The organism is Streptomyces luteosporeus (assembly GCF_039532865.1).
Classification (GTDB): Bacteria; Actinomycetota; Actinomycetes; order Streptomycetales; family Streptomycetaceae; genus Streptomyces; species Streptomyces luteosporeus.
On the sequence record NZ_BAAASL010000006.1, the window covers coordinates 1 to 115,343 of the forward strand.

The following is a 115,343-nucleotide window of genomic DNA, read 5'->3' on the forward strand; positions in this document are numbered from 1 at the left end:
CAGCTCCACATCCGTCCCTTCCTGAGCCTTCGAGGGCACCCCCTCGTTGGCTCGCCCGTCCCGCACTCAACGGATCAACGAGACTGAAGCACGGGCTTCATGAGACAGATCTGAACCGCGGAAAGAAGAAGTGGGTCAGCAGCAGGAGCGGCACGGTGTCGACGTCCAGCTCGCGCAGGCAGCGGTCGACGGCACCGGGCTCGGGGCCGGCGTCGACGACGACGGCCGTGTGCGGGCCGGCGGCCAGGGCGAGCGCGTCCCCTTGGCCCACGTCGCAGGCCACCAGCCGCCAGCCGGGCGGCGGCCAGCCGGTCACGGCCCTCTCCAGCGGTGCGGGGCGCAGGACGGCGAGCAGGAGCAGCAGCGCGCAGGCCGCGCAGGCCCAGGGCCGCCGGAGCAGCCGGGGCGCCAGCAGCACAGCGGCGGCCGTCACCGCGGCCAGCGCGAGAGCACCGGCCGGGCCGCCCGGCCACGGCACCCCGGCGCCCGGCAGCCCCGCCCCGGTCCGGGCCACGGCGGCCGTCCACAGCACCGGCCAGCCGGCCAGGCGGGCGAGCTGCTCGGCGACCGGCATGGCCAGCGGGGCGGTGGCCAGTGCGGCGAAGCCGAGGACGGTGGCCGGGGCGACCGCCGGCTCGGCCAGCAGGTTGCAGGGCACCGCCACCAGGCTCACCCGGGACGCCAGGACGGCCAGCACGGGCGCGCACACGGCCTGGGCCGCGCCCGCCGCCGCGAGGGCCTCGGCGATCCGGGGCGGCACGCCGCGGCGCCGCAGGGCGCCGCTCCAGCGCGGGGCGAGGGTGAGCAGGGCGCCGGTGGCCAGCACGGAGAGCAGGAAGCCGTAGTCGCGGGCGAGCCAGGGGTCGTACAGCACCAGCAGCACGACCGCCGCGGCCAGGGCCGGGAGCAGGCTGCGTCTGCGGCCCGTGGCGAGGGCGAGCAGGGTGATCAGGCCGCAGGCGGCGGCCCGCAGCACGCTCGGGCCCGGGCGGCAGACGAGGACGAAGCCGAGCACGAGCCCGCCGCCCAGCACCGCGGTCAGCCGCAGCGGAAGCCCCAGCCGGCCCGCGAGCCCGCGGCGCTCGGCGCGTGCGGCGAGGTGGGGCGGTCCGGTCAGGAGCACCAGGAGGACGGCGAGGTTGCCCCCGGAGACCGCCAGAAGGTGCGTCAGGTCGGTGGCCCGGAAGGCCTCGTCCAGCTCGGCCGGCACGCGTGAGGTGTCGCCGACGACCAGGCCCGGCAGCAGGGCGCGGGCGTCCGGGGCCAGCCCGTCCGACGCCGTGCGCAGGCCCGCCCTCAGCCGGCCCGCGAACCGCTGGGCGGCGGACGGCCCCACCAGGACCTGCGGCGGCCCGTCGCCCCTGACCCGCAGGACGGCCGCGATGCGGTCGCCCTGCCGGGAGGGCGGCGCGAGCCGGCCCTCGGCGCGCACCCGGGTGGACGGCAGGAGCCCCAGCCACGATTGACGCGCCATCAGCAGCACCGGGGTGCGCACGGCCGTCGCGGCGCCCTGTGCGGTGACCACGCGGGTCGCCTCCGCCTCCAGCACCACGGCGGGCGCGGCCTGCACCGCACCGCGCGCCCGCGGCCGGGTGACCCGGGGGTCCCCGGTGACGGTCGCCTCGACGGTGACCCGCGCGTACTGCCGCGCCAGCTGCGGCAGTGGCCCGCGCCGCGTCTGCGCGCCCGCCAGCCCGCCCACTGCCGCCCCGGCCGAGGCGCACAACAGCGCGGCCGCCACCGCTGCGGCCACCGCCGCTGCGCGCGGCCGCCCTGCCGGCACGCGCCGGGCCCGGGCGCGGACGGCCAGGACGCGGACGGCCAGGGCGAGGCCGCCCGCGGCGACCACGCCGCCCGCGCACATCGCCACGACCACCGGGACGTCCGCCGTCAGGCAGATCGCCGCCGCGCCCCAGGTCGCGAGTGCGGGAACCACCAGGCGCAGGTCGGGCGGCCCCTCGACGGGCCCGGGTGCCCGCGCTTCGAGGTCCGCGGCAGTGCCGGTCACGGCTGGACCAGGGGCTTGAGGTCGGCGAAGCGGCGGGCGCCGATGCCGGTGACGTGCTGGAGGTCGGCGACCGAGCGGAAGCCGCCGTGCTGGTCGCGGTAGTCCACGATGTGCCGGGCCAGGACCGGGCCGACGCCCGGGAGGGCCTCCAGTTGCTCGGCCGTCGCGGAGTTGAGGCTGACGGGCCCCGCGGCGGCACCCGGGGCGGTGCCTGCGGCAGGCCCTCCGGGCGGCGGCACGGCACCCGGGCCGGCACCCACCAGGATCAGCTCGCCGTCGACCAGCACCCGGGCGCGGTTCAGGCCCGAGGTGTCCGTCCCGGGGCGCACTCCCCCGGCGGCCTCCAGCGCGTCCTCCACCCGGGATCCGGCCGGCAGACGGCGCACCCCGGGCTGCCGCACCTTGCCGGCGACGTCGACCACTACGTCCCGCGCGCCGTCCCCGCCCCGTACAGGCGGGGAGGGCGGCCCGGCAGACCTCCCTGCGACCGGCCGGGGCGGTGCCGGCCGGTCCGGCGGGGCGACAGCGGCAGGCGCGCCCTCCCGCTGCGGCGCGTGGACCTCGTGCGGCCGCCCGGACCAGAAGTGGTGCACCGCCAGGCCGACGGCCGCCAGCAGCACGACCGCCAGCGCCGCGAGCGTCCTGGGCTCGATGCCGCACCGCACCTGCAGCCACACCGGCAGCCGGTCGCGCACTGCACCACGCCAGTCCCGGCGCGGCCGCGCCGGGGCGTTCGCGGGCGCGGCGGCGACGCGGTCACGCAGCGAACCCAGCCCGCGGTCCACCGCGGCCGCCGGAGCGGCAACGGAAACGGGCGTGGGGCGCGTTGGCGGCGCAGGCGCCAATACCGTGCGTGAGCGATCGGTCATGACACGGGACAGTAGCCCGGTCGCCGGATCGGCGCCGGACAGCCTCAATTCCGGTGGATAACCGGCCTCTTGAGGAAAATTTCGTCACCCTCACGGGCAACACGACACAACCGTGCTGCCGCCCTACCTCGGTGAGACCACCACACCCAGCAACCCCGGCCCCGTGTGGGCCCCGATCACCGCGCCGACCTCGCTCACGTGCAGCTCCAGCAGCCCCGGCACCCGCTCCCGCAGCCGTTCGGCCAGCTCGGCGGCCCGCTCGGGGGCGGCCAGGTGGTGGACGGCGATGTCGGCGGCCGCGGTGCCCGTGCGCTCGACCACGATCTCCTCCAGCCGGGCGATCGCCTTGGCCGCCGTGCGCACCTTCTCGCGCAGTTCGATGCGGCCGCCGTCCAGCTGCAGCAGCGGCTTGACGGCGAGCGCCGAGCCCAGCAGGGCCTGCGCGGCGCCGATGCGGCCGCCGCGCCGCAGGTAGTCGAGGGTGTCCACGTAGAAGTAGGCGGCCGTGCCCTGCGCCCGCTTCTCCGCCGCCGCGACGATCTCGTCGAGCGAACCGCCCGCCCGGGCCGTCTCGGCCGCGGCCAGGGCGCAGAAGCCGAGCGCCATCGCGACCATGCCGGTGTCCACGACCCTGACCGGCACGGGTGCCTCCCGCGCCGCGAGCACCGCTGCGTCGTACGTGCCCGAGAACTCCGCCGACAGATGCAGGGAGACGATGCCGTCCGCGCCGGCCTCGGCGGCCGCGCGATAGGCCGCGGCGAAGTCCTCCGGGGCGGGCCGCGACGTGGTGACGGGCCGGCGCTTGGCGAGGGCCTGGGCCACGGAACGGGCCGAGACCTCGGTGCCCTCCTCCAGCGCCTCGTCGCCCAGGACGACCGTCAGCGGTACGGCGGTGATGCTGTGCCGCTCCATCGCCTGGCGGGGCAGGTAGGCCGTGGAATCGGTAATGATGGCGACGTGGCGGGACATGCCCCGGAGGTTACCCGCCGGGCCGCTCCCGCGGCAGAGCGGCTTCACCTGCCGGGTCGCCTGCCGGGTCGCCTGCGGCTGGGCTCAGGCCGTGTTCTCCCGGCGGTGGACGGCCTTCTCCCAGGAGTACCCCGGCTTCCACCGGTCCTTGCGGCCTTCGAGCGCGGCCCGCGCCCCGCTCCGGCCCTCCGGGCCCTCGCCGGCCCCGGCCGGTCCGGCGCCCGCGGCGGCCTCCGCAGGGCCAGCGGTCCAGGACGCGCCGTTTGCCCCGGAAGCTCCGGCTCGGCCCGCACCCGAAGCGCTACCGGCCCCACCACCGGAAGCACCGCGAGCCCCAGCGACACCAGTGGCCCTGGAACCCCTACCAGCCCCAGGGACGCCGGCAGCTCCGGAGCCCCCACCAGCCCCAGCCACACCGGCAGCCCCGGAACCCCCTGCACCAGCGCCCCCGGAAGCCCCTGTCACCCCCGAGCCCCCGCCCGCCGGCGGTTCCTCCTCCCAGTGGCGCAGTGCGCCCGCCTCCATGCGGATCTGTTCGCTCAGCGCGTCGAGGTCCTCGGCGCCGAAGCGGCGGGCGCGGTCCTGGGCCGCCCAGCGGAGGGAGTCGGCCGAGTTGGTGATGCGTTCGGTGCGCTCCTTGAGCTCCGGGAGGCAGGCGGTGATGCGGTCCTTGTCGGGCTCGTCCTCCAGCTTGCGCAGGTCTTCGTCGAGCTCGCGCCCGTGGGCGCTCAGTCGCTCGAAGAGGGCGAGGGACTCGGTGAGGGAGGCGTCGTCCCGGGCGCCGGAGCGCAGCACCTCCTGGGTCGCGCGCATGGAGGTGCGCAGGGACAGCCGCAGTTCGGCGACCTCGCCCGCGGGGCCGGGCAGGCCGTAGCGGCGGGCCTTGAGCCGGGTGTCCTCCACCGTGCGCCGCGCCTGGGTGACGGTGCGGTCGACGCCGCGCTTGACCGCCCGTACCGCCCTGATCACGGCGATGACCACGAACGCCACGACGAGCGCACTGATCACGGCGAAGATCGCGGCGGCGGCTTCCATGAACACGCTCCTCGGGTAGGCGGCGGGCGGCGGCCGTACCCTTCCCGCGCCCGTACCTTTCCACCGTAAACGCAAGGGGCAGGCCGGGGGTTCCGGAAGAACCCCCAACCTGCCCGTAGGGAAGAACCCTTAACTCGTCGAACCCGTCACCAACACATCACGCAGGGACGATGTTCACGAGCTTCGGCGCGCGCACGATCACCTTGCGGATGCCGGCGCCGCCCAGCGCGGCCACGACCGCCGGGTCGGCCAGGGCGGTCCGCTCCAGCTCCTCGTCGGAGATCGACGGGGCGACCTCCAGGCGGGCCTTGACCTTGCCCTTGATCTGCACGACGCAGGTGACGGTCTCGGCGACCAGGTAGGCGGGGTCGGCGACCGGGAAGGACTGGTGGACGACCGACTCCTCGTGGCCCAGCCGGCGCCACAGCTCCTCGGCGATGTGCGGGGCCAGCGGGGCGACGAGCAGGACCATCCGCTCGGCCACCGAACGCGGCACCTCGCTCAGCTTGGTGACGAAGTTGTTCAGCTCGGTCACCTTGGCGATGGCGGTGTTGAAGCGCAGGTTCGCCAGGTCCTGGCCGACGCCGTCGATGGCCTTGTGCAGGGCGCGCAGCGTGGCCTGGTCGGGCTCGGCGTCGACGACGGTGACCTCGCCGGTGGTCTCGTCGACCACGTTGCGCCACAGGCGCTGCAGCAGGCGGTACTGGCCGACGACGGCACGGGTGTCCCAGGGACGGGAGACGTCCAGGGGGCCCATCGCCATCTCGTACAGGCGCAGGGTGTCGGCGCCGTACTCGGCGCAGATCTCGTCCGGCGTGACGGCGTTCTTCAGGGACTTGCCCATCTTGCCGAGCAGGCGGGAGACCTTCTCGCCGCGGTAGTGGTACGCGCCGTCGGCCTCCTCGACCTCGGCGGCGGGCACCGCGATGCCGCGGGCGTCGCGGTAGACGTACGCCTGGATCATGCCCTGGTTGAAGAGCTTGTGGAACGGCTCGGCCGAGGAGACGTGGCCCAGGTCGAAGAGGATCTTCGACCAGAAGCGGGCGTACAGCAGGTGCAGCACCGCGTGCTCGGCACCACCGACGTACAGGTCGACGCCGCCGTGCGGCTTGCCCTCGGCCGGGCCCATCCAGTAGCGCTCGGCGTCGGGGTCGACCAGGCGCTCGCTGTTGTGCGGGTCCAGGTAGCGCAGCTCGTACCAGCAGGAACCGGCCCAGTTGGGCATGGTGTTGGTCTCGCGGCGGTACATCTTGGGGCCGTCGCCGAGGTCCAGCTCGACGTTGACCCACTCCTCGTTGCGCGAGAGCGGGGTCTCCGGCCGGGTGTCGGCGTCGTCCGGCTCGAAGGTGCGCGGCGCGTAGTCCTCGACCTCCGGCAGCTCCAGCGGCAGCATCGACTCGGGCAGCGCGTGGGCGACGCCGTCCTCGTCGTAGACGATCGGGAAGGGCTCGCCCCAGTAGCGCTGGCGGCTGAAGAGCCAGTCGCGCAGGCGAAAGTTGACGGTGGCCTCGCCGATGCCGCGCTCGGTCAGCCACTGGGCCATGGCCGTCTTGGCCTCGGGGACGCGCAGGCCGTTCAGACAGACGCCCTCGCCGGCCGAGTTGATGATCTCGGCTTCGTAGGAGTCGAAGGAGTCGACCCACGTCGAGGGGTCGGTGCCGCGGTCGTCCGCGGGCTGCACGACGCAGCGCATCGGCAGGTCGAAGGCGCGGGCGAAGGCGAAGTCGCGGCTGTCGTGGGCGGGGACGGCCATGATGGCGCCGGTGCCGTAGCCCATCAGGACGTAGTCGGCGACGAAGACGGGGATGCGCTCGCCGTTGACCGGGTTGATGGCGTACGCGCCGGTGAAGACGCCGGTCTTCTCCTTGGCGTCGGCCTGCCGCTCGACGTCGGACTTGGCGGCGGCCTCCTTGCGGTAGGCGGCGACGGCCTCGGCCGGGGTGGCGTGCCCGCCGGTCCAGTCCTCGTGGGTGCCCTGCGGCCAGGCGGCGGGGATCACGCCGTGGTCGTCGGTGACGACGAGCGGGTGCTCGGGGGCCAGCACCAGGTAGGTGGCGCCGAAGAGGGTGTCCTGGCGGGTGGTGAAGACGGTGGCCGTGGCGCCGGGGGCGCCGTCGATGGCGAAGTCGACGCGGGCGCCCTCGCTGCGGCCGATCCAGTTGCGCTGCTGCAGCTTGATGGCCTCGGGCCAGTCCAGGGCGTCCAGGTCCTCCAGCAGGCGGTCCGCGTAGGCGGTGATGCGCATGTTCCACTGGCGCAGCTTGGACTTGAAGACGGGGAAGTTGCCGCGCTCGGAGCGGCCGTCGGCGGTGACCTCCTCGTTGGCCAGCACGGTGCCCAGGCCGGGGCACCAGTTGACGGGCGCGTCGGAGGCGTACGCCAGGCGGTACTCGCCCAGGACGTCGGCGCGCTCGACGGCGCTCAGCTCATTCCAGGGGCGCTGGTCGGGGGTGGCGCGCTCCCCGCTCTCGAACTGTGCCACCAGCTCGGCGATGGGCCGGGCCTTCTTCGCCTCCGGGTCGTACCAGGAGTTGAAGATCTGCAGGAAGATCCACTGGGTCCACTTGTAGTACTCCGGGTCGATCGTGGCGAACGACCGGCGCTTGTCGTGGCCCAGGCCCAGCCGCCGCAGCTGCGCCTTCATGTTCTCGATGTTGGCCTCGGTGGACACCCGCGGGTGGGTGCCGGTCTGCACGGCGTACTGCTCGGCGGGCAGGCCGAAGGCGTCGAAGCCGAGGGTGTGCAGGACGTTGTGGCCCGTCATGCGGTGGTAGCGGGCGTAGACGTCGGTGGCGATGTAGCCCAGCGGGTGACCGACGTGCAGGCCGGCGCCCGACGGGTACGGGAACATGTCCATGACGAACTTGTGCGGCCGGGCGGCGATCTCCGCGGCCGCCTCGTCGCCCGCCAGCTCGCCCCCGGGGTTGGGCGCGTGGTACGTGCCGTTCGCGTCCCAGAAGTCCTGCCAGCGTGCCTCGATGTCGGCGGCCAGCGCGGCCGTGTAGCGGTGCGGGGCTGCCACCTCGGCGGCGGTGGGGGTCTCGCTCATCGTCCTCTAAGCTCCATCGATCGTCGTCTTCGCCCTCTGCCTGCGGCTCGCTGGCCGCAAATGAAAAAACCCCTCGCACAGGAGGGGATGCCGCGCCGATGCCGACCCGCGGGGTCGGTACTGATCAGCGCGGCTCGCTAAGCAGAAGGCGTACGGCACGCATGGGCCCAGGTTACCCCAGGGGGCCCGGGGCCCGCACCGAAGGAGAGGGTGCGGTCCCCGGGCCCCGGGGGGCCTCAGCGCCCGCTGCGCGGGATGTACGAGGTCACGTAGTCGTTCGCCGGGGAGCCGACGCCGGTGACGTTGTCGTAGCCGGAGGTCGCCGACAGGGAGGTGTCGCCGCCCAGGCTGCGCAGGGAGGTGACCAGGCCGCCCTTGGCGTCCACGCCGTTGGCGTAGTCGACGCGCACGACGCCCAGGCCCTGGCCGCGGCCCAGCGGGTGGTCGGTGACGTCGTGGTAGGCGGCGGTGCCGTAGCGGTCGTAGATCGCGGGGTTGGCGAAGCCGATGGGCACGCCGTGGCGGGCCTGCTGGGCGAGCGCCTGGACGCCGGCGATCACGGGCGCGGCGAGCGAGGTGCCGCCGATGCGGTACTCGTCGTAGGCCACCTTGCCGTCCGGGAAGGTCTGGGTCTGGCCGACCAGGAAGCCCGTGCTGGAGTCGGCGACGGCCGCGATGTCGGGCTCGACGCGCATCGGCTTGGTGGTGCCGTTGGCCTTGGACAGCGCGTCGGGGACGACACCGCGCTGGTAGAAGGGCTGCTCGAAGACCTTGCTGGTGCCGCCGCCCGCGCCGCCGGTGAAGGCGCCGGGGAAGCCGTCCCAGCTGTGGCCGTCCTTCGACAGCGGGGCCTTGTGGGTGCCCCAGCCGGTCTCCCACAAGTACTTGTCGCCCTTGCCGACGGCGAGCGAGGTGCCGCCGACGGAGGTGACCCAGGGGGAGTTCGCGGGGGTGTCGACCTGCTTCACGCCGTGCTTGACGGTGTTGTCGCCGTCGTCGCCGGAGGAGAAGTAGAAGCCGATGCCCTCGACCGCGCCCTGCTGGAAGATCTGGTCGTAGGCGGCGGCGACGTCCGGGGTCTCGTTGGTCTCGATGTCGCCCCAGGAGTTGGAGACGATGTCGGCGAGCCGGCCGTCGACGATCTTGCGCAGGGAGTCGATCAGGTCGTCGTCCTGGCAGGAGGAGCCGGCCACGTAGACGATGCCGGCGTCCGGGGCCACGGCGTGCACGGCCTCGATGTCGAGGGTCTCCTCGCCGTACCAGCCGGCCGCGTCGCACTCGTCGGGCTTGGTGTGCGTGTAGTCGGCGGGCAGCACCTGGGAGAACTGGCCCTTGCGGTACGCCTTGTCACCGTTGCGCTTGGCGTACTGCTCGATGTCCTTGACGATCGTCGGCGAGGCGAAGGCGTCGGTGATCGCGACGGTCACGCCCTTGCCGGTGAAGTTCTTCGCCCCGTACGCGGCGCGCAGCTGCTTGCCGGTGTAGCCCTTGATCGCGTACGGCGCGTGGGAGCCGTAGGCGGCGGGCAGGTCGCTGTTGACGTTCGAGCCGTAGTAGGTCGAGAAGGGGCCGGCGTTGCGGAAGGCCGCGCTCGGTCCGGGCAGCGTGTCCTGGTGGTGGGCCAGCCGGGGCGCGTTGTTCAGGCCCACGACGGTCAGCACGGCGCCGTGCAGGGAGGCCGGTACGGAGGCCGTCCGCGAGGGCGCGTGGTAGGTCTTGCCGTCCTTGACGTAGTCGTGCAGCTCGGTGCCGAACGCCTTGCGGGCGGCAGCGGCGTCACCGGACACCGTGAGGTAGTGGTCGTTGCTCGCGGTCACCGTGAGGCCGGAGGACTTCAGCCACGCGGTGACCTCGGCTATCTGGGCCCGCGTCGCGCCGAATCGTTCCTTCGCCTGCTGCGCGGTCAAGTACTTGCCGTAGGAGGCGGACTTCGGGTCGGAGACGGCCCGGGCGTAGGCGGCCAGGCCGTCGGCGTCCCGGCCGGCCAGGTAGACCCGGGCCGTGACGGCCTTGGAAGCGGCCGTGGCGCCCTGGTCCGCGCCGGCGGTCGCCCACTGGGGCTTGGTGCCCACCAGCGACTGGCGGTCGTGCGGCGTGGAGTCGGCCTGCGCCTGGGCGGCCGGCCCGGCGAGCGCGAGCGCCCCCGCGACCAGCGGCAGGGCCGCGGCCAGGGACAGTCCGGCCCGTGCCCGTGAGCGGCTTGATCTCATGGAACCCCCTGAGAGTGAACGGTCACGTCACTCTGTCGACGAACCGTTCATCCTTGGGGCATGCGTTCGTCAAGATGAGATCAAGAAACTTACGGTCAACACCCTTGCAATGACGGGAGGTTGACGATCCCGGGTCCAGCGGGCGACGACATCCGCACACGAAGAAGCGGGCCACCCTTCCGGATGACCCGCTTCTTTGCTGTGGAGCTAAGGAGAATTGAACTCCTGACCTCCTGCATGCCATGCAGGCGCTCTACCAACTGAGCTATAGCCCCTTGTTCTGTTTTCCCGCCGCCCGGTTCCCCCGGCGACACCCAGAACATTACACGGTCCTACCCCCCTTTCGCCAAATCGATTCCCCGCCGAGGGGCGGGCGAGCCGATTTGTCCGGTTTGAGGGGGTGTTCGGCCGGCCGTTCAGGCCGTCGCGAAGGAGTAGAAGCGCTTGAGCGTGCAGAGCTCGTCGAGGAGCCGGCCGTAGATCGGCTCGCCCTCGAGCTCCCGGTAGACCTCGATCGGGTCGCCTTTTATGATCAGCGCCCGCGCGCACTCGACGCACCAGTACTGATAGGCGGAGTTGAGCGGCTCCATGTCGCGGACGATCGGCGTCCCGCTGCCGCACCAGTCGCACTTCCGGCTGTGAGCACCCATGGGTCAGCCCGTTCCCTCCCCTTCGGCCCCGTCCGTTCCCGGGCGTCCGATTCTGCCACGGAAGGGTATGGGAGCAGCAAGAATCCCGCCTCCCTGGATCAGGGAGGCGGGATCATCGGGTTGTGGAGCTAAGGAGAATTGAACTCCTGACCTCCTGCATGCCATGCAGGCGCTCTACCAACTGAGCTATAGCCCCGCTGTTCTCGGTTTCCCCCGGGCTTTCCCCGGTGTTCCCCGCGAACAAGAAGAACTTTAGCCTGCGACCTGCCCGGATGTGAAATCGGGCCCCGGGAGCCCCACGAGGGGGCTCCTCAGTCGTCGTCGCCCAGCACCGGCTCCGGCAGCGATCCGGCGTTGTGCTCCAGCAGGCGCCAGCCCCGCGCACCCTCGCCCAGCACGGACCAGCTGCAGTTGCTCAGGCCGCCCAGGGCCTCCCAGGAGCCGGCCTGCAGGCCCAGCAGCCGGCCGATGGTGGTGCGGATCGTGCCGCCGTGGCTGACCACGACCAGGGTGCCGCCGTCCGGCAGCTTCTCGGCGTGGGAGAGCACCACGGGCGCGGCCCGGTCGGCGACCTCGGTCTCCAGCTCGCCCCCGCCGCGCCGCACCGGCTCGCCGCGCTTCCAGGCCGCGTACTGCTCGCCGAAGCGCTCGGCGATCTCCTCGTGCGTCAGGCCCTGCCACTCGCCCGCGTACGTCTCGCGCAGCTCCGGGTGGCCGGAGACCGGCAGTCCGGTGACGGCCGCGAGCTCGGCGGCGGTGTCCCGGGCGCGCCGCAGGTCGGAGGCGACGATGGCGTGCGGCCGCAGGCCGGCCAGGAGCCGGGCGGCCCGGCGCGCCTGTGCCCGGCCGGTGTCGGTCAGGTCGATGTCCGTGGTGCCCTGGAAGCGGCGCTCGACGTTCCAGGACGTCTGCCCGTGCCGCCACAGGACGATGCGGCGCCCCCGGCCGCCCCCCGTGCCGTTCAGCTCAGGTCTCCGTCCACTCCGGCCTCGGCGGACTGCATCCGGGCGTGCTCGTCGGCCTTGCCGCGGGTGGCGACGGCGTCCTCGGGCAGGGCGATCTCCGGGCAGTCCTTCCACAGCCGCTCCAGGGCGTAGAAGACGCGCTCCTCGCTGTGCTGGACGTGCACGACGATGTCGACGTAGTCCAGCAGGACCCAGCGGGCGTCGCGGTCGCCCTCGCGGCGCACCGGCTTGGCGCCGAGGTCCTTCAGCAGCCGCTCCTCGATCTCGTCGACGATGGACTTGACCTGGCGGTCGTTGGGGGCCGAGGCCAGCAGGAAGGCGTCGGTGATCGACAGGACGTCGCTGACGTCGTACGCGATGACATCGTGCGCGAGCTTGTCGGCGGCGGCCTGGGCGGCGGCCCGGATGAGCTCGATGGAGCGGTCGGTGGCGGTCACAAGCCATGCTTTCGGTCAAGAGGGTCAGTACCCCTCCAGGGTCTCACGACCCACGCGCGCCACTCCCGGGCTTTTCCGCCGGATCGAAAGCGTGACTGAAAGCCCGGCCGAAAGCCGCCGGTGGCCTGCGGATCAGCTCTTGTAGTCCTTGCCCAGCACCACCGTGACGTCGGCGTTGGGGGCGCCCTCGCCCTTGCGCACGGCCCGCTCCGGCAGGCCGAGGGTGCGGGCGACCTCCTTGGCCTCGGCAGCCCGGGCGTCGTCGGCGTAGATCACGGCGGAGGCGGCCTCGGCCGCGCCGGCGGTGCCGCCGGAGACGTAGGTGTAGCCGCCATTGACGAGCGCGACCTGGGCCGTGGTGGCGGCGCCGGCCGAGCCGGTGGCATTCTTCACGCTCACCCGGGGCGGCGCGTTCTTGTCGGTGTTCTTCACCGTGCCGCCGAGCACGTCCTTGACCATGCTGTCGGCCGTCTTCTGGGCGAGCGAGCCGTCGGGCTGCACGGGCAGCACGGCGGTGGCGTACGCGCCGGTCTTGGCCTTCTCCGCCAGGTGCGCGAGCGAGGCGCCGAGCTGCTGCGGGCTGAGGGAGGGGTCGGGGATCTGGGCGAGGGACTCCACGGTGGTGGTGGCCGCCTTCGTGTCGCTGGACATCTTCCGCAGGACGGCCTGCATGACCTGCCCGAAGCGGCCGAGCTGCCGGCTCTGGTCCTCGCCGGCGGCGCGGTGGGTGGCGTAGGCGACCGCCGCCCGGCCGGCGAGGGTCTGCCCGCTGCCGCGGGTGACCAGCGGCCGGTCGCCGGCCTTCTCGGCGGGCACGTCGGTGTCGGTGTCGACGGTGATGCCGCCGACGAGCTCGACCAGGTTCTCCAGGTAGGGGGTGTCCAGCCGCCAGCTGCCCTTGATGTCGGCGCCCAGCAGGGTGTTCAGGGCGTCCCGGGTGCCACCGGTGCCCGCTTCCTGCACGGCCTTGCCGAGGGTGGTGGCGCCACCGCCGTCCTTGGCCAGGGCCAGGGAGTTGGGCAGCAGGACGGTCGTGGCCTTCTTGGTGGTCTCGTTGTCGACCAGCAGGGCGGTGGAGCTGTCCCCGCCCCTGGTCTGCCGCAGGTGCACGACGATCACGTCGCGCTTCTGCGCTGCGCCGGCGGCCTTGGGGGCCGGCTTGTCGTCCCCGCCGGAGAGCAGGAACCAGCCGATGCCGGCGCCGAGCGCGAGGACGAGCACCACCGCGAGGGCGACGACGCGGTTGCGGCCCTTGCGCTTGCGCTCGTCGCGGCGCTCGGTGCGGCTCTCGCTGAACTTCAGCCAGTCGATGACGTCCTCGGAGCCGTCGTCCGGCTCCTCGACGAAGGAGAACTGTTCGGTGCGGTAGTCCGGGGCCTCCTCGGCGGCCGGCCGCGGCTCGGGCACCGAGCCGTGCACCGCCGGCGCCTGGGGTGCGGCGGGGGCCTGCGCGGGGTGCGCGTCCTGCGGCGCGGGGCCGCCCTGCCGGGGAATCCACTCCTGCTGCTGGGTCTGCTGGGGCTGCTGGGCGAGGGGCTCGGGGCCCTGGGCGGCGTACGTGTCGTAGGACGGCTGCGGGTGCTGCGGCTGCTGGCCGGCGTACGGGTCGTAGGCGTACGGCTGCTGCTGCAGGGGCTGCCCGTACTGGTCGTACACGCGCTCGGGGGCGTCCGGCCGGTACACCGGTTGGCCGTAGGCGTCATAGCCGTACACCTGCGGCGGCGTCGCCGGGGACGCGTACGGGTCGTACGCGTACGGGTCCTGTCGGTCGTTCACCAGTGCCCCTAGAGCCCAGTCGGCGTTCGTGCGGGTCTCAGCCGTCGTGACGGTACAGCTTGCGCTTGTCGATGTAGCGCACCACACCGTCGGGCACCAGGTACCAGACGGGATCCCCCTGGGCCACGCGGGCGCGGCAGTCGGAGGAGGAGATGGCCAGGGCGGGGACCTCCACGAAGGAGACCCGGTCCTCGGGCAGCCCGGGGTTGGCCAGTATGTGACCGGGCCGGGTGACGCCGATGAAGTGGGCCAGCGGGAAGAGCTCCTCGGTGTTCCGCCAGGTCAGGATCTGGGCCAGCGCGTCGGCGCCGGTGATGAAGAACAGGTCCGAGTTGGGGTTGAGCTCGCGCAGTTCCCGCAGGGTGTCGGTGGTGTAGGTGGGTCCGCCGCGGTCGATGTCGATGCGGCTGACCGAGAACTGCGGATTGGACGCGGTGGCGATCACCGTCATCAGGTAGCGGTCCTCGGCCGCGGAGACCGTGCGGTGGCCCTTCTGCCACGGCTGGCCCGTCGGCACGAAGACGACCTCGTCGAGGTGGAACTGCGCGGCCACCTCGCTCGCGGCGACCAGGTGGCCGTGGTGGATGGGGTCGAACGTCCCGCCCATCACTCCGAGCCGCCGCTTCACGGGCCCTGTCTGCTCTTCCATGCGTGCAGACCCTACTGGGCGCGTTTTCACGCGTTGACGCCAGGGACCGGCGCGATCAGCGGTCGCGGTTGAAGCGCGTGGTGATCCAGAGCAGGAGCAGCAGGATGACGAGGGCGGCGCCACCGGTCACGGCGGGGCTGATGCTCTTGTGGTTGTCCACGTGCTCGCTCTCTGCGGCGAGGGTCAGCAGGGCGCTGTGGGCGTCGATGAGATTCACGTCGGCAGGACCTATCCGGGACGGGGTCGGTTGGAGACTTCTGCCACATCGTATGCGGGGCGCACCCGCGAGCTCACGCCGACTCCGCGCGTCGCCCGCGGGGCCTTGCTACTTGCGGTAGCCGCGCAGCAGGAGCCAGGCGAGCAGGGGAACACCGACGATGCCGACGAGCAGGACGGTGCGCAGCACGGCGCCCGGCCCCTGGTCACCGTGCGAGACGGCGAGGACCTGGGTGAGGGCGGGGTGGGTGGTGATCCCGTGCAGGGCGGGGCTGATGTCGGCCATGCCTCCACCGTAGCCGTGTCGGCGGCAGCGCCTAGGCTGGGGTCCCACAGGTCGGGTACGGGCCGGTCAGGGGCCCTTCCGAGCGGCGACGGCAGGGGGTCGGCGATGAGCGACGGCACGGGTGCGGGCGACGGCTGGCGGGGGCCGGCCGGGCAGCGCAGGCGGTTCCCGGGGATCTCCTCGCGGGCGTACGAGCACCCCGCGGACCGTTCGGCGCTGGTGGCGCTGCGCCGGCTGAGCGGTTTCGACGTGGTCTTCAAGGCGCTGAGCGGGCTGCTGCCGGAGCGCAGCATGCGCCTGCTGTACCTGTCGGATTCGGTGCGGGTGAGCGAGCAGCAGTTCCCCCACCTGCACACCATGCTGCTGGACGCCTGCTACGTCCTGGACCTGGAGAAGGTCCCCCCGATGTACGTCACGCAGGACCCCCGGCCGGGGGCCATGTGCGTGGGGCTGGACGAGCCGGTGATCGTGCTGACCACGGGCCTGGTGGAGCTGCTGGACGAGGAGGAGATGCGCACGGCGGTCGGCCACGAGGTGGGGCACGCGCTGTCCGGCCACGCGGTCTACCGAACGATCCTGCTGTTCCTGACCAGCTTCGCGGTGAAGGTGGCCTGGGTGCCGCTCGGCAACATCGCGGTGAACGCGCTGGTCACCGCGTTGCGCGAGTGGTTCCGCAAGTCGGAGCTGTCCGCGGACCGGGCCGGACTGCTGGTGGGCCAGGATCCGCGGGCGGCGCTGCGCATGCTGATGAAGCTGGCCGGCGGCAACCACCTGCACGAGATGAACGTGGACGCCTTCCTGGCCCAGGCCGAGGAGTACGAGCGCGGCGGTGACGTGCGCGACTCGGTGCTGAAGATCCTCAACGTGCTGCCGCGCAGCCATCCCTTCGCCACCGTGCGGGCGGCCGAGCTCAAGCGCTGGTCGGAGAGCCGCGACCACCAGCGGATCATGGACGGCCACTACCTGCGCCGCTCGGAGGACAAGGACGCCTCCGTCTCCGACTCCTTCCGCGAGTCGGCGAACCACTACGCCGAGTCGGTGCGCTCCAGCAAGGACCCGCTGCTGGGGCTGGTGCGGGACATAGCGGGTGGCGTCGGTGACCTGGGCGGCCGGCTGAAGGACACGTTCGGCGGCGGCCGGGCTGCCCCCGGGAAGGGCCCGGAGGGCCCCGGCGATGCCGGTCCGCCGTCCGACGGCTCGACGACCGCCCCGTAGGGGCGCGGGCGGCCCGCAGACGCTGCATCTGCGGGCCGTCGGTGGCCGATCGCGCAGTTCCCCGCGCCCCTACGGGGCGCGGCATGGTCCGCCGGACAGGCCCTAGTGGCGCGGTGGGGAGGGCTGGGCGGCGGGGTCCAGCGTGCCGCACAGCGCGCCGTCGGTGCTGCCGGTGGCGTACGGATCGGTGCCGGCCGGGCCGTCGCCGGTGGCCTTCTGGCCGGCGAAGAGCGGCCGCAGGAAGACGGCGTCGTCGGCGTTGCAGGACTGCGGCCCGGCCTGCACCGCGCTCTGCAGCACCTGCACATGGTGTTCCTGCAGGTCGTCGCGGTCGAAGCGGAAGCGCATCGTGCGCCGCACGGTGAACAGCGAGGTGGCGTCGGGCTTGCCGCCGGCCGGGCGGACGGCGTAGACGAAGGTGTGGTCCGAGGAGACCTCCAGCGCGGCCGGGGAGACCTCGGTGATGGCGAAGGTGCCCTGGGTGCGGATGGTGCGGTCGGCGAGGGCCACCTGGGAAGGGTCGAAGCGGATCAGCCAGCCGGTCGCCGCGTTGCGCCCGTCGTCGGCGGGGTGCGCGAAGCTGCGGTCGAACTGGTCGAGCTGGGCGGGGGCGAGCAGCAGCCGTACGGTGCGCTGGGCGCCGCCGGTGAGCACGCCCGGGTCGAGCGCTGACTTGACGACGTACTCCTTGGCCGTGGCCAGGGCGGCCATCACCATGGCCTCGGAGAAATTCTGGGTGCGCCGTGCGGCCGGAAGGGTGATCCCCTCGATGCCGTCGCGCAGGCGGGTGGCCGGGCTGTTGTCGAAGAGCTCCTTGGCCGACGGTGCGCCGGGCACGGCGTCGCGGGGCGCCAGGGGCACCAGGACGGTGCGCAGCGGCTCTGCGGCGGGCGGGCCGGGCTCCTTGTAGGGGTGGCGCAGGCCCATGTAGACGGCGGTGCCGAAGGCCAGGGCGATCAGGACGACCAGCAGCAGCACCTGCCGGGAGGCGCTGACGCGTGCCCAGGCGTGCCGGGTGCGGACGGCGGGCGCGTGGTCGTCCATGCGCTCGCGGGCGGAGAACTCCTGGAGCCGGGCAGCACGGATGAACGATTCGTCGAAGACGACGGATCGGTACTCCTCGTCGCCTCCCTGGGGGCCCTCGGGCGTGCCCTCAGGTGGGTCTCCAGGCCCGTTCATATCTCAAGAGTAGGTCTGGGGAGCCGCTGGTAAACGCGCTGCTGCGCGACAACTTCCGGGGAAATTTCAAGCGGCCGGGCGAGGGACACCAGCCCTGGCCACGGCTCCTGCGGTCGGTCACCGGCGAGCAGATGGTCACCATGGAGTGACCATAAGTGATCATCTGTGGGCAGGCTCAGCGGTACGGGGGCACCGCAGAGGCGACCGGCGGCTCGGAGTCGGCGGAGACCGAGGGCAGCGGCCCCTGCCGCTCCCCCACGGCGGCGTCCGCGCCCACACCGGTGGTGGCGGGCGGCGGGGCCGGGCCCTGCCGACCGCCGGAGGAGGTGCCGCGGTAGACCGCGGCGAAGGCGAGGGCCACCACGCCTATGCCCATGACCACCGCCAGCACCCAGGCCACCGGCCGGTGCCAGCGGGCGTGCCCGCGGTAGGGCCCGCGGGTCAGGCCGTAGCGCCCGTAGGGGCCGTAGGCGTCGTCCGGGTCGAGGTCGTGGGCCAGGGGCAGCTCCCCGGGTCGCACGGCGCGCAGCCCGCCCGGCAGGGCGCCGTCCAGGCCGGGCGGCGCCTCGTCGTACGGATCGTCGTCGGCGGGGCCGCCGCCGGCCCGCGCCCGGTCGGCCGCGAGCATCCGCTCGGCCGCCGAGGGTTCGTGGATCGCGGCGGCCCGCACGAAGTCCTCGTCGAAGACCACGGAGGCGAACGGGTCGTCCGCGCCTCCGTGGCGGTGGCTCTCGGGCTCCTCGCCGTCCGGGAACGGCTTGCCCCCCACGTCGTCCGGCACCCGTCCAGCGTAGACCCGCACCGGCCAAAGCGCGCGTCCGGTACGGGAATTCGGCTGCCGCTACCGCACGTGACCGTCGCCGGTGACGATGTACTTGGTGGAGGTCAGCTCCGGCAGGCCCATCGGCCCGCGCGCGTGCAGCTTCTGCGTGGAGATGCCGATCTCCGCCCCAAAGCCGAACTGGCCTCCGTCGGTGAACCGCGTCGAGGCGTTGACCGCGACCGTCGTGGAGTCCACCAGCTGGGTGAAGCGGCGGGCAGCGGCCTGCGAGGTGGTGACGATGGCCTCGGTGTGCCCGGAGGTCCACAGCCGGATGTGGCGCACGGCCGCGTCCAGGTCGTCCACCACGGCGGCGGCGATGTCGTAGGAGAGGTACTCCGCCTCCCAGTCGTCGGTCGTCGCGGGCACCACGGTGGCCCCGGTGCCGGCCTCGGCGGCCAGCTCCAGCACCCGCTCGTCGCCGTGCACGGTCACGCCCGCCTCGGCGAGCGCGGCCAGCGCGAGCGGCAGGAAGCGCTCGGCGATGTCCCGGTGGACCAGCAGCGTCTCGGCGGCGTTGCACACGCTCACCCGGCTCGCCTTGGAGTTGACCAGGATCTTCACGGCCATGTCGAGGTCGGCCTCGGCGTCGACGTACACGTGGCAGTTGCCCGTGCCGGTCTCGATCACGGGGACAGTGGACTCCTGCACGACGGTGCGGATCAGGGAGGCGCCGCCGCGCGGGATGAGTACGTCGACCATGCCGCGGGCACGCATCAACTCGCGTACGGAATCCCGGCTTTCGCCCGGCACCAGCTGGACGGCATCGGCCGGCAGGCCGGCCCCGCCCACCGCGTCGCGGATGACGCGCACGAGCGCGGTGTTGGAGGCGTACGCCGACGAGGAGCCCCGCAGCAGGACGGCGTTGCCCGACTTCAGGCAGAGCGCCGCGGCGTCCACGGTGACGTTGGGCCGGGCCTCGTAGATGATGCCGACCACGCCCAGCGGCACCCGCACCTGACGCAGGTCGAGCCCGTTGGGGAGGGTGGAGCCGCGCACGACCTCGCCCACCGGGTCGGGCAGGGCGGCCACGTCGCGCACGTCACGGGCGATGGCCCGCACCCGCTCGGGGGTCAGGGTCAGCCGGTCCACGACCGACTCGGCGGTGCCGGCCTCGCGGGCCTTGGCCACGTCCTCGGCGTTGGCCTCGAGGATCTCGCGGGTGCGCACCTCCAGGGCGTCGGCGACGGCCAGCAGCGCCTCGTCCTTCGCCGCACGCGGCAGTGGCGCCAGGTCGGCGGCCGCGGCGCGGGCGCGGTAGGCGGCACGCAGCACCGGGGACTGCGGCATGGGGTCGGCGAGGGGGGAGGGGAAAACGCTGCTCATGGCCGCAGCCTAACCCCGGGCCCGCCCCGACCGGCCGTCGTTCCACACTGCGGGACGGCCCCGCACCCCCTGCCGGGACCGCAGCGCCCGCACTGACCTGCGACTTCCCGGAAGAGGTGCCAGCAGGGGGTCAGAAGGGGTGCACTCCGACCGGGGTGGCGGGCGGCGGACCGTAGCCCTCGGCGACCCGCTGGTGGTACGTCTCCCGGTCGACGACCTCCAGCCCGACGATCTCCCACGGCGGCAGCCGGGCGGTCGAGCGGTGCTCCCCCCACAGCCGCAGCGCGACGGCGGCGGCGTCGTGCAGGTCGCGCGCCTCCTCCCAGTAGCGGATCTCCGCATGGTCGTTGGCGTAGCGGCTGGTCAGCAGGAAGGGGTGGTCGTGGGCGAGCTGCTCCAGCGCCCGGCGCACCTCCCCCAGGGGGGCCTCGGCGCCCGCGACGCTGAGGGTGACGTGCCACAGCCGTGCCGCCTCGCGGGTCTGCGGCACCTCGCCCCCGGCCCGCGCGGCCGTGCCGCCGGCGGTCGTGCCGACGCTGGTCAGTGCCCGCCCAGCCGTCCCTCGGGGCAGCGCTCCCGGGCGCCCTCGTCTCACCGGCGGCCTCCTGTTGCTCGCTGCTCCGCAACGGCGGCGGAGCCCTGGTGCACGGGGACGCGCGTCCACGGCGGCCCCGTACATCAAAGTGGACCAGCCGACGGGCGGCCGCGGGGCGGTTTTACGGAAAGGCTCCGCGTGAAGCGGGCACGGCCCTGCGCCCTACGGCAGCACGACCAGGTCGTCGCGGTGGACGACCTCGCGCTCGTAGCCCGGGCCCAGCTCGCGGGCCAGGTCGCGGGTGGAGCGGCCCAGCAGCCGGGGGATCTCCCCGGCGTCGTAGGTGACCAGGCCGCGGGCCACCGCCCGGCCCTCGGTGTCGCGCAGCTCCACCGGGTCGCCCGCGCTGAACTCGCCCTCGACCGAGGCGATTCCGGCGGGCAGCAGCGACCCGGTGCCCTCCACCACCGCGCGTACCGCCCCCTCGTCCAGGGTCAGCGCGCCGCGCGGCGTCGAGGCGTGGGCGAGCCAGAGCAGGCGGTCGGCGGACCGCCGCCCGGTGCGGTGGAAGTACGTACCCGTGGCGTGGCCGCGCAGCGCGTCGGCCGCCTGGCTGGCGGAGGTGAGCACCACCGGGATGCCGGCCGCGGCGGCGATCCGGGCCGCCTCCACCTTGGTGACCATGCCGCCGGTGCCCACCCCGGCCTTGCCGGCGCTGCCCAGCGAGACGCCCTGCAGGTCCTGCTCGCCGCGCACCTCGGCGATGCGGGAGCTGCCGGGGAGGCTGGGGTCGCCGTCGTAGAGGCCGTCGACGTCGGAGAGCAGCACGAGCAGGTCGGCGCGGACGAGGTGGGCGACGAGGGCCGCGAGGCGGTCGTTGTCGCCGAAGCGGATCTCGTCGGTGGCGACGGTGTCGTTCTCGTTGACGACGGGGACGGCGCCCATGGCCAGCAGCTGGTCCAGCGTGCGGCGGGCGTTGCGGTAGTGCACGCGGCGGCTGGTGTCGTCGCTCGTCAGCAGGACCTGGCCCACGCGCCGGCCGTAGCGGGCGAAGGAGGCGGTGTAGCGGGCGACGAGCAGGCCCTGGCCCACGCTCGCCGCCGCCTGCTGGCGGGCCAGGTCGCGCGGGCGGCGGTCCAGGCCCAGCGGGGCCAGTCCGGCGGCGATGGCGCCGGAGGAGACCAGCACGATCTCCTTGTCCCGCGCCCCCGCGCCGCCGAGGGTCTTGGCCAGGACGTCGACGAGGGCGTCAACCCGGTCGGCGTCCAGCCCCCCGCCCGAGGTGGTGAGAGAGGAGGACCCCACCTTGACCACGATCCGGCGGGCCTCGACGACCTCGCGCCGGGCCTCCTGCGTCGTCCCTTCCCCAGTCAACGTACGTACACCTCTGTCATCGCTGCCGTGGCCGCCGCCGGCCCTGTCGGAACGGCAAATCTACCCCGTACCCATTTGCCGCCGTTCGCCTCCGAAATCCGGCCGGTGCTGGTGTGGAAGATTGAGCGCCGACCGCCTCCGTCATACGGTCGGTAGTCGAGTCGTCACAGGTCGCTTCCGGCCGGCGGCTCCCCCTTCACTTTCGAAGTTCCTGCCAGGAGTTCCCCAGTGCCTTCCGCCGGAACAGCCACCCGCCGGGCCGTGCAGCTCGCGGCGCTGCTCACGATGCTGGCCCTCTCCACCGCGCAGCTCGCCGCCGCCCTCGCACCGCACTGCGCGCTCCTGATCTGCGCCACGGCCGCGAGCCTGGCGCTCGACGTGTACCTGCAGCACCGCGACCCGGGCCTGATCGCCGTGCTCGGCAAGATCCGCTTCGACGTCATGGTGCGCCAGCTGCTGCGCGACATACTGCTCCTGATCGGCCTGCTGCGGCTGCACGGCAACGGCTCCCTGCGCGACTACGCGCCGGTCTTCCTCGCCCTCGCGCTGTGCTACGCCACCCACCTGGCCTGCCAGACCCTGGCGATCCTGGTGCGCCGCAGCCGCACCCTGCCGTTCCTCACCCGCAACATCGACGCCTCCGGCCTGGGGCTCTCGCCGGCCCCGCCGCGCCTGCTGGCCCGTCAGCACGGCCGCCGGCTGCTGCGGTTCGCCGTGCCGGCCACCGCGGGCCTGCTGGCGACGGCCGGCACGGGCGAGGGGCGGTGGGCCCTGGCGGGCGTCGGCCTCGCGCTCGCGCTCGGCGCGGCCGGCACCGCGTACCTGGCGACCTGGCTGCTGCCCGGCAAGCGCATCGCCGGCGAGCGGCAGGCGCTGGAGTGGCTGGACGGGTGGCTGGCGGAGTACCGGCCCACCGTCGGCATGTACTTCTCCGGCGGCACCACCTCCGCCTACCAGGCCAACATGTGGCTCTCCACGCTCGGCGCGCTCGGCGGCAACCCGATCGTCGTGCTGCGCGAGCGCTTCATGATGCAGAAGATCGAGGCCACCGACCTGCCCGTCGTGTGCATCCCCAAGGTCGTGCACCTGATGGCCCTGGAGAAGTCCTCGCTGAAGGCGATGCTGCACCCGGCCAACTCCGGCAAGACCTCGCAGGTGCTGCGCATGCCCTCCATCAAGCACGCCTTCATCAACCACGGGGAGAGCGACAAGCTCTCCAGCTGCAACCCGTACGCCAAGGCGTACGACGAGGTCTGGGTCGCCGGCCCCGCCGCCCGCGAGCGCTACCGGCTCGCGGACATCGGCGTCGAGGACAAGGACGTCGTCGAGGTGGGCCGCCCCCAGCTCGCGCCCATCCGCACCGCCGCACCGGGCGCGGCGGCCGGCAAGCCGTACGTCACCGTGCTCTACGCACCCACGTGGGAGGGCTGGGACGGCAACCCGGGCAACACCTCCCTCGTCCTCGCCGGCGAGAACATCGTCCGGGAGCTGCTGGCCGACCCGGGCGTACGGCTGCTGTACAAGCCGCACCCGATGACCGGGTCGGTGGACGGGCGGGCCGCGCGGGCCGACGCGCGCATCCAGGCGATGATCCGTGCGGCGAACGCGGAGCGCAGCGGGCCCCGGCCCGGGCCCGCGGCCGCCGCCGAGCTGGCCCGCCGGACGGCCGAGCTCGACCGGCTGACCACCGCCGCCTTCCGCGAGAGTGCGGACGAGGTGGAGCGCATGCTGCTGCAGAGCACCCCGCCGCCGGGCCGGGCGGAGGCGGTCGAGGCCGCCACGGCCGCCTGGGAGGAGGCGTTCTGGGCCTCGCTGCCGGAGTGGGAGCACCAGGTCGTCACCGACGTGCGGCCGGCTCTGTTCAGCTGCTTCAACCGGTCCGACCTGCTGATCAGCGACGTGTCGAGCGTCGTGTCGGACTTCCTCGTCAGCGAGAAGCCGTACGCGGTGGCGAACACCGGCGGCATGGGCGAGGAGGAGTTCCGGGCGAACTACCCGACCGTGAGCGCGGCGACGATCCTCACCCCGGACGCGCGCGGCGTGGCGCAGCTGCTCGCCGCGGTCCGCGACCCCGCGCTGGACACGCTGGCCCGGGCGCGGCAGGAGCTGAAGGTGCAGCTGCTGGGGCCGGCGGACCCGCCCTCACTGGTCCGCTTCGACGCGGCGGTCACGGCGCTGGCGGCGAAGGCGGACGAGCGGCGGGTACGGATGGAGGCCCGGGCCTCCGAGATCCCCGCACCCCGCCTCGCCTCGGCCGCGGGCGCCTCCCAGCCGGGCGGCTGAGGCGGCGGGGAAGGGACAACCGGAACGTCGTCGGCCGGGCCGCGCACGTGCGCGGCCCGGCCGACGGCGTTCGTCCCCGAGGGGTCGCTCACCCGAACGGGTTGAAGCCCTCGTACTCGTTCTGGGCCTCGTCGCGCTCCGCCTCGCGCTCGCGGCGGCGCTGGGCGGCGGGACGCGGCGCCTCGAAGCGGTGGTCCTCACCGCGGCGGCCCAGCATCTCCGCACCGGCGGACATCGACGGCTCCCAGTCGAAGACGACCGCGTCGTCCTCGGAGCCGATCGCCACGCCGTCGCCCGCCCGGGCACCGGCCTTCATCAACTCCTCCTCGACACCGAGGCGGTTGAGGCGGTCGGCGAGGTAGCCCACGGCCTCGTCGTTGTTGAAGTCGGTCTGGCGCACCCAGCGCTCCGGCTTCTCGCCGCGCACGCGGTAGATGCCGTCGTCCTCCAGGGTGACGGTGAAGCCGGCGTCGTCGACGGCCTTCGGCCGGATGACGATGCGCGTCGCCTCCTCCTTGGGCTTGGCGGCGCGGGCCTCGGCCACGATCTCGGCCAGGGCGAAGGACAGCTCCTTCAGGCCGACGCGGGAGACGGCGGAGACCTCGAAGATGCGGTAGCCGCGGGCCTGCAGCTCAGGGCGGATGATGTCGGCGAGGTCCTTGCCGTCGGGGATGTCGACCTTGTTCAGGACGACGATGCGGGGCCGGTCCTCCAGGCCGCCGTACTCCTTGAGCTCGGCCTCGATGACGTCGAGGTCGGTCAGCGGGTCGCGCTCCGACTCCAGCGTCGCGGTGTCGAGGACGTGCACCAGCACCGAGCAGCGCTCGACGTGCCGCAGGAACTCCAGGCCCAGGCCCTTGCCCTGGCTGGCGCCGGGGATCAGGCCGGGGACGTCGGCGATGGTGTAGACGGTCGAGCCGGCCGTGACCACACCGAGGTTCGGCACGAGGGTGGTGAAGGGGTAGTCCGCGATCTTCGGCTTGGCGGCGGAGAGCACCGAGATCAGCGAGGACTTGCCGGCGCTCGGGTAGCCGACCAGCGCCACGTCGGCGACGGTCTTGAGCTCCAGGACGATGTCCTGGGCGTCGCCCGGCTCGCCCAGCAGCGCGAAGCCGGGGGCCTTGCGGCGGGCGGAGGCCAGCGCCGCGTTGCCGAGGCCGCCGCGGCCGCCCTGGGCGGCGATGTAGGTGGTGCCCTGGCCGACGAGGTCGGCGAGGACGTTGCCGCGCTTGTCGAGGACGACGGTGCCGTCCGGGACGGGCAGCACCAGGTCGGTGCCGTCCTTGCCGGAGCGGTTGCCGCCCTCGCCGGGCTTGCCGTTGGTGGCCTTGCGGTGCGGGCTGTGGTGGTAGTCCAGGAGGGTGGTGACCGACTGGTCGACGACCAGGGTCACGTCACCGCCACGACCGCCGTTGCCCCCGTCGGGGCCGCCGAGCGGCTTGAACTTCTCGCGGTGGACGGAGGCGCAGCCGTGGCCTCCGTTACCCGCGGCGACATGCAGCTCGACGCGGTCCACGAAGGTGGTCATAGCGGTGTGCCTCCAGATACTTACGGGATTGTCTTTGGTGTAACGCAGCGAGGGCGGACCCGCTTCCCGAGCCGGGAAGGGAGGTCCGCCCTCGAACTGTCGTTCTACTGTCGCTCTACGGAGCCTTGATCAGATGATCAGGCGACCGGAACGACGTTGACGACCTTGCGGCCACGGTGGGTGCCGAACTGCACCGCACCGGCCTGCAGCGCGAACAGCGTGTCGTCGCCACCGCGACCGACGCCGGCGCCCGGGTGGAAGTGGGTGCCGCGCTGGCGGACCAGGATCTCACCGGCGAGGACGACCTGACCGCCGAAGCGCTTCACGCCGAGCCGCTGAGCGTTGGAGTCGCGACCGTTCCGAGTGGACGATGCGCCCTTCTTGTGTGCCATGTGTTCTCAGTCCCTTACTTCGCCGGGGCGTCGATGCCGGTGATCTTCAGCGCGGTGTGCAGCTGACGGTGGCCGATCCGCTTCCGGTAGCCCGTCTTGTTCTTGTACTTCTGGATCCGGATCTTGTCGCCCTTGTGGTGGTCGACAACCTCGGCCTGGACCTTCACGCCGGCCAGGACCCAGGGGTCGCTGGTGACGGAGTCACCGTCGACGACCAGCAGCGTGGAGAGCTCGACGGTGTCGCCGACCTTGCTGGTGGAAATACGGTCAACCTCGATGACGTCGCCGACAGCAACCTTCTGCTGGCGGCCGCCGGTGCGCACGATCGCGTACACGCGGAACTCTCTCTCGCTAGGAACGGACCTCTGACGCCAGCCGCTCGCACGGGCCGAAGCACCGTGACGGTCCGAAAGGACGAGCGGCCTCCCCCGACGAGCGCCGGGAGGTGTTTGCTCAGGGGTTCGGTGCCGCACGGGACGCACGGACACCGACGGTCAAGGTTACGGGGCCTTGACCAGGGGGTCAAACCGGGCCCCCGTACCGCAGGTCCTCCGAATCGAAGGACCTGCGGCACAGGGGCCCGCGGCCGTCAGCCCTCCGTGGAGGACTCGGCGGCCACGGCTTCGGCGGCGGCCTTCTTGGTCGCCGTCTTCTTGGCAGGGGCCTTCTTGGCGGTCTTGGTGGCCGCCTTCTTGGCCGTCGCCTTCTTGGCGGTGGTCGCCTTGGCGGTGGTCGTCTTCTTGGCCGCCGCCTTCTTGGCCGTGGTGGTCTTCTTCGCCGCGGTCTTCTTGGCCGTCGCCTTCTTGGCGGCCGTCTTACGGGCCGTCTTCTTGGCGGGGGCCTCCTCCACGGCGCCCTCGGGCTCCTCGGCGGCCTCGGGGGCCTCCACGGCCTCCGCAGCAGCCTCGGGGGCCTCAGGTGCCTCCGGAGCCTCGGCGGCCTCGGCGGTCATCACCTCGACGTCCGCCTCGGCCATCACCACGGGCTCCGCAGCGGCCTCGGCAGCCGGTGCGGCCACCACGACCACGACCTCCTCGGCCGCCTTCGGCGCGCCCGCCGGAGCGGACGCCCGACGGGTCGCCCGGCGCCGCGGCCGCGCGGGAGCGGCGGCCTCGGCGGCCGGCGCCTCCACGGGCTCGACGGGCCGGACGGGCTCGACGGCCTCGACGGGCTCGGCCACCGGCTCGGGAGCCGCCTGCGGCTCCGCTGCCGGAACGACAACCTCCGCCGGCTCGGCGGCCTTCGGCGCACCGGCCGGGGCCGACACCTTGCGGGTCGCCCGGCGACGCGTACGGCCACCGCGGCGCGCGGCCGCCTCGGCCTCGGCGGGGCTGCCGAACCACTCCTCGTCCGCCCCGACCGCCGGCTGAAGGTCGGCCTCGGTCACCGCGACCGGCTCCAGCTCCACGGCCTCGGGGGCCTCGGCCTCGGCGACCGGCGCCTCGGCGAGGGGCGCGGGAGCGGCCTCGACGGCCGCCGCCTTGCCCTTCTTGCGGCCGCGCTTGCCACCGCCACCGCCGCCGGTGCCGACGGTCATGGCGTGGTCCATGTGGACGATCACACCGCGGCCGTTGCAGTGCACGCACTGCTCGGAGAAGGACTCCAGCAGCCCCTGGCCCACCCGCTTGCGGGTCATCTGGACCAGACCCAGCGAGGTCACCTCGGCGACCTGGTGCTTCGTACGGTCCCGGCCCAGGCACTCCAGCAGGCGCCGCAGCACCAGGTCCCGGTTGGACTCCAGCACCATGTCGATGAAGTCGATCACGATGATGCCGCCGAGGTCGCGCAGCCGCAGCTGGCGCACGATCTCCTCGGCCGCCTCCAGGTTGTTCCTGGTGACCGTCTCCTCCAGGTTGCCGCCCTGGCCGGTGAACTTGCCGGTGTTGACGTCGATGACGACCATCGCCTCGGTCCGGTCGATCACCAGCGAACCGCCGCTGGGCAGCCAGACCTTGCGGTCCAGCGCCTTGGCCAGCTGCTCGTCGATCCGGTACGTGGCGAAGACGTCGACCTCCGACGTCCACTTCTGCAGCCGGTCGGCCAGGTCGGGCGCCACGTGCGAGACGTAGCCGTGGATGGTCTGCCACGCCTCGTCACCGCTGACGATGACCTTGGAGAAGTCCTCGTTGAAGATGTCGCGCACGACCCGGACGGTCATGTCCGGCTCGCCGTACAGCAGACTCGGCACGCTGGTCGAGATCTGCTTGGCCTTCTTCTGGATGTCCTCCCACTGCGCCTGCAGCCGCTCGACGTCACGGCGCAGCTCGTCCTCGCTCGCGCCCTCGGCGGCGGTGCGCACGATGACGCCCGCGTCCTCGGGGACGATCTTCTTGAGGATCTGCTTCAGCCGCGCCCGCTCGGTGTCGGGCAGCTTGCGGCTGATGCCGGTCATCGAGCCCTCGGGCACGTAGACCAGGTAGCGGCCGGGCAGCGAGACCTGGCTGGTCAGGCGGGCGCCCTTGTGGCCGATCGGGTCCTTGGTGACCTGGACGAGCACGGACTGGCCGGACTTCAGCGCGGTCTCGATGCGGCGCGGGCCGTTGGCCATGCCGAGCGCCTCGAAGTTGACCTCGCCCGCGTACAGGACGGCGTTGCGGCCCTTGCCGATGTCGACGAAGGCGGCCTCCATCGACGGCAGCACGTTCTGGACCTTGCCCAGGTAGACGTTGCCGACGTAGCTGGTGGCCTGCTCCTTGTTGACGAAGTGCTCGACGAGGACGTTGTCCTCCAGCACGCCGATCTGGGTGCGGTCACCCTGCTGACGCACGACCATCACGCGCTCGACGGCCTCGCGGCGCGCCAGGAACTCCGCCTCGGTGATGATCGGCACCCGGCGGCGGCCCTGCTCACGGCCCTCGCGGCGGCGCTGCTTCTTCGCCTCCATGCGGGTCGAGCCCTTGATGGACTGCACCTCGTCGAAACCGGTGCCGCCCTCCAGACGCGAGGCGCGCGGCTCACGGACCTTGACGACCGTGCGCTCCGGCTCGTCCGCACCCGGCTCGGCCTCGATCGACTCACCGCTGCGGCGGCGACGGCGACGACGGCGACGGCTGCCCGCGGACGACGAGACGCCCTCCTCGGCCTCCTCGCCCTCTTCCTCGCCGGCCTCGGGCTCCTCCTCCGCGGCGGCCTCCTCGGCCGTCACGTCCTCCTCGGCACCCTCGGCGTCGGCGGCCTCGCCACGGCGCCGGCGGCGACCGCCCCGGCGGCGACGGCGCGACGGGCGCTCGCCCTCCTCGCGCTCCTCGTCCTCCGCCTCGGCAGCCTCCTCCTCGGCGGCCTCCTCGGCCTCGGTCACGACCGGCTCGGCAACCTCGGCGGGCTCGCCGCGGCGCCGCCGGCGGCGGCGCGACGGACGCTCGGCCGGCTCCTCCTCGGCCTCCACCTCGACCTGCCGCTCCTCGGCAGCGGCCGCGGCAGCGGCGGCAGCAGCGGTCTCCGGCGTCTGGAACATCGGCTCGGTGAACACCGGAGCCTGGAAGACCGCCGTCGGCGGCTTCGCGGCACGGCGGCGTCCGGGCGCCTCCTGCGCACCGCGCTCGACGACCTCGGCGGCCTCGGCGATCGCGTCGCTCTCCTCGGCCAGCACCGGCGCGGCCAGCGGCTCGCCGACGGGCGCCGTGGCGCGGCGGGTGGCCCGGCGGCGGGTACGGCCGGCGGGCGCGGCGGCCTCGGCGGCCTCCTCGCGCTCCTCGGCGACGGCCTCGGGGGCGGCGACCTCACGGGTCGCACGACGACGACGGCGGGCGGGAGCGGCGGCCTCCTCAGCAACCTCCTCGCGCTCCTCGGCAACAGCCTCAGGAGCGGCGACCTCACGGGTCGCACGACGGCGGCGACGTGCCGGGGCCTCGACGGCCTCCTCAGCGGCCTCCTCGCGCTCCTCGGCGACGGCCTCCGGCGCGGCAACCTCACGGGTCGCGCGGCGACGGCGACGTGCCGGAGCGGCGGCGGGGGTCTCGACGGCCTCCTCGGCCGGAGCGGCGGCGGGCTCGGCGGCAGTCACGACGGTCTCGGTCTCCTGCACGGCACCCACCGGCGCGGACACCTCACGCGTCGCACGACGACGGCGACGGGCAGGGGCAGCGGCAGCCGGGGCCTCGACGACGGCCTCCTCGGCCGGCGCGGGGGCAGTCTCGGCGGCGGCCACGACCGTCTCGGTCTCCTGCACGGCACCCACCGGCGCGGACACCTCACGCGTCGCACGACGACGGCGACGGGCGGGGGCAGCGGCAGCCGGGGCCTCGACGGCCTCGACGACAGCCTCCTCAGCGGCCTCCTCGGCCTCTTCGGTCTCCTCCGGCTCCTCGGTGACGGCGGCCTCGGTGGGCACGGTCTCCTCGGGAGCGGCCGGGGCGGTCACCTCGCGGGTGACCCGGCGACGGCGGCGCGCCGGGGCGGCGGCCTCCGCGGCCTCCTCGGGGGCGCCCTCCAGGGCGGCCTCGGCGAGCTCCGGGGTGGTCTCGGGAGCCTCGGCGGCGCGCGTGGCGCGGCGGCGCGTCCGGGCGGCGGGCTGCTCGGGGGCGGCCTCGGCGGTCACGGCCGGCTCGGCGGCCTTGCGGGTGGCCCGGCGGCGCGGCGTACGGGCGGCGGGTGCCTCCTCGGCGGCGGCCTCGGCAGCCTCCGGGGCCTCGGCAGGGGCGGCCTCGGCAGCCGGTGCGGCGGCCTTGCGGGTGGCCCGGCGGCGCGGCGTACGGGCGGCGGCCGCCGCCTCCTCGGCGGCGGCCCCGGCCGGCTCGGCCTGTGCCGGCGCCTCGGCGGCGGCCTCGGCAGCCTCCGGGGCCTCGGCAGGGGCGGCCTCGGCGGCCGGTTCGGCGGCCTTGCGGGTGGCCCGGCGGCGCGGCGTACGGGCGGCGGCCGCCGCGGCCTCGGCCACGGCCTCGGCGGGCTCGGCCTGTGCCGGCGCCTCGGCGGCGGCAGTGGTCTTGCGGGTCACGCGGCGGCGGGGCCGCGCGGGGGTCTCCGCGGCGGCGGCCGGCTCGGCGGCGGCCTCGGGGGCCGAACCGGTGACCGGCTCGGCGGCAGCCCCGGCGGGCGGGCCGGCCGGGCGGGACGCCGCACGGCGGCGGCGCCTCGGCGGCAGCGTGTCGCTGGGGCTGTTGTCGTTGTTGTTGCCGGCGACGCTGTGTGCGCCCTCCGGCCCCATGGGCTCAGTGGAATCGAGCATGCGGGCGGTTCTCCCGTCACGCTCCCGGGCGCCGCGCCGTTCTCCGGCCGCCGCGCCGCGTGATGAGCGCGGTACCGCAGTCCGGGGCGCGGTCGCCGCACGGGAGCTGTCGTCTCACTCGCCGGGTCCGTATCTCGACGGCACCGGCGAAAGTCTCCTGGTCAGTGCGCCTGCCGGACCGGGTGGCTCCCTGGTGGCGCGGCGGCGCGTCGGCGGCCGTCCCAAAGGGAACCTTCCGGCACCTGCTACGCGGCTCCCGGCCCGGCGGCCGTGGGTGCAGCGGCCGGGGCGGCGTCGCGGTCGGGCGCGAGCGGATCGGTCACCGTGCCGGACTCCTCATCGAGCAGCCCCTGCGCCAGCCTGGTCACCGCAGCGGGGACCGGCGGCGCCAGGTCGGCCACAGCGCGGAGACCGGACAGGACGTCGTCGGGTCGTACGGCAGGTGTCGCATGCCGAACTACCAGCCGCAGTATCGCACAGGCACCGTTGCCCGGCCTATCGGCCGGAGCGTCGAGCGCCTCGAGTCGGCACACGGCGCCCCGTGCGTCGAAGGTGCGCATGCCGTTCTTGGTGCGGCGCTGCACCTCCACCGCGTCCGCGGCGAGGAACGCCGCCACGGCGCGCTCGGCGTCCGCGACGTCCACGCCGTCGAGCCGCATCTCCCACACGGAGGCCTGCAGCCGGTCGGCGAACGAGGAGGTGTGCGCCTCCACGGCGTCGACGACGTCGAGCCCGTCGGGCAGCGAGTCGTCGAGCAGCGTGCGCAGCAGCGCCGGCTCGCGGGCCTCGGCGAGCTGGATCTCCAGGTACTCGGCCTCGCTGGCGGTACCGGTCGGCGCGGCGTTCGCGTACGACACCTTGGGGTGCGGGGTGAAGCCGGCCGAGTAGGCCATGGGCACCTCGGCACGGCGCAACGCCCGCTCGAAGGCGCGCTGGAAATCGCGGTGGCTGGTGAACCTCAGGCGGCCGCGCTTGGTGTAGCGCAGGCGGATGCGCTGCACCACGGGTGCCGGCGGCGGGCCTTCGGGCTGTCGCTTGCCCAGTGTTCTAGTCCTTCGTGAGTGCGGTCGTACTGCTACCTAGAGTACGTGCAGCGAGGGCCCCGCCGACCTGGCAGGACCCTCGCCCGAACATATTCGCTACTTGACGACCGAGAGCGGCAGAAGCTTCTTGCCGGTCGGGCCGATCTGGATCTCGGTCTGCATCGCCGGGCACACGCCGCAGTCGAAGCAGGGCGTCCAGCGGCAGTCCTCGACCTCGGTCTCGTCGAGGGCGTCCTGCCAGTCCTCCCAGAGCCAGTCCTTGTCCAGGCCGGAGTCCAGGTGGTCCCAGGGCAGGACCTCCTCGTACGTGCGCTCGCGCGTGGTGTACCAGTCGACGTCGACGCCCATGGTGGGCAGCGTCGCCTCGGCGCACTTCATCCAGCGGTCGTAGCTGAAGTGCTCGCGCCAGCCGTCGAAGCGGCCGCCGTCCTCATAGACGGCGCGGATCACGGCGCCCACGCGGCGGTCGCCGCGCGAGAGCAGGCCCTCGATGATGCCGGGCTTGCCGTCGTGGTAGCGGAAGCCGATCGAGCGGCCGTACTTCTTGTCGCCGCGGATCTTGTCGCGCAGCTTCTCCAGCCGCGCGTCGGTCTCCTCGGCGGACAGCTGCGGCGCCCACTGGAACGGCGTGTGCGGCTTGGGCACGAAGCCGCCGATGGAGACGGTGCAGCGGATGTCGTTGGACTTGGAGACCTCGCGGCCCTTGGCGATCACGTTCATCGCCATGTCCGCGATCTGCAGCACGTCCTCGTCGGTCTCGGTGGGCAGGCCGCACATGAAGTACAGCTTCACCTGACGCCAGCCGTTGCCGTACGCGGTGGCGACGGTGCGGATCAGGTCCTCCTCCGAGACCATCTTGTTGATGACCTTGCGCATGCGCTCGGAGCCGCCCTCGGGGGCGAAGGTCAGGCCGGAACGGCGGCCGTTGCGCGTGAGCTCGTTGGCGAGGTCGACGTTGAAGGCGTCCACGCGGGTCGACGGCAGGGAGAGACCGATCTTGTCCTCCTCGTACCGGTCGGCCAGGCCCTTGGCGACCTCACCGATCTCGGTGTGGTCGGCCGAGGACAGCGACAGCAGGCCGACCTCCTCGAAGCCGGTGGCCTTCAGGCCCTTCTCCACCATCTCGCCGATGCCGGTGATGCTGCGCTCGCGCACCGGGCGGGTGATCATGCCGGCCTGGCAGAAGCGGCAGCCACGGGTGCAGCCGCGGAAGATCTCCACGGACATCCGCTCGTGCACGGTCTCGGCCAGCGGCACCAGCGGCTGCTTCGGGTACGGCCACTCGTCGAGGTCCATCACGGTGTGCTTGGACACGCGCCACGGCACGCCGGAGCGGTTGGGCACGACGCGCCCGATGCGGCCGTCGGCCAGGTACTCCACGTCGTAGAAGCGCGGCACGTACACGCCGCCGGTCTTCGCCAGGCGCAGCAGCAGCTCGTCGCGGCCGCCGGGACGGCCCTCGGCCTTCCACTCCCGGATGATCTTCGTGATCTCCAGGACGGCCTGCTCGCCGTCACCGATGACGGCGCAGTCGATGAAGTCCGCGATCGGCTCGGGGTTGAACGCGGCGTGCCCGCCGGCCACGACCACCGGGTGGTCGATCGTGCGGTCCTTGGCCTCCAGCGGAATGCCGCCGAGCTCCAGCGCCGTGAGCATGTTGGTGTAGCCCAGCTCGGTGGAGAAGCTCAGGCCGAACACGTCGAACGCGCCGACGGGACGGTGCGAGTCCACCGTGAACTGCGGCACGTCGTGCTCGCGCATCAGCGCTTCCAGGTCCGGCCACACGCTGTAGGTGCGCTCGGCGAGCACGCCCTGCTGCTCGTTGAGGACCTCGTAGAGGATCATGACGCCCTGGTTGGGCAGACCGACCTCGTACGCGTCCGGGTACATCAGGGCCCAGCGGACGTCGCACTCGTCCCACGGCTTGACGGTGGAGTTGAGCTCGCCGCCTACGTACTGGATCGGCTTCTGCACATGCGGGAGCAGGGCTTCGAGCTGCGGGAAAACCGACTCGACAGACATCGCTGGACCTTCGTGAGCTGACAGGGGTGACCCTCAAGAGTAACGTGCCCGCCTGCGGTGCCTGCGCGGTGATCTTTCCCCGGCCCCGCCCTTTCACCGTTTCCCGGGGGCTCCGCCCCCGGACCCCCGGTCCTCAAACGCCGGACGGGCTGATTTCAGCCCGTCCGGCGTTTGAGGACACCGGGCGGAGCCCGGTCCCGGGGGTGCTAGGGGGCGCAGCCCCGCTAGGAAACGGTGAAAGGGCGGGGCCGGGGCTCGGCTCGCCGCAGGCGCGCCCCCGTCACGGCAGGGGACGCACCTGGGCCCAGGCGCCCGCCAGCTCCCGTTCGTCCTCCGCCGCCCGGTGCTCCTCCCTGCCGTACAGCAGCCCGTACGTGAACGTCGCCTCTCCCGCCACCGCCGCCTGGGCGGCGATCGTCTGCAGGGCCGTGCGGGTCAGGACGCTGTCCTGGTGGTCGCCCAGCACCGTCTGCACCGCCTTCACGTCCCGCGCGAAGCGCTTCGCCGGCTTGCCCAGCGCCGGGGTCGCGGCCTCCGCCGCGTAGCGGGCGCGTTTGGCGGCCTTGCGGGCCTCGTGCAGGGCGAGGTCCCGGGCCCGGCCCGGTTCCGTGGCCAGGGCGTGCTCCACGCGTGCCGCCAGGCGCGCGTGGTCGCGCCGGAGGGCCTTGGTGAGCACCGGTTCCGCGGGGCGCCCCGCGGCGGGCCGCAGGGGTGGGTCGGCGAGGAGGGCGTCGAGCGCTTCGAGCAGGGCGAGGTAGCGCTTGCCGTCCAGTACGGCGGTCACTTGCCGCCGCGTTTCGGCCCGATTGCGGGTGGCCCAGATGCGCAGCCGGGCCCGTACCGGCCCGCGCACCAGCGGTCGCGGCACGTCCTCCAGTGCTTCGCGCAGGCGTTCCACGAGTACTTCGCGGTCGCGGTCGACGCCGAGTTGCGCGGCGAGCCATTTGAGTTCCTCGCCGATCGGGTCGGTCGCGCGCCGGTCGAGGATCTTGCCGTAGGTGCGCAGGGCGCTGCGCAGCCGCCGGGTGGCCACCCGCATCTGGTGGACGGCGTCCTCGGTGCCCAGCCGTGCGCCCGGGTCGAGGGCGACGACGGTTTCGGCGTGTTCGCGCAGGTAGGCGAGTATGTGTTCGCCGGCCGTGGCCGGCTCGGCGGGGGGCTGCGGGGCCGGGTGGGCAAGGCCCAGTCCGTCCAGGGCGCGGGCGAGTTTGCTGGGGGCCGGGGAGGGCCGCAGTCCGGCTTTGCGCAGGTGGGGTTCGAGGGTGTCGAGGAGGGCGGGGTCGCCGCCCGGGGCGAGTTCGACCTCGGCCTCGGTCCATTGCAGGGGCCCCCGGTCGCCGTCCGGCCGCTCGGCGGTGACCGCATCCGTACTGGCCTCGGCCAGCAGCGTGCCGTCGGCGGCGAGGAGGTGCTGGACCGCGCGGCGCGTGACGATCCGTACGAGGGGCAGCAGCGCCTCCTCGCGCGTACGGGAGCGGACGAGCCCCGCCAGCCGGGGCGGGACGCGCTCGCCGAGGGGGACGCGGATCTCGTCCCGTACCCCGGGGGCGACGGGCAGTTTCAGGTGCCAGCCCGCGTCGGTGCCGCCGCTGCGGCGGCGCAGGGTGATGCCGGCCGCGGCCAGGCGCAGGTCGGCGGTGTCGTAGTAGACGGCGTCGAGCTCGACCGTCTCCTGGTGGGTGACGGCGGCGACGGGCCCGGCGCCGCTGAGGTCGGGCAGGTGGGCCCTGCCACTGTCGTTCTCGGCTTCGTACTTCCGCTCGATCTCTCGCACGGTGTCCGCCATGACGCCGAATCTAGTGCGCGAACGCCGTCGTGGGCAGCCTCAGGCGGACACCGGTCGTTGCGCCTTGATGGACTGCAGGAGGCCGACAGCTATCCACGCGGCGAACATGGAGGAGCCGCCGTAGGAGACGAAGGGCAGGGGCAGGCCGGTGACGGGCATGATCCCGAGGGTCATGCCGATGTTCTCGAAGCTCTGGAAGGCGAACCAGGCGATGATTCCGGCGGCCACGATGGTGCCGTAGAGCTCGGTGGTCTCACGGGCGATCCGGCAGGCGCGCCAGAGGACGACGCCGAGCAGGAAGATGATGGTGCCGGCGCCGAGGAAGCCGAGTTCCTCGCCGGCGACGGTGAAGATGAAGTCGGTCTGCTGTTCGGGGACGAACTGGCCGGTGGTCTGGGAGCCGTGGAAGAGGCCGGAGCCCGTCAGGCCGCCGGAGCCGATGGCGATGCGGGCCTGGTTGGTGTTGTAGCCGACGCCGGAGGGGTCGAGGGCGGGGTTGGCGAAGGCGGCGAAGCGGTTGATCTGGTACTCGTCGAGGACGCCGAGCTGCCAGACGAGGACGCAGCCGATGACGCCGGCGCCCAGGAGCCCTGCGATCCAGCGGTTGGAGGCGCCGGAGGCGAGCAGCACGGCCAGGACGATGACCACGAGCACCATGACGGAGCCGAGGTCGGGCATGAGCAGGATGACGGCGATGGGCAGGCCGGCGAGGCCCAGGGCCTGGACGACGGTGCGGTGGTCGGGGTGGCGGCGTTCGCCGCCATCGACCTTGCCGGCGAGCAGCATGGCCATGCCCAGCGTGATGGTGATCTTGGTGAATTCGGAGGGCTGGATGGAGAAGCCCCCGCCGAGCTGGATCCAGGAGCGGGCGCCGTTGATGGTGGCGCCGAGCGGGGTCAGGACGGCCAGGGTGAACAGCACCGAGACGCCGTAGAGGATCGGCACGGCGCCGCGCAGCGAGCGGTGGCCGAGCCAGACCGCGCCGACGGCGAGGGCGAGCCCTATGCCGGTGTTGAGGACGTTGCGCAGCAGGAAGTAGTACGGGTCGCCCTGATTGAGCTCGGTGCGGTTGCGGGTGGCGGAGTACACGAGCAGGGTGCCGATGCCGGACAGCGCCAGGGCGGCGAGCAGCATCACCCAGTCCAGGCGGCGTACGACGGAGTCGCGCGCGGTCAGCCGGGACCAGGTGCCGCGCTCGGGGCTGAAGCGGCGGACGCGGTAGCCCTCGGTGGTGCTCATCGGAGGGTGTCCTCCCTGCGGCCGGGGGCCTCGGGCGAGGGCTCCGCCGGGTCGGACGGCGCGCCGTCGGACGGGGAGGCCGAGGGCGAGGCGGAGTCGGAGGCGGACGGGCTGGGCGAGGGCATGGGCTGGGCCTCGATGGTGCCGTCCTTGTCGATCTTCGGCAGCTTGGTCTCCGGGTGCGGCAGCAGGGCCTTCTTCTCGTCGATCTTGCCCTGGTCGTCGACGCCGTACAGCGCGTTGTAGATCTTGCGCACGGCCGGGCCGGAGGCGCCGGAGCCGGTGCCGCCCTGGGAGATCGTCATCACGACCGTGTAGTCGTCGGTGTAGGTGGCGAACCACGAGGTGGTCTGCTTGCCGTAGACCTCGGCGGTACCCGTCTTGGCGTGCATGGCGATCTGCTTCTGCGGCCAGCCCTCGAACCGCCAGGCCGCGGTGCCGCGGGTGGCGACGCCGGCGAGCGCGGCGTCGAGCTGGTCGCGCAGCCTGCCGTCGAAGGGCAGCTTCCCGTGGGCGGTGGGCGGGATCTCCTTCACGCTCCTGCCGTCGGGGCTGATGACCGCCTTGCCGATGGTGGGGTTGTACAGGGTGCCGCCGTTGGCGATGGCCGCGTAGATGGTGGCCATCTGGATGGGGGTGACGAGGGTGTCGCCCTGGCCGATGGAGTAGTTGACGGAGTCACCGGCGCGCATGCGCATGCCGGAGACGCAGTTCTCCTGGGCGATCTTCCCGGCGTAGCTCTCGTCGTTGCCCTGCTTGCACCAGGTGTCCTTGTTGGCCTCCCAGTAGCGCTTCTTCCACTCCCGGTCGGGGACGCGGCCGCGCACCTCGTTGGGCAGGTCGATGCCGGTCTCCTTGCCGAGGCCGAACTGGTGGGCGGTCTTGTAGAACCAGTCCGCCGGGTGCTTGGGATTGTTGCCGCCGTCCTTCTGCCACTGGCGGTAGGCCAGGTCGTAGAAGACGGTGTCGCAGGAGACCTCCAGCGCCTGGCCGAGGTCGATGGGGCCGTAGCCCTTGGACTCGAAGTTCTTGAAGACCTGGCTGCCGATGCTGTACGAGCTGGAGCAGTTGTAGTGGTCGGTGAAGGAGTAGCCGGCGTTGACGGCGGCCGTGGTGCTGATGACCTTGAAGATGGAGCCGGGGGCGGCCTGGCCCTGGATGGCGCGGTTGAGCAGCGGGAAGCCGGAGTCCTCGCCGGTGAGGGCCTTGTAGTCCTTGGCGGAGATGCCGCCGACCCAGGCGTTGGGGTCGTAGGTGGGGTTGGAGGCCATGGCGACGACGCGCCCGGTCTTCGACTCCATCACCACCACGGCTCCGGCATCGGCCTTGTAGGTGGTGCCGGTGTTGCGGTCGACCTCCTTGCGGGCGTCCTTCATCGCCTGGTCGAGCTCGCGTTCCGCTATGGCCTGCACCCGGGCATCGATGCTGGTGACGATGTTGGAGCCGGGCTGGGCCTTGTCGCTCCTGGCCTTGCCGATGACGCGGCCGAGGTTGTCGACCTCGTAGCGGGTCACGCCGGCCTTGCCGCGCAGCGCCGTGTCGTACTGCCGCTCCAGGCCGCTGCGGCCGACCTGGTCGGAGCGCAGCAGCGGGGAGCGGCTCTTCTTGGCCTTGGTGATCTCCTCGTCCGTCACGGGCGAGAGGTAGCCGAGGACCTGTGCGGTGTTGGAGCCGCCGGGCCCGGGGTAGCGGCGTACGGCGGTGGGCTCGGCGGTGATGCCGGGGAAGTCCTCCTGGCGCTCGCGGATCTGCAGCGCCTGCTGGGTGGTGGCCTCGTCGGTGATGGGGATCGGCTGGTAGGGCGAGCCGGCCCAGCAGGGCTTGGGGGTCTTCGCGTCGCACAGCCGCACCTTGGCGGCGACGTCCTCGGGCTTGAGGCCGAGCACGCCGGCGAGGCGGGTGAGCACGCCCCTGCCCTTGTCCTTCATCCGCATCAGGTCGGTGCGGTTGGCCGAGACCACCAGGCGGGTCTCGTTGTCGGCGAGCGGCACGCCGCGGGCGTCGAGGATCGAGCCGCGGGTGGCGGGGGCGACGACCTGCTGGATGTGGTTGCTGGCCGCCTCGGCGGTGTACTGGTCGCCGTTGCGGATCTGCAGGTACCACAGCCGGCCGGCGAGGGTGAGCAGGAGCGAGAAGACCAGGACCTGGATGACAACCAGCCGGATCGTCACCCTCCGGCCCGCTTCGCGAAGGTTCCTCAAAGCCGCCGCACCCCCTTGATCTTCTGCTTCCTCCCCTGTCCAGCGAGCAGCCCGCTGCGCTGCGTGCCCATCAGGCCGCGGCGGCCGCCGAGCCGGGAGCGGCGGGTGCGGCCGATGCGGAAGGTGCCGGCGGAGCGGGGCCGGTAGGTGTTCTCGCTCGCGGCCGCCACGGGCGTGCCGTCGCCGGTGAGCGGGTCCCCGGCGGTCTGCCGGGCCAGCGCCATGACCAGCGGGACGGTGAACGGCGCCAGCAGCAGGTCGTACGCGGCGGCGGTGAGCACCAGCCCGCTCAGCCCCACGTGCCGGGCCGCGGTGTCGCCGACCAGCGAGCCCACGCCCGCGTACAGCAGCGTGGAGAGCACGGCCGCGCCCACCACGGCGACCATGGGCACGGTGGCCGAGCGCACCCGGCCGGTCTCGGGCTTGGCCAGGCCCACGAGGTAGCCGATGACGCACAGGACGAGCGCGTAGCGGCCGGTGGCGTGGTCGGCGGGCGGGGCGAGGTCGGCGAGCAGGCCGGCGCCGAAGCCGATGAGGCAGCCGGCGGTGTGGCCGTAGACCAGGCCGAGGCCGACGACCACCAGGAGCATCAGGTCCGGGACGGCGCCGGGCAGGTGGAGCCGGGCGAAGACGCTCACCTGGAGGACCAGGGCCACCACGACGAGCACGGTCGAGAGCAGGATCCGGTTCAGGCGCATGTCGTCAGTCCTGGGGCTTGGCGCTCGGGCTGGGGGTGACGGTGACGGTGACGGTCACGGTGGGGGCCGGCTTGGGCGCCTCCGGCTTGGGCGGCAGGACGGTGTCGCGCGGATCGTCACGAGGGGCCTCGACGACGACGCCGACGATGTCGAGCTTGCTGAAGCCGACGAAGGGACGCACCTGCAGGGTGCGGGTCAGGCCACCGGCGGAGGGCTCGACGCGCACCACCTCGCCGACGGGGACGCCGGGCACGAAGGGCTTGTCCTTGCTGGAGCCGAAGGTGACCAGGCGGTCGCCCTTGTGGACGGCGGCCTTGCCGTTGAGCAGTTCCACGCGCAGGGCGCTGTCGCCCTGGCCGCCGGCGAAGCCGAGTTCACCGGTCTTCTCCATGCGGGTGCCGACGGTGAACTTGGGATCGCTGGCCAGCAGGACGGTGGAGGTGCCCGGGGCGACGGTGGTGACGCGGCCGACGAGGCCGTCGCCGTTGATGACGGTCATGTCGCGGCGGACGCCGTCGTCGCTGCCGATGTCGATGGTGACGGTCCAGGAGAAGCCCTGGGCCGCTCCTATGGCGATGACCTGGGCGCCCTTGATCCCGTACTGGCCGCGGCCGGCGGTCTTCAGCAGGGCGTCGAGCTCGCGCGTGCGGCCGCGGTTGCGGTCGTCGCTGCCGAGGCGCTGCTTGAGGGCGGTGTTCTCCCGTTCGAGTTCGGCGATGCGGCTGCTGCGGTCGCCGGAGTCGCGGACGGCGGCGACGGCGTCGCCGACCGGGTCCACCGCCGCCGCCACGCCCTTCTCCACGGGGCCGAAGGCGGAGGCGGCGGCGTGGCGGACACCGTCGAGCGGGGACTGTTCACCACCGCGGATGTCGACCGTGATCAGCGCGAAGGCGATCGCGATCAGCAACACCAGCAGCAGCCGGCTCTCTCGTGTGTCCCTCACGTGCGGCGGCGTGCCCTTCTCGTCGGACCGCCCGGCTGCGGGTCCGGACGGTCATTAGGGAGCGTTCTGCCTGTATATCAGTTTGTTTCGGCGGCAAGGGGATTGCCGCCGTCGGTGGCCGCCCGACCGCTAGCGGCGCGGCTGGGCGTCGAGCACCTGCTGCAGGGCCTCGAACTCCTCCACGCACTTGCCCGAGCCGAGGGCGACGGAGTCCAGCGGGTCCTCGGCGATGTGGATGGGCATGCCGGTCTCCCGGCGCAGCCGCTCGTCCAGGCCGCGCAGCAGGGCGCCGCCTCCGGTGAGAACGATGCCGCGGTCCATCACGTCACCCGACAGCTCGGGCGGGCACTTGTCGAGGGTGGTCTTGACGGCGTCGACGATGGAGTTGACCGGCTCCTCGATGGCCTTGCGGACCTCCGCGGCGGAGATGACCACGGTCTTGGGCAGCCCGCTGACGAGGTCGCGGCCGCGGATCTCGGTGTGCTCGTCCTGCTCCAGGTCGTAGGCGGAGCCGATGGTGATCTTGATCTGTTCGGCGGTGCGCTCGCCCAGCAGGAGGCTGTACTCCTTCTTGATGTGCTGGATGATCGCGTTGTCCAGCTCGTCGCCGGCGACCCGGATGGACTGCGCGGTGACGATGCCGCCCAGGGAGATCACGGCCACCTCGGTGGTGCCGCCGCCGATGTCGACGACCATGTTGCCGGTGGCCTCGTGGACGGGCAGGCCGGAGCCGATGGCCGCCGCCATGGGCTCCTCGATGATGTGCACCTGACGCGCACCGGCCTGGGTGGAGGCCTCGATCACGGCGCGGCGCTCGACGCCGGTGATGCCGGAGGGCACGCACACCACGACACGCGGACGGGCCATCCAGCGGCGCTTGTGGATTTTCAGGATGAAGTAGCGCAGCATGCGCTCGGTGATCTCGAAGTCGGCGATCACACCGTCCTTGAGCGGGCGCACCGCGACGATGTTGCCGGGGGTCCGGCCGATCATCTTCTTGGCCTCGGCACCGACCGCCAGGATGCCACCGGTGTTCGTATTGATCGCGACGACTGACGGTTCGTTGAGAACGATCCCCCGGCCTCTGACGTACACCAGCGTGTTGGCGGTCCCGAGGTCGACAGCCATGTCACGGCCGATGAACGACATGTTGTTCCCCATGAGGATGCGTCTGGCCTTCCCAGTTTGAGCGATCGCTTACTCGAGGTCGGCAGGTGTGGTGCGCTGCGGGCGCGGAGGCTTCATCGTAGTCTCGACCGGTCGGACGCGGCGCGAGGGTTCCTCCGCCATTGTCGGCGGAACACGAGCCGGCCCCAGTAATGGTGACGTCGTGTCGGAGTGAGAGGTTCCCTCGTTCGGCGCGCATATGCCGGGGGGCGACCGAAAGGAAATCGGTCGCCCCTGATCAGAATGGGCGTTCGTATCCGCCGTATCCGCCGGTTTCAGGAGAGGCCGGGAAAGAAAATCTTGATTTCCCGCTCCGCGGAGCCCTCGGAGTCCGAGGCATGGATGAGGTTCTCGCGCGTGATGGTGCCGAAGTCACCCCTGATGGAGCCGGGAGCGGCCGAGATCGGGTCGGTCGGGCCGGCCAGCGCCCGCACGCCCTCGATCACGCGCTCGCCCTCGACGACCAGGGCGACGACGGGGCCGGAGGACATGAAGCCCATCAGCGGCTCGTAGAAGTCGCGGCCCACGTGCTCGGCGTAGTGCTGCTCAAGGGTGCCGCGGTCCAGCGTGCGCAGCTCCAGCGCGGAGATCGTCCAGCCGGCCTTGCGCTCGATACGGGCGATGATCTCGCCGATCAGCCCGCGGCGGACCGCGTCCGGCTTGAGGAGGACGAGGGTGCGCTGGCTCATGCTGCGGCTCCTTGGAGGGGACTCGTAAAGGTGATCGTGCCCGGTTGGGCGGAAGGGTACAGGCAGGGTGCGCCGCACCGACAATCCGGCTACTGCGCCTCCGCCTGGGCGGCCGCGAAGCGGGCCTTGGCCTCGTCGACCTTGCGGCCGAAGTGGACCGAGGTCCACCACAGGCCGGCGAAGACCGCGCCGAGGATGAACATCATCGGCACGACCAGACCGCTCGCGATCAGCCCCAGCTGCAGCGCCCAGCCCAGGGCCACGCCGCCGGGCCGGGTGAGCATGCCGCACAGCAGCACGCTGAGCACCATGGCCGTGCCGCTGACGGCCCAGACCGTGCCCGTGGACAGGTCGGAGGTCTGCATGGCCACCAGGCCCGCGAAGCCGATGACGAAGAATTCACCGATCAGGGTGCTCGCGCACAGCGTCCGCATCGTCAGCCCCTGCCCTTCAGCAGCAGCCGGGCCTCGCCGACCGTGACGACCGAGCCGGTGACCAGGACGCCGGCGCCGGCGTACTCGTCCTCCTCCTCGGCCAGGGTGATCGCCGCCTCCAGCGCGTCGTCCAGGCGCGGCTCGACCTGCACGCGCTCGGCGCCGAAGACCTCGACCGCCAGGGCGGCCAGCTCGTCGACGTCCATGGCGCGCGGGGTGGAGTTGCGGGTGACGACGACCTCGGCGAAGACCGGCTCGAAGGCCTCGAGCAGGCCCTTGACGTCCTTGTCGCCGCTGGTGCCGACGACGCCGATCAGGCGGCTGAAGCCGAACGCCTCGGTGATGCCCTCGGCCGTGGCCTGCGCGCCGGCCGGGTTGTGCGCGGCGTCCAGGACGACGGTGGGGCTGCGGCGCACGACCTCCAGGCGGCCCGGGGAGGTGACGGAGGCGAAGGCGCGGCGCACGGTGTCGATGTCCAGCGGCCGGGCGTGCTGCGAGCCGATGCCGAAGAAGGCCTCGACGGCGGCCAGCGCGACGGCGGCGTTGTGCGCCTGGTGCGCCCCGTACAGCGGCAGGAAGACGTCCTCGTACTCGCCGCCCAGGCCGCGCAGGGTCAGCAGCTGGCCGCCGACGGCGACCTCGCGGGAGACGACGCCGAACTCCATGCCCTCGCGGGCGACCGTGGCGTCCACCTCGACGGCGTGCTTGAGGAGCACCTGGGCGGCGTCCACGGGCTGCTGGGCGACCACCGCGGTGGCGCCGGTCTTGATGATGCCGGCCTTCTCGGTGGCGATCTCGGCGGGCGTGGTGCCCAGCCGGTCGGTGTGGTCGAGCGCTATCGGCGTGACCACGGCCACGGTGCCGTCGACGACGTTGGTGGCGTCCCAGGTGCCGCCCATGCCCACCTCGACGACGGCCACGTCGACCGGCGCGTCGGCGAAGGCGGCGTACGCCATGCCCGTGAGGACCTCGAAGAAGGAGAGCCGGAACTCCTCGCGCTCGTCGACCATGCGCACGTACGGCTCGATGTCGCGGTAGGTCTCGATGAAGCGCTCGGCGGCGATCGGCGCGCCGTCCAGGCTGATGCGCTCGGTGACCGACTGCACGTGCGGGCTGGTGTAGCGGCCGGTGCGCAGGTCGAAGGCGCCCAGCAGCGCCTCGATCATGCGGGCGGTGCTGGTCTTGCCGTTGGTGCCGGTGATGTGGATGGCGGGGTAGGCGCGCTGCGGCTGGCCCAGGATGTCCATGAGGGCCTCCATGCGGCCCAGCGAGGGGTCGAGCTTGGTCTCGCCCCAGCGCCCGGCGAGCTCGGCCTCCACCTCGCGCAGCGCCCGGTCGACCTCGGGGTCCTCCGGACGGGCGGGCACGCCGTCGCCCTGCGGCGGCCCGGCCTGGGTGCGCAGGGTCCGGCTGCCGGCCTCGATCACGGCCAGGTCGGGGTCACGGCCGGTCTCGGTCTCGACGATCTCCTCGAACGTCTCGTTCGCGTCGTTTCCGCCGGTTTCACCGGCCTCGTCACGTCCGGTATCGCCGTTGTCGTCGTTCATGGGGCGCTCGCTCACGGCGACCAGTCTACGGACCCCGGGCGGCCGCGGGGCCGGGGCGCCCCCGGCGCCAAGGGGAGCGGATTGATCCGCTTTGCCCTACGTTGGGAGACGATGGCATCGGCGTCCGGGGGCCCGAAGGACCCGGACCGGCTGCAGGCCGTCCTGCAGGCGGTCCTGGAGGCGCTGCCCGGCGGCGCCCTCCTGCAGGGCCCCACCGACGAGGTCCTGGCCGTCAACCGCCGCTTCACCGAGCTGTTCGGCGTGCCGGGCCCCGGCAGCGGCGCGGCCCCGACCCCCGGCGTCCATGTGCACCGGGTCGCCGAGCTGCCGCTCGCCGACGGCCGCGTCGTCCGCCGCGAGGTCGAGCCCCTGCGCGACGGGGACGCGTACCTGGGCGCCCTGTGGGTCTTCACCGACATCACCGCCGCCAAACGCCGCGAGCGCGACCTGGAGCGCGACAACCGGGCCCTGACCGAGCTGGCCCGGCAGCGCAACGCCTTCACCGCCGCCGCCTCCCACGAGCTGCGCACCCCCCTGTCGTCCATCAGCAGCTTCGGCGAGCTCCTCGCCGACCCGTCCTTCGGCACCCTCACCGACGAGCAGCAGTCCTTCCTGCAGGCCATCCGGCGCAACGCCGAACGCATGCAGCGGGTGATCTCCGACCTGCTGCTGACCACCCGGATGCGGGCCCCGGGAGCCGAGCCCGGACTGGAGCTCGGCGACATCGACGTGCCGCAGCTGCTCCTGGACGCCCTCCTGGAACACATGCCCGCCATCGAGCGCGCCGGCCTGTTCGCCGTCCTGGACTGCGCGCCCGGACCCACCCTGCGCGGCGACGCGCACCGGCTGCGGCACGTACTGGGAAACCTGCTGGAGAACGCCGCCAAGTTCACCCCGCCCGGCGGCCGCATCGGCATCGCCGCGGCCCTGCGCGGGGTGCACTGGGACATCGAGGTCACCGACACCGGCATCGGCATCCCCGAGGAGTCCCGCCACGAGATCTTCACCGGCTTCGTCCGCGCCCCCAACGCCCGCTCCGGCGGCTACCCCGGCACCGGCCTGGGCCTGGCCATCGCCCGCACCGTCGTCGAACTCCACGCCGGCACCATCACCGCCGGCGGCCGGGCCGGCGAGGGCGCGGCCTTCCGCATCCGGCTGCCGGTCGCCGGACCCGCTGCCGGACCCGCTGCCGGACCCCACGCCGCCGACCCGGCCGGAGGAGCGCCATGACCCGCGTCCTTCTCGTCGAGGACGACCCCGACCTGGCCCTGGCCGTACGCGTCCTGCTCGCCCGCAACGGCTACGAGGCCCTGCACGCCGAGGACGGCCGCGAGGCCCTGCGGCTGCTGTTCGCCGAACGCCCCGCCCTGATGATCCTCGACATCGGCCTGCCCGGCCTCGACGGCTGGGACGTGCTGGAGCGCACCCGCGACATGTCCGACCTGCCCGTCCTGCTGCTCACCGCGCGCGGCGCCGAGAGCGACCGCGTACGCGGCCTGCGCGCCGGCGCCGACGACTACCTTCCCAAGCCCTTCGGCAACGACGAGCTCCTCGCCCGCGTCGAGGCGCTGCTGCGCCGCAGCGCCCCCGCCCGCTGGGCGGGCGAGAACCACGGCGAGGACGGGCTGCGCCTGGTGCCCGAACGCCGCTCGGCGATCTGGCAGGGCCACGAGACCCGGCTCAGCGACATCGAGTACCGGCTGCTGCAGCTCCTCGTCCGCAACCGCGGCCGGGTGATCACCACCGAGCAGCTGCTGGACCGCGTCTGGGACGACCCGGAGGGCACCGGCCGGGAACGGGTGAAGTTCGCGGTGCTGCGGCTGCGCCGCAAACTGCGCCAGGCCGCGGGCGACGAGGCCGCCGACCCGCTGGAGGCCGTGCGCGGCCTCGGCTACCGCTACCGGCCGCCGGGGGACGAAGGTCCCTGACCGCACCGGGACCAAGGTCCCCGATCATCCGTTCGCAACCGTCCGGCAACCGAAGACCCTCCCGCCCCGCAACCGACGCACCACAGGCTCGTGAGCGTTCGCCGTCGTCGTCCGCTCCAGGAGTCCTTCTCGTGCTGTCCCTGCCCCCGCGCAGCGTCGCGATCGTCCTCGGCACCCGCCCCGAGCTCGTCAAGCTCACCGACCTCGTGCGCCTCCTCGGCCCCGCCGCGCACCTCGTCCACACCGGGCAGCACTACGACGAGAACCTCTCCGGCCGCTTCCTGACCGAGCTGGGCCTGCCCGAGCCGACCTTCCTCACCGGCGTCGGCGGACAGCCCCGCGCCGTCCAGATCTCCGCCGCCCTGGCCCAGCTCGACGACCTCTTCACCGCCGAGCCGCCGCTGGCCGTCGTCGTCCAGGGCGACACCAACGCCGCCCTCGCCGGCGCCCTGGCCGCCAACGCCCGCGGCATCCCGCTGCTGCACGTCGAGGCCGGCCTGCGCAGCCACGACCGCAACATGCCCGAGGAGCACAACCGCGTCCTGATCGACCGCATCGCCGACGTGCTGTGCGCCGCCACCGAGGACAACCGGGCCAACCTGCTCGCCGAAGGCATCGACGACGCGCGCATCGCCGTCACCGGCAACACGGTCGTCGAGGCCGTCCACGGGCAGCTGCCCGCCGCCGCGGAGCGCGCCGCGCTCCTGCAGAGTCACGGGCTCGTGGCCGACGGCTACGTCCTGGCCACCGTGCACCGGCCCGAGAACACCGACTCCACGGCCGCCCTGCGGGCCGTCCTCACCGAGCTCGGCGCCCTGGCCTCGGCCGACCGGCCCGTCCTGCTGCCGCTGCACCCGCGCACCCGCGGCCGCATCGAGGCCGCCGGCCTCGGCGGCCTCCTCGCCCCGCTGACCGTCACCGCGCCGCTCGGCTACGCCGAGTTCCTCGGCCTCGCCCGGCACGCGGCACTGCTCGTCTCCGACTCCGGCGGCATCCAGGAGGAGTGCACCGTCCTCGGCCGGCCACTGGTCGTGGTGCGGCGCTCCACGGAGCGGCCGGAGGCCATGGCGGACTTCGCGGAGCTGGTGGAGCCGGGGCCCGGGATCGGTGCGGCGGCCCGGCGCCGCCTGGCCGAGGGCCCGGCGGGGCTGGCACGGCTCGCCACCCTGCCGAGCCCCTTCGGGGACGGGCGCGCGTCGGAGCGCATCGTCACCCTGCTGACGGCGATCGCGGCCCCGGCCGAACTGGCCGCCGCGGCGTAGGAGTCATTCCCCGACCCCGCCCTTCCACCGTTCCCCGGGGCTCCGCCCCGGACCCCTGTCCGCGCGAAGCGCGGCAAGGGGGGTGCAAGGGGGCGCAGCCCCCTTGGAAACGGCGAAAGGGCGGGACCGGGGCCAGCCGCCCGCAGGGCCACGCACCGCAACCCGCATCCCACCCTCACCGGAGCACAGCGCAGCCGCATGTTCTCGAACCCCTTCCTCCTCGCCTTCCCCTTCTTCCTCCTCCTCTGCTTCCTCCTCTACTGGGCCGGCGCCCGCCACGCCTACCTGCGCCGCCCCGCCGTGGAGAACGGCAACCCCGACGCGTTCGGCTGGCACTTCTTCGTTCCGTGCCGGGACGAGGAGGCCGTCGTCGGCACCACCGTCGCGCGGCTGCGCGCCGATCACCCGGCCGCGCACGTGTGGGTCATCGACGACGACAGTGACGACCGCACGGGCGCCATCGTCGCCGGGCTCTCCGAGGAGGACCGCCGGGTGCACCTCGTGCGCCGGCACCGTCCGCACGCCCGCCAGGGCAAGGGCGCGGCGCTCAACGCCGCGTACGACGAGCTGAACGAGTTCCTGTCGAAGGACACCGACCGCGAGCGCGTCGTGGTGTGCGTCGTCGACGCCGACGGCCAGCTCGCCCCCGACGCCCTGGCCCGTGTCAGCGGCCCGCAGGGCTTCGGCGACCCCGAGGTCGGCGGCGTCCAGGTCAGCGTCCGGATGCGCAACGCCGGCGAGAAGCACCCGCTCGGCGAGGACCGCGGCCGCGTCGCGAACGCCTTCGCGCGCCTGCTGGTGCGCATGCAGGACATGGAGTTCTCCGTCTCAAACGCCGGCATGCAGCTGCTGCGCGGCCGTACCGGTTCCGTCGGTCTCGGCGGCAACGGCCAGTTCACCCGGCTCGCCTCCCTGGACCGGATAGCCGCCGCGGAGCGCCGCCCGTGGCAGCGCGGTGCGCTGCTGGAGGACTACGAGCTGGGCCTGCACATGATCCTGTCCGGTGACCGCATAGCGCACATAGCCGACACCTGGGTCTCCCAGGAGGGCCTGCCGCACGGCCGCCGCTTCCTGACCCAGCGCACCCGCTGGGCGCAGGGCAACCTGCAGTGCGTGCGCTACGCGCCCCGCATCGTCTCCTCCCGCCACTACGGTGGCAGGGGCGTGCTGGAGACGCTGTACACGTTCCTGCAGCCGGTCGCGCACCTGGTGACGCTGGCGCTGTGCGCGGTGATGTTCGTCCTGCTGGGCCTCACGGCCGCCGAGGACGGCGTGGGTGCGGCCTTCGGCGGCATGCTGGCGCTGTGGCCGCTGGTGCTGGGGCTGGCCGTGCTGTCGATCGGGCCGTTCGTGCTGTGGGGCCCGGTCTACCGCCGGGACTTCGCCTCCGACCGTTCGCTGCTGACGGCGGTGCTGTGGGGGCTGGCCCTGTGGCTGTACGCCTACCATCTCTTCCCGGCGTCGGCGCGCGGTTTCGTGCGGATGCTGCGCGGCCGCAACGGCTGGGCGAAGACCCGCCGCAATGCCGAGAGCACTGCGTCGGGCCCGGTGGCCATCGAGGCGTGAGCCCCGCCACAGCCCACCCGATCGGAGCAACCTTCCTTCCGTTTCCGCCATCTGACCGACGGTGACATTCATGCCCGGAGCGGTTCCGGGTGGCGGAACGGGAGCGTTGTGCGCACACCCCACATCGGCAACCGGACACACTTGGTCCTGCTCACGGCGTGGGCCGTGCTCTGGTTCGCCATCGTCGAGCCCAGCGGGGGCTTCTCCTGGCACTACCTCCGCACCGGCGGCGAGCTGATCTACGGGTCGTCCGGGGACGGCGGGCTGAACCTCTACGCCCGCCACCCCGAACTGCAGATGGGTCCCATCAGCTTCCTCGTGGCCGGCCTGTTCAACCCCTTCCCGGCCGAGGTCGGGCAGGTGCTGGCCGAGGCGCTGATGTCGACGCTGGGCCTGGTGGTCCTGGTGCTCGCCGGTCGCAGCGCGGCGCGGCACTTCCTGGGCACCGGCACCAACCACCAGCGGCTGCGGCAGCGCGTACTGATCGCCGGGCTGGCGTTCACTCCCATGTGGATCGAGGTCTCGGTCCGCTTCGCGCATCTCGACGACGTCCTCGCGCTGTTCTTCACCGCGCTGGCCGTGTACTACCTGACGCGCTGCAACGCCGCCGCGACCGGCATCTGCATGGCGCTGGCCCTGGATTCCAAGCCCACGGCGCTGGCGTTCGTCCCGCTGCTGCTGGCGCTGCCGAAGGAGCGCTGGCTGCGGGCGGGGCTGTGGTGCGCGGCGCTGGTGGCGGTGGCCTGGCTGCCGTTCTTCGTGGTCGCCCCGGACTCCTTCGCCGCCGCGAAGTTCACCATTCCCAACAACCCGGCCTCGGCGCTGCGCTGGCTGGGCGCCAACGACCCGCAGACGCCGAGCTGGGCGCGGCCCGCGCAGGCGGCGCTGGGCCTGGCGCTGGGCACGATCGCCGTGTGGCGGGGCCGGTGGGCGGCAGTGGTGCTGCTGGGCGCCAACGCGCGCATCATGCTGGACCCGAGCGTCTACACCTACTACACGGCCTCGGTGCTGCTGGGCACGCTCCTGTGGGACGTGTGCGGGCAGCGGCGCCTGGTGCCGTGGTGGAGCTGGATCGCGCTGCTGGTGCTGTACGGCAGCGTCTTCCTCGTCCCGGACGAGTCGGCGCGCGGCCTGATCAGGCTGGGGTTCGTGGTGGTCTCCACGGCGTACGTGCTCTTCGCCCCGGTACGCGACCGGCGCGAGCGCAATCAGCACCGGCCCCTGGGCCGGGTGGAGGAGGAACCGGTGGAGGGCCCGTGGGGCCCGATGTGGGACCCGGGCCGCACCAGGCCCTGGGAGGCCCGCCACCACGGCGCCCCGTAGGGGCGCGGGGAACTGCGCGACAAGCCACGACGCGCTCGCAGACGGAGTGCCGTGCTGCGCCGGGCCGTCGGTGGCCGGTCGCGCCCACGCGGCGGCAGCCGCAGGTCGACACGGCCCCGCGCCCCTATGGGGCGCTGCACAAGAAAGGGCCCCCGTCGCTCGCGCGACGGGGGCCCTTCGCATCGGCCTGCGCTCAGGCGCCCGGCAGGGCCCGGAGCTGGCCGGTGATGCGCTCGATGTCGGCCTCGGCCGTGGCGAGCCGCGTGCGGATCTTCTCCACCACGTTGTCGGGCGCCTTGGCCAGGAACGCCTCGTTGCCGAGCTTGGCGTTCGCCTGGGCCTTCTCCTTCTCCGCCGCCGCCAAGTCCTTCGTCAGGCGCTTGCGCTCGGCCTCGAAGTCGATCGCACCGGACAGGTCGAGCTCGACCGTGGCGCCGGCCACCGGCAGGCTGGCCGTGGCCTGGAAGCCGTCCTCGGCCGGCTGCAGGCGCAGCAGCTGGCGGATGGCGGCCTCGTGGGCGGCCAGCGCGGTGCCCGACAGGTCCAGGCGGGCCGGGACCTTCTGGCCGGGCTGCAGGCCCTGGTCGGAGCGGAAGCGGCGGACCTCGGTGATGACCTGCTGGAGGTTCTCGATCTCACGCTCGGCCTCGGCGTCGCGGAAGCCGCTGTCGACGGGCCAGTCGGCGATGACGACCGACTCCTTGCCCGTCAGTGCCGTCCACAGCGTCTCGGTGACGAAGGGCACGACGGGGTGCAGCAGCTTGAGGGTGACGTCGAGGACCTCGCCCAGGACGCGGGCGGAGACCTCGGCCTGCTCGCCGCCGCCCATGAACGTGGTCTTCGACAGCTCGACGTACCAGTCGAAGACCTCGTCCCACGCGAAGTGGAAGAGGGTGTCGGTGAGCTTGGCGAACTGGTAGTCGTCGTAGTACGCGTCGACCTCGGCGACCACCGTGTTCAGGCGGGAGAGGATCCAGCGGTCCGTCGCCGACATCTTCTCGGCGGGCGGCAGCTCGCCCTCGACCGTCGCGCCGTTCATCAGGGCGAAGCGGGTCGCGTTCCACACCTTGTTGGCGAAGTTGCGCGAGCCCTGGACCCAGTCCTCGCCGATGGGCACGTCCACGCCGGGGTTGGCGCCGCGGGCGAGGGTGAAGCGGACGGCGTCGGAGCCGTAGGTGTCCATCCAGTCCAGCGGGTTGACCGCGTTGCCGAAGGACTTCGACATCTTCTTGCCGAACTGGTCGCGGACCATGCCGTGCAGGGCGATGGTGTGGAACGGCGGGGTGCCGTCCATCGCGTACAGGCCGAACATCATCATCCGGACGACCCAGAAGAAGAGGATGTCGTAGCCGGTGACCAGGACGGAGTTCGGGTAGAACTTCTCCAGGCTCTCGGTCCGCTCGGGCCAGCCGAGGGTGGAGAAGGGCCACAGGCCCGAGGAGAACCAGGTGTCCAGGACGTCGGTCTCCTGGTGCCAGCCCTCGCCGGTGGGCGGCTGCTCGTCGGGGCCGACGCAGACGGTCTCGCCGTTCGGGCCGTACCAGACGGGGATGCGGTGGCCCCACCACAGCTGGCGCGAGATGCACCAGTCGTGGAGGTTGTCGACCCAGTCGAAGTACCGCTTCTCCATCTCCTGCGGGTGGATCTTGACCTTGCCGTCGCGGACGGCGCCGCTGGCGGCCTCGGCCAGCGGGCCCACCTTGACCCACCACTGCATGGACTGGCGCGGCTCCAGCGTCGTCTTGCAGCGCGAGCAGTGGCCGACGGAGTGCACGTAGGGGCGCTTCTCGGCGACGATGCGGCCCTCGGCGCGCAGGGCGCCGACGATGGCGGAGCGGGCCTCGAAGCGGTCCAGGCCCTGGAAGGGGCCGTGGACGGTGATGATGCCGTGCTCGTCGAGGACGGTCAGCGACGGCAGGTCGTGGCGGCGGCCGATCTCGAAGTCGTTCGGGTCGTGGGCCGGGGTGACTTTGACGGCGCCGGTGCCGAAGCCGGGGTCGACGTGCGCGTCGGCGACGACGGGGATGCGGCGGCCGGTCAGCGGCAGCTCGATCTCGGTGCCGATGAGGTGCTTGTAGCGCTCGTCCTCGGGGTGGACGGCCACGGCGGTGTCGCCGAGCATCGTCTCGGCGCGGGTGGTGGCCACCACGATGGAGGCGTCGCCCTCGCCGTACTTGATGGACACGAGCTCGCCGTCGTCGTCCTGGTACTCCACCTCGATGTCCGAGATGGCGGTCAGGCAGCGCGGGCACCAGTTGATGATGCGCTCGGCGCGGTAGATCAGCTCGTCGTCGTAGAGCTTCTTGAAGATCGTCTGGACGGCCTTGGAGAGGCCCTCGTCCATGGTGAAGCGCTCGCGCGACCAGGCGACGCCGTCGCCGAGGCGCTTCATCTGGCCCGAGATCTGGCCGCCGGACTCGGCCTTCCACTTCCAGACGCGCTCGACGAAGGCCTCACGGCCGAGGTCGTGCCGGGACTTGCCCTCCTTGGCCAGCTCCCGCTCGACGACGTTCTGCGTGGCGATGCCGGCGTGGTCCATGCCGGGCTGCCACAGCGTCTCGAAGCCCTGCATCCGCTTGCGGCGGGTCAGCGCGTCGATCAGGGTGTGCTCGAACGCGTGTCCGAGGTGGAGCGAGCCGGTGACGTTCGGCGGGGGGATGACGATGGTGTACGGAGGCTTCTCGCTCTTCTCGTCCGCCTCGAAGTAACCCCGCTCTACCCAGCGCTCGTACAGCGGCCCCTCTACCTCGGCCGGCGCGTACTGGGTCGGCAGTTCGGGGGTGCTGTCCTTGGGCCCGCGTCCGGGGCTCTGCTGAGTGTTATCGGTCACGGACGGAATTCTACGGGTCACCGGTGACAGGTCACGAACTGCTTTCCGCCCCCTCTCCGCCCCGCCGTTCGCCATGGACAGGCCATCCGGGAGGATGACGCGCACACGTTCGGCCACCCCCTGCCCCACCTCACGGCGACAAGAGAGAGACGATGAGCCAGCACCAGCCCGGCCCGTACGGCGCGCCGCAGCAGCCACCCCAGCAGCCGGGCCCCTACGGCCAGGGCGGAGCCCAGCCGGGCTACGGCTACCCGCAGCAGCCCCCGGCGCCCTACGGCGCGCCCCCGCAGCCCGGCCCGTACGGCACCCCCGCGCCGGGCCCGTACGGCGCGCCCCAGCCGGGGCCGTACGGTGCGCCGGGTCAGCCGGGGCCGTACGGGGCGCCGCAGCAGCCCGGGCCGTACGGTGCCGGGTACGGGCAGCCGGGGATGCCGGGGCCGTACCCGCCGCCGGTGCCGCCGAAGCAGAGCAACACCGGCAAGGCCATCGGCATCGCGCTCGGCGCGGTGATCCTGGTCGGCGCGATCGTCGCGGGCGGCTTCGTGCTCCTGGCCGGCGGCAAGGGCGGCGGGGGCGGCGGCACCACGGCGACCTCCGGCAAGCGCTACAAGCTCACCGCGCCCGACGCGATCCTCGCCGGCGAGTACAAGAAGGACCCGGACGCGAACGTGCCCGCGTTCGGCGCGGACGAGAAGACCGAGCTGCGGCAGATCGGTGTCGCCGACCCCGAGTCGATCTCGGGCGCCTACCAGACCGACGCCCCCGTGATGACGCAGAAGCGCATCCGCTTCATGGGCGCGTGGGGAACCATCAAGCGGCCCGAGGGCGTGGTGGACGGCATGTTCCTGTCCCTGCGGACGGCGATCAAAAAGGGCACCAACGACAACATGGAGCTCATCGGCTCGGCCGAGCGGGTCTCCCCCGCCGGGCTCGACGACGGCGCCGTCATGAAGTGCCAGCAGACCCGCCTGGTGGGCACGACGGCGCCGGGCGGCAAGCCGATCACCATGCAGATGTGCGTGTGGGCCGACCACAGCACCACGGCGATGGTCCTCTCCCTGGACCAGGCCGCGGTGCTCGCCGGCAAGCAGGTCCCGCTGGAGCAGGCCGCCGAACTGACCGCGAAGACCCGCCGCGACGTGCGGGTCGAGATACCGAAGCAGTAGCCGGAGAGGACACCGCGCAGCCATGAGTCAGCCCCCGCAGCCGGGCCCGTACGGCGTGCCGCCGCAGCAGCCGCCCCAGCAGCCCAACCCCTACGCCCAGCAGCCCCCGATGCCCCAGCAGCCGCCGCAGGCGCCGTACGCCCAGCAGCCGGGCCCGTACCAGAACGCCGGCGGTTACCCGCCGGCGTACCCGTCGCCCTACCCGCCGCCGGTGCCCGATCAGCGCTCCGGCAAGGGCAAGGCCATCGGCATCGCCATCGGCGCGGTGGTCCTCGTCGGCGCGATCGCCGGGGGCGGGTACGTCCTTTTGGCCGGCAAGCAGGACGGCGGCAAGGACGACGCCAAGGCCGCCGCGCGTTCCAGCGCTTCGGCCTCCCCCTCCCCTTCCGCCTCCGCCTCCTCGCTCGCCCCGGGCGACGACGGCAAGCGCTACAAGCTCGTCACCCCCGACACCGTGCTCGACGGCGCGTACAAGAAGGACCCCAGCGGCAGCGGCGGCGGCTTCGCCTCCGTCGACCAGAAGAGCCTTCTGCTGCTGGGCGTCAAGGACGCGCAGAACGTCAGCGCCGGCTACGTGACCGAGGGCACGGCGGCCGAGCGCAAGGGGCTGAAGTTGACCGGCCTCTACGGGCAGGTCAAGGACCCCGAGGCCACCGTGGACAGCATGTTCCTGAGCGTGTCGATCGCGTCGTCGAAACAGAAGTCCGACGGGACGAAGACCACGCTCGACGGCGACCCGCAGAAGATGACGCCCGCCGGACTCGAACCGGGCGCGGTGTTGAAGTGCCAGAAGACCCAGTACTCCGGCGGGGAGCTGGGCTCGCGGACGTTCAAGATGCCGCTGTGCATCTGGGCCGACCACAGCACCGTCGGCACCGTCTTCGTCGCCGACGCCTCGGCGCTGGTGCCCGGCGGGCCCGAAGTGACCCTCCAGGACGCCGCCGAGCGCACCGCGAAACTGCGCAAGGAGACGCGCGTCGAAGTTACGAAGCAGTAGCCGTCGTTCCGAAACCGTTGCGGGCTCGACCTCAAGCCGGTACCAGCCGTCGCAAGGATGACGCAGACCCCCCACGGAATGATCCTGCGTCGAAAAGGACACGATGAGCTACAACCAGCCGGGCCCGTACGGTGCTCCCCCACAGCCGTACGCCCAGCAGTACTCCCCCACGCCGTACGGGGAGCCCGCCCCGCCCTACCAACAGGAGCCGCCGCGGCGCGGCAAGGGCAAGGCGATCGGCATCAGCGTCGGCGCCCTCGTGCTGGTGGGCGCCGCCGTGGGCGGGTACCTGTACTCCACCGGCGCCATCGGCGGCAGCGGTGGGAAGAAGCCGTACATGCTCGTCATGCCGGACGCGGTGCTGGGCGGCAAGTACACCAAGCTGTCGACCTCGGCCCCGGACAAGCAGCCCGAGTCCATCGCCGACAACGAGGACGCCAAGGCGCTCGGCATCGAGGGCGGCACGACCGTCTCCCAGAGCTACACCAACACGGACAAGCAGCGCCTGTCGGTCAGCGGCGCCTACGGGAAGATCGCCAACCCCCGCAAGACGGTGGAGGCGCTCATCGCCCGGATGGAGGAGTCCCGCAAGAAGCTGCTGGGCGCCGCCAAGACCAACGTGCAGAACGTCACGCCGTGGACGGACATCGCGCCCGGCGGCTTCAACGGGGCGGTGATGAAGTGCAAGGCGGACAAGAGCAGTTATTCCTACGGCACGATCTCGTCCTCGACCGAGAGCTCGGTGTGCGTCTGGGGCGACTCCGACACCATCGGCGTCGTGCAGCACACGGTCTCCAAGACCGTGGGCGGGCTCGCGACCGGTGCGGAGGTCTCCGCCAGCGGCAACGCCATGACCGCCCAGGAACTGGCCGCGGCCACCGCCACCGTGCGCACGGAGACGCGCAAGGAGCAGGAGGAGCAGTAGGCCTCCGAGAGCGGAAAAGGGGGCTCCCGCCGTGTGGCGGGAGCCCCCTTCTCGTGCCCGGGCTGTCGTCAGGCGCTCTTCTCGTGGCGCTCGCCCTGCTCGGCGCGGGTGCGCGGGACGAGGGTCGGGTTGACGTTGGACTGCACGACGTCGGCGGTGATGACGACGCGGGCGACGTCCTTGCGGGAGGGCACCTCGTACATCACCGACATCAGGACCTCTTCCATGATGGCGCGCAGGCCGCGGGCGCCGGTGCCGCGCAGGATGGCCTGGTCGGCGATGGCTTCGAGGGCCGGACGGTCGAAGTCCAGCTCCACGCCGTCGAGTTCGAACAGCCGCTGGTACTGCTTGACCAGGGCGTTGCGCGGCTCGACGAGGATCTGCAGCAGGGCCTCGCGGTCGAGGTTGTGCACGGAGGTGATGACGGGCAGCCGGCCGATGAACTCGGGGATCATGCCGAACTTCACCAGGTCCTCCGGCATGACCTCCTGGAACTGGTCGCTGGCCTCGATCTCGCGCTTGGAGCGGATCGTGGCGCCGAAGCCGATGCCCTTGGCCCCGGCCCGGGACTCGATGATCTTCTCCAGGCCGGAGAAGGCGCCGCCCACGATGAACAGGACGTTCGTCGTGTCGATCTGGATGAACTCCTGGTGCGGGTGCTTGCGCCCGCCCTGCGGCGGCACCGAGGCCGTCGTGCCCTCCAGGATCTTCAGCAGCGCCTGCTGGACGCCCTCGCCGGAGACGTCCCGTGTGATCGACGGATTTTCGCTCTTACGGGCGACCTTGTCGATCTCGTCGATGTAGATGATGCCGGTCTCGGCCTTCTTGACGTCGTAGTCGGCGGCCTGGATCAGCTTCAGCAGGATGTTCTCGACGTCCTCGCCGACGTAGCCGGCCTCCGTCAGGGCCGTGGCGTCGGCGATGGCGAAGGGGACGTTGAGCATGCGGGCGAGGGTCTGGGCGAGCAGCGTCTTGCCCGAGCCGGTGGGGCCCAGCAGCAGGATGTTGGACTTCGCCAGCTCGATGCCGTCGTCGCGGTGGCTGCCGTTCTCCCCGGCCTGCACCCGCTTGTAGTGGTTGTAGACCGCGACCGACAGCGCCTTCTTGGCGGCCTCCTGGCCGACGACGTAGCCCTCGAGGAACTCGTAGATCTCGCGGGGCTTGGGCAGCTCCTCCCAGCGGACCTCGGAGGTCTCCGCGAGCTCCTCCTCGATGATCTCGTTGCAGAGGTCGATGCACTCGTCGCAGATGTACACACCCGGACCCGCGATGAGCTTCTTCACCTGCTTCTGGCTCTTGCCGCAGAACGAGCACTTGAGCAGATCGCCGCCGTCACCGATGCGTGCCACGAGGTGCTTCCCCTTCGCCTGGGATCCGCCTTGTTCTGCGAACCCGAGTGCTTGCCTATCGACGGTACCTTGCCGGGCCCCCGGTGCGGGCCCCCCTTGGCCCTGTTCGGCCAAGGGAGGTCCGTCGCGGACGGCGCGGTGGCAACCGGGACGGCTGACCGATGAGGACGGTCAGACGGCCACGGACGACTTGCGCGTCGAGACGATCTGGTCGACCAGACCGTAAGCGAGCGCGTCCTCAGCGGTGAGGATCTTGTCCCGCTCGATGTCGTCGCGGATCCTCTCGATCGGCTGGGTGGAGTGCTTGGCCAGCATCTCCTCCAGCTGCGTGCGCATCCGAAGGATCTCCTGCGCGGCGATCTCCAGGTCCGACAGCTGCTCGCGGCCCGTCTGGGTGGAGGGCTGGTGGATCAGCACCCGGGCGTTCGGCAGCGCCATGCGCTTGCCCGGGGTGCCCGCGGCCAGCAGGACCGCGGCGGCGGAGGCGGCCTGGCCCATGCAGACCGTCTGGATGTCCGGCTTCACGAACTGCATCGTGTCGTAGATCGCGGTCAGCGCGGTGAACGAGCCGCCCGGCGAGTTGATGTAGATCGAGATGTCACGGTCGGGGTCCATCGACTCCAGGCACAGCAGCTGCGCCATGACGTCGTTGGCGGAGGCGTCGTCGATCTGGACGCCCAGGAAGATCACGCGCTCCTCGAAGAGCTTCGCGTACGGGTCGTACTCGCGCACGCCCTGCGAGGTGCGCTCGACGAAGCGCGGGACCACGTAGCGGGATTCGACCTGCGGGCCCGTGTAGAGGCCGCTGGGGGACGAGATGTTCATGCGGGTGTTCACTCCTGATGGCGGTCGGTGGGCTGGATTGCGGCTTGCTGGCGTACGGCCGGGGATCAGGCCCCGGTGCCGCCGCCGCCCGGAACGCCGGAGGCGTGGGTGATGATCTCGTCGATGATCCCGTACTCCTTGGCCTCCTCGGCCGTGAACCAGCGGTCGCGGTCGCCGTCGCGGATGATCGTCTCGACGCTCTGGCCGGTGTGCGCGGCCGTGATCTCGGCCATGCGCTTCTTGGTGCGCAGCAGCTGCTCGGCCTGGATCTTGATGTCGGAGGCGGTGCCGCCCAGGCCCGCGGAGCCCTGGTGCATGAGGATGTCGGTGTTCGGCAGCGCGAAGCGCTTGCCGGGGGTGCCACCGGTGAGCAGGAACTGGCCCATGGAGGCGGCCAGGCCCATGCCGATGGTGACGACGTCGTTCGGGATGTACTGCATGGTGTCGTAGACCGCCATGCCGGCCGTCACCGAACCACCGGGGCTGTTGATGTAGAGGAAGATGTCCTTGGTCGGGTCCGCGGCCAGGAGGAGCATCTGCGCGGTGATCTTGTTGGCGATGTCGTCGTCGACCTGCTGGCCGAGGAAGATGATCCGCTCCCCGAGCAGCCGGTTGTAGACCTGGTCGCCGAGGCCACCACCGATGGCGATGTCACCGGCGGCAGAAGGCATCAGATTCGTCACGTGTCCACCTGCTCGTCTCTGACGGCAACGGGCCGTCTCCGCGTCTTCTCTCGGGAACCGGGGGGCTGCGGTGCCGGTGGGCGCCGGCGCGCTGCCTTTTCTCCCCTGCCCTCGTATCTACGGACCCTAACGCGCTGGTCGGCGGGCGCCATCCCGCATCAGGAACTGTTCGCTCTGAGCGCATGAGCCACGGCCGCGGGAACCCTCGGCAAGCCCCGGGGAAACACGACGGGCCCGGACGCGCAACGCGTCCGGGCCCGTGCGCTCACTCACGCGAGCGGGTGAGGGGCGACCCCGGGGGCTCAGGCCTCCGTGGTCTCCGCGGCGGCCTCGACAGCAGCCTCGGCAGCCTCGTCCTCGTCCGCCTCGTCGAGGTCGACGACCTCGCCGTTGGTGTCCTTGACCGTGGCGGCCTCGACGACGGTCGCGAGGGCCTTGCCGCGGGCGACCTCGCCGACGAGCATCGGGACCTGGCCCTGCTCGACGACGGCCTGCGCGAACTGGTCGGGGGCCATGCCGGAGGACTGCGCGCGGCGCATCAGGTGCTCGGTCAGCTCGTCCTGGCCGACGGAGACCTTCTCCTTGTTGACGATCTCGTCGAGGACGAACTGGGTCTTGATGCCCTTCTCGGCCTGCTCCTTGAGCTCGGCGTCGAACTCCTCGGCCGTCTTGCCCTGCATCTCGAGGTACTTCTCGAGGGTCATGCCGATCTGGCCGAGCTGGTGGTGCTCGAGGTTGTGCTTGCGCGTGCGGATCTCGTCCTCGAGCAGCTTCTCGGGCATCGGGACCTCGACCAGCTTCAGGAGCTCCTCGAGGACCTTCTCCTGGGCCTGGGTGGCCTGGTCGAACTTCTTCATGCGCTCGAGGCGCTTGCGGCTGTCGGCCTTGAGCTCCTCCAGCGTGTCGAACTCGCTCGCCATCTGGGCGAACTCGTCGTCCAGCTCCGGCAGTTCGCGGGCCTTGACGGCCTTGACCTCGACCTTGATCTCGGCGTCCTTGCCCTCGGCGCTGCCACCCTTGAGCTGCGAGGTGAAGGTGGCGGAGCCGCCGGCCTCCAGGCCCTTGACGGCGTCGTCGATGCCGTCGAGGAGCTGGCCGGAGCCGATGGTGTAGTCGACGTCCTGGGCGACGCCGTCCTCGAGGACCTCGCCGTCGACCTTGGCCTCCAGGTCGACGGTGACGATGTCGCCCTCGGCGGCGGCGCGCTCGACCGGGGAGGTGGTGGCGAAGCGCTCACGCAGCTGCTCGACGGACTTCTCGACGTCCTCGTCGGTGACCTCGGTCGCGTCGACGGTGACCTCGATGCCGGAGTAGTCCGGGATCTCCAGGGCGGGGCGGACGTCCACCTCGGCGGTGAAGGTCAGCAGCTCGCCGTCCTTCAGCTCGGTGATGTCGACGTCGGGCTGACCCAGCGGGTTCAGCTCGCCCTCGTTGACGGCCTCGGTGTAGAACTTCGGGAGGGCGTCGTTGACGGCCTCCTCCAGCACCGCACCGCGCCCGAAGCGCTGGTCGATCACGCGGGCCGGGATCTTGCCCTTGCGGAAGCCCGCCACCGTGACCTGCTGGTTGATCTTCTTGTACGCCGCGTCGAGGCTGGGCTTGAGCTCCTCGAAGGGCACCTCGACAGTGAGCCGAACCCGAGTCGGGTTCAGGGTCTCCACGGCGCTCTTCACGGTTCGGTCTCCTTGGGGCTGACTTCTGGGATTCTGCTGATGTCCAGCGGATCGCGCCCGGTCGACAGACACACGGACACGTAGCTTGCATAGTAACCGCAAGCCCCAGGGGGCCCCAATGTGATCTTGCTGGTCGGGGTGGCCGGATTCGAACCGACGACCTTCCGCTCCCAAAGCGGACGCGCTACCAAGCTGCGCCACACCCCGTAAGTGCGAGACGTAGGGTACATGCCCAGGGGGCGTCCGGACGCCGCTTTTCCGCAGGGCAACCGGTGCACGGGGGTGGCGTGCGGGGCACCGCCCCGACCCGCTACGATGCACACCGTGCCGCGCGCCCCTTCCGGTGCACGCGCAGCGTACGCGGGCGTAGCTCAATGGTAGAGCCCCAGTCTTCCAAACTGGCTACGCGGGTTCGATTCCCGTCGCCCGCTCCACGGAACGCCTCCGACCTCCGGTCGGAGGCGTTCGTGCATCCGGCACACGCCCCCGGAGGGCACGCCCTTGGAGGGCGTCCTCAGAACTTGATGCCGTTGATCGTCTGGGCGATCGAGCTGAGGAAACGGTTGATCGAAGGCGCCATGCCGGTCGAGGCGAGGAAGAAGCCGAAGAGGATCGCGACGATCGCGGGCCCCGCCTTGATGTTGTTGCTTCGGATCATCACCACCAGGATGATCGCCAGGAGCAGCACCACGGACAGTGAGATGGCCACAACTGATCACACCTTCGATAGGGAAAACCCGGCCCGGACCACGACCATCGTGCCACCAACTCGCCCCGTATTGGGATGCCGTGACGATTCATCGGGGTACGAGTAAGGGTTCGTCCCCCCGCCCCGGCGCCACTGCCATCCCAGCAGTCTCAGGAGTGCGGCTCGGACGAGCGCAGGTGCCGCATCAGCGTCTCCAGTGCCTCCCATCCCTCCGCTGTCTCTCCGTCACCCAGGACGTAGTAGTAGCCCGGCCGTCCGGCGGGCCCCAGCCGGACGGCCGCGGCGGGCAGCGGCGTACGGGCGGCGTGGGCGCGGCCGACGCCGTGCACCTCCTGCGCGCCGAGGACGAAGGCGTACGGCACCGGCGGCCGCTCCAGGCGCGGCGGCGTGGTGAGGTCGGCCCGGCCGTGGCGCACCTGGGCGAGCATCGTGCGCAGCCCGTGCCGCGCGGTCAGCTCCTGCGCCAGCTCCTGCAGGGCCGCGAGCGGCGGCTCCTCGCCGGCGGCGAAGCCGACGGCCACGGTGAGGTCCTCCTCGATCCCGTCGGCCGTGCGCACGACGCGCAGGGTGCCCTGGGCCCGGCCGCCGACGAGGACGGTCCAGGTGGGCCTGGGGGCGCGTTCGTGGGCCAGGTCGGTGAGCCGGCGGCGCGACCAGGGCAGGTTCGCGGGCTCGGCGGTGCCCCAGCCGGCCGGCAGGCAGCCGGCGAGGTGCTGCCAGACGGCCTCCGCCGCGCCGCCGAGGACGAGGTGGGCGTCCGGCTGGTGGCGGGTGCGCAGTGTGATCAGCAGCTGGCGTTCGCCGGTGGGCGCGGTCTCGCCGAAGGCGGCGGCCACCGGCGTGTCGCCGGCGGCGTCGCGCGCCGGGGCGAAGGCTCCGTCCTGCCAGCGCAGCACGGCGCCGGACAGCCCGTCGTAGTAGCCGTCGCGCTCGTCCTGCACGACCCAGCGCGAGGGCTGGGCGGTGAGCAGGGTGCGGGTGGCCAGGGAGAGGCGGCTGTGGCCGGGGGTGACGATCTGCAGGCCGCGGTCGCTGGCCAGGGCGGCGCGCCAGGCCTCGGACAGCCAGCTGGTGGTGGCGATCACGGGGCGGTCCTGCAGGACGACGGCGACCTGCTCGGTGAGCACGTCCACGGCGGGCTGCGCGGCGGCCGGCGCGGGCACGGCGGTGACGCCGGAGACGTCGACCGGGGTGCCCGGGTCGTCGGTGCCGGGGGCGCCGGGCGGCCAGACGCGGCCGCCGAGCAGCTTGGCCAGGCGGGCGGCGAAGACCCCGGCGAGCCGCTCGGCGTCCGGCACGGCCGTGGAGGCGCGGGCCTCGACCCACCACAGCGGCCCGTCGCCGGCGGGTGCCGCCTCGCCGAGCAGCCGGGCGGCCTCCCCGGGCACCTGCAGCAGCATCGGCGCCTCGATGGAGACCAGCGGTCGTCCCTGTTCGTCGCACAGCTGCACCACGGCGCCGTCGGCGGTGGTCTGCACGCGCAGGTCGGGGCCGCCCGAGAGCAGGCCGGCCAGGACGCTCCAGGCGTCCGGCATGCGCTCGGTCAGCGCGATGACGTCCTTGGTCATGCCCGCTCCGCTTCCTCGGTCTCGTCGGCCAGGGCCGTCTGGATCAGCCGGGTCGGCTCGCCGCGGCGCACCAGCGTGCCGCGGCCCGGCGGCTGGGTGCTCGCGTAGACGCCGGGGAAGAGCTGGCCCTCCTGCCGGTCGCCGGTCATGACGACGGCGGTGGTGCCGGATTCGCGCAGCGTCATCAGGAACGGCTCGTACAGCGCCCGCGAGGCGCCCGCCACGCGGCGGGTGACGACGAAGTGCAGGCCGATGTCCTGGGCGGAGGGGATGAACGGCAGGAACGGCGCCAGCGGCTGCTGGCCGGCGGTGGTGAGGATGTCGTAGTCGTCGATGAGGATGACGATGCGCGGCCCGGAGTACCAGGTGCCGGACGCCATGGCGTCCTGGGCGGCGAGGTCGTCCGGCATGCGCTTCTCGAGCTCGGTGGCGATGCCGGTGGCCAGCGCGCCGCACAGGCGGGAGTTGTGCGCGTAGCCGCCGCGGTACTCCTCGGGGACGAGCTTGCGCAGGCCGCGCCGGGGGTCCATGACGGCGAAGACGAGCTCGTCGTCGCCGTAGCGCTCCATCAGGCCCTCGGCGACGAGCCGCAGCAGGTTGGTCTTGCCGCACTCGCTGTCGCCGAGGATCAGCAGGTGCTGGTCGCGCCGGAAGAGGTCCAGCAGGACGGGCGCGAGCGCGGTCTGGTCCAGGCCGAGCGGCACCCGGTTGGGTTCGGCGGTCGGCGAGGGCAGCGAGGCCGCGGGGATGCGGGCGGGCAGGACGCGTACGCGCTGGGCGCCGTCGCCGGACCAGGCGGCCCGGACGACCATGGCCGCCTGCTCGACGGCCGGGCCGAGCTCGGAGGTCGAGGCGAGGGAGTCGATGCGCGGCAGCGCCGTCTGGGCGAAGAGCTTGCCGTCGGTGAGCACCCGGCCGGGCTCGTCGGGGGCGAGGGTCTCGGCGAGCTTGCGGTCGATGCTGGAGTCGCCGGGGTCGTTCAGGCGCAACTCGACGCGGGTGCCGAAGGTGGCCTGGGTGGCGATGCGCACGTCGTTCCAGCGCAGCATGGAGGCCACGACGTGGATGCCGTAGCCGCCGCCGCGCTTGAGCAGGTCGGTGACGGCGTCCTCGATCTCGGCGAAGTCGTCGCGCAGGGCGCCGAAGCCGTCGATGACCAGGACGATCTCGGTGGAGGCGAGCTCGGGCACCTTGCCCTCGGCGCGCAGCTCGCGCAGCCGCTCGACGGAGTCGATGCCGTGCTCGCGGAAGAGCTCCTCGCGCGCGGCGAGCATGCCGCGCACCTCCTCGACCGTACGGGCGGCGCGCTCGCGGTCGGCGCGGCCGGCGATGCCGCCGACGTGGGGCAGGCCGGAGAGCGCGGCCAGGCCGCCGCCGACGAGGTCCAGGCCGTAGATGCCGACCTCGCGCGGGGTGTGGGTCATGGCCAGCGACAGGGCGAGGGTGCGCAGCAGCGTGGTCTTGCCGGCCTGGGGGCCGCCGATGACGGCGGCGTGGCCGCCGGCGAGGGAGAGGTCGAGGACCCACTGGCCCTGCCACTGGCGGGCGGGGTCGTCGAGGATGCCGAGCGGCACCTTCATGAAGCCGGGGCGTACGGCCAGTTGCATGCCGCGGGCGCCGGAGTGCACGGGTCCGGCCGAGACGTCGAGGGAGACCGCCCTGGGCAGCGGGGGCAGCCAGATGGCCCGGGTGGGGCTGGCTGCGGCGCGCAGCTGGTCGACGATGACGGACATCGTGGTGGGGCCGGGGTTGCGGTGGCGCATGGCCGGCTCGCCCTCGCCGGGGCCCGCCTCGGGCTCGGCGAGGTCGTTGTAGTCGGGGTAGGGCAGGACGGCCGGGCCGGTGTCCTCGGTCTCGCGCAGGGCGGGGCCGCGGTAGGGGCCGGAGACGAAGCTGGCCTTGAACCGCTCGTAGGCGCTGACGTCGACCTTGAGGTAGCCGAAGCCGGGGATGGGCGGCAGGTTGAAGGCGTCGGTGGTGTCGAGGACGGTGCGGGACTCGTCGGCGGAGAAGGTGCGCAGGCCGAGCCGGTACGACAGGTAGGTGTCCAGGCCCTTGAGCTTGCCGCCCTCGATGCGCTGGCTGGAGAGCAGCAGGTGCACGCCGATGGAGCGGCCGATGCGGCCGATGGACAGGAACAGGTCGATGAAGTCGGGCTTGGCGGTGAGCAGTTCGCCGAACTCGTCGATGACGACGAACAGGTGCGGCAGCGGGTCGAGGTCGGGCCGGGTCGCGCGCAGGGCGGCGTAGTGGCCGATGTCGGCGACGTTGCCGGCGTCCTTGAGGACCTGCTGGCGGCGCTGGACCTCGCCGGCGAGGGAGGAGTGGACGCGCTCGACGAGGCCGGCCTGGTTCTCCAGGTTGGTGATGACGCCGGCGACGTGCGGCAGGTCGGCGAAGGGCGCGAAGGTGGCGCCGCCCTTGTAGTCGACGAGGACCATGGCCAGGTCCTCCGGCGGGTGGGTGGCCACCAGGGCGAGGACGAGGGTGCGCAGCAGCTCGCTCTTGCCGGAGCCGGTGGCGCCGACGCACAGGCCGTGCGGGCCCATGCCGAGTTCGGAGGACTCCTTGAGGTCGAGCAGGACGGGCTCGCGGCTGTCGCTGACGCCGATGGGCACGCGCAGGAAGGCGCGTTCGCCGCGCGGCTGCCACAGGGCCGCGACGTCGAGGGCGGCGGGGTCGTCGATGCCGAGGAGTTCGGCGAAGTCGACGGGGCCGGACAGCGGCGCGTCCACGAGGGACTCCGCGGACAGGCGCAGCGGGGAGAGCTGGCGGGCCAGGCCCTCGGCGCCGGCGGCGGTGGCCGCGTCCACGGTGCCGCCGGAGGTCAGGGGTTCGGGGTGGCGCAGGTCCTCGATGCGCACCTCGTCGCCGTCGACGGTCAGGCGCAGCGAGACGTGGCCGGGTTCCTGGATGCGCTCGGCGACCAGGTGCAGGACGGTCACGCCCATGTCGGGCAGGGGCACGGCCTCGTCGGGGCGGGGCAGTTCGGCGGCGTCCTCGCCGTAGCCGTCGCTGACGACGAGCAGGCGGCCGGCCATCTCCAGGGCGTCCTTGCCGGACAGGCCGCGGCGCACCTCGGCGGCGTAGGAGGCGCGCTGGCGCAGGTCGCGGCCCATGAGGCGGCCGAGGGCGGCCAGGGAGGGGGCGATGCGGCGGGCGGCGACGGGGCCGTCGTGCTCCTCGGGGTCGAGGGTGTGGGGCAGCCACTTCAGCCAGGTCCAGTCGGCCATGCGGTCGCCGGGGCAGGCGAGGGCGAGGGCGACGTCGTCGGGGGCGTGGGTGACGGCGGTCTGGGCGAGCAGGGCGCGGGCGACGCGCAGGACGCCCTCGCGGTCGCCGACGACGCTGACGTTGCCGGCGCGGTCGAGGGGGACGGTCAGGGGCAGGTCGGCCGCGGTGGAGAAGCGGTTCTTCAGGGCCCCGGCCTCGTTGAGCATGAAGCGGTCGGGCGGGGTGAGGACGCTGCCGCCGGGGCGGCCGACCGTGATCTCGCGCACGGGCATGCGGCCGGTGCCCACGCGCACGCGCAGGAAGTCGCCGTCCAGGCGGCGGCGTTCCCACAGCCGGGCGGGGTCGCGCACGATGTCGTACAGCGCCTCCGGCGGCGGGTCGAGGACGCGGGCGACCTCGCGGCGCTCGCGCTCCTCGGCGCCGAGCTCCTCGCGCAGCTCCTCCAGGTACTCCAGGTAGCGCTCGCGCTGCTGGCGCCGGGTGCGCTGGGCCTTGCCGCGCTGGGAGAGCAGCATGCCCACCGAGCCGATGACGGTGACGACGAGCACGATCGCGCCGAGCGAGGCGAACTGGCTGTTGCGCACGACCGTCATCATGATCACGGAGCTCATGACGCCGGCGATGGGCATGAGGGAGTGCAGGGCGCCGCCGGTCTTGCCCTCGGGCAGGTTGGGCGGCGGCTCGATGGTGCGCGCCTCCGGCGCCGGCAGCGGGCGCGTGGTGCGGGCGGGGCGGTGGACTATTCGGGTGGTCATCGAAACGCCTGCTTATCGGTCGCTGCTCGACGGGCGCCGGCTCATGGCGCGGGTGAGGACTTCGGCCGCGAGCTCGGTGACGGCCTCGCGGGTGCCCTGGCCGAGGAGATCGGTGCGGATGGGCCCGCCGCCGGCCAGGTGCCGGTCGTACGGCAGGGTGACGACCTTGACCCCCTCCAGCTGCAGGTGCTCGCTCGCCGCGGCCACGTCGAGCGTCGTGTGGGGGGAGGCCGAGGTGAGGACGACCACGGTGCCCGGCAGCATGCGCGGCCGCGGCACGGAGGCCATCCACTCCAGGACGGCACGGGTGCTGGTGATGCCCTCGGTGGTGGCGGGGGTGACCAGGACACGGGCCTGGGCGGCCGACAGGGCGGTGCGCGAGAGCTCGCTGGGCAGGCTGTCGCAGTCGACGACGGTGATGCCGAAGTAGCGCCGCAGCGCCACCATCGCCGAGCGGTACTCCGCCAGTTCCAGCCGGTTGCCGACGCGGCCCTGGCTGCCGGGCAGTAGCCAGCCGCGCTCGGGCAGCTGGACGAGGTAGCCGACGACGTCGGTCAGCTGCATCGAGGGGTCCAGGATCCGGGCCAGGTCGCTGGTGGTCCAGCGCACCTTGGTCACGCCCAGCCGGGAGGGCAGGGTGCCGAGGCTGGCGTCCGCCTCCAGCATCAGCACCGGGTCCTGACGGTAGTGCGCGTACGTGCGTCCCAGCAGCGCGGTGACGGTGGTCTTGCCCGCGCCGCCGCGGATGCTGGTGACCACGATCTGCCGGCCGGTGGTCAGCGGCTGCTGCAGCGCCTGCGCGGTGCGGGTGGCCTCCTCCACCTCGCGGGTGGCGGAGGAGCCGACGAGCCGGCGCAGCGAGCGGGAGGTGCGGCGGGCCGCCGAGTCGCCGGCCAGCTGCTTGCCCTTGACCAGTTCGGGCGGCAGGGGCAGTTCCATGGTCACCGGCGTCGGCAGCGGCCTGGGCGCGGGCGCCGGGGCCGGCGCGGGGGCCGGCGGCGCGGCCGGCTCCTGCGGTGCGTTCCTTCCCGGGCCGTCCGCCTGTGCAGGGCCGTTCGCCTGTGCCGGGCCGTCCGTGGGGAGCGGGGTCTCCTGGGGCGTGCCGAGGTTGTTGAGCTTGCCGAGGTCGTTGGTCAGGTCGCGCAGGTTGCGCAGGACGTCGCCCTGCCAATCGTCCTGGGACATGGGGTTTCTCCTGGGTCTGCCGTACGCACTAGAACTGGTGGAGCAGGCGCACGTACACGCCGAACACGCCGACCGCCAGCGGGAACAGGGCGATCACGCCGATGGTCTCGACGAGGTCGACCGCGCGGCGCAGCCGCACGCCGACGTGTTCCGGCAGCCGCACGGCCAGGACGGCCAGCGGTGCGACGGCCACCGCGCACAGCGCGGCCAGCGGCCCGTACGGGGTGCCGTGCACGTGGTCGGTCCACAGCACCGCCAGGCGCACCAGCAGCACCAGCGACGCGGCCAGCAGCGCCACGACCTCGGCGACCAGCGGGAAGGCGCGCGAGCGGGAGAGCAGGACGACGGCGAGGACGGCGCCGACGCCGACCGTCCAGGGCGTGGGCGCGGTGACGGCGAGCAGTCCGCCGGCGGTGGCGGAGGCGGCGACGACGACCGTGGCAAGGGCCAGGCCCCGGTGGGTGGCGGCGAGTGCGGTCTCCACCTCGTGCCGGCTGACGGAGGCGCCGCCGGAGCGGCGGTCGTCCAGGCCGGTCAGGCCGGCCGCCATCAGCGCGAGGCGGGGCAGCAGGCCGAGGACCACCACGGAGACGACGGCCATGACGGAGCCCAGGCGGGCCGCGTCGTCCTGCACCAGCGCGACGGCCTCCCACACGCCGCCGGTCGCCACGACCGCGCCGGCACCGATCAGCCCGCCCTTGCCCAGCGGCGAGAACAGGCCGAGCAGGGCCAGGGTGACGGCGAGCGCGGCGGCCGTGCCGGCGAGCCGGGCCGGGCCGCTCCAGGCGTGCGCGTCGGCACCGGTCCACGCGGCGAGGACGCCCAGGGCGCCGCCCGCCAGCACCAAGGTGGTGCCCAGGTCGCGGGCGGCCTGCCCGCCGCGCCCGCCCATGCGGGCGGCGACCGCGCCGAGGACGGCGAGCAGCACGGCCACGACGGTCAGCGGACCCGCCACGGCGGCGGTTCCCAGGCTGCTGCGGGCGAGCACGCCGGCGGCGACCGCGAGGGCGATCGTGGCCAGGCTCGCGGTCCACCGCCGCGCCTCGGGCCGCCAGCGCCAGGCCCGTACGTCCAGGTCCTCGGCGACCTCGTCGGTGACGTCGTGCACGACGGGCGCGGACGGCGCGTCCTCGACGCGCACGAGCCGCAGCAGCGCGCCGTCGGGCACCCGCGCCTCGGCGAGGGTGCCGTCCTGCGGCAGAACCGTTCCGTCAGCGGTGATCAGATGCCGGGCGGCCGGGCGCTGCCCGACCCTGTCGTCCAGCAGCCGCAGGACGTCGGGCAGCAGTCGCCCGATCGGTTCGTCCGCGGGCAGCACGAGATCCACCCGGCGGCGATCGCCGACGAGGGTCACCCTGCTCAATTCCGTACGCTGTTTGGCCCCCACGTTCACCACGCGGCAGAACCTATCACTGGGCTCATGACGAGGGCTCCGTCACTTTCTGCGTTCCTTTCGGCTTCTTCGCCGCTTTCGTGTGCGAGGCGGCCGGCTCGGGTACCGCCGACGGCGAAACGGACGGGGTTGCATCGGCGCTCGCCGACGGACCCGGTGTCGCCGGTGCGTACCGCTGTTGCTGCTGCTTTTGCTGTTCCTTCTGCTTGGCCAGGGTGACCTTGATGAAGGACCAGCCCACACAACCGGCGCACAGCACCGCGGCAATGGCTATTCCGGCGAATACCTTGCCGAGCTTCTCGTCCGCCGTGCGCCGCGCCCGCTGGGCCCCGAAGAGCAGGGCGTCGCGCATCCGCCGGCGCCGTACCGAGACGGACTCCAGCAGTTGACTGTCGTAATCCTTCGCCATCATTCCCCGCTAGTTCCGCGTACTGCAGTTCCGCGTACTGCGCACATCGCGGACAACGCTAGTGGTCGCCAGTAGTCGCTAGTAGTGCGGATAACGCTCGTATGGAAAGACCGGGTCACCGTCCGCGACCGGCCCGGTGCCGTGGAACGCGTACGCCAGGTCGTCGGCGACCTCGGCGATGACGGCACGCCCCTCCGTACGCGACAACCACGCCGCCGGCAGCGCGGCGTCACCGTACAGGGCGCCGATCAGGTTGCCGCACACAGCCCCCGTCGAATCGCTGTCGCCGGAGTGGTTGACCGACAGCAGCAGCGCCTCGGCCACCGAGTCGGGACGGGCCAGGGCCGCGTACACGGCGATGGCCAGGGCCTCCTCGGCGACCCAGCCGCCCCCGAGGCGCTCGGCCTTCTCCGGCGCCGGCTCCCCCTCGGCGGCCAGCTCCAGGGCCCGGCGCAGCGCCTCGCTCGTCTCCTCGTGCCCCCGGTGCCGGGCGAGCAGTTCGAGGGCGCGCAGCACCGCGCCCTCCAGCGACTCCCCGTCCAGCAAGTGCCGGACGATCGCGGCGAAGGCACCCGCGGCGTACGCACCCGTCGGGTGGCCGTGGGTGATCTGCGCACAGTGCGCGGCCAACCGGAAGGCGTCGGGGGCGGGCAGGCCGGTCAGCCCGAAGGGCGCCGAGCGCATGACCGTCCCGCAGCCCTTGGAGTCGGGGTTGACCGGCCCGTGCGAGCCGTCGAGCGGACCGTACGGGTCGGGCACGTACTCCTGCCGCAGCCCCGACAGACAGGCGTTGCCGGGCATCCGCCGCGCGTACAGCCACGGCTGCAGCCGCAGCCACCCCGAGCGCACGAGGTCGTCGCCATCCTTCGGCGGGGGCGGGGCCGGGTGGCTCTGGGTCTCCAGCCAGCGCAGGTAGGCGTTGCGTACGAGCGCGGTCTCTGCGCCACCGAGGCCCTTCGACTGCGCCCGCGCCCGGGCCCGGATGAGGCCCTCGGCGGTGAACAGCGTCATCTGCGTGTCGTCGGTGACGTGGGCGACGACGCCATTGCTCGCGGGCACAGGGCCGGTGATGCCCCGGGGGCCGAAGGAGGAACGGATGCGGTCGAGGGAGAGGAACTCGACCGGGTTCCCCAGCGCATCACCGACCGCACCCCCCAGCAGGCACCCGCGGATGCGGGCGCGGAGGGTGTGGGTGCGGGGGTCGGTAAGGGGAGGGGTCACTGGCCCTCGCGGCGGCGGTAGTGCGTGCGGTACAGCTCGATCGCCCGCTCGAACGGGAAGCTGGGCACGAAGCTGACCTGCCCGTCGTCCTTCGCGATGACCACGTGCGAGCCACCGAGGTTCTCCGGCGGACGGGTGGGATCCGGCTCCGGCGCGCCGGTCGCGTAGACGAGGTACCCCTCGTCGAACTCATGGACCGCCAGCCCCATCGGGCTGCCGTCCGGCCACGTCGCGGGGCAGTAGCCGCGCGCGACGGCCACGGCCTCCTCGGGCGTCGACGGCACGCGGGGCGCGTATTCGGGGGTGTGGGAGGACATCGTCGTTGTCGTTCCTACGTTCCTACTGGGCGGCGGTCGGGTTGTGGGGAGTGGCGTAGGGGTTGTGCTGCGGGTGGACGGGCTGGGTGTACGGGTTCACCGGCGGGGTGGCGTACGGGTTGTACTGCGGGACCTGCGGGTGGACCGGCTTGTTGTTGTACGGGTTCACCGTCGGCTGCTGGACCGGCTGGTGAACCGGTTGCTGAACCGGCTGGTGAACCGGTTGCTGAACCGGCTGGTGGTACGGGCTCTGCGGGTGGACGGGCTGCTGAACCGGCTGCTGGTGAACCGGTTGCTGGACCGGCTGGTGGTGCGGGGTGACGGTCGGTACGGCCGGGGCGTGCTGCGGCAGCGGCGGCACCGGCTTGCGGTTGGCGTCCATGACGATCGACCAGACCCCGGCCGCGTTCGTGTGGATGGGAACGTCACTGACGAGCTTCGCCTGGGTGTCCACCCACAGGATCCTGCCGTGGTGGTTCACCGCGGTGAAGGCATGGCCCGTGGCCGCGACGCCGCCCTCCGGCGCCGGCCACGCCACGGCGATGGCAGCCGCCGACCCGTGCCCGGACGCGCGCAGCCGCTGCGCCAGCTGTTCGTAGGCCGGCCCCTTGCCCTCGTAGTGGTACGAGGCACCGGCCCAGCGCTCGATGTTCGCAGTGGAGTTCCGCTCGGCCGACATGCGGTCCAGTGTGCCGTCCGGCAGCATGTCCCACGTGCGCGGCGCGGAAACCTGCGGATTGCCGTACCAGGTCTCCAGGAACGAGCGCAGGCAGTCTGCACAGTTGTTGCTGCGGCCGGGGACGGACATGCCGCCGTCGTTCTGCAGCTGCGCCCAGTGGTCGGTCGGGTCGGGGAAGCGCTGGAAGTTGCCGGCGGCATCGCGCGGGACGGCGTTCTCCAGCAGCACCTGGTCGATCGCGTGCGGCTCCCGCAGCCCGGCGGGCCCGCCCTTGAGCTCGTTGCGGATGTCGAGGTGGCTCGCGGACGCGGTGGAGGGCTGGGGGACGGGGTCGCGCGGGGTGTAGAGGGGGTCGTGCTTCCCGCTGAGCTCACTGGGCCGCTCGGGAGCGGAGGAGTCGTGGTGGGTGTTGCCGTTGCCGTCGTGGTGCCCGTGGTCACCGGCGGGGTGGTCGCCGTCGTGCCCGGAGGGGGCGTCGTGGTGGTGCGGGGCGTCGTGCCCGGAGGGCGAGTCGTGGTCGGAAGGCGAGTCGTGACCGTGCGGCGCGTCGTGACCCGAAGGCGCGTCGTGCCCGTGCTCGTGACCGGAAGGCGCGTCGTGGTGTGCGGGCGCATCGTGCCCGTGGGGCGTCGCCGCGGGCGCGTCGTGCCCGTGCGGGGCCGCCGCGGGCACATCGTGCCCGTGCGGAGTCGTGGCGGGCGCGTCGTGCCCGTGCGGGGCCGCCGCCGGCGCATCGTGGTGGCCGGGCCCGGCCTCCGGGGTGCCGTGGCCGGGGCCGGGGCCGACAGGGCCGTGCCCCGGCGTCTCGCGCGGCGCACCGTCCATGGTCGGAGCGTGCGCACCGGGCGCATGCGCCGCGTTCTCCGCACCATGCGCACCCGCATGCACGCCGACCGGCTGCTCCGCGTGCACCGAAGGCGCGTGGACCGGCGTGGCCGTGGACGAGGGGATCTGCTGGTGCGCGGCACGGTCGGCGGCGGAAGCCTCGACCGGGATGGGCTCCGTGTGGGGCGCGCCCGTCGGGGAGACCATCGTGCCGTTGTCGTGCAGAAGCGTTCCGTCCGGCAGCTTCACCGAGTGGTCGGCCACTGACACGGGTACGGAGAGGTCGTGCGGTACGGCGATGCCGCCCTCCGGCACCGAGAAGCTGGCCGGCGTGACCTTCGCGCCGTTGCCCAGGTTCGCCTTGAGGCCGGACATCATGTCGCCGACCTTCGGGATCGCGACCTTGAGGCCCTCGATGCCCTTGCCGACGCCCTTGGCGACGTACGTCATCGGGTCGATGACCTTGCCGATCTTTCCGGCAACGCTCGCGACCTTGGCGACCGTGCCGGCCTTGGCGACGTTGCCGGCGCCGGTGAGGGTGGTCAGGATGTTGAAGGTGACGGCGCCGGCCGCGCGCGCCGGGTTCTTGCTCCACTCGTCCCAGGCCAGCATGGCCTTGCCGGCCTCGCGGGCGACCTTCTTCGAGTCCTGGACGAATTTCGGCAGCATGGAATCGGGAATGGCGCGGCCGATGGGGCTGGAATAGACGGCCACGCCCACGGCGAGCATGCCCAGTCCCTTCCAGGCGTTCTTCATGTTGTCCCAGCCGTCGAAGCCGACCAGGGTGCCCAGACCCTTGACCGTGCCCCAGACGCCGTCGACGATCAGGCCGTCCCACACGAACGACTTGATCCAGTGCCCGACTTCGTACCAGTGGTGGCGCTCGTCCTCCGGCTCGCCCCAGGCCGTCTTGGCGTGCTTCATGTCCTCGGCCTTGAAGCCGTACATGTTCTTCTTGTGCGAACCGTCGTCCGCGATGAAGTGCGTACCGCCGACAAGCCCCGTGATCTTGTTGGCGGCACGCCGCTCGGCCTCGTAGAAGGCGGCGACCGTGGTGTCGATGTCACCGCGGATGCGCTTTTGGTGGTTGACCTTGTCCTCGTCGTAGTCCCAGTCGTCGTCGCCCTTCACCGAGGCGACGAACTTCTCGGCCTCCGACTTCAGGGACTTGAGCTTCTCGGCCAGCGGCCGCACTTCGGCCGCGTACTCGGTCAGCGCGGAGGAGACCTTCTCCAGCTTGCCGCCGAAATCCTTCGCACGGTCCCGCACCGGAAGCGTCGTCGCGAAGAGCTTCTCCGCCTCCGGTGCGTGATAGAACGCCGACAGTCCGTGGAACTTGGTGTGGACGTCACCGCCCGTGTCCCGGATGTCGCCCGCGTTCTTCGTCAGAGCGGACGCATTCTTCTCCAACTCGGCGAGGTTTCCGGTGAACTGCGGTATCTCCCCCGGTACGAGCACGACCCGCTACGCCTTTCCTGTGCCCTTGCCCTGCTGACCCTTGTCGCCCTGCTGGCCCTGGTTGCCCTTGAGTTCTTCGGGCGTGGGCGCCTTGATGGCGTTGTTCTGGGCGTCCTGTGCCATCTGCTCGTCGCCGTGCACGTACGCCTTGGTCGCCTCGACGGCGCCCTTCATGGACTTGCCGGTCCGCGCGGCGATGAACTGCAGGTCGCCCTTCGTCTTCTGCGCGAACTCCGCGAGGGCGACGGCCACCAGGCCGCCCCCGCCCTCGGGCGCCTTGCCGCCGGCGGCGATGGTGCCCGCGTGCGTGCCGGCGTGCTCCATGTTGGTGGAGTACGAGGTGAGTTGCCCTTCCAGCTTTCCGGCCACCTCACCGGTAGCGGAGAGGACGGAGTTCACACCGCCCACGTCGATGTCCCACTTGCCCATGCCGGACCCTCCCCGTTCGTACTGACTGCTAGCCGATGGCGTCGACGGCGGCCTTCGCCTTGGCCAGCGTCGACTGCGCCGTACCGTCGTTCTTCTCCATCGTCGACCGCAGAAGATGAATGATCTGCCGCACCTCGGTCGCCGCCCGGTTCCAGCGCACCTCCTTGTCGTGGTACGCGTCCGACACGCCATCCGCCTGGAAGTCGGCCATCGCCGCCTTCACCGCACCATCACGCTCCGTCAGCACCGTCTCCAGACGCGAGATGATGCCCTGCAGCGAACCCTGCACCTCACTGGACGCACCCGTGTCATAGCTACGGCGGTCCGCACCTGCACCAGCCATCGTTCCGAATCCCCCGTTCCCTTAACGACCCGAGAAGCGAGCCGCGTCGAAGTTCGCCGCCGCCATCTGCTGGCGCGCGTTGTCCGCCGACTCCTGATCACCCTGACCGAAGGAGGAGTCCATACCGGACTGACCCCCCAGAATCGCACTCAGCGAGCTGTTCAGCGCCGCCGTCACCTCATCCGAATGCGCCTTGAACTGATCGAACGCCGCCTTGCCCGAACCGTTGAACTTCCCCTCCAACGGCTGCGCGGCGACAATCAACTGGCGGATCAAACCGCCCAGATCGTCACTCGAACCCCGCGTCTTCGAAACCAGGCCGGACAGCGTCGTACTGCCCATATCGAACTTCATGAGCACAGACCCCCGAGTTCTCTCTCACGCCACTCGATGACTCGAACATGTCTACCAACATCACCAAGGTGATCACAAAGCCCTGGCTCCGCTGACGGGTGCTCTGTTACGAGACCGTGGCGTGTGGTTGGTGTTGCTATGTCCCGCGCACGGCCTGGAAGACGATGAACGCCACCCAGGCGACCGGCAGCAGCAGACCGAGCATGTACGGCCGCTGGCGCAGCGGTACACCCGGGTCGAGCTGCTGCCGCGGCTGCCCCGGCACGGGCGGCGGCAGCTTGGTGATCCGGGCCCGCACGACGAGGTTCCACAGCAGCGTGAAGGGCGTGAAGAGCACGAGGGAAACCGGGCTCCACCAGCCCTGCACCATCGTCTTGCCGGTCATGTCGCGCCATACGGACATTCCGCAATTGCGGCAGAACGGCCCCTCCAGGCGCAGGAACCGCATCATGACCAAAATGCCCTGATGCCCGCGCACGGTCGCATCGACGGCGGGGAAGCCACCGCAAATACGGCAGTAGGTGTGATGATCATGCGCAGCCGGCGCGAATCCCGGCTGCGGGTGAGCCTGCGGCGGCGCGTAACCGACCGGCTGCTGTGGGTGCTGGTACTGCGGAAAAGTCTGCGGTTGCGGCGGAGTCGCCACGAATGTCCCCCGTACGTATCAATCAAAGAATCCCGGACCGCGCACGACTCGCGGCGGGTACAGGCGTTCATGTCTATCAACGTTGCAATACACATGCAAAGCGCCCGGACAATACGGACGGGTCTGATGGAATCCTTGGAACCCATGATGCCGACGGACTACCTCACTCTCACCCCACAGCCCTCGACGACGGCCCAGCTCCTGGCAACCGAGGCCCGCCGCCGCGGCATGCCCGTGCGGACCCTCCCCAAGCCCGCCCCCACCGACGGCCGCCCGGGCGCCCACTACTTCGGCGGCCCGAAGCTCGCGGCACGCATACGCGACGCCCTGGGCATCGCCCTGCTGGAACCGGCGGACGACTGGCTGACGACACTGCCGTACGCGTACGTCCGGCGGCGCATCACTTCATCCACCCTGGCGGAAGCCGGCCGCCTACCGGGGCGGACCTTCGTCAAACCGCCGAGCGACAAGAGCTTCCCCGCAGCCGTCTACGAGGACGGCACCCACCTCGCACGCACCTGCCCGGACCTGTCCCCGAAGACCCTGGTCCAGGTATCCGACGTGGTGACGTGGAAACGGGAGTTCCGCCTCTACATACTCGACGGCGAATGCCGCACGGGCAGCCAGTGCGCGACCTTCGGCCGCCTGGACGCAGCCCCCTTGTCCGGCCACCCGGACGAGGCCGCCGTCCTGGACTTCGCCCGTACGGTCCTGAGCACGCACGCCCACACGCTGCCGAGCGCGGTGGTACTCGACGTGGGCCTGCTGGCCGACGGCTGGGCGGTGGTGGAGGCCAACCTCCCCTGGTTCACGAACTGCTACGCAGCCTCCCCGGACCGCGCCCTGGATGTCGTCCTCCGCGCAGCGGGCCCCCGCACACGCCTGACCGCGCGCGACACCCCGTTCTGCCGCCACCTCACCCGGCCAACACCCTGAGCCGCTCCGCATCCACGGCCGGCACCCGATAACCAGCTGCCCGGACCTGCGCCACGAACGCCTCAGGAAGCGGAAAGCGGTACCGCTCCACGTAGAACCACAGCACCCCGCGCCACACCCACTCCCCGTCAGTAAGAAGTGACCCGCCCCCAAGGACGAACTCCCCGGAACCGAGCACATCCTCGACGCCGCCCATGGAAGCGAAGAGCACGTGCCCAGCGCGCAGATAGTCGGCCAACTCCGCCGAGTCGGACTGGCCCTCTCCCGCCCCCGGGCGGAACTCAGGCCCCGGCGCGTCGAGAAACCTCACGACCGCTGCCCCTCGGGGGCATACAGTCGACCGTCTCGGAAACGGCTTTTCATCGCAGTCTCAGTTGTCTGTCATGAGGCGCGTAACACCGAGCGCTACCTCAGCGTTGGCGATCATCCGGGTGATTTCGATGGGCAGGTTCCTGAATTCCTCCATCACCACGGCATAGGGCTCCACCTGATGCCGCTGCCCATCGAGCCCAGTGGCCCCGACCACATAGCGAAACCCCCAGGGGGCCGACGAATCGACGACGGCCTCCCACCGGGCTTCGCGGCGCCGGATGAGGACGTCGGCAAGGTAGGAGGTGAGGTCCGAGTGCAGAGTGACCCAGTCCGACTGCTCGAACTCCTGCAGCGGCAGGCGGGACACGTAATTCTGCAAGGCGGGCAGCAGGTTCAACGGGTCATCCGCGTACGCGCCGTCCGGCACCCCCAGCATCCGAGCGATCTCCACCCCGTTGCGGTGCGCCCCCTCGGCCCAGCCGGCCAGGTCCGGCCCCCGCCGCTCGGAAGCTTCACCCCTCGGGCACTCCTCGATCACAGAGGGAACCTCACGTATCGAACTCGCCGAGCCAACCTCGGTCCAGGAGGCCTTCCGGCAGGTAGTCGGACTCCACCTCGATGGGGAAGCCGGCGTCATGCGCGAGGCAGGTCACGGCCAGCAGACCGAGGGCCACCAGCCCCTCGGAGTTGACGATGCGCTCCTGGTCCGCCGTCCAGTACTCCTTGTGCCACCGGAGTGCCTGAGCCAACTCGGAATTGAAGGCCTCGTGGTCCTGGATGACATACCGGTAAAAAAGGTTGATCGGCGGGTAGAGAATCTTGAGCATCAGCTCCTGATCTGCGATCCGGATGGCGGCCGGATCCGTTCCCTGGATGGCAGCGACCAACTTCTGGCCGACATCGCCGGACTGCAACCACCATGTCTGGAGCGTGTCGATCCAGGCGTAGATGTACTCGTCGTATTCGCCGGATTCCCTGAGCAGGGAAAGAGGCACCTTGGCCAGTTCCGTCATCCGGTCCTGCTCACGGCAGACCACTGCCAGCCAGAACGCGGTGATCCAGTTCCCGGCGTCCGTGAAGTAGGTCGGACTGACGGCCTGGATCGTGCGCACCTCGTGCGCGATGCGGCATTCCACGGTCTGCTCTTCCACGGTGGCAGCGACAAACAGGGCGGAACCGACCTGCATCGCCGAGACGAACGCCTCCCAGGTCGGGAACAGTTCGGCCTTCGGGTCGATGCCGCAGCGGGTGAAGGCCGCAGTGAGCGAGGTGTCGAGTGCCAGGTTGAAGGAACTCGGCGAAGCCTCAAGGGAGTCGATCAATCGACCGGCAAGTGCGTCGAGCTGCTCCACTCGGCGTGCCGCTTCGTCGGCCGAAAACTCGTGCCGAGGTTCCAAGGCAGCCATTAATGCAGCTCCTCTAGCTGAGGTCGAAGTGATTCATCAGAATACGCAGCTCTCCCGGCCGCACCCACCCACCGGTAAAGGGGAGTCTCGCGCCGCATCGCGCTCTGCACGGCCCGGACCGGCTCCCGTCTCCCCTGCTGCGCCTGCGCCGCACCGCCGTCGTCTCCCCCGCCGCCGGCTCGACTCGGCTCAAGGCGCTTCGGCCTGCCCGTGGGTGTCGGCCAGGGCGCGGTGGACAGCGCGCGCCCAGACGGATGCCTCGTCGGGGTGATCCAGAGACGTCAGGAACGTCCCGCAAGGTCTCGCAATACGCTCAGGCTCGTCGCGTCGGTGTCCGACCCGGGAAGCAGACATCCTGCGCCGGCCCCGTCGACGGCTGCGAGCTCCCGAACGGCTTCCGCGGGTGAGAGCCCACGGTTCTTCGCGGATGCGAGCCGTGCGAGCCAGAAGGCGCCCGCTTCGAAGGCCGCTTCGCCCGCTGCGCTCCGAGGTTCGTATCCCGCGGCTGCATCGACGTCGGCCTCCCACAGATATCCGAGGATTCGATCGCCGCGTGCCACCGTCACATAATGGACATTACCCTCGGTCTCGTCGGCGTAGCCTTCCGGCTCCGAAGCCGCGGCCTCGGTCAGCTTCTTCAGCCTGTACGGGACTTCGAACATGTCCCAGGAGTCAAGGAGTTCGGGGTCCTCGTCCGGAAGCGCCTCGAAGCCTTCAGCGGTGGGCGTGGCGTACCACGTAGGGTCGCCGGGGTCGGGTTCATCACCAGTGAGCTCCGAAATCCCCCGCAGGACCGCGCTCAACCGGGGTGCATTCGCAGCGTGGGTCTCGGGTTGCTTGCATCCCCGCAAATTATGGGTGAGCCAGGCATCGGAATAGGTGTGCAGCGTGACCGTTCCGGCCGACTCCGACCATGCCGCCACATCGACTTCGAAGAGTCTGGCGGCGGTGATCTCCGTTCCTGCATCTGCCCACTTACCGGGGCAGGTCAGCCAAAAGCTGACGAGCCCCTCGGAATTGCCTGCCGCTTCCGCAGCTTCCCGGAGCAGTCGAACGACGTCCGCTCCGCCGTCGGGAGCCCCAGGAACGACCGCTACGTGACGACGCGAGAAGAGAACTTCCTTCTTCGGACCCGCGCTCCGGACCGCGGCGGCCCCTTCCGGCGCCCCGAAAGCACAGTCAAGGCTTGCCAACCGGTCGTAGACAGCAAGTGCTGTCCGGACACACCTCTGCAGCGTCCCACTCCCCGAAGGTCCGGACTTGACCTGCCAGGTCCAGCTGCCGACTGGAATCGATGTGATCACTGGACGCCCTTCGGGTAAAGACTGCCATCCGGAGGAATAATGAGATTTCCGTCATCGAGACGTATGACGAACGAGACCCCCTCGCCCTTCTTCAAGGTCTCGGGGTGGATTCCGTCGTGCACTTGCTGGAGGGTCTCCGCGTACCCCTTGCTCCGCCAGTCGGCCAGGGTACCCCGGCTGTCAACGAGAAGCACCCTGTGGTCCACATCGGCCCTCTGCAGCTGGAGCAGGTACTTGTCGCGCGTTACTTCGTCGATCGGATTGAGCGGATCATTGAGCCGCTTCATCTGATAGCCCACCGTGTAGCCCGTCTTGTCGCGAACCAGAACATCGATGTCGGCCTTGTTGGCTTTGTGCTCGAATTCTATGTCCCGGAATCCTCGTTCATACAGATCATTGGCAAAGCGGATCTGATCCACCGCGGGCTGCATGAGTTGCTCACGCGCCGCCCCCATACTGGAGACGACTTGGGCGAAATTCTCGCTCTTGGCGAAGCGTCCGGACGCGACGACTTCGGCGATCTCCTGGCCATTCGGGTGTGTGGACAATCGGTCGAGAATGTTCTCCAGGACCTTCGGCTTGGGCCGCTTGGCGCCCGGCAACTGACGAATGCCGTCGTGGAACCTCTGCTCAAGCTCACTTCCGCGCACCAGAGGCGCATGCTGAGGCTGAGGGGCGTCAGGAGCGGCAGTGTGATCAGTCGGGCCGGGCTCCGGGGTGTGTGCGGCATCGTCTTCGTGCGGGTTGGGTGCAGCAGCGTCGTGCTCGCCGCTGCCGGCTTCACCGTCATGAGGCGGGTTCCCGTCGTTCTCGTGCCGAGGCTCATGCTCATGTCCCGGTGGTGTCGACTCGGAGGTGTCATGGGCCGTGTGACCGCCTCCGTCCCGGCCGTGTTGCCCGCCGGGTTCTGCCGGTCCGCCGGCCGGGGCGTCGTGCGGGGTGTGGGGGGAGACATTGGGGCCGTGGTCCGCGAGAGGCAGGTGAGCACCGCTACTGGAGTGGACGGCCGGGTCCACGCCGTGACCTCCGGGGCCGCCCGCAGGAAGTCCGCCTCGGCTGGTCCCCGAAGCGCCTGCATGCTCCACAGCTCCATGTGATCCGCCACCTCGGTGCGGCGGCTGAGCAACGCCACCTTCCGGAGCACCGGTGTGCATGGAGGCCGGAGTGTGCGGGTCCCCTGCGGATGCGGAGACATGGGAAGGGGCGTGGCCACTGGCATGGACGGTGCCGTCAGCGGCACCTCCCGCGTGAGCCGCCTGCTCCGCGCTGCCGCCGCCCGCCTGGACGAGTACCGGCTTCTCGGTGTCGGCCGCCACGTGCGTGGCGGCGGCGATCTCGTTGTGGGCGGCGCGGTCGGCGGCCGAGAGCTCGACCGGGATGGGGTTCTTGTGGGGGCCCGCGACCGGGTCCACCATACGGCCGTCCTCGTGGAGGATCGTCCCGTCGGGGAATTTGACGGACTTGTCCGGGAGGACGGCCGGGGCCGCGTGCGTTGGCTCCGGGGAGGCGGCGTGGGCCGGAGCCGGTGCGGCATGCGTCGCGGCCGGCGCGGTCGCGCCCGGCCCCGCATGCGCCGCCGCAGCCGCCCCCGCATCCGCCACCGGCACCGCATGCGTCGTCGTCGGCACGGCGACATGCGTCGTCACCTCCGGCACCTTCACCGCCAGGTCGTGCGGCAGCGGCAAGGACCCCAGGGCCACCTTGCTGCCGCCAATCGTGTTCCTCAGGCCCGCCATCAGGTCGCCGACCTTCGGGACGGAGACGTTGAGGGCGCCGAGGCCCTTGCCGACGCCCTTCCCGATGTACGTCATCGGGTCGATGATCTTGCCTGCCTTGCCGGCGATGTTCACGACCTTGCCGGCCACGCCCGCCTTGGCGACGTTGCCCGCGCCCGTGATGGACGTCAGGACGTTGAAGGTGACGGCGCCCGCCGCGCGTGCCGGGTTCTTGCCCCATTCGTCCCAGGCGACCATCGCCTTGCCGGCTTCCCGGGCGACCTTCTTCGAGTCCTGGACGAATTTCGGCAGCATCGAGTCGGGGATCGCCCGGCCGATCGGGCTCGCGTAGACCGCGACGCCGACGGCCAGCATGCCCAGGCCCTTCCAGGCGTTCTTCATGTTGTCCCAGCCGTCGAAACCGACCAGGGTGCCCAGGCCCTTGACCGTCCCCCAGACGCCGTCGACGATCAGGCCGTCCCACACGAACGACTTCACCCAGTGGCCGATTTCGTACCAGTGGTGCCGCTGGTCCTCCGGCTCGCCCCACGGGACCTTCGCGTGCTTCAGGTCGTCGGCCTTGAAGCCGTACATGTTGTCTTTGTGGGAACCGTCATCGGCAATGAACTGCGTGCCGCCCACCAGTGCCGTGATTTTGTTGGCCGCGCGGCGCTCGGCCTCGTAGAAGGCCGCCACCGTTTCGTCCACGTCGCTGCGGATGCGCTTCTGGTGGTCGGTCTTCTTCTTGTCGTAGGCCCAGTCCTTGTCGCCCTTGACCGAGGCGACGAACGATTCCGCCTCCGCCTTCAGCGACTTCAGCTTCTCGGCCAAGGGGCGGACCTCGGCCGCGTATTCCGTCAGCGCGGACGAGACCTTCTCCAGCTTGTCGCCGAAGCCCTTCGCCTTTTCGCGCACCGGCAGCGTCGTCGCGAAGAGCTGGTCCGCCTCGGGAGCATGGTAGAAGGCGGATAACCCTTGGAACTTGGCGTGGATGTCCCCGCCCGTGTCCCGGATGTCCCCGCCGTCCTTCGTCAGGCCGGAAGCGTCCTTCTCCAGCTCTCCCAGATTCCCCGTGAACTGAGGTATCTCACCCGGCTCCAGCATGACCCACGCCCCCCTGCGTCACACGGCTGCTCGAACATGTCTACCAACCCCACCAGGGGACGACAAAGCCCCCCATGGGGTCGGCAGACCGTCTGTTACAAGACCGTTGAGACCGTGCCGTACGGCGGCGCTTCAGCCCACTTCGGCGCCGCGCAGATGCCGTACGAGCCGTCCGAAGGTCTCCCAGCTCTCCTCCGACTCCGCGTCGCCGAGGGCGTAGTAGAAGCCGGGGGCGGCGTCGGGCCCGAGCTGTACGGGGGCCTGGGGCAGCGGCGTGTGTGCGGCCAGTTCGCGGCCGGCCTCGCGGACCTCGGCAGGGCCGAGGACGAAGGCGTACGGCATCGGGGGCCGTTCGAAGCGGGCCGGGGCGGTCAGGTCGCGGCGGGCCGCGCGCAGCTGGCACACCATCGTCTTCAGGCCGTGCCGGGCCACCAGCTCGGCGGCGAGGTCCGGCAGCGCCTCCAGGGGCGGCTTCTCCCCCGCGCCGTAGCCGAGGGTGAGGGTGACGTCCTCCTCGACGCCCTCCGGGGTGCGGATCACCCGCAGAGTGGCGATGGCCGGCCGGTCCGCGGTGCCGACGACGACCGTCCAGGTGGGTTCGGGGGCCCGGCGGTACGCCAGGTCGGTCAGCTGCCGCCGGGACCACCTCAGACCCGCCGGTTCCGCCGTACCCCAGCCGGCCGGCGGACCGCCGGTCAGCGCCTGCCAAGCGGCTTCGAGCGCGCCGCCGAGCACGAGGTCCGCTTCGGCAGCGTGCAAGGTGCGGAACGACAGGACGAGCTGCCGTTCCTCAGTGGGCTCGAAGGCGGCGAAGGTCTCCGCCACGGGCGTCTCACCCGTCTCGGCGGACCGGTCCGGGACGAACGCCTCCTCCTGCCACCGCAGCACCGCGCCCGTCAGCCCGTCGTAGTAGCCGCACCGCTCGTCCTGGACGACCCAGCGCGCGGGAACCGACTGCAGCAACAGACGGGTGGGAAGGGAGAGACGGCAGTGCGAGGGGGTGATGATCTGCAGCGACCGGTCGCTCTCCACCGTGGCCCGCAGCGCCTCGGACAGCCAGCTCGCCATGGGCACGACGGGACGGTCCTGCAGGACGACGGCCGCCTGCTCGGTCAGCATGTCGACGGCGGGCTGCGCGGCGGCCGGTACGGGGACGGCGGTCACGCCCGACACGTCGACCGGCTGGGCCGCACCCTTGGTACCGGGAGCATCCGGCGGCCACACGCGCCCGCCCAGCAACATGGTCAGCCGGGCCGCAAACGCACCGGCCAGCCGCTCGGCCTCCGGTACGCCCGTCGTCGCCCGCGCCTCCATCCACCACTGCGGCTCCTCGCCGAGCGGCTCCGCACCCGGACCCGGAGCGCCCAGCAACCGGTCCGCCTCGTCGGGCACCTGGATCATCACGGGCGCCTCGATCGACACCAGGGGCCGCCCCTCGGCATCGCACAGCTGAATGACGGCACCATCAGCGGTGGTGTCCACGTGCACGTCCGGACCGCCGGCGAGGAGGCCGGCTATGACGCTCATGGGGTCCGGCATGCGCCTGGTGAGCGCGATCACGTCCTTGGTCATGCGGTGGTCGTCCTGTCTGTGTTCTGCGCTGTGTGCTGCCGGATGGTGAGGAAGGAGTGCAGGGCGTTGCGCACGTTCTGCAGGTGAGTGGCGAAGAGCTTCCCGTCAGGCCCGTCGGCACCGGTTGCGATGGCCTCCGCGTGCTTCAGCGCCCGGTCGCTCGGCGCGACGAAGAGCACCTCGGCGGCGAGCCGCATGGCCCGCCGCGGATCGGCGGCGGAGACGGCGCAGGCGAGGTCGACGAGCTGGGTGGCGAGGTCGAAGCCGATGACGCGCGTATCGCCGGAGAGCCGGAGGAGACCGCGTCGTACGACGTCGTCGACGTCGTCGAGGACCCCGGGTTCCTGAATGCAACCACCGACGACCGACTCCAACTGCTCGTCGAAGTACTCGCTGTCGGCGATGCGGATGAGCGCGCGGACGGCTTCCGTACGGGCGGCTCGCGTTCCCTTGTCCTCCGACAGGTCGAAGGCCATGGCCCTGGCGAGCTGGGCGAAGGTGTTGTCGACGGAGAACTTCCGGTCGATGGAGCAGTCGTACCAGGCCGTCGTCCTCGGCTCCGCGGCCGCCGCCACGACCGCCTCGTACCCGGCCGTCTCGCCCCACGTCAGCAGCGCGATGCAGGCGATGAACCGGTCGAGGTCCGGGGCGGCGGCATCGTGCACGAGGGCGACGAGCCCGGGTACGCGCTCGCGGTGCCGGGGGTCGTCGAGACCCTCGTCGATGACGTCGTACGGATCGTCGACGGGCCGGCCGTCGAAGTCGACGCCGAGCAGGGTGTCTATTGGGGCCACGAGGGCCGGTCCTTTCCTAGCCTGCTTGCCGACGGGGAGGAATCACCTGTACGTCCCCGCCCCGCGCCCGGATCCACGCCTCCAGCTCGCCGCCGGCCAGCTCCCGGGACGCGTCACCGCTGACGACGATGATCGGCCCGAACACGGTACCGGTCAGGCCGCGCACGACGGTGGTGTCGTCCACCCGCACCTTGAACGAATTCTCACTCATGACGGCATCGGTGAGGTCGGCACCCCGCAGGTCGACGCCGAGGAGCGAGGCACCGCTGATCCGTGTCCCGCGGAAACTCGCACCTGCCGCGTCGACTTCGTGGAGGTCTGCACCCACCATGTCGGCGCCGTCGAGCCGCGCCGACCGCATCACGGCCTCGTCGAGGGTCGCCTTGACGAGGCAGGCACCGGTCAGATCGGCCCCGGTGAGGTCGGCCGATTGCAGGTCGGCGCGATAGAACTCCGCGCCGGCAAGACGCACCCCTGCAAGCCGGGCCCCGATGAACCACCCCCCGGAGAAATCCCCACCGGAAAGGTCGGCACCCCGGAAGTCCTGCTCGATGCCGTAGAGGCTGTAGCTCGGGTCGTCGAGCCACTCCCGCAGGTGCCGAGCGGCCTCGAGGTCGGCAGGGAAGGCGGCCGGCTGCCAGTCGGCGGTGGTGACGTTACAAGGCATGCTCTCCCCCATCCCTCCTTCGCCGCGGACGAAGCCGGGTCGGTCTCAGTCCTCGAGGATGCGGACGCCGAGTGCCTGCAGCAGGGCGGTGCACGACCGGCAGGGCAGGGTCGGCCGGCCGTGCTCGGGGTCGCCCTCGGGGCGGATCTTCTTGGACAGGATCACCGCACTCTCGAAATGGGGAAGGGCTTGGTCGAGCGTCGTGACCCGTCCGTCCGCCCGCTGGGCGTCCAGTCCCCAGAACTGGTCGGATACCAGAGCCGATTCGGCGCACATACCGAGGAAGCGTTCCCGCTCATCAGCCGGCAGGGCGTCGAAGAACGCCTGGACGGCCGGGTGAAGGCGCGGCGTTCCCTCACCGAACAGGCTGGTGTGGCTGAAGATCTTTCCCTGAATGAGCAGGGAAGCGGCCACAGCCGGGCAGACCTCAGACAAAGTAGTCCTCCGCGTCGGGAAGAAGCCGCCCGCTCATCGCCGCGGCGAAGGCTTCGTACTCGTTCTCACCGAGGAAGTACCCCCCGGTGTGATGCCAATGGAAGAACCGTCCGGTCTCGTCGACGAGCCAGATCCCGGGCTCGTGCGTCTCGTACGCGACGGGGAACAGGCGGACACCGAGGCCCTCGCCGAGTTCGGCGAAATCCTCGACGTCACCGGCATACCCAACCGTCGGCTTGATGGTCAGGACGACGTCCGGGGACTTCCGCGGCGAGCGGAGCTCCAGCTCGCCGTACTCATGGACGAAACGAACGGCCGTTTCGAGCACGGCCAGTTGCCAGCCCTGCCGGGCGGCGTCCTCGACCCGCACCTGGATGAGCTCCTCCGCGCGCGGGCCGATGTCCCGGCCGGGAAACCAGCCGTGCTCAGCGAGCCACCTCTCCACCTCGGGGCGTGCATAGTCCAGGGGTAGCGAGCCGCACACGCCTTACCCCTCTGTGGTCTCCGGACTGCCCGGAGGAATTACTTCGACCTGTCCGCCTCGCTCACGGATCCATGCCTCGAGTTCCGCGCCACCCAGCTGCCTGGTGGAGTCACCACTGGCGAGGGTTACAGGACCGAAGACGGTGCCGGTCAGGCCACGCACCACTGTGCTGTCATCGAACGTGACCTTGAAGGAATTCCTGAACAGAACCGCATCCGTCAGGTCGGCTCCCCTCAAGTCGACACCCAGAAGCGATGCCCCTCGGATCGCCGTTCCCCGGAAGCTCGCTCCTCGCGCGTCGACCTGGCACAGCGATGCCTTGACCATGTCCGCACCGTCGAGCCGGGTCGACCGCAGCACGGCCTCGTCGAGGTTCGCCCTGACCAGGTCCGCCCCGCTCAGGTCCGCCCCGCTCAGGTCCGCAGACTGAAGGTCGGCACGGTAGAAGTTCGCCCGCGCAAGCCGCACGCCCGACAGATTCGCCCCGGTGAACCACGAACCCGAGAAGTCACCGCCCGAGAGATCCGCCCCCCGGAAGTCATGCTCTACGCCGAAGAGGCTGGAGTCCTCTGTGGACAACCACTCCTGCAACTCACGCGCCGCCTCCGGGTCGGTCGGGAGCACAGCCGGCTTCCAGTTATTACGGGTACCAGATGACATGATCTCCCCAACCGTGGCTCTCGACAATTTCCTTGACGCTGTCGATTGCCGCTTGATTCGCGTTCCGTACGTCAACAACGACTATGCGCTTGTTCTCGACGATCTGCTCCGTGAACGTGTCTATCCACTTCTGCCGACTCGCCAGCTTCGCCGGGTTGTACGCCCCCGGGAACGGCTTTGCCAGCAGGGCCGGATTGCGCACATTGTTGAAAGGAGGCCAGAACGAGTGGAGACCCTTGATGTCATAGTACTTGCCAGTACTCTCGGAATAGAACTCGCCCATGTCGGCCTCGGCGGGGCGCCGAATATCCGCGGGGAGGCGGCCCTGCTCCCTGAGGTCGAGCCCGACCCGGGCCTCGTCCATCGACGAGTCGGAGATCTCGCCCCGGTGATCCGGATCGTGCTTCAGGTGCTCGAAGTCCTCCGGAGCCCGCTTCTCCACCTCCTCGAGGTGACCCCAGTGTGCAGCCCGCTCCTCCGGGGTCAGCTCGGGAAGAGGCTCGTTCACGCGATCGCCCGCCGGAGCGCTGGGCTCGGAGCCGCCCGGCTTCTCGGTCTCCGCCGTCTGCTGGGGCTCACTGTCCGCAGCGTGCTGGTCTTCGACGTTGCCGTTGTGCTGCTCACCGTTGCCAGTGCCCTGACCGGGTTCGTGATCGCCTGCACCGGAGGACGGCTCCTGCCCGGTGTGCTCTCCACCGGAGGACGGCTCGTGGCTCGGCGTGTCACCACCACCGTGGCCGCTGCCATGACCACTCCCCCCGCCGTGGTGGGGCGGGAGGGAGCCGCCACCGCCACCACTGCCGCCGGACGGGCCGTGGGAGCCCGGGTTGCCGGTCGTGGGGTGGTCGGAGACGTGGCCGCCGCCCGTGTGGGGCGTGGTGTTCGGGCCGTGGTCGGCGCCGCCGCCCGACGGGTGGGCCCCGTCTGAGGGGTGGTGCATGTTGACCGGCTCCGGCGAGTCCGGGTGGCCGCCCGCGTGCTCCACGTGACTGGGGCCGCCCGCGCCCTCCAGGACCTTCGCCGGCTCCTTGGCCGGGACGGTCTCGTGAGCGGGGACCTTCTCGTGGGCAGGGATGTTGGGCAGGTCCGACTTGTGCGGCTCCTTGGGCGCGTCCGTGTCCTTCACGGGCTGGCCGTGCTCGTCCCGGATGACGCCGTCGCCGCCGAGGACCCGGTGGTTGCCCTTGGCGTCCGTGTACGGCATGCCGTTCGGGTCGGGCTTGCCGGCGGGAGTCGTCTCCCCGGAGTGGGTGGGGGTGGAAGGCTTCTCGCCGGGGTTGGCCGCACCCTCGCCGGAGTGGGCGGGGTGCGACGGCGTCTCGCCGGAGTGCGGCGGGGTCGCCGGGGTCTCGCCCCCGTGGGAGGGAGTCGACGGCGTCGCGCCCTCGTGGGACGGAGCCGGGTGGGCATCGCCGCCGTGCGGTGGAACGGAGGGCTTCTCCCCCGAGGCGGCCGGGACCGGGCGGCTGTCACCCGCGTGCGGCGGCGTCGACGGCGCCCCGCCCGAGGCGGCCGGGGCCGGGCGGCTGTCGCCGCCGTGCGGCGGGGTCGCCGGGGTGCCGGCCGGGTGGGCATCGCCCGTGTGCGGCGGCGCCGGGTTGCCCGGGCCCGTGAGGTTCGGTTCGTGCACCGGCGGGACGGATATGTCGCCCGGGTGGACGCCCTTCGCGTCGGGCAGACTGCGGCCCAGGTCGCTCAGGCCGGACTGGCTCTCCTTCAGGCCGTTGAAGAAGTCGCCGACCTTGATCTTCGTGACGCCCGCCGCCTTGCCGACGTACGTCATCGGGTCGGCGATCTCGCCGATCCTGCCCACCGTGGTCAGGACCTTGGCGCCGGCGGCCAGCCTTCCGGCCTCACCGGCCCTGCCGAGCTTGAGGGCCGTGCCCGAGCCGAGAGTGACGGCGTTGAAAAGGACGGTGCCGAAGGCGCGGGAGGGGTCCTTGCCCCATTCGTCCCAGGCCACCATCGACTTGCCGAAGTTGCGCAGGGCCGCCTTCTGGCGGTCCGTGTCGCTGTGGTCGGTCGGGCCGAACGTCTTGTCCATGACCCACTCGTACGGCGTCATGATGTACGCGCTGATGCCGCCACCGATGTCGCCGATGCCCTTCCAGGTCTCCTTGAACTTGTCCCAGCCGCCGAAGCCGACCATGTTGCCGAGGCCCTTGATGGAGCCCCAGACGCCGTCGACGAAGAAGCCCTTCAGCGCACCGCCGACGTTGTCCTTCGTCCACTCCCAGGCCGCCCGCCAACCCGTGTACTCACGCTTGTCGACCGTGCCCCACGGCGTCTCGTCCGCCTTCGCGACGTCCTCCGCCTTGAAGCCGTACATGCCCGCCTTGTGCGAGCCGTCGTCGACGACGAAGTGCGTGCCGTCCTTCACCAATGCGGTGATCTTGTTCGCCGCGTCGCGCTCGGCCGCCTGGAACGCCGCCCACGTGGCGCCGACCTCGTGGACCAGGTGCTCGTTCTTGTCGACCTTCTTCTGGTCCTTCTTCCAGTCGCCGTCGCCCTTGTTCTCCTTGACGAACGCCTCGGCTTCGCTTCGCAGCCGGTTCATCTTCTCGACCAGCGGTTTCGCGGTCGTCGCGAAGGTCGACAGGGCACCGCTGACGGTTTCCAGCTTCTTGGCGAAGTCGTCCGCCTTGTCCCGGACAGGGGCCGTGGTCTGAAGGAGTTGTTCCGTGTGCGGGGTGTCGAAGGAGGGCCCCAGAGCCTGGAAGGCGCTGTGGACGTCCTTGCCCGTGCCGCGGATGTTGGACGCGGTGGTCTTGAGCGTGGAGGCGTGCGTCTCCAGGCTCTCCAGGTTGCCCGTGTACGTGGGTATCTTGCTGAGGTCGATCACTTCTTGGCGCCCTTCGGCATGATCTCCTCAGGAGTCGGCGCCTGCAGGGCCGCGTTCTCCTTGTTCTCGGCCATCTCCTGGTCACCCTTCAGGTACGCCTCGGTGGCCTCCCGCGCGCCCTTGATGGACTTGCCCGCACGAACGGGGAGAAAGCGGAGGTCGTTCTGCGTGCCGTCCGCGAACTCCTTCAGCGCCGCGCCGATGGGGCCGACAAAACCGCCCTCGGGTGCCTTCGCTCCGCCCAGGGCCATCGTGCCCGCCGACGTCGATGCGCCCGACAAGTGCTCGCTGTAGGACGTGAACTCTTCCTCGAATTTGCCGGCAACTTCACCGGTGTGACTCAAGGCGGCGCGCACGCCGTCCAGCTTGATGTCCCACTTGCCACCCACGCCGATCTCTCCCCCGTTCGTGCTGCGTGCTACCTGCTACTGGCTTCTAGCCGATGGCGTCGACGGCGGCCTTCGCCTTGGCCAGCGTCGACTGCGCCGTACCGTCGTTCTTCTCCATCGTCGACCGCAGGAGATGGATGATCTGCCGCACCTCGGTCGCCGCCCGGTTCCAGCGCACCTCCTTGTCGTGGTACGCGTCCGACACACCGTCCGCCTGGAAGTCGGCCATCGCCGCCTTCACCGCACCATCACGCTCCGTCAGCACCGTCTCCAGACGCGAGATGATGCCCTGCAGCGAACCCTGCACCTCACTGGACGCACCCGTGTCATAGCTACGGCGGTCCGCACCTGCACCAGCCATCGTTCCGAATCCCCCGTTCCCTTAACGACCCGAGAAGCGAGCCGCATCGAAGTTCGCCGCCGCCATCTGCTGACGCGCGTTGTCCGCCGACTCCTGATCACCCTGACCGAAGGAGGAGTCCATACCGGACTGACCACCCAGAATCGCACTCAGCGAGCTGTTCAGCGCCGCCGTCACCTCATCCGAATGCGCCTTGAACTGATCGAACGCAGCCTTGCCCGAACCGTTGAACTTCCCCTCCAACGGCTGCGCCGCCACGATCAGCTGGCGAATCAGGCCGCCGAGGTCATCGCTGGACCCCCGCGTCTTCGACACCAGGCCGGACAGCGTCGTATTGCCCATATCGAACTTCACGAGCGCACACCCCCGTCTTCACTCACACCACTTGCCGACTCGAACATGTCTATCAACATCGTTGGCGTGACCACAAAGCGCTTTGCCACCGACGGGCACTCTGTTACGAACGTGTGGCAGTCGCCCCCGCCGCGACAGACGGCGCGCAACGGCGACACATCGACCGCCCCTGCCTGCACGCGCCCCTCTTACGCCACGATCTCCCCTGCAACCAGGCCAAGTTGACCTGCCACAGGTCTATGCTCATGCCCGGCGGCGCACATGGTGCGCCCCCTCTCTTGAGGACCGAGTTCCGGACGTTGCCTTCAGGACGCCCGGTACGGGAGTCCTCCGGAGCGCCCACCGGCTATGGGCGCATCGCAGAGAGGGGGCGCCTATGGGGCGTCACCGCAAGGAGCAGCCGAAGCGGATCTTCCGGGTCATCGCCCGGGGCGTGACGAAACGAGCTGTCAGGGCAGTACTCACTGCCCTGATCAGCTACGTCGTACGTGAGGGCCTGGACCAAGCCCTGAACCGTGAGGACGGTCCGCTGTCCCACCACGAACATGGGGCAGAGGGCCGGTAGCTCCTCGGAAACCCTCGGCACGGCCTTGCCCTCCGCTGCTGGGGGTTTCTGCTGGACAGAAAGCTAGCATCGCGGCCCTGCCTGCGCAGCAGGACCACCCCCGCAAGTCACCCCGCAGCATTCACCTCCGTGCGAGCACTCGGCCGGCCGCAACGGAACTCGAACCACACCTGCTTGCCGACCAGTTCCAGGTCGTCCCACACCCACCACACGCCCGAGGCGTGCGACAGGCGGCGTACGAGGGTCAGCCCGGGGGCGGCGGCGCCCCGCCATGGCAGCCTGTGGGGGTCGTCGTCGCGCACGGCCACCCGTACGCGCCCCGGCTGTGCCGTGAGCTCCACGGTGAGCTCCGGTACACGGGCGTGCCGGACGATGTTCGCCACTGTGTCGGAGACGCAGATGCGGGCGTTCTCGATCAGTAGGCGGTGGTCGGTGGCGACCAGTGCCGCCGTCACGAACTCCCTGGCCATGCGGGCGGCCGCGGCGTTCGCCGGGGCCGTGAGGGTGTAGCGCTCCCCTTCCTCTTCCTTCATCGGTCCGCCCCGCTTCCAGCTGTGATGTTGATGCCGTGCGCTGTCAGCACTACGCGGTGCGTGCACTGGCAGCGGGCCGGGCGCGCGGGCCTCGTCCAGGCGGTGAGACGACGGATAAGGTTTCGCATGTCGACGCTCCTTGAGCAGCGTTGGCCATGCCCCGGGGCCGTTCCAGCGGTCGCCGGGGTCCGGTACATCACGCACGGAGCGTAGAGCGTGATATAGCAAGCTGTATCGCGATGACCATTATCTATATCGACTAGAGCGCCATGGTGTGCATACCTTACGTATGTGATCGAATTCGCTCCGGATATCCCGCGCTGGCGCCAGGTCGCCGATGTGATCCGCCAGCGCATCCACGACGGCACCTACCAGCCCCGCACCCGCGTGCCCTCGGTGCTCCAGCTGACAGAGGAGTTCGGCATCGCCAGCGTCACGGCCCACAAGGTGCACCGCGCCCTGCGGGCGGAGGGCCTCATCTACACGGAGCCAGGAATGGGCTCGTTCGTCTCCAAGGACCTGCCCAAGTAGCTGGGGCGGCTTTCTCCCCCACCCCGCCCCTTCCCGAAACCGGGGGGGGTGCTGCCCGGCGGCCCGGTTGGTGCCCACCCTCCCCCAGCTACCGCTGGGAGGTGCCCCCATCGCCCAGCGGAACGCCTGCCCACCAACCGGCGGCCACGTCACCCCGTCGGCAGCCCCAGGCCGTAGAACGTGACGCGGTACGGGCTCATGTACTCCGCCTCGCCGCCCACTATGAGGTCCTGCGGGTCGCGGACGCCCGCTGCGCGGGCCGTCGCCACCAGCGTCTCCGCCAGTTCGCGGCCTCGCGGTTCGCCCGGGGCGCCGGCGTCGATGCGCCAGCGGGGGTCGTAGTCGTCGTCCCAGACCTCGCGCGTGGCCGGGTGGTCGGCTGCGCGGCCCCAGCCGAGCGTTTCGGGGTTCGGGTCCATGTCGTACGGCGGGAAGCAGGCGATCGACAGGCGGTCGCTGCAGGAGATGTCGAACAGCAGCGGTGCGCCCGGGCCGGCGCCGCGGCCGTAGATCGGCATGGAGATCGGCGTGCCCAGTGCCGTCGTCTCGGCCGGGAGGGTGGAGAGGAAGTCGGCGAGCGCGCGCGTCACCGTCTCCCAGCGCTGGGCGCGCCAGCCGCCGGGGAAGCCGAGGCCCGCGTTGGCGGGGCCGCGGGTGCTGCCGAAGAAGCCGGTGATCGCGTGTTCCTCGCCGTGGCCCTGGCGCCAGAACCAGCTCTCCACCGGGTCGGTCGGCTGCAGCACCAGTTCGGGGCCGGCGGTGCCCGCGCGCAGCTCCAGCGTGTTCGGCCGGCCGCGCCAGCGCAGGTAGGGGGTGCCCCAGAGCGGGCCGGAGGCGTAGAACGGGCCCAGGTCGCCGTACACGCCCATGATCGACGCCTCGCCGAGTTCGGCCGTCAGCTCCTCCCTGGCCTCGGCGAAGGCGGCCGCCTGGGCCGCCGCGCCGGTGTCGGCGGGCTTCAGCACCGGCACGGCGAGCTCGACGTACGCCTCGCCGTCCACGTACCGCTCCTCGTACTGCCCCACCGGGCGGAGGCGGGCGTCGGGGGCCACGGCGGCAGCGAGGGCCCGGGCGCCGGCCTCCGTCCAGCCATCCGTGTCGGCCGCAAGAAGGCGCTTCGCCAGCTGTGCAATCGTCTCGTTCACGCCGTGATCATGGCAGCCGGCACTGACAAACGGGCATTCCTCCCCGCCTCCTCCCATACCTCTTGACTTCCGTCATATAAGGAGGAAACTGGCCATTACACCAGACAACCGGTGAGAGCCACACCCTCGGTGAAGACGTTCATCGATCGAGTGACCCGCATCTCGGCTCAACTGGCTAGGCCCCCGGAAGGGCACGTACGGGGAGACGGGGTTCTCGGCGACGACCGAGGGCTCGCGGAACCTGTACGGAGCGCCGGGGGCCGTCGCATGCCCCCGGGCACCCGGCCCCCGCTAGGACACCACCCCGCTCCGGTCCACCGTGAACTTGCCGCTCGCCGAGCCGTTGAAGGTGCCCTTCGTGATCCACTCGATCAGCGCCGCCTGCAGCGTCTGGTGCGGCCCCGCCCACGACGTGCCCGCGGCCTGACCGTAGGCCGCCCTGCCGGACGGGGGCATGCAGCGGCTGCCCGAGCAGCCCTCGTTCGGCAGGGCGTGGCTCGCGCACTTGACCTGGACCAGCACCTTGTTCGTCACGGACGCCGGCAGCACGTCGTAGATCCTCGTCGCCGTCGACGGCGTGATCACGGCGTCGTCCGCCCCCTGCACCACCAGGGCCGGTACGGACAGCTGTCCCGCGACCTCGTCGTTCCAGCCGAAGGTGGAGAAGGTCGGCGAGCGGTTGAGGCCGTCGGGGTGGTTCGCGTCGGTGCCGCCCCACTTGCGGCCCGGGCCGCCGTCCGTCTGCATCAGCTCCTTCCACTGCTCGTCCAGGCTGCCGGCGATGACGTGACCGGAGCAGTCCGCTTCGCTGGTGCCGGCCTTCAGCGCGGCGCCGGCGTCGAGGCTCTTGCGCGTGCCGAGGGTCAGGGGGAAGGTGACGAAGCCGCCCGAGGGCGTCGACTCCTCCTTCGTCCCGCCGAAGAACGACGACACGAAGACGGCGCGGTCGACCTTGGCGATGTAGGACGAGCTGTTGGGCAGGAGCGGGTTCGGGTTGGCCGCGTAGAGCGTGCGGCCGACGCGGTTGCCGCCGAGCGAGTAGCCGAGGAGGGTCACCTTGCCGCTGGTCGGCTTGGCCTTGTCGAGGGCGTCGTCGATGGCCTGGCGCACGTCGCGCACCCAGGTGTCGGTGGTCGCGAAGCGCATGCCGCTGGAGTGCGCGTAGCGCTTGCCCGCGAGCGGGTTCGTCGCGAGCTGGGTGCCCTGCTGGTCGAGCGGGAAGATGGGGTTGTGGGTGCGGTCGCAGCCCTCCGGGTACGGGCAGGTGGTGCTGCCCGAGGGGTACGCCCGCAGGCTCGCGTTGTGCGGGTCGTCCAGGCCCTTGGCGAACCGGGTGGACTCGCCGTAGCCGAGCAGGTCCGGCACGAAGGTGTCGATGCCGGCGCGGGCGAGGCCGCCCTGCAGGCTGAGCTTGTTGCCGTCCTGGTCCTTGCCCTTGAGGTCGAAGACCGGCGCCCCGCCGAGCGACCGGCCGTGGATCAGTACGGCGGCCCGCGCCGGTGTGCCGGAGCAGCGGCCGTGCTCGTACACCGGCTGGACGCGGTGCATGTGCAGCTTCGCCGCCTGGCCGTTGAACTGCGGGTCCGGCATCGCACCGGACTGCACCGTGAAGTCGAGCGAGTAGTCGGTGGTGTTGATGTCGGTCGGTTCCTTGTCGCACGAGGCCGCGCCCCACAGGCGGTCGGCGGCCACCAGGCCACCGAGGCCGGTCACGGCCAGGGCCAGGCAGGCGCCGATCACGAGCCACCGGCGGCCCGCGGCCGTTGCGGGGCGCCACCACCGGGTGGGGCCGGGGCCTGTACCGCTGCCGTCGCCCTGCGGGCTGCTGCCGTCCACCACGCTTCTCCTCACCGGTTCGCTGCACGGGTCTGCAGGCAGCGTCCGTCAGCGGTACGGGAGGCGCACGGCGGGTTCGGCCGAACAGCCCAGCGGGCTCGGAGCGAACCGTCAGAGCGATGCGGGTGACGCCGTCGCCAGGGTCGTGAGGACCTCCCGCAGCCGCTCCCGTACGGCCGGGTCGGTGACGGTGCCGTCCGGGCCGACCGCCTCCCGGCCGACCGGCAGCTGGATGCACGCCTGCTCCACGATCGCGGCACCGGTGTAGCCGAGGACCGTGCGCAGCGTGGCCGCGGCTCCCCCGCCGCGCCCGGGCGGCGCCACGTTCAGCCAGGCGACCGGCTTGTCGCAGATCTCGGTGCCGCCGACGGTCCAGTCGAGCAGGTTCTTGAACGCCCCGGGCAGGGTGCCCGCGTACTCGGGCGCGCAGATCAGCACGGCGGTGGCGGCCGCGATGGCCGTGCGCAGCTCTGCGACGGGTGCGGGCAGCGGGTCGTGGTCGTCGTCGGGGTTGAAGTGCGGGAGGGCGGCGAGGCCTTCGTACAGGACGGTGCGTATGGCCTCCGGTGCGACGGCCTGCGCGGTGCGCAGCGCGGTCTCGTTGGAGGAGCCGGCGCGCAAGCTGCCGGAGATCAGGAGGACTTCGGACGTGGTCATCCGGCCAACCTAGCCCGTCAGTCGCGGCAGATCAGCAGCAGTGCTCTGTCGTCGTTGACATCCTTGGCGACCGCCTCGATCAGGTGCCAGGCGGCGCCGTGGAAGCCGGACTTGACGTAGCGGTCGGCTTCCCCGGTGAGGCGGTCCATGCCTTCGGTCAGCTCGCGCTCGTTGGTCTCGACGAGGCCGTCGGTGAAGAGCATGAGGACGTCGCCGGGGCGCAGGGTGCCCTTGACGGGGTCGAACTGGGCGCCGTCGTAGACGCCCAGCAGCGGGCCCTCGGCGGACTTCTCCTCCCAGCGGCCGGAGCCGGCGTTGAGCTGCAGGGCGGGGAGGTGGCCGGCGGAGAGCAGTTCGTAGTCGCCGGTGTCGAGGTCGAGGACGAGGTGGATGGACGTGGCGAAGCCCTCGTCCCAGTCCTGGCGCAGGAGGTAGCCGTTGGCCGCGGGCAGGAAGGCGTGCGGGGGCAGGGAGCCGAGAAGGCCGCCGAACGCGCCGGACAGCAGCAGGGCGCGCGAGGCGGCGTCCATGCCCTTGCCGGAGACGTCGGTCAGGACGACCTCCAGGGTGCGGCCGCCGTTGGTGCGTGCGGCGACGACGAAGTCGCCGGAGAACGACTGGCCGCCCGCCGGGCGCAGTGCCATCTCCCGGTGCCAGCCGCGCGGCAGTTTGGGCAGCTTGCTCTGCACGCGAATGCGTTCGCGCAGGTCGAAGAGCATGGTGCCGCCGCGTCGCCACGGCACGCCGACGCGGCTGCGGAACTGCGCGATGAGCAGGCCGAAGAAGCCGATCGCCGCGACGACGAGGATGGTGCCGGGGGTGACCCGGTCCGCGCCGCGGTGGCCGGGGTCGTCCAGCAGCGCCGACTCGACGATCAGGGCCGCGGCGGCGGCCGCGTACAGGCCGAGGAGGCTGGCCGGACGCAGCAGCAGGCCGCCGGCGACGATGGGCAGGACGAGGGCCGCCGGGGCGCACCATTCGGGCTGGCAGACGGTGCCCCAGGCGAGGGCGGGCACGGACAGCAGCAGCGCGGTCAGGGCGACGGAATCGGAGCCGTCGCCCCGGAAATAGTCGACACCGGCCTTGCGCACGCTCGTGCGGACCCGGTGCAGTGCTTTACGCATCCGGGCCGTCGGGGTCTCCGCACCGCCAGTCATTGCTTCGGGACCTTATCCACCCATTCGGCGGTGCGTCGATTCGCGCCGCGCCGAGCGGGCTGCCGTGGGGAACGCCGTGCGCGCACCCGGAGAGCAACCATATGCGACATTCGTTCGCCTGAACGGGGATGTGGCGTGGGGCATGGCTATGACGACGGAGCAGCGCCTACTGCGCCCGTCCGAGCGCGGCGCGCGGGGCACGAACGGGGCGGCGGTACGGGCGCAGGGGGCGCCGCCGGCACCACGGGGCGCTCCTGTCTCGTTCGCAACACAGGGTGCGGGGGCGGGGCTTGCCGGAGCCCGGGGTCGCGCGCAGCAGGAAGGGGCGGTGGAGTGCGCGATGCGTGCGCCCCTGTCGCCGCCTGCTTCTTTTGTGCCCTGCTTCTTTGTGCCTGCTTCTTTTGTGCCTTCTCAACTGCCCCCGGGGGCTCCGCGTCACGCCGGCTGGCAGCGCGGGCACCAGAAGAGGTTGCGGGCCGCGTGCTCCGCAATGCGCACCTCGGTGCTGCAGATGTGACACGGCAGGCCGGTGCGGCGGTAGACGTACACCTCACCGCCGTGATCGTCCACGCGCGGCGGACGGCCCATCGCCTCCGGCGTGTGCTCGGGGCGCACGGTGTCGATGCGGTTGTTGCGGACGCCCTCGCGCATCAGGAGCACCAGGTCCGCCCACATCGCGTCCCACTCGGCGCGGGTGAGGTCACGGCCGGCGCGGTACGGGTCGATGCCGTGCCGGAAGAGGACCTCGGCGCGGTAGACGTTGCCGACGCCCGCGACGACCTTCTGGTCCATCAGCAGCGCCGCGATGCTCGTACGGCTGCGGGACAGGCGCCGCCAGGCGCGGTCGGGGTCGTCGCCCTCGCGCAGCGGGTCGGGGCCGAGGCGGTCGTGTATCGCCTGCTTCTCGGCATCGGTGATCAGCGCGCAGGTGGTGGGGCCGCGGAGGTCGGCGTACGAGGTGGTGTTCGCCAGACGCAGGCGGACCGTGTCGGTGGGCGGCGGGGCGTGGCCGGTGCCCCACGTGTACTTGCCGAACAGGCCGAGGTGGATGTGGATCCAGCCGAGCTCGGCGAAGCCGAGGAAGAGGTGCTTGCCGTGGGCTTCGGCGCCGTCCAGGACCTGGCGGTCCAGGAGGGCGGCGCTGTCGGAGAACTTGCCCTGGGGGCTGCCGACTCGGACGGTGCGGCCGGCGAAGGCGGCGTTGTGGTCCGCGGCCAGGCGGTGGATCGTGTGCCCTTCAGGCATGTTGCGTTGTCCTTCGTTGTCGGCCGCGGGCCGGTGGGGCCTTTGCCCGCCGCTGCGCGGCGGGCTCTCCCACCCACCCACCCGTCGCTCCGAAACGTCGGCAGGTGGGTGGGGGGACTCGCCTCAGTCCTGCTGGGGGTGGTGGGCCGGGATCTCCGGCAGGTCGCCGGTCTCCTCGTAGCGGGACAGCATCGCGATGCGACGCGTGTGACGCTCGTCACCCGAGTACGGCGTGGCCAGGAAGATCTCGACGAACTTCGTCGCCTCGTCCTGCGAGTGCATCCGGGCGCCGATGCTGACGACGTTGGCGTTGTTGTGCTCGCGGCCGAGGGCCGCGGTCTGCTCGCTCCAGGCGAGGGCGCAGCGGACGCCCTTCACCTTGTTCGCGGCGATCTGCTCGCCGTTGCCCGAGCCGCCGATGACGATGCCGAGGCTGTCCTCGTCGGCGGCGGTGCGCTCGGCGGCGCGGAGGCAGAAGGGGGGGTAGTCGTCCTGGGCGTCGTAGATGTGGGGCCCGCAGTCGACGGGCTCGTGGCCCTGGGCCGTGAGCCACTCGACGAGGTGGTTCTTCAGTTCGTAGCCGGCATGGTCGGAGCCGAGGTACACGCGCATGCGTCCGAGTGTGGCACGAGCCGGGGCGGCCGGAGGTCACCGGGGCTGGTGACGCTGAGTGAATACAACGAAATGGATTCGGGTCTTCCGAAAGACGGCTTCGAAAAGTTCTAATGCGTTGGCTCGTAACCCGAGAACCAAAGGAACAACCCGAAGGAACGTGCACATGAGCGCGACACCGCCGACCACGACGAAGGCGACGCCGGCCGGTCACCCCGGCCACGCCCCCGCGTCGGGCGAGGACGGCCTCAAGGCCGGACTCAAGAACCGGCACCTGTCCATGATCGCCATTGGCGGTGTCATCGGCGCCGGCCTCTTCGTGGGTTCCGCGTCCGGTATCGCCGCCGCCGGTCCCGGCATTCTGATCTCGTACGCCCTGGTGGGCGCGATGGTCGTCTTCGTCATGCGGATGCTCGGCGAGATGGCCGCCGCGAACCCGACCTCCGGCTCCTTCTCGGCCTACGCCGACCGTGCGCTCGGCCGCTGGGCCGGTTTCACGATCGGCTGGCTGTACTGGTTCTTCTGGGTCGTGGTGCTGGCGGTCGAGGCGACCGCGGGCGCGAAGATCCTGGAGGGCTGGGTCCCGGCCGTGCCGCAGTGGGCCTGGGCGCTGATCGTGATGATCGTGCTCACCGCCACCAACCTGGCCTCGGTCAGCTCCTACGGTGAATTCGAGTTCTGGTTCGCGGGCATCAAGGTCGTCGCGATCGCGGCGTTCATCATCGTCGGCGGCCTGGCCGTCTTCGGTGTGCTGCCGGGTTCGGACAACCCGGGGGCGGGCTTCGACTTCCTCACCTCGCACGGCGGGTTCCTGCCGCACGGCCCGGGCGCGATCCTCACCGGTGTGCTGATGGTCGTCTTCTCCTTCATGGGCAGCGAGATCGTCACGCTCGCCGCCGGTGAGTCCGAGGACCCGCAGCGCGCGGTCTCGCAGGCCACCAACAGCGTGATCTGGCGCATCGGCGTCTTCTACCTGGGTTCGATCCTGGTCGTGGTCAGCCTGCTGCCGTGGGACTCCAAGGCGATCGCGGAGAAGGGCAGCTACGTCGCCGCCCTCGACTCGATCGGCATTCCGCACGCCGGCCAGATCATGAACGTCATCGTGCTCACCGCCGTGCTGTCCTGCCTGAACTCCGGCCTGTACACCGCCTCCCGCATGGCCTTCTCGCTCGGCCAGCGCGGTGACGCGCCGAAGGCCTTCGCGAAGACCAATTCCCGCAGCGTGCCGCAGGCGGCCATCATCGGCTCGGTGATCTTCGGCTTCGTGTCGGTGTTCTTCAACTACATGTGGCCGGACACGGTCTTCAAGTTCCTGCTGAACGCCTCCGGCGCGGTCGCCCTGTTCGTGTGGCTCGCCATCTGCTTCACGCAGCTGAAGATGCGCGGGATCATCCTGCGCGAGGACCCGTCGAAGCTGCGCGTGAAGATGTGGCTCTTCCCGTACCTGACGTGGGCGACCATCGCCATGATCGTCTTCGTCCTCGGCTACATGGTCGTCGACGGCGGCGACAACCGCGAGCAGGTGCTGCTGTCGACGCTGGTCGGCGCGGTGGTGCTGGTCATCGGTGTGGTGCTGGACAAGCGCCGCAAGGCCCTGAAGCAGTAGCCGCCCCTCAGGCCCAGTGAAGGAGTCGTTCCGCCCGGCGCTCAGCCGGTGCGGAACGACTCCTTCACGTTTTCGTAGACGTCCAGCGCGGTGGACTCGGCCGGATCGGCGTACCAAACGCTGACCTGGTACGTCCGGCCGCCGTTGGTGAAGCCCAGCTGCCGGCCGTGGCGCGGCTGGTCGCCCTGGAGGAACGCGTACTCCCACACCACCGCCGGATTCCCGGCGAACGTGGTGCGCTCCAGCCTGATCTTGCGGTAGCCCGGCGTGCCGTGGAAGCCCTCCTCGAACCGCTGCCAGTGGGTCAGCAGGTCCTCCGTCGTGCGACCCTGCTTGGCCGAGAGCTCGATCGTGCCGTCCTTGGCGGTGTACGTGACGTCGCTCGGGCTCTGCTGCGTACGGTTCCAGTCCGCGGGGGGCGCCCAGCTGAAACCGTCCTCCGTGCGCCGCCCCGGCGAGGGCACGGCGGAGGCCGCCCCCTTGCTGCGCGAGGGCCCCGGCGCCGACGCCCCGGAGGCCGCGGCGGACGCCGTCCCCGAGGCCGTCGCGGAGGGCGTGGTGCCGTCCGCCCCCCGCGTGCCCGGGCCCCCGGACCCCTGCACGACCAGGACGAGGGCGACCACCGCCGCCGCGGCCACCACGGCCCCCGTCGCCAGCAGGACCCTCCGCCGCCCCGGCCGGCCGGGCGCCACCGGCTGCACGGGCAGTACGGGCGGCCCCGGCGAGGGCGCAGGCGAAGGCGAGGGCGGCGGGGGCGGGGGTGACGGCGGGGCCGGGGGCTGCCGGGCGACGACGGTGGGCAGCGGCTCGGCCAGGACCGCCAGCGCCTCCTCCACCGCGTCCAGGGCCGGCCGCCGGGCGGGCTCCTTCAGCAGCAGGCCGGCCAGCAGCTCGGCCAGCGGGCCCGCGGCGGCCGGGATCACCGGCTCCTCGTAGAGCACGGCGTGCAGCGTGGCCATGGTCGTGGCCCGGGAGAACGGCGACTGGCCGGCGACCGCCGCGCACAGCGTGGCGCCCAGCGACCACAGGTCCGACGGCGGGCCCTGGACCCGGCCCTCGATGCGCTCGGGCGCCATGTAGTCCGGCGAGCCCACGAGCATGCCGGCCATGGTCAGGGCGGCCGCGTCCTGCATGGAGGCGATGCCGAAGTCGGTGAGCACGATCCGCCCCCGGGCGGTGAGCAGCACGTTGCCGGGCTTGATGTCCCGGTGCAGCACGCCGACGGCGTGCACGGCGCGCAGGGCGCGCACCAGGCCCAGGCCGATGCGGGCGGCCTCGCGCGGGTCGCGGGGGCCGTCGCGGCCCAGCACCCGGTCCAGGGAGCGGCCGTCGACCAGCTCCATGACGATCCACAGCCGGCCGTCCTCCTCGGCCACGTCGTAGACCCGGACCACGTTGGGGTGGTCGATGCGGGCGGTGGCCCGGGCCTCGCGCAGGCTGCGCTCGCGCTGCACCGCGCTCTCCTCGCCGACCAGCTCGCCGACGCGGATCTCCTTGACCGCCACGCTGCGGCCGAGGATCTCGTCCGTGGCGCGCCACACCCGCCCCATTCCGCCGCGCCCGATCAATTCCAGGAGCCGGTAGCGCCCCACCACCAGCCGCCCCTGCATCTCGCCGCTCGAATTCCCCACCAGGCCCGCCCCCATTGCGGAATTCATTTTCCGCACCTTCGGACATCGGAATCTTGTGGTACCTATTCAAATACTTCTGCGGGGAGTGGAGATAGGGGGGAGCGAAAATGTTCCTGAGTATCAGCAGGGCCCGGCGCCGGTGGTCGCCGGCGCCGGTGGTGGCGGTGGTGGCACTCCTGCTGCCGCTGGTCGCACCGGCGGCATGGGCGGCATCCGGCGCGGAGCCGACGCCCGGCAGCAGCCAGGGCGGCAGCCCCGGGCCGAGTGCCCCGGCGGGCTACCGGATCAGCACGGAACTGCCCGGCCGGATATCCGTGGACAAAAAATCGGGGAACACCAGTCTGATGGCCACCGTGCGCAATGCGGGTCCGAAGGACGCGCCCGACGTACGGCTGAAGGTGGTGGGTTTCAAGGGAATGCGGATACGTTCCGTCGAGGGCTGTTCCGCCATTGCCGCCGGAGAACTCCCCGAGGGTTCGAACAGCGGGTACACCTGTGCCGTCGGAAAACTCGCGGCCGGCGCCAGCCGCAGCTACCGGGTCTCGGCCTCGTTCGACCTGAAGGACCAGGGCCAGATCTGCCTGCCGGTGACCCTGGGGGACACGAAGACGCTGCTGTGGCAGCAGGGGCCCGTGCACTTCGGCACGACGGACACGAGCTCGGACGCGCCGGACACCCCGCTGCTGCTCGGCCAGAAGAACGTGCCGAACGGAGCGGCCGCATCGTCGCCGGCGTCGCCGCCCGCGGCGTCCCCGAGCCGGACGCCGGCGCCGAGCCCGACGTCGCCCGCGAGCCCCGCCCCGTCCGCCTCGCCGTCGAAGGGCGGCGGCAGCGCCCCCGCGCCGGGCGGCTCGCAGAGCCCGACCTCCGGGGGGTCCTACGGCGCGGACGACGGCGAGCTCGCGCACACGGGTGGCTCGGCCGCCGGGCTGGGCGTGCTGGCCGCGGCCGCGGTGGCCCTGCTCGCCGCCGGGTGCGGGATCTTCTGGCTGACGGCCCGCCGGGCCGGACGGCACTGACCGCCGCGCGCCGAGCGCCCCGGAACAGCGGCCGGGCCCGTACCTCGGGAACGAGGTACGGGCCCGGCCCGTGACGGCGTGCAGGCTTGTCCGATGGGTCACCGGGTGCCCCGGAAGGGGCGCGGGGAACTGCGCGATCGGCCACCGACGGCCTGCAGCCGAACGCGCTGCCCCGGGGCCCGGGCGAAGCACCCGCCTGCGGGCGCGTCGTGGCTTGTCGCGCCCGCGCGGCGGAGCCGCAGATCGACAGGGCCCCGCGCCCCTTACGGGGCGCGCCCCTAGCCGCGGCGGCCGAGGAGCTTCCAGGCCGTCGGCAGGGCGCCCATGGCCAGGGCGGCCTTCAGGGCGTCGCCGATGAGGAACGGCGTCAGGCCGGCCGCCACCGCCTGCTGCAGCGACATGTGCGTGGCCAGCGCGAGGTAGGGGACGCCGACCGCGTAGATGATCGCGGAGCCCAGCGCCATCGTGCCCGCGGTGCGCAGCACGGAGCGGTCGGCGCCGCGGCGGGCGAGGGCGCCGACGACGGTGGCGGCGAGCAGCATGCCCAGGACGTAGCCGAAGGACGGGAACGCCGCGCCCGAGCGGGCCTCGGCGAACCAGGGCATGCCCGCCATGCCGGCGACGGCGTACAGCGCGAGGGAGAGGAAGCCGCGGCGGGCGCCGAGGGCGGTACCCACCAGGAGCGCGGCGAAGGTCTGGCCGCTGACCGGGACCGGCGAGCCCGGCACGGGCACGGCGATCTGGGCGGTCAGGCCGGTCAGGGCGGCACCGCCGACGACGAGGGCGGCGTCCCGGACCCGGGCGCGGCCGGCGGAGGTGGCCGGGAGCAGGTCGGCGAGGACCGTACCGGTCCGGGTGACTGGGGCAACGGCGGTGGCCATCGGTACTCCGCAAGATCTTCGGGGACGGTGGGACACGCCGACGTTAGCCCAGCGTCATGCCGCGGGCACCGGGCGGCAGTGACAAAGGCGGGCCGCCCGCGCTGTCGGGTTCCGAGCGCGCGTACGCGCCCAGGTGGCGACAAGCCAGGGGATAACGCCGTAAAACGTGATGCTCGTCACGAGAAATGGGCTCGGGCTTGGCCCGGGGCGGGGGCCCGGGAGACCCTGTTCCCACGCGTTGCGCGCGTTTGCGCTCTTGCACCTGCGCACAGAGCCCGCCGGCGCACACACCGAAAGATCCAGCTCCATGCACGATGCACCGCCTGTTGCAGAGCCGCTCGCCGGCGAGCGGGAACCGCTGGCCGGGGGACTCAAGCAGCGCCACCTGACGATGCTGGGGCTCGGCGGCGTCATCGGCGCCGGCCTGTTCGTGGGCTCGGGCGCCGGCATCGCCGTCGCGGGGCCCGGCATCATCATCTCCTACCTGCTCGCGGGCGCCCTGGCCATGCTGGTCATGCGGATGCTCGGCGAGCTGTCGGCGGCCATGCCGGCGTCCGGGTCCTTCTCGGTGCACGCCGAGCGGGCGCTGGGCCGCTGGGCGGGCTTCTCGGTGGGCTGGCTGTACTGGTTCCTGCTCGTGGTGGTGCTCGCCGTCGAGGCGACGGCCGCGGCACAGATCGCGCACGGCTGGGCGCCGGCGGTCCCGCAATGGGGCTGGGTGCTGATTTTCATGATTGTCTTTACGGCTGCCAACCTCGCAGCTGTAAAGAATTTCGGTGAATTCGAGTTCTGGTTCGCGGCGTTGAAGGTCGGCGCGATCGTGCTGTTCCTCGGCCTCGGACTGCTCGCCGTTCTCGGCCTGCTGCCCGACACGAAGGCCGTGGGAATGAGCAATCTCACGGGACAGGGCGGCTTCCTCCCGCACGGCTGGAGCGGTGTCGTCTCCGGCGTGCTGGCGGTCGTCTTCGCCTTCGGCGGCCTGGAGGTCCTCACCATCGCCGCGGCCGAGTCCGACGACCCGGCGCGCGCGGTGGGCCGGGCGGTGCGCAGCGCGGTGTGGCGGATCCTCTTCTTCTACATCGGCTCGATGCTGGTCATCGTGACCCTGCTGCCCTGGTCGTCGCTGAAGCCGGGGCAGAGCCCGTACGTCGCCGTGCTGGACCACCTCGGGGTGCCGGCGGCCGGGCAGATCATGAACGTGGTCGTCTTCGTGGCCCTGCTCTCGGCGCTCAACGCCAACCTCTACGGCTCCTCGCGGATGGTCTTCTCGCTCGCCGAGCGCGGCGAGGCGCCGCGGGCGCTGCTGAAGGTCTCGCGGGGCGGGGTGCCCTGGCGGGCCGTCCTGGCGTCGGTGGCCTTCGGTTTCGCCTCGGTTGTGCTCAATCTGGAATGGCCGGATTCGATCTTCCGCTATCTGCTCAACGCCGTCGGCTCGGTGCTGCTGTTCGTCTGGGGCCTGATCGCGGCTTCCCAGCTGCGGCTGCGCCCGCGCATCGAGCGCGAGATGCCCGACCGGCTCGCCCTGCGCATGTGGGGCTTCCCCTATCTGACCTGGGCGGCGCTGGTCGCCATGGGTGGGGTGCTCGTGCTGATGCTCACCGACGACGAGGCCCGGCCGCAGCTGATGTGGTCCGCCGCGGCGACGGGCGCGGTGGTGCTCGTGGCGCTCCTGCGCGAGGTGCGGCTGCGCCGGACGTCCCGGCACACCGGCTGACCTGCTGAGGATTTTTCGTTTCTGCCGAAATGTCAGGTGCGGAAGGTCACATGTCTGTCTGAATATCGGACAGATACGTGAGGAGTGTTGTCCTCAGCCAAACTGCCCTCCACACTGAGGCAACTTTTCCGCTCACACCAACGGGGCTTTTACGATCATGACTGGTATACCCTCCCCGCCGGAGTCCGGGGCCCCCGAAACAACGGAGGCGAGAGAGCCGGCCCAGTCGGGCTCCTCGCTGTCGCACGGGCTCAAGCAGCGCCATCTGTCGATGATCGCGCTCGGCGGCGTCATCGGCGCCGGGCTCTTCGTCGGGTCCGGCCAGGGCATCGTCGCCGCCGGTCCCTCGATCGTGCTGGCCTATGCCGCCTCCGGCATCCTCGTGATGCTCGTGATGCGGATGCTCGGCGAGATGTCGGCGGCCAACCCCGCCTCCGGCAGCTTCTCCGTCCACGCCGAGCGGATGATCGGGCCGTGGGCGGGCTTCACCGCGGGCTGGGTGTTCTGGACCCTGCTGTGCGTGGCGGTCGCCGCCGAGGGCATCGGCGCCGCGCACATCATGACCGAATGGTTCCCCTCCACCGACTCGTGGATGTGGGTCGCGCTGTTCATGCTGATGTTCACCGGCTCGAACCTGGCGGCGGTGGGCAACTTCGGTGAGTTCGAGTTCTGGTTCGCAACGCTGAAGGTCGCCGCCATCGCGGCATTCCTCGTCCTCGGCGTCCTTGCGATCCTCGGCGTCCTGCCCGGCACCGACGCCCCGGGCACGAGCAACCTCACCGGCCACGGCGGCTTCTTCCCCCAGGGCACGGAGGGCCTGGTCACCGGCCTGCTCGCCTCGGTCTTCGCCTACGGCGGCCTGGAGACGGTCACCATCGCCGCCGCCGAGTCCGAGCACCCGCGCAAGGGCGTGGCCCGGGCCGTGCGCACGGCGATGTGGCGCATCGCCCTGTTCTACGTCGGCTCGCTGCTGGTCGTGGTCACCCTGCTGCCCTGGAACGACAAGTCCGTCACCGACAAGGGCCCCTACGTCGCCGTCCTGAACCACCTGGACATCCCGGGCGCCGGCCAGATCATGAACGTCGTCGTGCTGGTCGCCCTGCTGTCGGCGATGAACGCCAACATCTACGGCTCCTCGCGCATCGCCTACTCCCTCGTCGCCCGCAACCAGGGCCCGCGCCTGCTGGGCAAGCTCAGCAGCGGCGGCGTCCCGCGCTACGCGGTCGTCGCCTCCGCCTCCTTCGGCTTCTTCGCCGTCCTGCTCAGCTACTGGTGGCCCACCACCGTCTTCAAGTGGCTGCTCAACATGGTCGGCGCGGCCACCCTCGTGGTCTGGGGCTTCATCGCCGTCTCCCAGCTGCGCGGCCGCCGGCGCACCCCGCAGGACCAGCTGCTCGTGCGCATGTGGCTCTTCCCGTACCTGACGTGGGCGGCCATCGCCGGCATCGTCGCCGTCCTGGCGCTGATGCTGCGCGAGGACGACACGCGCATCCAGCTGTACTTCACCGGCGGCCTGACGATCGTCCTCGCCGTCACCGGCTACCTGCGGCAGCGGCTGACGGCGGCCCGGCGCGCCGAGGCGGCCGCCGCCACGAGCTGACGCGCCGTTCGCTCCAGTCGATCCCCGAGGCGGGGTGGGTCCTGATCTTCAGGACCCACCCCGCCTCCTTCTTTGGACCGAAGACCCCCGGGCCGTACTGATGAGTGATCGCACTTGCTGATAGCGTCTAGCTGCACATCAGTTGCAATAAGCAGTCGGAGGGCTCGGCATGGCCATCTACACACTTCCTGAACTTCCGTACGACTACTCGGCGCTCGCCCCTGTCATCAGCCCCGAGATCATCGAGCTGCACCACGACAAGCACCACGCCGCGTACGTCAAGGGCGCCAACGACACCCTCGAGCAGCTCGCCGAGGCCCGCGACAAGGACCAGTGGGGCTCGATCAACGGCCTGGAGAAGAACCTCGCGTTCCACCTCTCCGGCCACATCCTGCACAGCATCTACTGGACGAACATGAGCGGCGACGGCGGCGGCGAGCCGCTGGAGAAGGACGGCGTGGGCGAGCTCGCCGACGCCATCGCCGAGTCCTTCGGCTCCTTCGCCAAGTTCAAGACCCAGCTCTCCAAGGCCGCCGCCACCACCCAGGGCTCCGGCTGGGGCGTCCTCGCCTACGAGCCGGTCAGCGGCCGTCTCGTCGTCGAGCAGGTCTACGACCACCAGGGCAACGTCGGCCAGGGGTCGGTGCCCGTCCTCGTCTTCGACGCCTGGGAGCACGCCTTCTACCTGCAGTACAAGAACCAGAAGGTCGACTTCATCGAGGCCATGTGGAAGGTCGTCAACTGGCAGGACGTCGCCGCGCGCTACGCCGCCGCCAAGGCCAAGGGCAACAGCATCCTGCTCGGCGCCTGACCGCCCGCCCCCTGACCGCCTGCTCGTGATCGTCTTCTCACCCTTCACGCGGCAGGCACACCGAAGGCCCCCGCGCACCGCCACCCGTTGCGCGGGGGCCCTTCAGGCATGCCCGAACGCCTCCCCCGACACCGTGAACTGCCGGGCCAGCCCCGTCTCGTGCAACCGCGCGAACGGCGTGAACGGCACGCCGAGCTCCGAGCCGCCGCGGTCGAAGTTGTACGCCTTGTGCACGGCGAAGCGGTAGTCGACCACGAGGCAGCCACTGCCGTCGACACGCACCGTGCCCGTCAGACGGAACTCCACGCAGCGCAGGGCCAGCCACCAGTCGCGGCTCGCGCGCCGGCCGATGAACACGTCCCGCCAGCCGCTGTCGGCCGGGTACGCGGCGGGACCGCGCCCGCACCCGCGCTCCAGCGCCTCGGTACGCCACCGCTCCAGCTGGGCGTCGACGGCATCCCGCACGACGGGCAGCGCGAGCAGGGCCTCCGCGTCCACGCGGCGCGGGGTGCCGGTGCCGCCGAGGTAGTGACGCAGCATGCCGGCCGCGTTGCGCAGCCCCAGCAGTGACCACGTGGCGGCGATCGCCCTGCCGGCGGCGAGGGTGAGCAGGTCGTACGGGCGTACGGGGAGCTCGGCGTGGGCAGCGTTGCCGCAGGGCGGCTCGGCGTCGGCCCAGCCGCCGTCGCGGCCGATGGGCGGGGAGAGGTCGGTCTGGCCCATACCGGGACATTAAGCGGTCGGCTCGCGCGGTGCCCGTTGGGTGCGGCTTCCGTGGGGCGCCTGCGGCGGGCGGATCCCCAGCCCCGCCCCTTCTCCGATTCCCGGGGCTCCGCCCCGGACCCCGGTCCTCAAACGCCGGACGGGCTGACTTGTCAGCCCGTCCGGCGTTTGAGGACACCGGGCGCAGCCCGGTCCGGGGGGCCGGGGGCTTGCCCCCGGTTTCGGGAAGGGGCGGGGTGGGGGAAGAGCCGCCCGCAGGGCCCCCGCCGTCACTCGAAGCTCGGCTCCGCCGTCCTCGTGCGCTTGAGCTCGAAGAAGCCCGGCGTCGCGGCCACGAGCAGCGTGCCGTCCCACAGGCGGCCCGCCGCCTCGCCGCGCGGCGCCGGTGTGACGACGGGGCCGAAGAAGGCGACCTCGTCCCCGTCGGGGCCCGGCACGGAGATGATCGGGGTGCCGACGTCCTGGCCGACCTTCTCGATGCCCTCCTTGTGCGACAGCCGCAGTTCCTCGTCGTGGGCGGTGCTGCCGGCCGCGTCGGCGAGGCTCGTCGGCAGGCCCGCTTCCTGCAGTGCGGCCTCGATCGTGGCGCGGTCGCGGGGCAGGCCCTGGTTGTGGAAGCGGGTGCCGAGGGCGGTGTAGAGGGGGCCGAGCACGTCGTCGCCGTGTTCCTTGGCGGCCGCGATGCACACCCGTACCGCTTCCCAGGCGGTGGTGGTGAGGTACTCGCGGTACTCCTCCGGCACCTCGTCGATCTTGGGTTCGTTGAGGACGGCCAGGCTCATGACGTGCCAGCGCACGTCCACCGGCCGTACCTTCTGGACCTCCAGCATCCAGCGGGAGGTGAGCCAGGCCCAGGGGCAGGCGGGGTCGAACCAGAAGTCGGCGGTCACCCGGGGTGCGGGCTGGGGGGTCATGGGCGGTACCTCCGGTGAGAAGTCGGTCTGCCTTTCAACAAACCAGCGCGTGCCATGATTCCTGAAACTACGAGAGGGGAGTCGCGACGTGCCCGGTGAGAACCTGACCCGCGAGGAAGCGGGCCAGCGCGCCCGCCTGCTGAGCGTGGACGCGTACGAGGTGGCGCTCGACCTGCGGTCCGCGGTGGGCGGGGGGCCCACCTTCCGGTCGGTGACCACGATCCGCTTCCGCTGTGCCGAGCCGGGCGCGGAGACCTTCGCCGACCTGCTGGCCCCGTCGGTCACCTCGGTCACCCTCAACGGCCGGGCGCTCGACCCCGCGGCCGTCTTCGACGGCAGCCGCATCGCGCTGGCGGGCCTGGCCGCCGAGAACGTGCTGGTCGTCGACGCGCAGTGCGCCTACAGCCGTACCGGTGAGGGCATGCACCGCTTCGTCGATCCCGAGGACGGCGAGGTGTACCTGTACACGCAGTACGAGCCGGCCGACGCGCGCCGGGTGTTCGCGAACTTCGAGCAGCCCGACCTGAAGGCCCCCTTCACCTTCACCGTGACGGCGCCCGCCGGCTGGACGGTGCTGAGCAACGGCGCGCAGGACGGCGAGCCGGAGGCGGTGGACGCCGACGCGGCGACCTGGCGGTTCGTGCCGACGCGGCCGATCTCGACGTACATCACGGCCGTGGTCGCCGGCCCGTACCACGTCGTGCGCGACCACTACAGCCGTACGCTGCCGGACGGCTCGGTGCTGGAGATCCCGCTGGGCGCCCTGTGCCGCAAGGGGCTGGCCCCCTACTTCGACGCGGAGGACGTCTTCACGGTCACCAAGCAGGGCCTGGACTTCTTCCACGACACGTTCGACTACCCCTACCCCTTCGGCAAGTACGACCAGGCGTTCGTGCCGGAGTACAACCTGGGGGCGATGGAGAACCCGGGCTGTGTGACCTTCCGGGAGGAGTTCGTCTTCCGCGGCAAGGTGACGCAGGCGGCGTACGAGCGGCGGGCCAACGTCATCCTGCACGAGATGGCGCACATGTGGTTCGGCGACCTGGTCACCATGCAGTGGTGGGACGACCTGTGGCTCAAGGAGTCCTTCGCCGACTTCATGGGCTCCTTCTCCCAGGTGGAGGCCACCCGTTTCACCGGCGCCTGGATCACCTTCGCCAACCAGCGCAAGGCGTGGGCGTACCGCGCCGACCAGTGGCCCTCCACGCACCCGGTCACCGCGGACATCCGCGACCTGGAGGACGCCAAGCTCAACTTCGACGGCATCACCTATGCCAAGGGCGCCTCCGTGCTCAAGCAGCTGGTGGCCTACGCGGGACGCGACGCCTTCCTCGAAGGTGCCCGGCGCTACTTCAAGCGCCACGCCTACGGCAACACCCGCCTCGAGGACCTGCTGTCGGTGCTGGGCGAGACCTCCGGCCGGGACATGGCCGCCTGGTCCCGCTCCTGGCTGCAGACCGCCGGCGTCAACACGCTCACGCCGCAGGTCACGTACGACGCGGAGGGGCACGTCACGGAGCTGGCCGTGCTGCAGGAGGACGACCCGGCCCGGCCCGGGCTGCGCCCGCACCGGCTCGCGGTCGGCCTGTACCGGCGCGAGGCACCGGGCGGGGCGCTCGTACGCTATGCGCGCGCCGAGACCGACGTCACCGGCCCGCGGACGGTCGTCACCGAGCTCACCGGCGCCGAGCGGCCGGAGCTGATCCTGGTCAACGACGACGACCTGACGTACTGCAAGGTCCGCTTCGACGAGGGCTCGCTGGCCACCCTGCACGAGCACCTCGGCGACCTCACGGACCCCCTCGCCCGCGCCCTGTGCTGGTCGGCGCTGTGGAACCTCACGCGCGACGGGCTGCTGCCGGCCCGCGACTACCTGCGGATCGTCGGGCGCTTCGCGGGCGCGGAGAGCGAGATCGGCGTCCTGCAGACGGTACAGATGTGCGCGAGCGCCGCCCTTGCGCACTACACGGCCCCCGAGCGGCGCGAGCGGGCGACGCTGGAGCTGGCCGGCAGCGCGCTGCGCGAGCTGCGGCAGGCCGAGCCGGGCAGCGGTCACCAGCTGGCCTGGGCGCGGTTCTTCGCGGGGCTGGCGACCGCCGAGGCGGACCTGGAGCTGCTGCGCGGGCTGCTGGAGGGCACCGCGAAGATCGACGGCCTGGACGTCGACCAGGAGCTGCGCTGGACCTTCCTGGCCACCCTGGCCTCCCGCGGCGCGGCCGGCGAGACGGCCCTGGACGCGGAGCTGGCCCGGGACAACACCGCCAGCGGCAAGCGGCACCACGTGCGCTGCCTGGCCTCCCGCCCGTCGGCCGAGGTCAAGGAGCAGGCGTGGGCGGCGGTCGTGGAATCCGACGCCCTGTCCAACGCGCTGGCCGAGGCCACCATCGCCGGCTTCGACCAGCCCGGGCAGCGGGAGCTGCTGGCGCCCTTCGCGCCGCGCTACTTCGAGGCGATCGAGCGCATCTGGCGCGAGCGGTCGATCGAGACGGGCATGGCGGTGGTGCGCGGGCTCTTCCCGCACCTGCAGGACCACCCGGACACGCTCGCGGCCACCGACGCCTGGCTGGAGGCGCACGCGGACGCCCCGCCGGCGCTGCGGCGGCTGGTGCTGGAGGCACGCGACGACCTGGCCCGGGCGCTGCGCGCCATGGACTGCGACGCGGCTGCGGCGGAAAAGTGACGCTCGTAGCGCGGTGGTGGCGTTCCTGACGGGCAGGTGGCGTTCCTGACAGACGGGTGGCATTCCTGACAGACGGGTGGCCTTGTCCCGGATCGTCCACGGAGCGGTAACAGCGGTCTTGGGGCGCGGGCGGGGCGGGAATGGCCGAGGCATGACCTCCAACACCCCCCTCTCCCCCCGCCCCCTGCACCATCTGTCCGACGTCCGCCACCGCGTGCTGACCTCTCGTCAGCTGCGGGAGCACGGCGTCGCCGGGTCCGTCGTCGGCGAGCGGTGCCGGCCCGGAGGCCCCTGGCAGCAGCTGCTGCCGGGGGTCTTCCTGTTGCACGCCGGCCCCGCCACCGGCGAGGAGCGGCTGCACGCCGCGCTGCTGTACACCGTGCCGCGGGCCCAGGTGCCCCGCCAGCCCGGCCCGCAGGAGCGCGGGCGCGAGGAGAGCCCGGCCGCGTACGGGCAGGCGATGATCACGGGGCCGGCGGCGCTGGCGCTGTACCGCTTCACCTCGGTGCCCACGTTGCTGTCCCTGGAGCACATCGACGTGCTGCTGCCGCGCACCCGCCGGCTGCGCTCGGCCGGGTTCGTCCGGCTGGTGCGCACCTCCGCAGTGCCCAGGCCCCGCCCGGTGACGGGCCTGCCGGTGGCCCCGGTGGCCCGGGCGGTGGCCGACACGGTGGCGCGGCTGGAGGACGCCCGGGCCGTCGGGCGGGTGCTGTCGGAGGCGGTGCGCGGCGGGCACTGCGAGGCGACGGCGCTGGTGCGCGAGCTGTCGCTGGCCCGGCTGCTGACCCGGCCGCAGGTGGTGGACGCGGTCGAGGCGCTGCTGGCCGAGGGCCGGTCGCTGGCGGAGGACAGGCTGTACGCCATGGTGCGCGAGCACGCCCTGCCGGCGCCGCTGTGGAACGTCGACCTGTGGCTGCCGGGCGGGCCGTGCCTGGGGGCGGCCGACGCCTACTGGCCCGATCACGGGGTGGTGGTGGAGCTCGACGTCCACGGGCCGCACCGGGACGAGGCGGCGGTGTGGTCGGAGGCCGCGCTCAAGCGCGAGCGGCTGGAGCGGCTCGGCATCGCCTACCTGCGGCTGACCCCGCGGGGGCTGCGGGACGCGGCGGCGCTGGCGCAGCAGGCCACGGTGGTGCGTACGGCGCTCGCGGCGGCCGACCGGGAGCTCACCGCGTACGTGGTGGTGCTGCCGAGGTGACGCGCCGGCGGCTCCGGCGCGCCCCTGCTTCCGGGGGGGTCCTCAGCGGCGGCGCAGCAGCAGTTCGGTGTTGCGGTCGGCCGGCTGGCCGGCGAGCGAGGTGTCGGAGCCGGGCGCGTTGAAGGCCAGTTCGCGGTAGAGGGAGGCCAGCCCCGTCTGCGACAGGTCGTGGAAGTCGGTGCGGTACGGGGCGG

At 71.8% G+C, this 115,343-nt stretch carries 96 protein-coding genes, 4 tRNA genes and 1 pseudogene (1 of these 101 running past the window's edge); 20 read left to right on the forward strand and 81 right to left on the reverse strand.

Features of this window, described 5'->3' with window-relative positions; genetic code table 11:
• Nucleotides 1-127: 127 nt before the first annotated feature.
• From ABD361_RS08735 to ABD361_RS08805, 15 genes and pseudogenes are all read right to left on the reverse strand, one after another.
• Nucleotides 128-2,008: pseudogene (locus ABD361_RS08735) on the reverse strand (ComEC/Rec2 family competence protein); the annotation flags it as partial.
• Nucleotides 2,005-2,877, reverse strand: a complete 873-nt coding sequence (locus tag ABD361_RS08740; protein ID WP_344434289.1) for a ComEA family DNA-binding protein — start codon at nucleotides 2,875-2,877, stop codon at nucleotides 2,005-2,007. The pseudogene ABD361_RS08735 and the gene ABD361_RS08740, both read right to left, overlap by 4 nt.
• Nucleotides 2,878-3,000: 123 nt before the next feature.
• On the reverse strand, nucleotides 3,001-3,846 hold the full coding sequence (locus ABD361_RS08745) for a DegV family protein (RefSeq protein ID WP_344434290.1): 846 nt from the start codon (nucleotides 3,844-3,846) through the stop codon (nucleotides 3,001-3,003).
• Nucleotides 3,847-3,930: 84 nt separating this feature from the next.
• Nucleotides 3,931-4,881 carry a hypothetical protein gene (locus ABD361_RS08750; RefSeq protein ID WP_344434291.1) on the reverse strand — a complete coding sequence of 317 codons (951 nt, stop codon included), beginning with the start codon at nucleotides 4,879-4,881 and terminating at the stop codon, nucleotides 3,931-3,933.
• 157 nt (nucleotides 4,882-5,038) lie between these two features.
• Entirely contained in the window at nucleotides 5,039-7,930 is a 2,892-nt protein-coding gene (leuS, locus tag ABD361_RS08755) for a leucine--tRNA ligase (RefSeq protein ID WP_344434293.1), read from the reverse strand.
• Nucleotides 7,931-8,166: 236 nt separating this feature from the next.
• Complete coding sequence (locus tag ABD361_RS08760) at nucleotides 8,167-10,140, reverse strand: S53 family peptidase (RefSeq protein ID WP_344434294.1); 1,974 nt, start codon at nucleotides 10,138-10,140, stop codon at nucleotides 8,167-8,169.
• Between the two features lie 202 nt (nucleotides 10,141-10,342).
• A tRNA-Ala gene (locus ABD361_RS08765) sits at nucleotides 10,343-10,415 on the reverse strand.
• Between the two features lie 141 nt (nucleotides 10,416-10,556).
• Nucleotides 10,557-10,790, reverse strand: coding sequence for a hypothetical protein (locus tag ABD361_RS08770; protein WP_344434295.1), 234 nt, complete (start codon nucleotides 10,788-10,790; stop codon nucleotides 10,557-10,559).
• A 123-nt stretch (nucleotides 10,791-10,913) separates the two neighbouring features.
• A tRNA-Ala gene (locus ABD361_RS08775) sits at nucleotides 10,914-10,986 on the reverse strand.
• Between the two features lie 115 nt (nucleotides 10,987-11,101).
• Nucleotides 11,102-11,755, reverse strand: a complete 654-nt coding sequence (locus ABD361_RS08780) for a histidine phosphatase family protein (protein WP_344434591.1) — start codon at nucleotides 11,753-11,755, stop codon at nucleotides 11,102-11,104.
• Nucleotides 11,752-12,192, reverse strand: coding sequence for a ribosome silencing factor (gene rsfS, locus ABD361_RS08785; protein WP_344434296.1), 441 nt, complete (start codon nucleotides 12,190-12,192; stop codon nucleotides 11,752-11,754). The genes ABD361_RS08780 and rsfS overlap by 4 nt, the downstream gene beginning before the upstream one ends.
• Before the next feature lie 132 nt (nucleotides 12,193-12,324).
• Nucleotides 12,325-13,968, reverse strand: coding sequence for a LytR C-terminal domain-containing protein (locus tag ABD361_RS08790; protein ID WP_344434297.1), 1,644 nt, complete (start codon nucleotides 13,966-13,968; stop codon nucleotides 12,325-12,327).
• A 37-nt stretch (nucleotides 13,969-14,005) separates the two neighbouring features.
• Nucleotides 14,006-14,617, reverse strand: a complete 612-nt coding sequence (gene nadD / locus ABD361_RS08795; protein ID WP_344434298.1) for a nicotinate-nucleotide adenylyltransferase — start codon at nucleotides 14,615-14,617, stop codon at nucleotides 14,006-14,008.
• A 55-nt stretch (nucleotides 14,618-14,672) separates the two neighbouring features.
• Nucleotides 14,673-14,834: a hypothetical protein gene (locus ABD361_RS08800; RefSeq protein ID WP_344434616.1), complete on the reverse strand. Its 162-nt coding sequence runs from the start codon at nucleotides 14,832-14,834 to the stop codon at nucleotides 14,673-14,675.
• Between the two features lie 108 nt (nucleotides 14,835-14,942).
• Nucleotides 14,943-15,119, reverse strand: coding sequence for a hypothetical protein (locus tag ABD361_RS08805; protein ID WP_344434299.1), 177 nt, complete (start codon nucleotides 15,117-15,119; stop codon nucleotides 14,943-14,945).
• A gap of 105 nt (nucleotides 15,120-15,224) precedes the next feature.
• Here ABD361_RS08805 and ABD361_RS08810 point away from each other — a divergent pair, with 105 nt between their 5' ends.
• On the forward strand, nucleotides 15,225-16,334 hold the full coding sequence (locus ABD361_RS08810) for a M48 family metallopeptidase (RefSeq protein WP_344434300.1): 1,110 nt from the start codon (nucleotides 15,225-15,227) through the stop codon (nucleotides 16,332-16,334).
• A 102-nt stretch (nucleotides 16,335-16,436) separates the two neighbouring features.
• Here ABD361_RS08810 and ABD361_RS08815 read toward each other — a convergent pair whose 3' ends face one another.
• The 5 genes from ABD361_RS08815 to proB all read right to left on the reverse strand — a co-directional run bounded on the left by ABD361_RS08815 (nucleotide 16,437) and on the right by proB (nucleotide 21,568).
• Complete coding sequence (locus tag ABD361_RS08815; protein WP_344434301.1) at nucleotides 16,437-17,513, reverse strand: SCO2583 family membrane protein; 1,077 nt, start codon at nucleotides 17,511-17,513, stop codon at nucleotides 16,437-16,439.
• 175 nt (nucleotides 17,514-17,688) lie between these two features.
• Nucleotides 17,689-18,294 carry an SCO2584 family spore wall biosynthesis protein gene (locus ABD361_RS08820; protein ID WP_344434302.1) on the reverse strand — a complete coding sequence of 202 codons (606 nt, stop codon included), beginning with the start codon at nucleotides 18,292-18,294 and terminating at the stop codon, nucleotides 17,689-17,691.
• Between the two features lie 60 nt (nucleotides 18,295-18,354).
• On the reverse strand, nucleotides 18,355-19,659 hold the full coding sequence (locus tag ABD361_RS08825) for a glutamate-5-semialdehyde dehydrogenase (RefSeq protein WP_344434303.1): 1,305 nt from the start codon (nucleotides 19,657-19,659) through the stop codon (nucleotides 18,355-18,357).
• Nucleotides 19,660-19,789: 130 nt separating this feature from the next.
• Nucleotides 19,790-20,254: a hypothetical protein gene (locus ABD361_RS08830; RefSeq protein ID WP_344434304.1), complete on the reverse strand. Its 465-nt coding sequence runs from the start codon at nucleotides 20,252-20,254 to the stop codon at nucleotides 19,790-19,792.
• A 162-nt stretch (nucleotides 20,255-20,416) separates the two neighbouring features.
• A complete protein-coding gene (proB, locus tag ABD361_RS08835) occupies nucleotides 20,417-21,568 on the reverse strand; it encodes a glutamate 5-kinase (RefSeq protein WP_344434305.1) in 1,152 nt (383 codons plus the stop codon).
• Between the two features lie 228 nt (nucleotides 21,569-21,796).
• Between proB and ABD361_RS08840 the strand changes: the two genes are divergently transcribed.
• Complete coding sequence (locus ABD361_RS08840) at nucleotides 21,797-23,851, forward strand: hypothetical protein (RefSeq protein ID WP_344434306.1); 2,055 nt, start codon at nucleotides 21,797-21,799, stop codon at nucleotides 23,849-23,851.
• Nucleotides 23,852-23,939: 88 nt separating this feature from the next.
• On the opposite strand, the gene obgE is transcribed toward ABD361_RS08840, so the two are convergent.
• The 15 genes from obgE to folC all read right to left on the reverse strand — a co-directional run bounded on the left by obgE (nucleotide 23,940) and on the right by folC (nucleotide 44,704).
• The gene (gene obgE, locus ABD361_RS08845; protein WP_344434307.1) at nucleotides 23,940-25,379 is read right to left on the reverse strand and encodes a GTPase ObgE; all 1,440 of its coding nucleotides are present in this window, start codon (nucleotides 25,377-25,379) and stop codon (nucleotides 23,940-23,942) included.
• Between the two features lie 137 nt (nucleotides 25,380-25,516).
• Nucleotides 25,517-25,771, reverse strand: a complete 255-nt coding sequence (gene rpmA / locus ABD361_RS08850; RefSeq protein ID WP_344434308.1) for a 50S ribosomal protein L27 — start codon at nucleotides 25,769-25,771, stop codon at nucleotides 25,517-25,519.
• Nucleotides 25,772-25,785: 14 nt separating this feature from the next.
• Entirely contained in the window at nucleotides 25,786-26,106 is a 321-nt protein-coding gene (gene rplU / locus ABD361_RS08855; RefSeq protein ID WP_344434309.1) for a 50S ribosomal protein L21, read from the reverse strand.
• Nucleotides 26,107-26,360: 254 nt separating this feature from the next.
• Nucleotides 26,361-30,935 (reverse strand): Rne/Rng family ribonuclease, encoded by a 4,575-nt coding sequence (locus tag ABD361_RS08860; protein WP_344434311.1) that lies wholly within the window; start codon nucleotides 30,933-30,935, stop codon nucleotides 26,361-26,363.
• A gap of 245 nt (nucleotides 30,936-31,180) precedes the next feature.
• Nucleotides 31,181-31,936, reverse strand: a complete 756-nt coding sequence (locus ABD361_RS08865) for a TIGR03936 family radical SAM-associated protein (protein ID WP_344434593.1) — start codon at nucleotides 31,934-31,936, stop codon at nucleotides 31,181-31,183.
• A gap of 138 nt (nucleotides 31,937-32,074) precedes the next feature.
• Nucleotides 32,075-34,000, reverse strand: coding sequence for a TIGR03960 family B12-binding radical SAM protein (locus tag ABD361_RS08870; RefSeq protein ID WP_344434312.1), 1,926 nt, complete (start codon nucleotides 33,998-34,000; stop codon nucleotides 32,075-32,077).
• Nucleotides 34,001-34,280: 280 nt separating this feature from the next.
• Nucleotides 34,281-35,786 carry a CYTH and CHAD domain-containing protein gene (locus ABD361_RS08875; RefSeq protein ID WP_344434313.1) on the reverse strand — a complete coding sequence of 502 codons (1,506 nt, stop codon included), beginning with the start codon at nucleotides 35,784-35,786 and terminating at the stop codon, nucleotides 34,281-34,283.
• 39 nt (nucleotides 35,787-35,825) lie between these two features.
• Complete coding sequence (gene rodA, locus ABD361_RS08880; protein ID WP_344434314.1) at nucleotides 35,826-37,025, reverse strand: rod shape-determining protein RodA; 1,200 nt, start codon at nucleotides 37,023-37,025, stop codon at nucleotides 35,826-35,828.
• Nucleotides 37,022-39,226 carry a penicillin-binding protein 2 gene (gene mrdA / locus ABD361_RS08885; protein WP_344434315.1) on the reverse strand — a complete coding sequence of 735 codons (2,205 nt, stop codon included), beginning with the start codon at nucleotides 39,224-39,226 and terminating at the stop codon, nucleotides 37,022-37,024. Before mrdA ends, rodA begins: the two co-directional genes overlap by 4 nt.
• The gene (gene mreD / locus ABD361_RS08890; RefSeq protein ID WP_344434316.1) at nucleotides 39,223-39,924 is read right to left on the reverse strand and encodes a rod shape-determining protein MreD; all 702 of its coding nucleotides are present in this window, start codon (nucleotides 39,922-39,924) and stop codon (nucleotides 39,223-39,225) included. Before mreD ends, mrdA begins: the two co-directional genes overlap by 4 nt.
• A 4-nt stretch (nucleotides 39,925-39,928) precedes the next feature.
• Complete coding sequence (gene mreC, locus ABD361_RS08895; RefSeq protein WP_344434317.1) at nucleotides 39,929-40,867, reverse strand: rod shape-determining protein MreC; 939 nt, start codon at nucleotides 40,865-40,867, stop codon at nucleotides 39,929-39,931.
• Nucleotides 40,868-40,996: 129 nt separating this feature from the next.
• The gene (locus ABD361_RS08900; protein ID WP_004950903.1) at nucleotides 40,997-42,016 is read right to left on the reverse strand and encodes a rod shape-determining protein; all 1,020 of its coding nucleotides are present in this window, start codon (nucleotides 42,014-42,016) and stop codon (nucleotides 40,997-40,999) included.
• A gap of 293 nt (nucleotides 42,017-42,309) precedes the next feature.
• A complete protein-coding gene (gene ndk / locus ABD361_RS08905; RefSeq protein WP_344434318.1) occupies nucleotides 42,310-42,723 on the reverse strand; it encodes a nucleoside-diphosphate kinase in 414 nt (137 codons plus the stop codon).
• An 89-nt stretch (nucleotides 42,724-42,812) separates the two neighbouring features.
• Nucleotides 42,813-43,157, reverse strand: a complete 345-nt coding sequence (locus tag ABD361_RS08910; RefSeq protein ID WP_344434319.1) for a DUF4233 domain-containing protein — start codon at nucleotides 43,155-43,157, stop codon at nucleotides 42,813-42,815.
• 2 nt (nucleotides 43,158-43,159) lie between these two features.
• On the reverse strand, nucleotides 43,160-44,704 hold the full coding sequence (gene folC, locus ABD361_RS08915) for a bifunctional tetrahydrofolate synthase/dihydrofolate synthase (RefSeq protein ID WP_344434594.1): 1,545 nt from the start codon (nucleotides 44,702-44,704) through the stop codon (nucleotides 43,160-43,162).
• Nucleotides 44,705-44,815: 111 nt separating this feature from the next.
• Here folC and ABD361_RS08920 point away from each other — a divergent pair, with 111 nt between their 5' ends.
• The 5 genes from ABD361_RS08920 to ABD361_RS08940 all read left to right on the forward strand — a co-directional run bounded on the left by ABD361_RS08920 (nucleotide 44,816) and on the right by ABD361_RS08940 (nucleotide 50,783).
• The gene (locus ABD361_RS08920; protein ID WP_344434320.1) at nucleotides 44,816-45,934 is read left to right on the forward strand and encodes a PAS domain-containing sensor histidine kinase; all 1,119 of its coding nucleotides are present in this window, start codon (nucleotides 44,816-44,818) and stop codon (nucleotides 45,932-45,934) included.
• Entirely contained in the window at nucleotides 45,931-46,632 is a 702-nt protein-coding gene (locus ABD361_RS08925; protein WP_344434322.1) for a response regulator transcription factor, read from the forward strand. Before ABD361_RS08920 ends, ABD361_RS08925 begins: the two co-directional genes overlap by 4 nt.
• A gap of 134 nt (nucleotides 46,633-46,766) precedes the next feature.
• Complete coding sequence (gene wecB / locus ABD361_RS08930) at nucleotides 46,767-47,894, forward strand: non-hydrolyzing UDP-N-acetylglucosamine 2-epimerase (RefSeq protein WP_344434595.1); 1,128 nt, start codon at nucleotides 46,767-46,769, stop codon at nucleotides 47,892-47,894.
• 198 nt (nucleotides 47,895-48,092) lie between these two features.
• Nucleotides 48,093-49,460, forward strand: a complete 1,368-nt coding sequence (locus ABD361_RS08935) for an XrtP-associated glycosyltransferase (protein WP_344434323.1) — start codon at nucleotides 48,093-48,095, stop codon at nucleotides 49,458-49,460.
• A gap of 141 nt (nucleotides 49,461-49,601) precedes the next feature.
• On the forward strand, nucleotides 49,602-50,783 hold the full coding sequence (locus ABD361_RS08940; protein WP_344434324.1) for a hypothetical protein: 1,182 nt from the start codon (nucleotides 49,602-49,604) through the stop codon (nucleotides 50,781-50,783).
• A 193-nt stretch (nucleotides 50,784-50,976) separates the two neighbouring features.
• Here the strand turns inward: ABD361_RS08940 and ABD361_RS08945 are convergent, their stop codons facing one another.
• On the reverse strand, nucleotides 50,977-53,613 hold the full coding sequence (locus ABD361_RS08945; protein ID WP_344434325.1) for a valine--tRNA ligase: 2,637 nt from the start codon (nucleotides 53,611-53,613) through the stop codon (nucleotides 50,977-50,979).
• 152 nt (nucleotides 53,614-53,765) lie between these two features.
• Between ABD361_RS08945 and ABD361_RS08950 the strand changes: the two genes are divergently transcribed.
• From ABD361_RS08950 to ABD361_RS08960, 3 genes are all read left to right on the forward strand, one after another.
• Entirely contained in the window at nucleotides 53,766-54,779 is a 1,014-nt protein-coding gene (locus ABD361_RS08950; protein ID WP_344434326.1) for a hypothetical protein, read from the forward strand.
• 22 nt (nucleotides 54,780-54,801) lie between these two features.
• Complete coding sequence (locus ABD361_RS08955; protein ID WP_344434327.1) at nucleotides 54,802-55,776, forward strand: hypothetical protein; 975 nt, start codon at nucleotides 54,802-54,804, stop codon at nucleotides 55,774-55,776.
• Nucleotides 55,777-55,879: 103 nt separating this feature from the next.
• A complete protein-coding gene (locus ABD361_RS08960; RefSeq protein ID WP_344434328.1) occupies nucleotides 55,880-56,701 on the forward strand; it encodes a hypothetical protein in 822 nt (273 codons plus the stop codon).
• A gap of 68 nt (nucleotides 56,702-56,769) precedes the next feature.
• Here ABD361_RS08960 and clpX read toward each other — a convergent pair whose 3' ends face one another.
• The 5 genes from clpX to ABD361_RS08985 form a co-directional block, all read right to left on the reverse strand.
• The gene (gene clpX, locus ABD361_RS08965; protein WP_344434329.1) at nucleotides 56,770-58,050 is read right to left on the reverse strand and encodes an ATP-dependent Clp protease ATP-binding subunit ClpX; all 1,281 of its coding nucleotides are present in this window, start codon (nucleotides 58,048-58,050) and stop codon (nucleotides 56,770-56,772) included.
• A 171-nt stretch (nucleotides 58,051-58,221) separates the two neighbouring features.
• On the reverse strand, nucleotides 58,222-58,875 hold the full coding sequence (locus ABD361_RS08970) for an ATP-dependent Clp protease proteolytic subunit (protein WP_344434330.1): 654 nt from the start codon (nucleotides 58,873-58,875) through the stop codon (nucleotides 58,222-58,224).
• A 65-nt stretch (nucleotides 58,876-58,940) separates the two neighbouring features.
• Complete coding sequence (locus ABD361_RS08975; RefSeq protein WP_344434596.1) at nucleotides 58,941-59,546, reverse strand: ATP-dependent Clp protease proteolytic subunit; 606 nt, start codon at nucleotides 59,544-59,546, stop codon at nucleotides 58,941-58,943.
• A 314-nt stretch (nucleotides 59,547-59,860) separates the two neighbouring features.
• Nucleotides 59,861-61,231 (reverse strand): trigger factor, encoded by a 1,371-nt coding sequence (gene tig, locus ABD361_RS08980; protein ID WP_344434331.1) that lies wholly within the window; start codon nucleotides 61,229-61,231, stop codon nucleotides 59,861-59,863.
• 130 nt (nucleotides 61,232-61,361) lie between these two features.
• Nucleotides 61,362-61,438 (reverse strand) — tRNA-Pro (locus ABD361_RS08985).
• Between the two features lie 153 nt (nucleotides 61,439-61,591).
• Here ABD361_RS08985 and ABD361_RS08990 point away from each other — a divergent pair.
• A tRNA-Gly gene (locus ABD361_RS08990) sits at nucleotides 61,592-61,665 on the forward strand.
• A gap of 80 nt (nucleotides 61,666-61,745) precedes the next feature.
• On the opposite strand, the gene ABD361_RS08995 is transcribed toward ABD361_RS08990, so the two are convergent.
• The 13 genes from ABD361_RS08995 to ABD361_RS09055 all read right to left on the reverse strand — a co-directional run bounded on the left by ABD361_RS08995 (nucleotide 61,746) and on the right by ABD361_RS09055 (nucleotide 76,756).
• Nucleotides 61,746-61,940 (reverse strand): hypothetical protein, encoded by a 195-nt coding sequence (locus ABD361_RS08995; RefSeq protein ID WP_344434333.1) that lies wholly within the window; start codon nucleotides 61,938-61,940, stop codon nucleotides 61,746-61,748.
• Nucleotides 61,941-62,089: 149 nt separating this feature from the next.
• A complete protein-coding gene (locus ABD361_RS09000) occupies nucleotides 62,090-63,508 on the reverse strand; it encodes a DUF6177 family protein (protein ID WP_344434334.1) in 1,419 nt (472 codons plus the stop codon).
• A complete protein-coding gene (eccCa, locus tag ABD361_RS09005; protein ID WP_344434335.1) occupies nucleotides 63,505-67,497 on the reverse strand; it encodes a type VII secretion protein EccCa in 3,993 nt (1,330 codons plus the stop codon). The genes ABD361_RS09000 and eccCa overlap by 4 nt, the downstream gene beginning before the upstream one ends.
• 12 nt (nucleotides 67,498-67,509) lie before the next feature.
• A complete protein-coding gene (locus tag ABD361_RS09010) occupies nucleotides 67,510-68,682 on the reverse strand; it encodes a MinD/ParA family ATP-binding protein (protein ID WP_344434336.1) in 1,173 nt (390 codons plus the stop codon).
• Nucleotides 68,683-68,710: 28 nt separating this feature from the next.
• Entirely contained in the window at nucleotides 68,711-70,078 is a 1,368-nt protein-coding gene (gene eccD, locus ABD361_RS09015) for a type VII secretion integral membrane protein EccD (protein ID WP_425583183.1), read from the reverse strand.
• 22 nt (nucleotides 70,079-70,100) lie between these two features.
• Nucleotides 70,101-70,487: a hypothetical protein gene (locus ABD361_RS09020; RefSeq protein ID WP_425583184.1), complete on the reverse strand. Its 387-nt coding sequence runs from the start codon at nucleotides 70,485-70,487 to the stop codon at nucleotides 70,101-70,103.
• A 75-nt stretch (nucleotides 70,488-70,562) separates the two neighbouring features.
• Nucleotides 70,563-71,705 carry an ADP-ribosylglycohydrolase family protein gene (locus ABD361_RS09025; RefSeq protein ID WP_344434338.1) on the reverse strand — a complete coding sequence of 381 codons (1,143 nt, stop codon included), beginning with the start codon at nucleotides 71,703-71,705 and terminating at the stop codon, nucleotides 70,563-70,565.
• A complete protein-coding gene (locus ABD361_RS09030; protein ID WP_344434339.1) occupies nucleotides 71,702-72,022 on the reverse strand; it encodes a hypothetical protein in 321 nt (106 codons plus the stop codon). Before ABD361_RS09030 ends, ABD361_RS09025 begins: the two co-directional genes overlap by 4 nt.
• 22 nt (nucleotides 72,023-72,044) lie before the next feature.
• On the reverse strand, nucleotides 72,045-74,984 hold the full coding sequence (locus ABD361_RS09035; RefSeq protein WP_344434341.1) for a toxin glutamine deamidase domain-containing protein: 2,940 nt from the start codon (nucleotides 74,982-74,984) through the stop codon (nucleotides 72,045-72,047).
• Between the two features lie 6 nt (nucleotides 74,985-74,990).
• Nucleotides 74,991-75,413 carry a DUF6507 family protein gene (locus tag ABD361_RS09040; RefSeq protein ID WP_344434342.1) on the reverse strand — a complete coding sequence of 141 codons (423 nt, stop codon included), beginning with the start codon at nucleotides 75,411-75,413 and terminating at the stop codon, nucleotides 74,991-74,993.
• A 28-nt stretch (nucleotides 75,414-75,441) separates the two neighbouring features.
• Entirely contained in the window at nucleotides 75,442-75,756 is a 315-nt protein-coding gene (locus ABD361_RS09045) for a pore-forming ESAT-6 family protein (RefSeq protein ID WP_344434344.1), read from the reverse strand.
• A 21-nt stretch (nucleotides 75,757-75,777) separates the two neighbouring features.
• On the reverse strand, nucleotides 75,778-76,110 hold the full coding sequence (locus ABD361_RS09050) for a hypothetical protein (protein WP_344434345.1): 333 nt from the start codon (nucleotides 76,108-76,110) through the stop codon (nucleotides 75,778-75,780).
• Between the two features lie 136 nt (nucleotides 76,111-76,246).
• Nucleotides 76,247-76,756 carry a hypothetical protein gene (locus tag ABD361_RS09055; RefSeq protein ID WP_344434346.1) on the reverse strand — a complete coding sequence of 170 codons (510 nt, stop codon included), beginning with the start codon at nucleotides 76,754-76,756 and terminating at the stop codon, nucleotides 76,247-76,249.
• 144 nt (nucleotides 76,757-76,900) lie between these two features.
• Here ABD361_RS09055 and ABD361_RS09060 point away from each other — a divergent pair, with 144 nt between their 5' ends.
• Nucleotides 76,901-77,692 carry an ATP-grasp domain-containing protein gene (locus ABD361_RS09060; protein WP_344434347.1) on the forward strand — a complete coding sequence of 264 codons (792 nt, stop codon included), beginning with the start codon at nucleotides 76,901-76,903 and terminating at the stop codon, nucleotides 77,690-77,692.
• Here ABD361_RS09060 and ABD361_RS09065 read toward each other — a convergent pair.
• The 16 genes from ABD361_RS09065 to ABD361_RS09140 all read right to left on the reverse strand — a co-directional run bounded on the left by ABD361_RS09065 (nucleotide 77,673) and on the right by ABD361_RS09140 (nucleotide 93,189).
• Nucleotides 77,673-78,002 carry a hypothetical protein gene (locus tag ABD361_RS09065; protein WP_344434348.1) on the reverse strand — a complete coding sequence of 110 codons (330 nt, stop codon included), beginning with the start codon at nucleotides 78,000-78,002 and terminating at the stop codon, nucleotides 77,673-77,675. The two genes, ABD361_RS09060 and ABD361_RS09065, sit on opposite strands and share 20 nt — an antisense overlap.
• Before the next feature lie 60 nt (nucleotides 78,003-78,062).
• Entirely contained in the window at nucleotides 78,063-78,542 is a 480-nt protein-coding gene (locus ABD361_RS09070) for a hypothetical protein (RefSeq protein WP_344434350.1), read from the reverse strand.
• Nucleotides 78,543-78,552: 10 nt separating this feature from the next.
• Nucleotides 78,553-79,410 carry an immunity 49 family protein gene (locus tag ABD361_RS09075; RefSeq protein WP_344434351.1) on the reverse strand — a complete coding sequence of 286 codons (858 nt, stop codon included), beginning with the start codon at nucleotides 79,408-79,410 and terminating at the stop codon, nucleotides 78,553-78,555.
• A 281-nt stretch (nucleotides 79,411-79,691) separates the two neighbouring features.
• Nucleotides 79,692-80,714, reverse strand: coding sequence for a hypothetical protein (locus ABD361_RS09080; protein ID WP_344434352.1), 1,023 nt, complete (start codon nucleotides 80,712-80,714; stop codon nucleotides 79,692-79,694).
• The gene (locus ABD361_RS09085) at nucleotides 80,711-83,533 is read right to left on the reverse strand and encodes a hypothetical protein (RefSeq protein ID WP_344434353.1); all 2,823 of its coding nucleotides are present in this window, start codon (nucleotides 83,531-83,533) and stop codon (nucleotides 80,711-80,713) included. The genes ABD361_RS09080 and ABD361_RS09085 overlap by 4 nt, the downstream gene beginning before the upstream one ends.
• Nucleotides 83,534-83,665: 132 nt before the next feature.
• Nucleotides 83,666-85,105 carry a DUF6177 family protein gene (locus tag ABD361_RS09090; protein WP_344434354.1) on the reverse strand — a complete coding sequence of 480 codons (1,440 nt, stop codon included), beginning with the start codon at nucleotides 85,103-85,105 and terminating at the stop codon, nucleotides 83,666-83,668.
• The gene (locus tag ABD361_RS09095) at nucleotides 85,102-85,899 is read right to left on the reverse strand and encodes a hypothetical protein (protein ID WP_344434356.1); all 798 of its coding nucleotides are present in this window, start codon (nucleotides 85,897-85,899) and stop codon (nucleotides 85,102-85,104) included. The genes ABD361_RS09090 and ABD361_RS09095 overlap by 4 nt, the downstream gene beginning before the upstream one ends.
• 16 nt (nucleotides 85,900-85,915) lie before the next feature.
• Nucleotides 85,916-86,578 carry a pentapeptide repeat-containing protein gene (locus tag ABD361_RS09100; RefSeq protein WP_344434357.1) on the reverse strand — a complete coding sequence of 221 codons (663 nt, stop codon included), beginning with the start codon at nucleotides 86,576-86,578 and terminating at the stop codon, nucleotides 85,916-85,918.
• Between the two features lie 33 nt (nucleotides 86,579-86,611).
• On the reverse strand, nucleotides 86,612-86,980 hold the full coding sequence (locus tag ABD361_RS09105) for a YwqJ-related putative deaminase (protein ID WP_344434358.1): 369 nt from the start codon (nucleotides 86,978-86,980) through the stop codon (nucleotides 86,612-86,614).
• 13 nt (nucleotides 86,981-86,993) lie between these two features.
• Nucleotides 86,994-87,485, reverse strand: coding sequence for an SUKH-3 domain-containing protein (locus ABD361_RS09110; RefSeq protein ID WP_344434359.1), 492 nt, complete (start codon nucleotides 87,483-87,485; stop codon nucleotides 86,994-86,996).
• Between the two features lie 3 nt (nucleotides 87,486-87,488).
• Nucleotides 87,489-88,109, reverse strand: coding sequence for a pentapeptide repeat-containing protein (locus tag ABD361_RS09115; RefSeq protein WP_344434360.1), 621 nt, complete (start codon nucleotides 88,107-88,109; stop codon nucleotides 87,489-87,491).
• Nucleotides 88,110-88,125: 16 nt separating this feature from the next.
• Entirely contained in the window at nucleotides 88,126-90,987 is a 2,862-nt protein-coding gene (locus ABD361_RS09120) for a hypothetical protein (protein WP_344434361.1), read from the reverse strand.
• Entirely contained in the window at nucleotides 90,984-91,376 is a 393-nt protein-coding gene (locus tag ABD361_RS09125; RefSeq protein ID WP_344434362.1) for a DUF6507 family protein, read from the reverse strand. Before ABD361_RS09125 ends, ABD361_RS09120 begins: the two co-directional genes overlap by 4 nt.
• Nucleotides 91,377-91,422: 46 nt before the next feature.
• Nucleotides 91,423-91,737, reverse strand: a complete 315-nt coding sequence (locus tag ABD361_RS09130) for a pore-forming ESAT-6 family protein (protein WP_344434344.1) — start codon at nucleotides 91,735-91,737, stop codon at nucleotides 91,423-91,425.
• Between the two features lie 21 nt (nucleotides 91,738-91,758).
• Nucleotides 91,759-92,091, reverse strand: a complete 333-nt coding sequence (locus ABD361_RS09135; protein ID WP_344434363.1) for a hypothetical protein — start codon at nucleotides 92,089-92,091, stop codon at nucleotides 91,759-91,761.
• A gap of 672 nt (nucleotides 92,092-92,763) precedes the next feature.
• Complete coding sequence (locus ABD361_RS09140) at nucleotides 92,764-93,189, reverse strand: ATP-binding protein (RefSeq protein ID WP_344434364.1); 426 nt, start codon at nucleotides 93,187-93,189, stop codon at nucleotides 92,764-92,766.
• A 291-nt stretch (nucleotides 93,190-93,480) separates the two neighbouring features.
• On the opposite strand from ABD361_RS09140, the gene ABD361_RS09145 reads away from it, so the two are divergent.
• Complete coding sequence (locus ABD361_RS09145; protein WP_344434365.1) at nucleotides 93,481-93,720, forward strand: GntR family transcriptional regulator; 240 nt, start codon at nucleotides 93,481-93,483, stop codon at nucleotides 93,718-93,720.
• A gap of 149 nt (nucleotides 93,721-93,869) precedes the next feature.
• Here ABD361_RS09145 and ABD361_RS09150 read toward each other — a convergent pair whose 3' ends face one another.
• From ABD361_RS09150 to ABD361_RS09175, 6 genes are all read right to left on the reverse strand, one after another.
• Entirely contained in the window at nucleotides 93,870-94,865 is a 996-nt protein-coding gene (locus tag ABD361_RS09150) for a hypothetical protein (RefSeq protein ID WP_344434366.1), read from the reverse strand.
• 291 nt (nucleotides 94,866-95,156) lie between these two features.
• Entirely contained in the window at nucleotides 95,157-96,701 is a 1,545-nt protein-coding gene (locus tag ABD361_RS09155) for an alpha/beta fold hydrolase (RefSeq protein ID WP_344434368.1), read from the reverse strand.
• A 111-nt stretch (nucleotides 96,702-96,812) separates the two neighbouring features.
• The gene (locus tag ABD361_RS09160) at nucleotides 96,813-97,358 is read right to left on the reverse strand and encodes an NADPH-dependent FMN reductase (RefSeq protein WP_344434369.1); all 546 of its coding nucleotides are present in this window, start codon (nucleotides 97,356-97,358) and stop codon (nucleotides 96,813-96,815) included.
• A gap of 17 nt (nucleotides 97,359-97,375) precedes the next feature.
• Entirely contained in the window at nucleotides 97,376-98,515 is a 1,140-nt protein-coding gene (locus ABD361_RS09165) for a PP2C family protein-serine/threonine phosphatase (RefSeq protein WP_344434370.1), read from the reverse strand.
• Nucleotides 98,516-98,950: 435 nt separating this feature from the next.
• A complete protein-coding gene (locus ABD361_RS09170; protein WP_344434371.1) occupies nucleotides 98,951-99,760 on the reverse strand; it encodes an Fpg/Nei family DNA glycosylase in 810 nt (269 codons plus the stop codon).
• Between the two features lie 123 nt (nucleotides 99,761-99,883).
• Entirely contained in the window at nucleotides 99,884-100,372 is a 489-nt protein-coding gene (locus ABD361_RS09175; RefSeq protein WP_344434372.1) for a ribose-5-phosphate isomerase, read from the reverse strand.
• Between the two features lie 166 nt (nucleotides 100,373-100,538).
• Here ABD361_RS09175 and ABD361_RS09180 point away from each other — a divergent pair, with 166 nt between their 5' ends.
• A complete protein-coding gene (locus tag ABD361_RS09180) occupies nucleotides 100,539-101,978 on the forward strand; it encodes an amino acid permease (RefSeq protein ID WP_344434373.1) in 1,440 nt (479 codons plus the stop codon).
• Between the two features lie 41 nt (nucleotides 101,979-102,019).
• Here ABD361_RS09180 and ABD361_RS09185 read toward each other — a convergent pair whose 3' ends face one another.
• Nucleotides 102,020-103,636, reverse strand: coding sequence for a serine/threonine-protein kinase (locus ABD361_RS09185; RefSeq protein WP_344434374.1), 1,617 nt, complete (start codon nucleotides 103,634-103,636; stop codon nucleotides 102,020-102,022).
• An 80-nt stretch (nucleotides 103,637-103,716) separates the two neighbouring features.
• On the opposite strand from ABD361_RS09185, the gene ABD361_RS09190 reads away from it, so the two are divergent.
• Nucleotides 103,717-104,628, forward strand: a complete 912-nt coding sequence (locus ABD361_RS09190; protein WP_344434375.1) for a hypothetical protein — start codon at nucleotides 103,717-103,719, stop codon at nucleotides 104,626-104,628.
• 278 nt (nucleotides 104,629-104,906) lie between these two features.
• Here ABD361_RS09190 and ABD361_RS09195 read toward each other — a convergent pair whose 3' ends face one another.
• On the reverse strand, nucleotides 104,907-105,509 hold the full coding sequence (locus tag ABD361_RS09195; protein ID WP_344434376.1) for a biotin transporter BioY: 603 nt from the start codon (nucleotides 105,507-105,509) through the stop codon (nucleotides 104,907-104,909).
• Between the two features lie 307 nt (nucleotides 105,510-105,816).
• On the opposite strand from ABD361_RS09195, the gene ABD361_RS09200 reads away from it, so the two are divergent.
• From ABD361_RS09200 to ABD361_RS09210, 3 genes are all read left to right on the forward strand, one after another.
• Nucleotides 105,817-107,223 carry an amino acid permease gene (locus ABD361_RS09200; RefSeq protein ID WP_344434377.1) on the forward strand — a complete coding sequence of 469 codons (1,407 nt, stop codon included), beginning with the start codon at nucleotides 105,817-105,819 and terminating at the stop codon, nucleotides 107,221-107,223.
• Nucleotides 107,224-107,380: 157 nt separating this feature from the next.
• The gene (locus ABD361_RS09205) at nucleotides 107,381-108,823 is read left to right on the forward strand and encodes an amino acid permease (RefSeq protein WP_425583185.1); all 1,443 of its coding nucleotides are present in this window, start codon (nucleotides 107,381-107,383) and stop codon (nucleotides 108,821-108,823) included.
• Between the two features lie 169 nt (nucleotides 108,824-108,992).
• Nucleotides 108,993-109,634, forward strand: coding sequence for a superoxide dismutase (locus ABD361_RS09210; protein WP_344434378.1), 642 nt, complete (start codon nucleotides 108,993-108,995; stop codon nucleotides 109,632-109,634).
• Nucleotides 109,635-109,736: 102 nt separating this feature from the next.
• Here ABD361_RS09210 and ABD361_RS09215 read toward each other — a convergent pair whose 3' ends face one another.
• A complete protein-coding gene (locus ABD361_RS09215; RefSeq protein ID WP_344434379.1) occupies nucleotides 109,737-110,357 on the reverse strand; it encodes a hypothetical protein in 621 nt (206 codons plus the stop codon).
• A 269-nt stretch (nucleotides 110,358-110,626) separates the two neighbouring features.
• Nucleotides 110,627-111,271 carry a mycothiol-dependent nitroreductase Rv2466c family protein gene (locus tag ABD361_RS09220; RefSeq protein ID WP_344434380.1) on the reverse strand — a complete coding sequence of 215 codons (645 nt, stop codon included), beginning with the start codon at nucleotides 111,269-111,271 and terminating at the stop codon, nucleotides 110,627-110,629.
• An 88-nt stretch (nucleotides 111,272-111,359) separates the two neighbouring features.
• Between ABD361_RS09220 and pepN the strand changes: the two genes are divergently transcribed.
• Both pepN and ABD361_RS09230 read left to right on the forward strand, forming a co-directional pair.
• Nucleotides 111,360-113,951: an aminopeptidase N gene (gene pepN, locus ABD361_RS09225; RefSeq protein WP_344434382.1), complete on the forward strand. Its 2,592-nt coding sequence runs from the start codon at nucleotides 111,360-111,362 to the stop codon at nucleotides 113,949-113,951.
• Nucleotides 113,952-114,102: 151 nt separating this feature from the next.
• Nucleotides 114,103-115,149 carry a hypothetical protein gene (locus ABD361_RS09230; RefSeq protein ID WP_344434383.1) on the forward strand — a complete coding sequence of 349 codons (1,047 nt, stop codon included), beginning with the start codon at nucleotides 114,103-114,105 and terminating at the stop codon, nucleotides 115,147-115,149.
• Between the two features lie 42 nt (nucleotides 115,150-115,191).
• Here the strand turns inward: ABD361_RS09230 and ABD361_RS09235 are convergent, their stop codons facing one another.
• Nucleotides 115,192-115,343, reverse strand: partial view of a TIGR03767 family metallophosphoesterase gene (locus ABD361_RS09235; RefSeq protein ID WP_344434384.1) — the 3' portion only. Its footprint extends 1,606 nt past the window's final position; 152 of the gene's 1,758 nt are visible here — the last part of the coding sequence; its start codon lies off the right edge, out of view; its stop codon occupies nucleotides 115,192-115,194.

Bases quoted from the DNA above. Each gene is read 5' to 3' on its own strand.
- ABD361_RS08970 (WP_344434330.1), bottom strand. From the start codon at position 58,875: ATGAACATCTCGTCCCCCAGCGGCCTCTACACGGGCCCGCAGGTCGAA.
- rpmA (WP_344434308.1), bottom strand. From the start codon at position 25,771: ATGGCACACAAGAAGGGCGCATCGTCCACTCGGAACGGTCGCGACTCC.
- ABD361_RS08920 (WP_344434320.1), top strand. From the start codon at position 44,816: ATGGCATCGGCGTCCGGGGGCCCGAAGGACCCGGACCGGCTGCAGGCC.
- ABD361_RS08950 (WP_344434326.1), top strand. From the start codon at position 53,766: ATGAGCCAGCACCAGCCCGGCCCGTACGGCGCGCCGCAGCAGCCACCC.
- ABD361_RS09215 (WP_344434379.1), bottom strand. From the start codon at position 110,357: ATGGGCCAGACCGACCTCTCCCCGCCCATCGGCCGCGACGGCGGCTGG.
- eccCa (WP_344434335.1), bottom strand. From the start codon at position 67,497: ATGACCACCCGAATAGTCCACCGCCCCGCCCGCACCACGCGCCCGCTG.
- ABD361_RS08760 (WP_344434294.1), bottom strand. From the start codon at position 10,140: ATGAGATCAAGCCGCTCACGGGCACGGGCCGGACTGTCCCTGGCCGCG.
- ABD361_RS09165 (WP_344434370.1), bottom strand. From the start codon at position 98,515: ATGACTGGCGGTGCGGAGACCCCGACGGCCCGGATGCGTAAAGCACTG.
- ABD361_RS08815 (WP_344434301.1), bottom strand. From the start codon at position 17,513: ATGAACGGGCCTGGAGACCCACCTGAGGGCACGCCCGAGGGCCCCCAG.
- ABD361_RS09180 (WP_344434373.1), top strand. From the start codon at position 100,539: ATGAGCGCGACACCGCCGACCACGACGAAGGCGACGCCGGCCGGTCAC.
- ABD361_RS09090 (WP_344434354.1), bottom strand. From the start codon at position 85,105: ATGACCAAGGACGTGATCGCGCTCACCAGGCGCATGCCGGACCCCATG.
- ABD361_RS08825 (WP_344434303.1), bottom strand. From the start codon at position 19,659: ATGAGCAGCGTTTTCCCCTCCCCCCTCGCCGACCCCATGCCGCAGTCC.
- ABD361_RS08975 (WP_344434596.1), bottom strand. From the start codon at position 59,546: ATGCCTTCTGCCGCCGGTGACATCGCCATCGGTGGTGGCCTCGGCGAC.
- ABD361_RS09195 (WP_344434376.1), bottom strand. From the start codon at position 105,509: ATGGCCACCGCCGTTGCCCCAGTCACCCGGACCGGTACGGTCCTCGCC.
- ABD361_RS09050 (WP_344434345.1), bottom strand. From the start codon at position 76,110: ATGAAGTTCGATATGGGCAGTACGACGCTGTCCGGCCTGGTTTCGAAG.
- ABD361_RS09205 (WP_425583185.1), top strand. From the start codon at position 107,381: ATGACTGGTATACCCTCCCCGCCGGAGTCCGGGGCCCCCGAAACAACG.
- ABD361_RS08740 (WP_344434289.1), bottom strand. From the start codon at position 2,877: ATGACCGATCGCTCACGCACGGTATTGGCGCCTGCGCCGCCAACGCGC.
- ABD361_RS09085 (WP_344434353.1), bottom strand. From the start codon at position 83,533: ATGCTGGAGCCGGGTGAGATACCTCAGTTCACGGGGAATCTGGGAGAG.
- mreD (WP_344434316.1), bottom strand. From the start codon at position 39,924: ATGCGCCTGAACCGGATCCTGCTCTCGACCGTGCTCGTCGTGGTGGCC.
- ABD361_RS09130 (WP_344434344.1), bottom strand. From the start codon at position 91,737: ATGGCTGGTGCAGGTGCGGACCGCCGTAGCTATGACACGGGTGCGTCC.
- ABD361_RS08745 (WP_344434290.1), bottom strand. From the start codon at position 3,846: ATGTCCCGCCACGTCGCCATCATTACCGATTCCACGGCCTACCTGCCC.
- ABD361_RS08925 (WP_344434322.1), top strand. From the start codon at position 45,931: ATGACCCGCGTCCTTCTCGTCGAGGACGACCCCGACCTGGCCCTGGCC.
- ABD361_RS08870 (WP_344434312.1), bottom strand. From the start codon at position 34,000: ATGTCTGTCGAGTCGGTTTTCCCGCAGCTCGAAGCCCTGCTCCCGCAT.
- nadD (WP_344434298.1), bottom strand. From the start codon at position 14,617: ATGGAAGAGCAGACAGGGCCCGTGAAGCGGCGGCTCGGAGTGATGGGC.
- ABD361_RS08860 (WP_344434311.1), bottom strand. From the start codon at position 30,935: ATGCTCGATTCCACTGAGCCCATGGGGCCGGAGGGCGCACACAGCGTC.
- ABD361_RS08935 (WP_344434323.1), top strand. From the start codon at position 48,093: ATGTTCTCGAACCCCTTCCTCCTCGCCTTCCCCTTCTTCCTCCTCCTC.
- ABD361_RS09040 (WP_344434342.1), bottom strand. From the start codon at position 75,413: ATGGGCAAGTGGGACATCGACGTGGGCGGTGTGAACTCCGTCCTCTCC.
- ABD361_RS08955 (WP_344434327.1), top strand. From the start codon at position 54,802: ATGAGTCAGCCCCCGCAGCCGGGCCCGTACGGCGTGCCGCCGCAGCAG.
- ABD361_RS09190 (WP_344434375.1), top strand. From the start codon at position 103,717: ATGTTCCTGAGTATCAGCAGGGCCCGGCGCCGGTGGTCGCCGGCGCCG.
- ABD361_RS09010 (WP_344434336.1), bottom strand. From the start codon at position 68,682: ATGTCCCAGGACGATTGGCAGGGCGACGTCCTGCGCAACCTGCGCGAC.
- ABD361_RS09020 (WP_425583184.1), bottom strand. From the start codon at position 70,487: ATGATGGCGAAGGATTACGACAGTCAACTGCTGGAGTCCGTCTCGGTA.
- ABD361_RS09030 (WP_344434339.1), bottom strand. From the start codon at position 72,022: ATGTCCTCCCACACCCCCGAATACGCGCCCCGCGTGCCGTCGACGCCC.
- ABD361_RS09160 (WP_344434369.1), bottom strand. From the start codon at position 97,358: ATGACCACGTCCGAAGTCCTCCTGATCTCCGGCAGCTTGCGCGCCGGC.
- ABD361_RS09060 (WP_344434347.1), top strand. From the start codon at position 76,901: ATGATGCCGACGGACTACCTCACTCTCACCCCACAGCCCTCGACGACG.
- ABD361_RS09220 (WP_344434380.1), bottom strand. From the start codon at position 111,271: ATGACCCCCCAGCCCGCACCCCGGGTGACCGCCGACTTCTGGTTCGAC.
- ABD361_RS08900 (WP_004950903.1), bottom strand. From the start codon at position 42,016: ATGTCGTTCATCGGCCGTGACATGGCTGTCGACCTCGGGACCGCCAAC.
- obgE (WP_344434307.1), bottom strand. From the start codon at position 25,379: ATGACCACCTTCGTGGACCGCGTCGAGCTGCATGTCGCCGCGGGTAAC.
- rodA (WP_344434314.1), bottom strand. From the start codon at position 37,025: ATGAGCACCACCGAGGGCTACCGCGTCCGCCGCTTCAGCCCCGAGCGC.
- ABD361_RS09230 (WP_344434383.1), top strand. From the start codon at position 114,103: ATGACCTCCAACACCCCCCTCTCCCCCCGCCCCCTGCACCATCTGTCC.
- ABD361_RS08750 (WP_344434291.1), bottom strand. From the start codon at position 4,881: ATGGAAGCCGCCGCCGCGATCTTCGCCGTGATCAGTGCGCTCGTCGTG.
- ABD361_RS08960 (WP_344434328.1), top strand. From the start codon at position 55,880: ATGAGCTACAACCAGCCGGGCCCGTACGGTGCTCCCCCACAGCCGTAC.
- ABD361_RS09045 (WP_344434344.1), bottom strand. From the start codon at position 75,756: ATGGCTGGTGCAGGTGCGGACCGCCGTAGCTATGACACGGGTGCGTCC.
- leuS (WP_344434293.1), bottom strand. From the start codon at position 7,930: ATGAGCGAGACCCCCACCGCCGCCGAGGTGGCAGCCCCGCACCGCTAC.
- ABD361_RS08910 (WP_344434319.1), bottom strand. From the start codon at position 43,157: ATGCGGACGCTGTGCGCGAGCACCCTGATCGGTGAATTCTTCGTCATC.
- ABD361_RS09200 (WP_344434377.1), top strand. From the start codon at position 105,817: ATGCACGATGCACCGCCTGTTGCAGAGCCGCTCGCCGGCGAGCGGGAA.
- folC (WP_344434594.1), bottom strand. From the start codon at position 44,704: ATGAACGACGACAACGGCGATACCGGACGTGACGAGGCCGGTGAAACC.
- ABD361_RS08810 (WP_344434300.1), top strand. From the start codon at position 15,225: ATGAGCGACGGCACGGGTGCGGGCGACGGCTGGCGGGGGCCGGCCGGG.
- ABD361_RS09185 (WP_344434374.1), bottom strand. From the start codon at position 103,636: ATGAATTCCGCAATGGGGGCGGGCCTGGTGGGGAATTCGAGCGGCGAG.
- ABD361_RS09170 (WP_344434371.1), bottom strand. From the start codon at position 99,760: ATGCCTGAAGGGCACACGATCCACCGCCTGGCCGCGGACCACAACGCC.
- ABD361_RS08875 (WP_344434313.1), bottom strand. From the start codon at position 35,786: ATGGCGGACACCGTGCGAGAGATCGAGCGGAAGTACGAAGCCGAGAAC.
- ABD361_RS09075 (WP_344434351.1), bottom strand. From the start codon at position 79,410: ATGGCTGCCTTGGAACCTCGGCACGAGTTTTCGGCCGACGAAGCGGCA.
- ndk (WP_344434318.1), bottom strand. From the start codon at position 42,723: ATGAGCCAGCGCACCCTCGTCCTCCTCAAGCCGGACGCGGTCCGCCGC.
- ABD361_RS08805 (WP_344434299.1), bottom strand. From the start codon at position 15,119: ATGGCCGACATCAGCCCCGCCCTGCACGGGATCACCACCCACCCCGCC.
- ABD361_RS09210 (WP_344434378.1), top strand. From the start codon at position 108,993: ATGGCCATCTACACACTTCCTGAACTTCCGTACGACTACTCGGCGCTC.
- ABD361_RS08770 (WP_344434295.1), bottom strand. From the start codon at position 10,790: ATGGGTGCTCACAGCCGGAAGTGCGACTGGTGCGGCAGCGGGACGCCG.
- ABD361_RS09175 (WP_344434372.1), bottom strand. From the start codon at position 100,372: ATGCGCGTGTACCTCGGCTCCGACCATGCCGGCTACGAACTGAAGAAC.
- ABD361_RS09100 (WP_344434357.1), bottom strand. From the start codon at position 86,578: ATGGGGGAGAGCATGCCTTGTAACGTCACCACCGCCGACTGGCAGCCG.
- ABD361_RS09000 (WP_344434334.1), bottom strand. From the start codon at position 63,508: ATGACCAAGGACGTCATCGCGCTGACCGAGCGCATGCCGGACGCCTGG.
- ABD361_RS09140 (WP_344434364.1), bottom strand. From the start codon at position 93,189: ATGAAGGAAGAGGAAGGGGAGCGCTACACCCTCACGGCCCCGGCGAAC.